Origin of the sequence: Ramlibacter tataouinensis TTB310 (assembly GCF_000215705.1) — a bacterium.
Classification (GTDB): Bacteria; Pseudomonadota; Gammaproteobacteria; order Burkholderiales; family Burkholderiaceae_C; genus Ramlibacter; species Ramlibacter tataouinensis.
Genome location: NC_015677.1, coordinates 216686 through 325959 on the forward strand (window position 1 = coordinate 216686; position 109274 = coordinate 325959).

General features: G+C 70.5%; 114 protein-coding genes, 1 tRNA gene and 1 pseudogene (2 of these 116 running past the window's edge). 71 read left to right on the forward strand and 45 right to left on the reverse strand.

Annotated elements, in window-relative coordinates:
* On the forward strand, positions 1-1524 hold the 3' portion of the coding sequence (locus tag RTA_RS01045; RefSeq protein WP_013899510.1) for a long-chain-fatty-acid--CoA ligase. Its footprint begins 153 nt before the window's first position; the window shows 1524 of its 1677 coding nt (coding positions 154-1677); its start codon lies beyond the left edge, outside the window; it ends in the stop codon at positions 1522-1524.
* A 28-nt stretch (positions 1525-1552) separates the two neighbouring features.
* On the opposite strand, the gene RTA_RS01050 is transcribed toward RTA_RS01045, so the two are convergent.
* From RTA_RS01050 to RTA_RS01060, 3 genes are read right to left on the reverse strand one after another with little or no spacing between them, the layout of a single operon-like run.
* Entirely contained in the window at positions 1553-2437 is an 885-nt protein-coding gene (locus RTA_RS01050; RefSeq protein WP_013899511.1) for a protein-L-isoaspartate O-methyltransferase family protein, read from the reverse strand.
* Between the two features lie 10 nt (positions 2438-2447).
* Positions 2448-3389 carry an SDR family oxidoreductase gene (locus RTA_RS01055; RefSeq protein WP_049871350.1) on the reverse strand — a complete coding sequence of 314 codons (942 nt, stop codon included), beginning with the start codon at positions 3387-3389 and terminating at the stop codon, positions 2448-2450.
* Between the two features lie 43 nt (positions 3390-3432).
* Positions 3433-4287, reverse strand: a complete 855-nt coding sequence (locus RTA_RS01060; protein WP_013899513.1) for a helix-turn-helix domain-containing protein — start codon at positions 4285-4287, stop codon at positions 3433-3435.
* 67 nt (positions 4288-4354) lie between these two features.
* Between RTA_RS01060 and RTA_RS01065 the strand changes: the two genes are divergently transcribed.
* Positions 4355-5053: a 5'-methylthioadenosine/adenosylhomocysteine nucleosidase gene (locus tag RTA_RS01065; RefSeq protein ID WP_041674938.1), complete on the forward strand. Its 699-nt coding sequence runs from the start codon at positions 4355-4357 to the stop codon at positions 5051-5053.
* Here RTA_RS01065 and RTA_RS01070 read toward each other — a convergent pair whose 3' ends face one another.
* Genes RTA_RS01070 through RTA_RS01085 form a run of 4 tightly spaced genes read right to left on the reverse strand, consistent with a single transcriptional unit; the run spans position 5054 to position 8585 of the window.
* The gene (locus RTA_RS01070; protein ID WP_013899515.1) at positions 5054-5728 is read right to left on the reverse strand and encodes a PA4824 family protein; all 675 of its coding nucleotides are present in this window, start codon (positions 5726-5728) and stop codon (positions 5054-5056) included.
* Positions 5725-6723 carry a magnesium/cobalt transporter CorA gene (corA, locus tag RTA_RS01075; RefSeq protein ID WP_013899516.1) on the reverse strand — a complete coding sequence of 333 codons (999 nt, stop codon included), beginning with the start codon at positions 6721-6723 and terminating at the stop codon, positions 5725-5727. The genes RTA_RS01070 and corA overlap by 4 nt, the downstream gene beginning before the upstream one ends.
* Positions 6724-6733: 10 nt before the next feature.
* Positions 6734-7936: a patatin-like phospholipase family protein gene (locus RTA_RS01080; protein ID WP_041674939.1), complete on the reverse strand. Its 1203-nt coding sequence runs from the start codon at positions 7934-7936 to the stop codon at positions 6734-6736.
* 31 nt (positions 7937-7967) lie between these two features.
* Positions 7968-8585: a cysteine hydrolase family protein gene (locus RTA_RS01085; protein WP_013899518.1), complete on the reverse strand. Its 618-nt coding sequence runs from the start codon at positions 8583-8585 to the stop codon at positions 7968-7970.
* Positions 8586-8752: 167 nt separating this feature from the next.
* Between RTA_RS01085 and RTA_RS01090 the strand changes: the two genes are divergently transcribed.
* The 5 genes from RTA_RS01090 to hprK all read left to right on the forward strand — a co-directional run bounded on the left by RTA_RS01090 (position 8753) and on the right by hprK (position 11296).
* Complete coding sequence (locus RTA_RS01090; RefSeq protein ID WP_013899519.1) at positions 8753-8941, forward strand: hypothetical protein; 189 nt, start codon at positions 8753-8755, stop codon at positions 8939-8941.
* Positions 8942-8996: 55 nt separating this feature from the next.
* Positions 8997-9170, forward strand: coding sequence for a hypothetical protein (locus RTA_RS20905; protein WP_158307814.1), 174 nt, complete (start codon positions 8997-8999; stop codon positions 9168-9170).
* A gap of 245 nt (positions 9171-9415) precedes the next feature.
* Entirely contained in the window at positions 9416-9745 is a 330-nt protein-coding gene (gene hpf / locus RTA_RS01095) for a ribosome hibernation-promoting factor, HPF/YfiA family (RefSeq protein ID WP_013899520.1), read from the forward strand.
* Between the two features lie 47 nt (positions 9746-9792).
* Complete coding sequence (locus RTA_RS01100) at positions 9793-10260, forward strand: PTS sugar transporter subunit IIA (protein ID WP_013899521.1); 468 nt, start codon at positions 9793-9795, stop codon at positions 10258-10260.
* Between the two features lie 85 nt (positions 10261-10345).
* On the forward strand, positions 10346-11296 hold the full coding sequence (gene hprK, locus RTA_RS01105; RefSeq protein ID WP_013899522.1) for an HPr(Ser) kinase/phosphatase: 951 nt from the start codon (positions 10346-10348) through the stop codon (positions 11294-11296).
* A gap of 16 nt (positions 11297-11312) precedes the next feature.
* Here the strand turns inward: hprK and fur are convergent, their stop codons facing one another.
* A complete protein-coding gene (gene fur / locus RTA_RS01110; RefSeq protein ID WP_013899523.1) occupies positions 11313-11753 on the reverse strand; it encodes a ferric iron uptake transcriptional regulator in 441 nt (146 codons plus the stop codon).
* 73 nt (positions 11754-11826) lie between these two features.
* Between fur and RTA_RS01115 the strand changes: the two genes are divergently transcribed.
* The 7 genes from RTA_RS01115 to holA all read left to right on the forward strand — a co-directional run bounded on the left by RTA_RS01115 (position 11827) and on the right by holA (position 18706).
* Positions 11827-12372 (forward strand): outer membrane protein assembly factor BamE, encoded by a 546-nt coding sequence (locus RTA_RS01115; RefSeq protein WP_013899524.1) that lies wholly within the window; start codon positions 11827-11829, stop codon positions 12370-12372.
* Between the two features lie 2 nt (positions 12373-12374).
* Complete coding sequence (gene dapB / locus RTA_RS01120) at positions 12375-13214, forward strand: 4-hydroxy-tetrahydrodipicolinate reductase (protein WP_013899525.1); 840 nt, start codon at positions 12375-12377, stop codon at positions 13212-13214.
* 7 nt (positions 13215-13221) lie between these two features.
* The gene (locus RTA_RS01125; protein ID WP_013899526.1) at positions 13222-13878 is read left to right on the forward strand and encodes a MotA/TolQ/ExbB proton channel family protein; all 657 of its coding nucleotides are present in this window, start codon (positions 13222-13224) and stop codon (positions 13876-13878) included.
* 86 nt (positions 13879-13964) lie between these two features.
* Positions 13965-14381, forward strand: coding sequence for an ExbD/TolR family protein (locus tag RTA_RS01130; RefSeq protein ID WP_013899527.1), 417 nt, complete (start codon positions 13965-13967; stop codon positions 14379-14381).
* Between the two features lie 52 nt (positions 14382-14433).
* A complete protein-coding gene (leuS, locus tag RTA_RS01135) occupies positions 14434-17079 on the forward strand; it encodes a leucine--tRNA ligase (RefSeq protein WP_041675868.1) in 2646 nt (881 codons plus the stop codon).
* Positions 17079-17582 carry an LPS-assembly lipoprotein LptE gene (locus RTA_RS01140; RefSeq protein WP_013899529.1) on the forward strand — a complete coding sequence of 168 codons (504 nt, stop codon included), beginning with the start codon at positions 17079-17081 and terminating at the stop codon, positions 17580-17582. The genes leuS and RTA_RS01140 overlap by 1 nt, the downstream gene beginning before the upstream one ends.
* Positions 17583-17617: 35 nt before the next feature.
* Complete coding sequence (gene holA, locus RTA_RS01145; protein WP_013899530.1) at positions 17618-18706, forward strand: DNA polymerase III subunit delta; 1089 nt, start codon at positions 17618-17620, stop codon at positions 18704-18706.
* On the opposite strand, the gene RTA_RS01150 is transcribed toward holA, so the two are convergent.
* Both RTA_RS01150 and RTA_RS01155 read right to left on the reverse strand, forming a co-directional pair.
* Entirely contained in the window at positions 18703-19707 is a 1005-nt protein-coding gene (locus RTA_RS01150; protein ID WP_013899531.1) for a Bug family tripartite tricarboxylate transporter substrate binding protein, read from the reverse strand. The two genes, holA and RTA_RS01150, sit on opposite strands and share 4 nt — an antisense overlap.
* Positions 19708-19747: 40 nt before the next feature.
* A complete protein-coding gene (locus RTA_RS01155) occupies positions 19748-20605 on the reverse strand; it encodes an alpha/beta hydrolase (protein ID WP_013899532.1) in 858 nt (285 codons plus the stop codon).
* 100 nt (positions 20606-20705) lie between these two features.
* Between RTA_RS01155 and RTA_RS01160 the strand changes: the two genes are divergently transcribed.
* The 3 genes from RTA_RS01160 to RTA_RS01170 are packed head-to-tail and all read left to right on the forward strand — an operon-like array spanning position 20706 to position 23459.
* Positions 20706-21098, forward strand: coding sequence for a RidA family protein (locus RTA_RS01160; RefSeq protein WP_013899533.1), 393 nt, complete (start codon positions 20706-20708; stop codon positions 21096-21098).
* A 43-nt stretch (positions 21099-21141) separates the two neighbouring features.
* Entirely contained in the window at positions 21142-22422 is a 1281-nt protein-coding gene (locus RTA_RS01165; protein WP_013899534.1) for a glutamate-5-semialdehyde dehydrogenase, read from the forward strand.
* 26 nt (positions 22423-22448) lie between these two features.
* Positions 22449-23459, forward strand: a complete 1011-nt coding sequence (locus RTA_RS01170; RefSeq protein ID WP_013899535.1) for a DUF6352 family protein — start codon at positions 22449-22451, stop codon at positions 23457-23459.
* 2 nt (positions 23460-23461) lie between these two features.
* Here the strand turns inward: RTA_RS01170 and RTA_RS01175 are convergent, their stop codons facing one another.
* Together RTA_RS01175 and RTA_RS01180 are read right to left on the reverse strand one after the other, a co-directional pair.
* Positions 23462-23764, reverse strand: a complete 303-nt coding sequence (locus RTA_RS01175) for a HigA family addiction module antitoxin (protein WP_013899536.1) — start codon at positions 23762-23764, stop codon at positions 23462-23464.
* 11 nt (positions 23765-23775) lie between these two features.
* Positions 23776-24054, reverse strand: coding sequence for a type II toxin-antitoxin system RelE/ParE family toxin (locus RTA_RS01180; RefSeq protein WP_013899537.1), 279 nt, complete (start codon positions 24052-24054; stop codon positions 23776-23778).
* Positions 24055-24181: 127 nt separating this feature from the next.
* Between RTA_RS01180 and gshA the strand changes: the two genes are divergently transcribed.
* The 3 genes from gshA (at position 24182) to RTA_RS01195 (ending at position 28210) form a co-directional block, all read left to right on the forward strand.
* Positions 24182-25480 (forward strand): glutamate--cysteine ligase, encoded by a 1299-nt coding sequence (gshA, locus tag RTA_RS01185; RefSeq protein ID WP_013899538.1) that lies wholly within the window; start codon positions 24182-24184, stop codon positions 25478-25480.
* A 110-nt stretch (positions 25481-25590) separates the two neighbouring features.
* Positions 25591-27459, forward strand: coding sequence for a potassium transporter Kup (locus RTA_RS01190; protein WP_013899539.1), 1869 nt, complete (start codon positions 25591-25593; stop codon positions 27457-27459).
* 43 nt (positions 27460-27502) lie between these two features.
* Positions 27503-28210, forward strand: coding sequence for a glutathione binding-like protein (locus RTA_RS01195; protein ID WP_013899540.1), 708 nt, complete (start codon positions 27503-27505; stop codon positions 28208-28210).
* Positions 28211-28217: 7 nt separating this feature from the next.
* Here RTA_RS01195 and RTA_RS01200 read toward each other — a convergent pair whose 3' ends face one another.
* Positions 28218-29354: a DUF3616 domain-containing protein gene (locus RTA_RS01200; protein WP_143762875.1), complete on the reverse strand. Its 1137-nt coding sequence runs from the start codon at positions 29352-29354 to the stop codon at positions 28218-28220.
* A gap of 98 nt (positions 29355-29452) precedes the next feature.
* Between RTA_RS01200 and gshB the strand changes: the two genes are divergently transcribed.
* The gene (gene gshB / locus RTA_RS01205) at positions 29453-30412 is read left to right on the forward strand and encodes a glutathione synthase (RefSeq protein ID WP_013899542.1); all 960 of its coding nucleotides are present in this window, start codon (positions 29453-29455) and stop codon (positions 30410-30412) included.
* On the opposite strand, the gene RTA_RS01210 is transcribed toward gshB, so the two are convergent.
* From RTA_RS01210 to RTA_RS01230, 5 genes are all read right to left on the reverse strand, one after another.
* On the reverse strand, positions 30402-30761 hold the full coding sequence (locus RTA_RS01210) for a DUF1428 domain-containing protein (protein WP_013899543.1): 360 nt from the start codon (positions 30759-30761) through the stop codon (positions 30402-30404). The genes gshB and RTA_RS01210 overlap by 11 nt on opposite strands.
* Before the next feature lie 122 nt (positions 30762-30883).
* Positions 30884-31648: a class II glutamine amidotransferase gene (locus RTA_RS01215; RefSeq protein ID WP_041674940.1), complete on the reverse strand. Its 765-nt coding sequence runs from the start codon at positions 31646-31648 to the stop codon at positions 30884-30886.
* A 63-nt stretch (positions 31649-31711) separates the two neighbouring features.
* Complete coding sequence (locus RTA_RS01220; RefSeq protein WP_013899545.1) at positions 31712-32563, reverse strand: DUF4394 domain-containing protein; 852 nt, start codon at positions 32561-32563, stop codon at positions 31712-31714.
* 125 nt (positions 32564-32688) lie between these two features.
* Entirely contained in the window at positions 32689-33714 is a 1026-nt protein-coding gene (locus RTA_RS01225) for a methionine synthase (RefSeq protein ID WP_013899546.1), read from the reverse strand.
* Between the two features lie 23 nt (positions 33715-33737).
* Entirely contained in the window at positions 33738-33959 is a 222-nt protein-coding gene (locus tag RTA_RS01230; protein WP_013899547.1) for a cysteine-rich CWC family protein, read from the reverse strand.
* A gap of 122 nt (positions 33960-34081) precedes the next feature.
* Between RTA_RS01230 and RTA_RS01235 the strand changes: the two genes are divergently transcribed.
* A complete protein-coding gene (locus RTA_RS01235) occupies positions 34082-35137 on the forward strand; it encodes an NAD(P)-dependent alcohol dehydrogenase (protein WP_013899548.1) in 1056 nt (351 codons plus the stop codon).
* 15 nt (positions 35138-35152) lie between these two features.
* On the opposite strand, the gene RTA_RS01240 is transcribed toward RTA_RS01235, so the two are convergent.
* Positions 35153-36820 (reverse strand): NAD(P)/FAD-dependent oxidoreductase, encoded by a 1668-nt coding sequence (locus tag RTA_RS01240; RefSeq protein WP_049871196.1) that lies wholly within the window; start codon positions 36818-36820, stop codon positions 35153-35155.
* 71 nt (positions 36821-36891) lie between these two features.
* Between RTA_RS01240 and RTA_RS01245 the strand changes: the two genes are divergently transcribed.
* Genes RTA_RS01245 through fabG form a run of 13 tightly spaced genes read left to right on the forward strand, consistent with a single transcriptional unit; the run spans position 36892 to position 49090 of the window.
* The gene (locus RTA_RS01245) at positions 36892-37191 is read left to right on the forward strand and encodes a phosphopantetheine-binding protein (protein WP_049871197.1); all 300 of its coding nucleotides are present in this window, start codon (positions 36892-36894) and stop codon (positions 37189-37191) included.
* The gene (locus RTA_RS01250; protein WP_013899551.1) at positions 37188-37877 is read left to right on the forward strand and encodes a COG4648 family protein; all 690 of its coding nucleotides are present in this window, start codon (positions 37188-37190) and stop codon (positions 37875-37877) included. Before RTA_RS01245 ends, RTA_RS01250 begins: the two co-directional genes overlap by 4 nt.
* A 13-nt stretch (positions 37878-37890) precedes the next feature.
* The gene (locus RTA_RS01255; protein ID WP_013899552.1) at positions 37891-39567 is read left to right on the forward strand and encodes an AMP-binding protein; all 1677 of its coding nucleotides are present in this window, start codon (positions 37891-37893) and stop codon (positions 39565-39567) included.
* The gene (locus tag RTA_RS01260; RefSeq protein WP_013899553.1) at positions 39564-40589 is read left to right on the forward strand and encodes a lysophospholipid acyltransferase family protein; all 1026 of its coding nucleotides are present in this window, start codon (positions 39564-39566) and stop codon (positions 40587-40589) included. The genes RTA_RS01255 and RTA_RS01260 overlap by 4 nt, the downstream gene beginning before the upstream one ends.
* Positions 40586-41173 (forward strand): LolA-related protein, encoded by a 588-nt coding sequence (locus RTA_RS01265; protein WP_013899554.1) that lies wholly within the window; start codon positions 40586-40588, stop codon positions 41171-41173. The genes RTA_RS01260 and RTA_RS01265 overlap by 4 nt, the downstream gene beginning before the upstream one ends.
* On the forward strand, positions 41170-43584 hold the full coding sequence (locus RTA_RS01270; protein ID WP_013899555.1) for an MMPL family transporter: 2415 nt from the start codon (positions 41170-41172) through the stop codon (positions 43582-43584). Before RTA_RS01265 ends, RTA_RS01270 begins: the two co-directional genes overlap by 4 nt.
* Positions 43581-44225 carry a hypothetical protein gene (locus tag RTA_RS21070; RefSeq protein WP_013899556.1) on the forward strand — a complete coding sequence of 215 codons (645 nt, stop codon included), beginning with the start codon at positions 43581-43583 and terminating at the stop codon, positions 44223-44225. The genes RTA_RS01270 and RTA_RS21070 overlap by 4 nt, the downstream gene beginning before the upstream one ends.
* Positions 44215-45051 carry a polysaccharide deacetylase family protein gene (locus RTA_RS01280; RefSeq protein WP_013899557.1) on the forward strand — a complete coding sequence of 279 codons (837 nt, stop codon included), beginning with the start codon at positions 44215-44217 and terminating at the stop codon, positions 45049-45051. Before RTA_RS21070 ends, RTA_RS01280 begins: the two co-directional genes overlap by 11 nt.
* Positions 45048-45821, forward strand: a complete 774-nt coding sequence (locus RTA_RS01285) for an SAM-dependent methyltransferase (protein ID WP_013899558.1) — start codon at positions 45048-45050, stop codon at positions 45819-45821. Before RTA_RS01280 ends, RTA_RS01285 begins: the two co-directional genes overlap by 4 nt.
* A 41-nt stretch (positions 45822-45862) precedes the next feature.
* Positions 45863-47062, forward strand: a complete 1200-nt coding sequence (locus RTA_RS01290; RefSeq protein WP_041674943.1) for a beta-ketoacyl-[acyl-carrier-protein] synthase family protein — start codon at positions 45863-45865, stop codon at positions 47060-47062.
* Entirely contained in the window at positions 47059-47883 is an 825-nt protein-coding gene (locus RTA_RS01295) for a beta-ketoacyl synthase chain length factor (protein WP_013899560.1), read from the forward strand. The genes RTA_RS01290 and RTA_RS01295 overlap by 4 nt, the downstream gene beginning before the upstream one ends.
* The gene (locus RTA_RS01300; protein ID WP_013899561.1) at positions 47877-48353 is read left to right on the forward strand and encodes a hotdog family protein; all 477 of its coding nucleotides are present in this window, start codon (positions 47877-47879) and stop codon (positions 48351-48353) included. Before RTA_RS01295 ends, RTA_RS01300 begins: the two co-directional genes overlap by 7 nt.
* Positions 48350-49090, forward strand: a complete 741-nt coding sequence (fabG, locus tag RTA_RS01305) for a 3-oxoacyl-ACP reductase FabG (protein WP_013899562.1) — start codon at positions 48350-48352, stop codon at positions 49088-49090. The genes RTA_RS01300 and fabG overlap by 4 nt, the downstream gene beginning before the upstream one ends.
* 5 nt (positions 49091-49095) lie before the next feature.
* Here the strand turns inward: fabG and RTA_RS01310 are convergent, their stop codons facing one another.
* From RTA_RS01310 to RTA_RS01325, 4 genes are all read right to left on the reverse strand, one after another.
* The gene (locus RTA_RS01310; protein ID WP_013899563.1) at positions 49096-49896 is read right to left on the reverse strand and encodes a hypothetical protein; all 801 of its coding nucleotides are present in this window, start codon (positions 49894-49896) and stop codon (positions 49096-49098) included.
* 343 nt (positions 49897-50239) lie between these two features.
* Positions 50240-51001 (reverse strand): glycosyltransferase family 2 protein, encoded by a 762-nt coding sequence (locus RTA_RS01315; protein ID WP_041674945.1) that lies wholly within the window; start codon positions 50999-51001, stop codon positions 50240-50242.
* Positions 51002-51811: a lysophospholipid acyltransferase family protein gene (locus RTA_RS01320; RefSeq protein WP_143762877.1), complete on the reverse strand. Its 810-nt coding sequence runs from the start codon at positions 51809-51811 to the stop codon at positions 51002-51004. It lies immediately after the preceding gene.
* Positions 51795-53162 carry an NAD(P)/FAD-dependent oxidoreductase gene (locus RTA_RS01325; protein ID WP_049871198.1) on the reverse strand — a complete coding sequence of 456 codons (1368 nt, stop codon included), beginning with the start codon at positions 53160-53162 and terminating at the stop codon, positions 51795-51797. Before RTA_RS01325 ends, RTA_RS01320 begins: the two co-directional genes overlap by 17 nt.
* Positions 53163-53411: 249 nt before the next feature.
* Between RTA_RS01325 and RTA_RS01330 the strand changes: the two genes are divergently transcribed.
* Entirely contained in the window at positions 53412-54263 is an 852-nt protein-coding gene (locus RTA_RS01330) for a hypothetical protein (protein WP_013899567.1), read from the forward strand.
* Positions 54264-54278: 15 nt separating this feature from the next.
* Here RTA_RS01330 and RTA_RS01335 read toward each other — a convergent pair whose 3' ends face one another.
* Together RTA_RS01335 and RTA_RS01340 are read right to left on the reverse strand one after the other, a co-directional pair.
* Complete coding sequence (locus tag RTA_RS01335; RefSeq protein WP_013899568.1) at positions 54279-56477, reverse strand: malate synthase G; 2199 nt, start codon at positions 56475-56477, stop codon at positions 54279-54281.
* 110 nt (positions 56478-56587) lie between these two features.
* Entirely contained in the window at positions 56588-57568 is a 981-nt protein-coding gene (locus tag RTA_RS01340) for an amidohydrolase family protein (protein ID WP_013899569.1), read from the reverse strand.
* Between the two features lie 115 nt (positions 57569-57683).
* Here RTA_RS01340 and RTA_RS01345 point away from each other — a divergent pair, with 115 nt between their 5' ends.
* Both RTA_RS01345 and RTA_RS01350 read left to right on the forward strand, forming a co-directional pair.
* Entirely contained in the window at positions 57684-58646 is a 963-nt protein-coding gene (locus RTA_RS01345; RefSeq protein ID WP_013899570.1) for a Bug family tripartite tricarboxylate transporter substrate binding protein, read from the forward strand.
* 101 nt (positions 58647-58747) lie between these two features.
* Positions 58748-59956 carry a CaiB/BaiF CoA transferase family protein gene (locus RTA_RS01350; RefSeq protein ID WP_013899571.1) on the forward strand — a complete coding sequence of 403 codons (1209 nt, stop codon included), beginning with the start codon at positions 58748-58750 and terminating at the stop codon, positions 59954-59956.
* A gap of 24 nt (positions 59957-59980) precedes the next feature.
* Here RTA_RS01350 and RTA_RS01355 read toward each other — a convergent pair whose 3' ends face one another.
* The gene (locus tag RTA_RS01355) at positions 59981-60625 is read right to left on the reverse strand and encodes a LysE/ArgO family amino acid transporter (RefSeq protein WP_013899572.1); all 645 of its coding nucleotides are present in this window, start codon (positions 60623-60625) and stop codon (positions 59981-59983) included.
* 112 nt (positions 60626-60737) lie between these two features.
* Here RTA_RS01355 and RTA_RS01360 point away from each other — a divergent pair, with 112 nt between their 5' ends.
* The 12 genes from RTA_RS01360 to RTA_RS01415 all read left to right on the forward strand — a co-directional run bounded on the left by RTA_RS01360 (position 60738) and on the right by RTA_RS01415 (position 71643).
* On the forward strand, positions 60738-61670 hold the full coding sequence (locus RTA_RS01360; RefSeq protein ID WP_013899573.1) for an HTH-type transcriptional regulator ArgP: 933 nt from the start codon (positions 60738-60740) through the stop codon (positions 61668-61670).
* Between the two features lie 8 nt (positions 61671-61678).
* A complete protein-coding gene (locus RTA_RS01365; protein ID WP_013899574.1) occupies positions 61679-62626 on the forward strand; it encodes a LysR family transcriptional regulator in 948 nt (315 codons plus the stop codon).
* A 2-nt stretch (positions 62627-62628) separates the two neighbouring features.
* Positions 62629-63081 (forward strand): DUF2214 family protein, encoded by a 453-nt coding sequence (locus RTA_RS01370; RefSeq protein WP_013899575.1) that lies wholly within the window; start codon positions 62629-62631, stop codon positions 63079-63081.
* Positions 63082-63100: 19 nt separating this feature from the next.
* A complete protein-coding gene (argS, locus tag RTA_RS01375; protein ID WP_013899576.1) occupies positions 63101-64774 on the forward strand; it encodes an arginine--tRNA ligase in 1674 nt (557 codons plus the stop codon).
* A 2-nt stretch (positions 64775-64776) separates the two neighbouring features.
* The gene (locus RTA_RS01380) at positions 64777-65403 is read left to right on the forward strand and encodes an SPOR domain-containing protein (protein ID WP_013899577.1); all 627 of its coding nucleotides are present in this window, start codon (positions 64777-64779) and stop codon (positions 65401-65403) included.
* Positions 65404-65470: 67 nt separating this feature from the next.
* Positions 65471-66115, forward strand: a complete 645-nt coding sequence (locus RTA_RS01385) for a thiol:disulfide interchange protein DsbA/DsbL (protein WP_013899578.1) — start codon at positions 65471-65473, stop codon at positions 66113-66115.
* A gap of 101 nt (positions 66116-66216) precedes the next feature.
* A complete protein-coding gene (lptA, locus tag RTA_RS01390) occupies positions 66217-66855 on the forward strand; it encodes a lipopolysaccharide transport periplasmic protein LptA (protein ID WP_013899579.1) in 639 nt (212 codons plus the stop codon).
* Complete coding sequence (lptB, locus tag RTA_RS01395) at positions 66852-67643, forward strand: LPS export ABC transporter ATP-binding protein (protein WP_013899580.1); 792 nt, start codon at positions 66852-66854, stop codon at positions 67641-67643. The genes lptA and lptB overlap by 4 nt, the downstream gene beginning before the upstream one ends.
* Positions 67643-69208, forward strand: a complete 1566-nt coding sequence (rpoN, locus tag RTA_RS01400; protein ID WP_013899581.1) for an RNA polymerase factor sigma-54 — start codon at positions 67643-67645, stop codon at positions 69206-69208. The genes lptB and rpoN overlap by 1 nt, the downstream gene beginning before the upstream one ends.
* Positions 69209-69210: 2 nt before the next feature.
* Positions 69211-70467 carry a THUMP domain-containing class I SAM-dependent RNA methyltransferase gene (locus RTA_RS01405; protein ID WP_013899582.1) on the forward strand — a complete coding sequence of 419 codons (1257 nt, stop codon included), beginning with the start codon at positions 69211-69213 and terminating at the stop codon, positions 70465-70467.
* Positions 70448-70870 carry a putative toxin-antitoxin system toxin component, PIN family gene (locus RTA_RS01410; protein WP_013899583.1) on the forward strand — a complete coding sequence of 141 codons (423 nt, stop codon included), beginning with the start codon at positions 70448-70450 and terminating at the stop codon, positions 70868-70870. The genes RTA_RS01405 and RTA_RS01410 overlap by 20 nt, the downstream gene beginning before the upstream one ends.
* Positions 70867-71643, forward strand: a complete 777-nt coding sequence (locus RTA_RS01415) for a YecA/YgfB family protein (RefSeq protein WP_013899584.1) — start codon at positions 70867-70869, stop codon at positions 71641-71643. Before RTA_RS01410 ends, RTA_RS01415 begins: the two co-directional genes overlap by 4 nt.
* Positions 71644-71659: 16 nt before the next feature.
* On the opposite strand, the gene RTA_RS01420 is transcribed toward RTA_RS01415, so the two are convergent.
* The 5 genes from RTA_RS01420 to RTA_RS20520 form a co-directional block, all read right to left on the reverse strand.
* Positions 71660-72580, reverse strand: coding sequence for a DUF2279 domain-containing protein (locus tag RTA_RS01420; protein ID WP_013899585.1), 921 nt, complete (start codon positions 72578-72580; stop codon positions 71660-71662).
* Positions 72559-73458 (reverse strand): alpha/beta fold hydrolase, encoded by a 900-nt coding sequence (locus RTA_RS01425; protein ID WP_041674947.1) that lies wholly within the window; start codon positions 73456-73458, stop codon positions 72559-72561. The genes RTA_RS01420 and RTA_RS01425 overlap by 22 nt, the downstream gene beginning before the upstream one ends.
* Before the next feature lie 9 nt (positions 73459-73467).
* Complete coding sequence (locus tag RTA_RS01430; protein ID WP_013899587.1) at positions 73468-75219, reverse strand: hypothetical protein; 1752 nt, start codon at positions 75217-75219, stop codon at positions 73468-73470.
* Between the two features lie 19 nt (positions 75220-75238).
* Positions 75239-76342, reverse strand: a complete 1104-nt coding sequence (locus tag RTA_RS19580) for an acyltransferase family protein (RefSeq protein WP_013899588.1) — start codon at positions 76340-76342, stop codon at positions 75239-75241.
* A 1325-nt stretch (positions 76343-77667) separates the two neighbouring features.
* Positions 77668-78714, reverse strand: coding sequence for an AbiJ-NTD4 domain-containing protein (locus RTA_RS20520; protein WP_041674948.1), 1047 nt, complete (start codon positions 78712-78714; stop codon positions 77668-77670).
* Positions 78715-78941: 227 nt separating this feature from the next.
* Here RTA_RS20520 and RTA_RS20525 point away from each other — a divergent pair, with 227 nt between their 5' ends.
* The 3 genes from RTA_RS20525 to RTA_RS20530 all read left to right on the forward strand — a co-directional run bounded on the left by RTA_RS20525 (position 78942) and on the right by RTA_RS20530 (position 81401).
* Positions 78942-80165, forward strand: a complete 1224-nt coding sequence (locus tag RTA_RS20525; RefSeq protein WP_013899590.1) for a hypothetical protein — start codon at positions 78942-78944, stop codon at positions 80163-80165.
* Between the two features lie 310 nt (positions 80166-80475).
* Positions 80476-80889 carry a hypothetical protein gene (locus tag RTA_RS01450; protein WP_041674949.1) on the forward strand — a complete coding sequence of 138 codons (414 nt, stop codon included), beginning with the start codon at positions 80476-80478 and terminating at the stop codon, positions 80887-80889.
* Positions 80886-81401, forward strand: a complete 516-nt coding sequence (locus RTA_RS20530) for a hypothetical protein (protein WP_013899591.1) — start codon at positions 80886-80888, stop codon at positions 81399-81401. The genes RTA_RS01450 and RTA_RS20530 overlap by 4 nt, the downstream gene beginning before the upstream one ends.
* Before the next feature lie 195 nt (positions 81402-81596).
* Here RTA_RS20530 and RTA_RS21340 read toward each other — a convergent pair whose 3' ends face one another.
* Positions 81597-81728, reverse strand: coding sequence for a hypothetical protein (locus RTA_RS21340; protein ID WP_264362131.1), 132 nt, complete (start codon positions 81726-81728; stop codon positions 81597-81599).
* Between the two features lie 86 nt (positions 81729-81814).
* On the opposite strand from RTA_RS21340, the gene RTA_RS20540 reads away from it, so the two are divergent.
* Positions 81815-82771 carry a hypothetical protein gene (locus RTA_RS20540; protein WP_013899592.1) on the forward strand — a complete coding sequence of 319 codons (957 nt, stop codon included), beginning with the start codon at positions 81815-81817 and terminating at the stop codon, positions 82769-82771.
* On the opposite strand, the gene RTA_RS20545 is transcribed toward RTA_RS20540, so the two are convergent.
* Positions 82768-83406, reverse strand: coding sequence for a hypothetical protein (locus tag RTA_RS20545; protein ID WP_143762880.1), 639 nt, complete (start codon positions 83404-83406; stop codon positions 82768-82770). The genes RTA_RS20540 and RTA_RS20545 overlap by 4 nt on opposite strands.
* A gap of 122 nt (positions 83407-83528) precedes the next feature.
* Between RTA_RS20545 and RTA_RS20025 the strand changes: the two genes are divergently transcribed.
* Positions 83529-83774: a helix-turn-helix domain-containing protein gene (locus tag RTA_RS20025; RefSeq protein ID WP_013899594.1), complete on the forward strand. Its 246-nt coding sequence runs from the start codon at positions 83529-83531 to the stop codon at positions 83772-83774.
* A gap of 311 nt (positions 83775-84085) precedes the next feature.
* Here the strand turns inward: RTA_RS20025 and RTA_RS01455 are convergent.
* Positions 84086-84161: transfer RNA gene (locus RTA_RS01455), tRNA-Arg, on the reverse strand.
* Between the two features lie 132 nt (positions 84162-84293).
* Here RTA_RS01455 and RTA_RS01460 point away from each other — a divergent pair.
* Positions 84294-85208: a c-type cytochrome gene (locus tag RTA_RS01460; RefSeq protein WP_013899595.1), complete on the forward strand. Its 915-nt coding sequence runs from the start codon at positions 84294-84296 to the stop codon at positions 85206-85208.
* Between the two features lie 7 nt (positions 85209-85215).
* On the opposite strand, the gene RTA_RS01465 is transcribed toward RTA_RS01460, so the two are convergent.
* Together RTA_RS01465 and RTA_RS01470 are read right to left on the reverse strand one after the other, a co-directional pair.
* Positions 85216-85752: a DUF2946 family protein gene (locus RTA_RS01465; protein ID WP_013899596.1), complete on the reverse strand. Its 537-nt coding sequence runs from the start codon at positions 85750-85752 to the stop codon at positions 85216-85218.
* 35 nt (positions 85753-85787) lie between these two features.
* On the reverse strand, positions 85788-86546 hold the full coding sequence (locus RTA_RS01470; protein WP_013899597.1) for a sulfite exporter TauE/SafE family protein: 759 nt from the start codon (positions 86544-86546) through the stop codon (positions 85788-85790).
* A 389-nt stretch (positions 86547-86935) separates the two neighbouring features.
* Between RTA_RS01470 and RTA_RS01475 the strand changes: the two genes are divergently transcribed.
* Both RTA_RS01475 and RTA_RS01480 read left to right on the forward strand, forming a co-directional pair.
* The gene (locus RTA_RS01475; protein WP_013899598.1) at positions 86936-87970 is read left to right on the forward strand and encodes a hypothetical protein; all 1035 of its coding nucleotides are present in this window, start codon (positions 86936-86938) and stop codon (positions 87968-87970) included.
* Positions 87971-87972: 2 nt separating this feature from the next.
* Complete coding sequence (locus RTA_RS01480) at positions 87973-88791, forward strand: hypothetical protein (protein WP_013899599.1); 819 nt, start codon at positions 87973-87975, stop codon at positions 88789-88791.
* Here RTA_RS01480 and RTA_RS01485 read toward each other — a convergent pair.
* Positions 88788-90428 carry a GMC family oxidoreductase gene (locus tag RTA_RS01485; RefSeq protein ID WP_013899600.1) on the reverse strand — a complete coding sequence of 547 codons (1641 nt, stop codon included), beginning with the start codon at positions 90426-90428 and terminating at the stop codon, positions 88788-88790. The two genes, RTA_RS01480 and RTA_RS01485, sit on opposite strands and share 4 nt — an antisense overlap.
* A 9-nt stretch (positions 90429-90437) precedes the next feature.
* Complete coding sequence (locus tag RTA_RS01490; RefSeq protein ID WP_013899601.1) at positions 90438-91979, reverse strand: CoA-acylating methylmalonate-semialdehyde dehydrogenase; 1542 nt, start codon at positions 91977-91979, stop codon at positions 90438-90440.
* A gap of 94 nt (positions 91980-92073) precedes the next feature.
* Between RTA_RS01490 and RTA_RS01495 the strand changes: the two genes are divergently transcribed.
* The 7 genes from RTA_RS01495 (at position 92074) to RTA_RS01525 (ending at position 97986) form a co-directional block, all read left to right on the forward strand.
* On the forward strand, positions 92074-93021 hold the full coding sequence (locus tag RTA_RS01495) for a LysR family transcriptional regulator (RefSeq protein ID WP_013899602.1): 948 nt from the start codon (positions 92074-92076) through the stop codon (positions 93019-93021).
* Positions 93022-93140: 119 nt separating this feature from the next.
* A complete protein-coding gene (locus tag RTA_RS01500; protein ID WP_013899603.1) occupies positions 93141-94247 on the forward strand; it encodes an MlaE family ABC transporter permease in 1107 nt (368 codons plus the stop codon).
* The gene (locus RTA_RS01505) at positions 94244-95044 is read left to right on the forward strand and encodes an ABC transporter ATP-binding protein (protein ID WP_013899604.1); all 801 of its coding nucleotides are present in this window, start codon (positions 94244-94246) and stop codon (positions 95042-95044) included. Before RTA_RS01500 ends, RTA_RS01505 begins: the two co-directional genes overlap by 4 nt.
* 26 nt (positions 95045-95070) lie before the next feature.
* Positions 95071-96048, forward strand: a complete 978-nt coding sequence (locus RTA_RS01510; RefSeq protein ID WP_013899605.1) for an MlaD family protein — start codon at positions 95071-95073, stop codon at positions 96046-96048.
* A complete protein-coding gene (locus RTA_RS01515; protein ID WP_013899606.1) occupies positions 96045-96746 on the forward strand; it encodes an ABC-type transport auxiliary lipoprotein family protein in 702 nt (233 codons plus the stop codon). The genes RTA_RS01510 and RTA_RS01515 overlap by 4 nt, the downstream gene beginning before the upstream one ends.
* Positions 96747-96764: 18 nt before the next feature.
* Positions 96765-97412 carry a Crp/Fnr family transcriptional regulator gene (locus RTA_RS01520; protein ID WP_013899607.1) on the forward strand — a complete coding sequence of 216 codons (648 nt, stop codon included), beginning with the start codon at positions 96765-96767 and terminating at the stop codon, positions 97410-97412.
* Positions 97413-97545: 133 nt separating this feature from the next.
* Positions 97546-97986 (forward strand): DUF7673 family protein, encoded by a 441-nt coding sequence (locus RTA_RS01525; RefSeq protein ID WP_013899608.1) that lies wholly within the window; start codon positions 97546-97548, stop codon positions 97984-97986.
* Between the two features lie 31 nt (positions 97987-98017).
* Here RTA_RS01525 and RTA_RS01530 read toward each other — a convergent pair whose 3' ends face one another.
* The 3 genes from RTA_RS01530 to RTA_RS01540 all read right to left on the reverse strand — a co-directional run bounded on the left by RTA_RS01530 (position 98018) and on the right by RTA_RS01540 (position 101573).
* Positions 98018-100219: a family 1 glycosylhydrolase gene (locus tag RTA_RS01530; protein ID WP_013899609.1), complete on the reverse strand. Its 2202-nt coding sequence runs from the start codon at positions 100217-100219 to the stop codon at positions 98018-98020.
* Between the two features lie 140 nt (positions 100220-100359).
* On the reverse strand, positions 100360-100827 hold the full coding sequence (locus RTA_RS01535) for a MaoC family dehydratase (RefSeq protein ID WP_013899610.1): 468 nt from the start codon (positions 100825-100827) through the stop codon (positions 100360-100362).
* The gene (locus RTA_RS01540; protein ID WP_013899611.1) at positions 100827-101573 is read right to left on the reverse strand and encodes an SDR family oxidoreductase; all 747 of its coding nucleotides are present in this window, start codon (positions 101571-101573) and stop codon (positions 100827-100829) included. Before RTA_RS01540 ends, RTA_RS01535 begins: the two co-directional genes overlap by 1 nt.
* Before the next feature lie 83 nt (positions 101574-101656).
* Here RTA_RS01540 and RTA_RS20030 point away from each other — a divergent pair.
* The 4 genes and pseudogenes from RTA_RS20030 to RTA_RS01555 form a co-directional block, all read left to right on the forward strand.
* Positions 101657-102253, forward strand: a pseudogene (locus tag RTA_RS20030) (2-hydroxychromene-2-carboxylate isomerase); the annotation flags it as partial.
* A gap of 18 nt (positions 102254-102271) precedes the next feature.
* Positions 102272-102967 carry a dienelactone hydrolase family protein gene (locus tag RTA_RS01545; protein WP_041675894.1) on the forward strand — a complete coding sequence of 232 codons (696 nt, stop codon included), beginning with the start codon at positions 102272-102274 and terminating at the stop codon, positions 102965-102967.
* A gap of 55 nt (positions 102968-103022) precedes the next feature.
* Positions 103023-103871, forward strand: a complete 849-nt coding sequence (locus tag RTA_RS01550) for an amidohydrolase family protein (RefSeq protein ID WP_013899613.1) — start codon at positions 103023-103025, stop codon at positions 103869-103871.
* A 7-nt stretch (positions 103872-103878) separates the two neighbouring features.
* On the forward strand, positions 103879-104529 hold the full coding sequence (locus tag RTA_RS01555) for a glutathione S-transferase family protein (RefSeq protein WP_013899614.1): 651 nt from the start codon (positions 103879-103881) through the stop codon (positions 104527-104529).
* On the opposite strand, the gene RTA_RS01560 is transcribed toward RTA_RS01555, so the two are convergent.
* The 4 genes from RTA_RS01560 to hemB are packed head-to-tail and all read right to left on the reverse strand — an operon-like array spanning position 104526 to position 108256.
* Positions 104526-105263: a DUF72 domain-containing protein gene (locus RTA_RS01560; RefSeq protein WP_013899615.1), complete on the reverse strand. Its 738-nt coding sequence runs from the start codon at positions 105261-105263 to the stop codon at positions 104526-104528. The two genes, RTA_RS01555 and RTA_RS01560, sit on opposite strands and share 4 nt — an antisense overlap.
* Positions 105248-106135: a LysR family transcriptional regulator gene (locus tag RTA_RS01565; protein WP_013899616.1), complete on the reverse strand. Its 888-nt coding sequence runs from the start codon at positions 106133-106135 to the stop codon at positions 105248-105250. The genes RTA_RS01560 and RTA_RS01565 overlap by 16 nt, the downstream gene beginning before the upstream one ends.
* Positions 106136-106138: 3 nt before the next feature.
* Entirely contained in the window at positions 106139-107239 is a 1101-nt protein-coding gene (locus tag RTA_RS01570) for a magnesium transporter CorA family protein (protein WP_013899617.1), read from the reverse strand.
* 6 nt (positions 107240-107245) lie between these two features.
* Complete coding sequence (gene hemB / locus RTA_RS01575; RefSeq protein WP_013899618.1) at positions 107246-108256, reverse strand: porphobilinogen synthase; 1011 nt, start codon at positions 108254-108256, stop codon at positions 107246-107248.
* Positions 108257-108527: 271 nt separating this feature from the next.
* On the opposite strand from hemB, the gene RTA_RS01580 reads away from it, so the two are divergent.
* Both RTA_RS01580 and RTA_RS01585 read left to right on the forward strand, forming a co-directional pair.
* Complete coding sequence (locus RTA_RS01580) at positions 108528-108956, forward strand: CopD family protein (RefSeq protein WP_013899619.1); 429 nt, start codon at positions 108528-108530, stop codon at positions 108954-108956.
* A gap of 9 nt (positions 108957-108965) precedes the next feature.
* Positions 108966-109274, forward strand: the start of a protein-coding gene (locus tag RTA_RS01585) for a VanZ family protein (RefSeq protein WP_013899620.1). Its footprint extends 807 nt past the window's final position; the window shows 309 of its 1116 coding nt (coding positions 1-309); the start codon lies at positions 108966-108968; its stop codon lies off the right edge, out of view.

The window sequence follows — 109274 nt, forward strand, 5'->3', positions numbered from 1 at the left end:
TACGGCCAGACCGACTCGCTCAGCAGCGCCTTCGCGGCCTACCTGCAGGGCCTGGGCCTGCAGAAGGGCGAGCGCGTGGCCATCATGATGCCCAACGTGCCGCAGTACCCGGTCGCGGTGGCGGCCATCCTGCGCGCCGGCCTGGTGGTGGTGAACGTCAACCCGCTGTACACCCCGCGCGAGCTGGAGCACCAGCTCAAGGACTCCGGCGCCAAGGCCATCGTCATCATCGAGAACTTCGCCAACACGCTGCAGCAGTGCATCGCCAATACGCCCGTCAAGCACGTGGTGCTGGCCGCCATGGGCGACCAGCTGGGGTTGCTCAAGGGCGCGCTGGTCAACTACGTGGTGCGCAGCGTCAAGAAGATGGTGCCGGCGTACAACCTGCCGGGCGCGGTGCGCTTCAACGACGCCGTGGCCCAGGGCACGCGCGGCGCGCTGCGCAAGCCGGACATCCGGCCCGACGACGTGGCCGTGCTGCAGTACACCGGCGGCACCACCGGCGTGTCCAAGGGCGCGGTGCTGCTGCACCGCAACGTCATCGCCAACGTGCTGCAGTCCGAGGCCTGGAACGCGCCGGTGATGGGCAAGGTGCCCGCCGGCGAGCAGCCCACCGGCGTTTGCGCCCTGCCGCTGTACCACATCTTCGCCTTCACCGTGGGCATGATGCTGTCCATGCGCACGGGCGGCCGGCTGATCCTGATCCCCAACCCGCGTGACCTGCCGGCGGTGCTCAAGGAGCTGTCCAAGCACACCTTCCACAGCTTCCCCGCCGTGAACACGCTGTTCAACGGCCTGGCCAACCACCCGGACTTCGACAAGGTCAACTGGAAGAACCTCAAGGTCTCGGTGGGCGGCGGCATGGCGGTGCAGGGCGCGGTGGCCGACCTGTGGCTGAAGAAGACCGGCTGCCCGATCTGCGAGGGCTACGGCCTGTCCGAGACCTCGCCCTCGGCCAGCTGCAACCCGGTCACCAGCACCCAGTACACCGGCACCATCGGCGTGCCGCTGCCGTCCACTTCCATGAAGTGCATCGACGACAACGGCATCGAGGTGCCGCTCGGCCAGCCCGGCGAGATCGCCATCAAGGGGCCGCAGGTGATGGCCGGCTACTGGCAGCGTCCCGACGAGACCGCCAAGGTCATGACCGCCGACGGCTTCTTCAAGAGCGGCGATATCGGCGTCATGGACGAGCGCGGCTACTTCAGGATCGTGGACCGCAAGAAGGACATGGTGCTGGTCTCGGGCTTCAACGTGTACCCCAACGAGGTGGAGGACGTGGTGGCCAAGCTGGACGGCGTGCTCGAGTGCGCCGTGGTGGGCGTGCCGGACCCCGAGACCGGCGAGGCCGTCAAGCTGGTCATCGTCAAGAAGGACCCGCAGCTGACCGAGGAGAAGGTGCGCGAGTACTGCCGCGCCAACCTCACGGGCTACAAGCGGCCGCGCGTGATCGAGTTCCGCACCGACCTGCCCAAGACGCCGGTCGGCAAGATCCTGCGGCGCGAGCTGCGGGACAAGAGGTAATCGTCATCAACGCAGGACCGGGCCTGGCTCACGTCGGCTCGGCAGTGGACAGCCACCAGCCGCGGCCGGCATGCCACGCCGTCGCGTCCGGCGCGGTGTCGAGGCGCAGCGAGCGGATGTCCTGGTAAGGACGCTGGCGCATGGCGTTCGGCAGGCCTTCGGCCGAAACGTCGTCTCGTGCGCCCGCGCAAGGCGTGAAGGCCGTCGGCATCAAGCCCTGGGCGGTCCAGCGCTCGGGCGCAACGCGTCGGATGACCAGCAGCACGCCGGCGCCGCCACCGGTCAGCGGGAAGACCAGCCGGCCGCCGATCCGTAGTGCCTCCAGCCAGCCGCGCACGGGGTGCGTTGCCCCGGCGGACACATAGATCACGTCCGCCGCCGGCAAGTCACCCTCTGCTGCCGAACGGTTGTCCACCCGTACCCGCCCGTAGCTTGCCAGGCAGTTCTTCGCGCGGTGTGCCAGCCCGGGTTCCAGTTCGAAGGCGTGCACCTGTCCGCCTGGACCGACCAATTCAGCCAGCACGGCCGTGTAGTAGCCGGTCCCGGCACCCACGTGGAGAACGGTGTCGCCCGGCGCGGGCGCGGCCGCAGCCAGGCACCGGGCATGCAGCGAGGGTTGGCCGTTGTTCAATCCGAGCGCCTCGTCCAGCGCGATGAGGATGTCCTGGTAGACCCAGCGCGGGTCGTCGTCTGGCGTGTCGATGTAGCCGCTCCAGGTAAAGACGCGCCAAGGTCCCGGCCCGACAAACGCCTCGCGCGGCGCGGTTCGAAAGGCCGCAAGCAGTCCTGGGTGCCTGCCGCCGGCCGATGCAGCCAGGTACTCGGCATAGAGCTGCGGTGCTGCTCGATGCTGGGCATGGTGCCTCCTTCTGGTTGCATGACACGCGGTGGCGGAGCCTCTTCTGCCCGTCACGATCGCACCTTCACTCCCGTGGGTCCGCTTCGTCCGCCGCGGCACCTGCATCGGCGGCGAGTTCGAACGCCGGGACGGTGCGGCCGTCGATGTCGGTGAATCCGTACTCCACGGCCAGGTCGGCCACGCGCAGCACCTGCCCGGTCCTGGCCAGCACCTGCGGATCGGCCGCCAGCGCGGCAACGGCCCGGCCCAGGTAGCGGGGCGACTCGGTCCTGGCCAGCTCCGGGCGCTCGCGCCAATGCGCCTCGTCGGTCCTGTGCCCGGCCAGCACGAACTCGGTGCGCATCCACCCCGGCGACACCGCGAGCGATGCCACGCCGTGCGGGCGCAGCTCCTCGGCCATGCCGAACGCCAGGCGGTTGATGGCGGCCTTGGCCAGGTCGTAGAACAGGTTGCCGCGCAGGTAGCGGCCGCGGTCCCAGAAGGTCGTGGCCACGATGAGCCCGCGGCGCTGCCGCGCCATCAGCGGCGCGGCGAAACGGCCCGCCAGCAGGTGCGAACGCACGCCGCGGTCCATCATCGCGTCCCAGTGCGCCAGGGGGTGCTGCCAGAACGGCGCGTCGAAGACGCCGTCAAAGCTCTCGTGGCCGCCCCAGGCGTTGTTCACCAGCAGGTCGAGCCGGCTGTGGTCGCGTTCGACCCGCTCGAACAGCGCGCCGACCTCTTCATCACGTGTGTGATCGCAAGGCACGGCGATGCCCCGGCCGCCGGCGGCGGTGACCTCCGATGCGGTCTCGTCGATGCTGCCCAGCAGGGTATCCAGCCCGGACAGCCGAAGCAGGCCGTCGTAAGTCGCGGGTGCCCGGTTGCGTGTGGTCCGCCCGGTGACGTAGACGGTGGCGCCCGCGGCGCCCAGCTCGACGGCGATCCCGCGGCCCGCTCCGCGGCTGGCGCCGGTGACGATCGCGACGAGGCCGCTCAGCGGCCGGCGGGGGGTGGTGGTGGGCATGTCGGGCTCCAGGGTCATGAGGCCGCGCACTCTAGACGCCGCTTCAGGCGGCGGTCTTGGAAAAATCCGCAACGCTGCGGCCCAGCCGCGCCTGGAAGCGGGCGGGTGTCTCGCCACAGAACGCCCTGAACTCGTTGATCAGGTGCGCCTGGTCGTAGAAGCCCATGGCGAGCGCGAACCCGGGCCAGTCCGGATCCGGCTGGCGGCGCAGCTCGCGCAGGCAGCCGTGCACCCGCGATAGCCGGCGCCAGGCCTGGGGCGAAACACCCAGGTGCTCGCTGAACAGCTGCTGGAGCCTGCGCTCGCTGATCTCCAGCGCCCGCGCGACCTGGGCCGGCGCGGCATCGGTGCCACGCGCGATCAGGCCGGCGGCATGCCGCACCCGGGCTTGCGCCAGGCTCTCGCCGGGCGGCAGGCGCCGCAGCAGGAAGGCCTGCAGCTGGCGTGACAGGGCGCGCAGACCGGCGGCGCCCGCCACGAGGCCTTCGAGCTCGCGCCCGTCCGCGCCCCACAGCTCGCCGGGGGAGACCGCGCGTCCGGCGAGCTCGGCCGCGTCCACCTGGAGCAAGCCGGCGGCGGCGCCAGGCCGGAAGGTGATGGACAGGCCTTCGATGCGGCCGCTGTACTGCAGCACGACCGGCGCCAGCGTCGCCCCGACAAGCGCAGTCGACCAGGCTGCGCCTTGCCGCTGCACCACCAGGCGCAGCGCACCGTCGGGCACCACCTGCTCCTCGACCACTTGCGAGAGTGCGATCTCGTCGCGGTAGGCAACGACGTGCGCCACCCGGCTCGCCAGTCCTTCGTGCACGCGCAGCTCGCACAGGCGGCCCGCCGGAACGTCGGTCTCGGGGGCGTACACGGGATCGTCGGGAAGGCGCAGGTAGAGCCGCCGGTTCATGGAGCCATCCTAGCGCCGCGTCGGGCGGCCGACCCGGCAGAATCGCCGATCAACTCCACACGCCACCATGACCCTTGCCATCGTCTCCGCCATGAACGAGGAGCTGGCCGCCGTGCTGGCCCTGATGCCTGGCGAGCGCAGGGTGCAGGCCGCTGGGCGCGAGTTCTGGTGCGGCCGCCTGCACGGCCAGGAGGTGGTCGCGGTGCTGTCGCGCATCGGCAAGGTGGCGGCGGCCACCACCGCCGCCGTGCTGGCCGAGCGCTTCGGCGTCTCGGGCATCGTCTTCACCGGCGTGGCGGGCGGCCTGGGGCCGGGCGTGCGGGTGGGCGACGTGGTGGTGGCCGACAGCTTCCTGCAGCACGACCTGGACGCCTCGCCGATCTTCCCCCGTTACGAGGTGCCGCTGTACGGCACCAGCCGCTTCCACACCGACCCGGCCCTGACCGGCCGGCTGCAGGCGGCGGCACGCGCCGCGCTGCCGGCCGCCGCGCTGCACCGCGGCCTGGTGGCCAGCGGCGACCGCTTCGTTTCCAGCACCGCCGAAGCCCGTGCCTTGCAGGCCGCCCTGCCCCATGCCTTGGCGGTGGAGATGGAAGGGGCTGCCGTGGCCCAGGTCTGCCACGACTTCGGCCTGCCGTTCGCGGCGGTGCGCACGATCTCGGACCGCGCGGACGACGAAGCGCACGGCGACTTCAGCCGCTTCGTGCGGGAGGTGGCCAGCCGGCACTCGGCGGCCATCGTGCAGGCCCTGCTGGCCGGGGCCTGATCAGTCGACGCCCAGGCCCAGGGTCAGGCCCAGCGTCCAGTTGGACGGCGCCGGCCCGCTCAGGCGTTGTGCCCGGCTGAGGTCCACGCTCCAGTTGCGGCCGGCGGCCCAGCGCACGCCGGCGCGCACGAAGTGGGTGGCCTCTGCGCGGTAGCGCTCGGCCAGCAGCGACCAGCCCTGGCGCGGTGTCCACTCGGCGGCGACGCCGAAGCGGTTCTCGTCACGGCCGCGGTGAGCGAAGTCCCGCCCCAGGTTCAGGTGCAGCGCCAGGTCGTCGCGCGGTTCCCAGGTCGCCAGGCCGACCAGGGCAGCGCCTTGGTAGCGCGGCCGTGTGCGGGCCTGCCAGGCAGGCGCGACCACCAGGCCCAGGCTGAAACCCTCGGCCACTTCGCGCGCCCACTTGGCCTCCAGGCCGTAGGCGGTGGCCGAGGCACCGTGGTCGCGCGCGTACTCGGCGGCCGCGCCCAGCTCGATCGGGCCGACGCGGCAGGCGCCGCCTCCATGCAGCAGCCGCTCGCCGCCCTGGGCGCGGGTGCCCCAGGTCTCCAGCTCGCACTCGCCCGGCTCCAGAATGCCCGCATCGTCCACCGCATGGTGGCCGCCGGCGGCCAGCGCAGCCTGGCCGCCGGCGCCGGCGATCAGCGCCAGGGCGAGCGGCCGCGCCAGGCCCTTCATCGCAGCCAGCCCCTCTTCCTGAAGTACCACATCGGCCCGAGCGCGCTGGCCACCATCAGGGCCAGCGCGAACGGGTAGCCGCCGCGCCAGGCCAGCTCGGGCATGTGCTGGAAGTTCATGCCGTACAGGCTGGCGATCAGCGTCGGCGGCAGCAGCGCGACGCTGGCCACCGAGAAGATCTTGATGATCTTGTTCTGGTTGATGTTGATGAAGCCGACGGTGGCGTCCATCAGGAAGTTGATCTTGTCGAACAGGAAGGCCGTGTGGCTGTCCAGCGACTCGATGTCGCGCAGGATCTGCCGCGCGTCGTCGAACTGCTCCGCGTTGAGCATGCGGCTGCGCATCATGAAGCTGACGGCGCGGCGCGTGTCCATCATGTTGCGGCGGATGCGGCCGTTCAGGTCCTCCTGGCGCGCGATGGCCCCCAGCACCTCGCCGGCCTTCTCGTCGGTGACGTCGCCGGCCAGCACCTGCTTGCTCACCTTCTCCAGCTCGTCGTAGACGCCCTCCAGCGTGTCGGCCGAGTACTCGGCGTCCGCGTCGAACAGCTTGAGCAGCACCTCCTTGGCGTCCTCGATCAGGCCGGGGGCGCGGCGCGCGCGCAGCCGCAGCAGCCGGAACACCGGCACGTCCTCGTCGTGGATCGAGAACAGCACGCCGTGGCTTTTCAGCGTGCGGTTCGTCAGGTTGAGGACGAAGGCCACGCGCACCGTGCGCGGCTCGTCGTCGTCGCCGCCGCTGCCCGCGATCAGGAAGTCGCTGCGGATGTGGAGGTCGCCGTTGTCCTCCTCGTAGAACCGGGCCGACTCCTCCAGGTCCTCGTCCATCGCATCGTCGGGGATGGACAGGCCGAAGTACTGCTTGACCCAGCGCTTCTCCTGCGGCGTGGGCGACTCCAGGTCCACCCAGATCGGCTGGAATTTCGACAGCTCCTCCAGGGACTCGATCTCTTCCTGGAAGAGCCGGCCATTGGCGAGCGTGAAGATGTTCAGCATGGGCGCGCGATTATGCCGTGGCGCCACCGGCGAAGGCGAGCAGCTGCGCCTTGTGCGCGTAGGCGTCGTGCTCGCCCAGGTCGACCAGCGCCTGCACGAAGCCGGGCTCGAACAGCAGGTAGCTGGCCAGCGGTCCGCCGCCGCGACGCAGCGCGCCCAGCCCGCCCAGCGCCCGCTGCGCCGCGGCCGGCAGCAGATGGAGGTGGTCCAGCGCCAGCGCGTCGAGCGAGCGCGTGGGCTGCAGGGTCAGCACGTCCACGGGGCGGTACGGCAGGCCCGCCGCCAGCTCGGGCGGCAGGCGGCGCAGCGTGTCCGTCACCCGCTGCACCTGTTCCACGTCGGCCTGCAGCGTGTCATGGAACACGCTGGCCAGGGCGTGGCCGGCGATGGCGCCCATGCCGGGCACGCCGCCCTGCGGGCCAGCGGCGAAGCCGGAGCGCTGGGGCTGGCCGACGCCCACCACCAGCACCTGGTCGGCCCCCAGGTGCACGGCCGGCGACAGCGGCGAGATCTGGCGCATGGCGCCGTCGCCGAAGTACTCGCGCCGGCCGTCCACCCACAGCGGCGTGGCGGGGAACAGGAAGGGGATGGCGCTGGACGCCATCAGGTGCTCGATGGTCAGCGGCTGGAACTCGGCACGCCGGCCCGGCCGCAGCCAGGGCGCGAAGGCGGCGCCCGCGGCGGCGTGGCAGAAGGTCCAGTGCACGCCGGTGGTGTAGCTGGAGGCGGTCACGGCCAGCGCCTGCAGCGCACCGGCCTGCAGCGCGTCGTCGATGCCCTGCAGCGAGATGGCGCGGTGCAGCGTGTTGACCAGGGGCATGGTGTCCAGGATGGCGCCCTGCCGGCGCGCCTGCCCCCACAGCCGCACGGCGGCCAGCAGGCGGCTGATGCGCGTCCAGGGCGGCAGCCGCAGCCGGTAGACCGCCTCGGTATGCAGCCCCAGCCAGAACGGCGCCAACCCGTCCAGCGCCGCCAGACCCGAGGCCGCCTGGCTGGCCAGCCAGGCGGCATTGAGGGCGCCGGCGGAGGTGCCCACCAGCACCTGGAACGGGAAGCCGCGCTCCCCGCCCGGTTGCAGGCGCAGCATGGCGGCCAGCGCGCGCAGCACCCCGGCCTGGTAGGCGGTGCGGGCGCCGCCGCCCATCAGCACCAGGGCGCGCACCGGCCGCCGGCGGGCGGGGGAGGAGGGAAGGGAGGTGGGATCGGGGACCATGGCCGTGTCCGGCCATGGTAGAGCAGGCCGCTCAGGCCTCGGCCGTGACCGACCGGGGCTGGAGAGCCGCCGCCTCGGATGGACGCACGTCGCACTTGAGCACCGAGGCCATGTAGGCCAGGCTGGCGCGGTGTGCCTCCGGCGTTTCCGCGGCGCAGCAGTCGGCCGGCACCCAGACCTTGAACTCGCGCAAAAAGGCGTCGGCCGCCGTCATCTGCACGCACATGTCGGTGGCCAGGCCGCAGATCACCAGCTCGGAGGCGCCCATCTCGCCCAGCAGCAGCTCCAGCGGGGAGCCGTAGAAGGCGGAGTGCCGCGGCTTGAGGATGGTGAGGTCGTCGGCCTGGGGATAGAGCAGCCGGACGATCTGGGCCGCCTCGCCCTGCATGCCCAGGCAGCGGGCGACCAGGCTATGGAAATCGGACTGCCAGACCCCGTAGTTGTCGTTCGCGTACAGGGTGGCCACGCCCTGGGCCGCCAGACGCTGCTTCAGGCGGGCGGTGGCGCGCGCCGCCTCCAGGGCCGGCGGCGCCAGCTTTTCACCACCCGGAAAGTCCAGCGGGTTGACGAAGTCCACCAGGAGCAGGACGCGCGGGCTGTGGGGCAGGCGGGTGGGGCACAGGCCATGGGCCCGGATCGGGGAGGGCATGCCGCCATGATGGGCCTGGGCCGGTGCCCGGGAGGCCGGCCTCCATTGAACGCGACAGCAGGACGATTCCTACACGGCTGACCCAAGCTGTCCGACATCTTGGATGAGGCACGCCCCCTACATTGGATGCATCTTCCAGCCCATCCGGGCACCAGGAGCCATCACCAATGATCCAGCTCGCGACCGACCCGAACGCCAGCCGCATGAACTGGCGCCCCGCCGCCAGCGATGGCAAGGCCAACAACTTCGAGCTGCGGCGCGGCCGCAGCGGCCACGCCTGGCCGTTCCTGGCCCGCGAGGCGCTGCGCCCTGCCAGCCCGCAGGCCCCCAAGACCCCCAGCGACAGCGGCAGCTGACGCTTCCCCTATTCCACAGCGGCAGCTGACGCCCTCCGCATCCGAAAGAACCACCATGGCCCTCGAAAGCAAGTCCCCCACCCGTTTCGCCGACGCGCCCCGCGACAAGCCGCAGGTTGACCGCGTCGAGCATGCCAACCTGGAGCGCCCCGGCGCCCAGTTCCATCCGCGCGCCCGCGCCGGCTGGGAGCGCCACGGCCAGCAGCGCCGGGGCTGGCGCATGCACTGAGTTTGCGCTCACCTGACGAACGAAGCAAAGCGGCCCCCGGGCCGCTTTTTTCATTGGGGAAACCGTTCGCGCGCAGCGCCGGCTGGCCGCTTGCAATTTGCTGCGATGCGCCGCCGGAAATGCGTTGCATTTGGCCCCGGCCCGGCGCATAGTGGGCCGAAGCGTCCTTCACGATTCCATGTTCGCCGTTCCGCCTGGCCCCTCCAGGCGGGTTCCTCCTCCACGTGTGCAACAGGAGCTATTCCATGAACTTGACGATCAGCGGTCATCACCTCGAAGTCACGCCGGCCCTCCGCGAATACGTGACCACCAAGCTGGATCGCATCACCCGCCATTTCGACCAGGTGGTCGACATCAAGGTCCTGCTGACGGTGGAGAAGCAAAAGGAGAAGGAAGGCCGCCAGCGCGCCGAGTGCATGATCCACGTCAAGGGCAACGACCTGTTCGCCGAATGCTCCCATGCCGACCTGTACGCCGCGCTGGATGAGCTGGTCGACAAGCTCGATCGCCAGGTCGGCCGGCACAAGGGCCGGGTGCAGGCGCACCACCATCAGGCGCCGAAACGGCTGATGTAGGCGGACCCTTGGCCGGGGGGCGGGTGCCATAATCCCGCTTCCCGACCATGAACCGCCTCGCGTCCATCCTGCCGGCCTCGCAAGTGCTTGTGAGCGTCGATGCCACCAGCAAGAAGCGCGCTTTCGAGGAAGCCGGCCTGCTGTTCGAGAACCTCCATGGCCTTTCGCGGGCGCTGATCACCGACAGCCTGTTCGCGCGCGAGCGCCTGGGCTCCACCGGCCTGGGCCATGGCGTGGCCATCCCGCATGGCCGCATCAAGGGCCTGAAGGCGCCGATGGCCGCCCTGTTCCAGCTGGCGCAGCCGATCGGCTTCGACGCGCCCGACGAGCAGCCGGTGGGACTGCTGATCTTCTTGCTGGTGCCCGAGGCGGCGACGCAGAAGCACCTGGAGATCCTGTCCGAGATCGCCGAGCTGCTGTCGGACGCGCCGCTGCGCGAGAAGATCAAGGCCAGCACCAGTGCGGCCGAGCTGCACCGGCTGATCGCCAGCTGGCAGTCGGCGCAGCCGACATGAGGCCTGAGCGCCGCCGGGCCGCCCCAAGGCGCGGACGCCCCCCCGGGGGGCAGCGACCCACACGCAGTGGGGGAGCGTGGGGGCCATGAAACCCACCGTCGTCAGCGCCGACGTCCTGTTCGAGGACCACCGCGCCCAGCTGAAATGGGAATGGGTGGCCGGCCTGGGCGCCTCGGAGCGCCGCTTCGACGAGGTGGCGGTGCGCGCGGCGCGTTCGGGCGCCGACCTGGTGGGCTACCTGAACTACATCCACCCGTACCGCGTGCAGATCCTGGGGCAGCGCGAGATCGCCTACCTGACCAACGCCACGGCCGACGACTGCGCGCGGCGGATCTCGCGCATCGTGACGCTGGAGCCGCCGGTGCTGGTGCTGACCGACGGCCAGGCCGCGCCGGAGGCGCTGGTGTCCATGTGCGAGCGCGCCCAGATCCCGATGTTCGCGACGCTGGAGCCCTCGGCCTTCGTGATCGACGTGCTGCGGGCCTACCTGTCCAAGCATTTCGCCGAGCGCACATCCATGCACGGCGTGTTCATGGACATCCTGGGGCTGGGCGTGCTGATCACGGGCGAGTCGGGCCTGGGCAAGAGCGAGCTGGGCCTGGAGCTGATCTCGCGCGGCAACGGCCTGGTGGCCGACGACGCGGTGGACCTGTACCGCATCAACCAGACCACCATCGAGGGCCGCTGCCCGGAGCTGCTGCAGAACCTGCTGGAGGTGCGCGGCATCGGCCTGCTGGACATCCGCGCCATCTTCGGCGAGACCGCGGTGCGCAGGAAGATGCGGCTCAAGCTGATCGTGCACCTGGTGCGGCGCGAGACGCTGGAGCGCGACTACGAGCGCCTGCCCTACGAGCCGCTGGTGCAGGACGTGCTGGGCGTGCCCATCCGCAAGGCCGTGATCCAGGTGGTGGCCGGCCGCAACATCGCCGTGCTGGTGGAGGCGGCGGTGCGCAACACCATCCTGCAGCTGCGCGGGGTGGACACCTACCAGGACTTCGTCGAGCGCCACCGCCGCGCGATGGAGAAGGACGGCTGAGGCTGCCGCGCGAACCCTAGCCCTTGCCGCCCCGGGGCCGGTGCGGGCAGGCGGCCTTGGTGCAGTGCGCGTACAGGCTCAGCGCGTGGTCGGCGATGGTGAAGCCCTTGGCCTGGGCCACGGCGTGCTGGCGCTTCTCGATCTCGGCGTCGTAGAACTCCTCGACCCTGCCGCAGTCCAGGCACACCATGTGGTCGTGGTGGGTGCCCTCGTTGAGCTCGTACACCGCCTTGCCGCTCTCGAAATGGCTGCGCGAGAGGATGCCGGCCTGCTCGAACTGGGTGAGCACCCGGTACACCGTGGCCAGGCCGATGTCCGAGCGGTCCTCCAGCAGCACGCGGAACACGTCCTCGGCCGTCATGTGGCGCTGCGATCCTTTCTGGAACACGTCCAGGATCTTCAGCCGCGGCAACGTGGCCTTCAGGCCGGTGTTCTTGAGCTCTTCGATGTTGGCCATGGTCTTGTCCCCGCGCCGGGCCCCCGGGGGGCGGCCGCTACAATCATTCGATCATAGTCCCATGGGTCTGCCCATGCCTGTCACCCCCACACGTGCCGCCCGTCTCGCCCTGGGCCTGGCCGCCTGCCTCGCGGCGGCTGGCTGCGGCAGCTTCGACAACGCGACGCAGCGTTTCGCCAACGCCCTCACCCCCTACAGGATCCAGGTGGTACAGGGCAACTTCATCTCGCGCGAGCAGGTCGAAGCCCTGCGCCCGGGCATGAGCCGCCAGCAGGTGCGCGACCTGCTGGGCACGCCCCTGGTGACCAGCGTGTTCCATGACGACCGCTGGGACTACGTCTTCACGCTGCGCCGCCAGGGCGTCGAGCCCCAGGCGCGGCGGCTGACCGTGTACTTCAAGGGCGCCGAGCTGGAGCGATTCGAGGGCGACACCATGCCCACCGAGGCCGAGTTCGTCGCCGCGGTGGACGTCAAGCGCCGCAGCAGCAAGGTGCCGGTGCTCGAGGCCACCGAGGAGCAGCTCAAGCGCTTCGAGGCGCCGCCGGCGCAGCCGCCGACCCAGCCGCCCGAGGCGGCTGCGCCGCGCAGCTACCCGCCGCTCGAGCCGGTGGTGCGCTGAGCATGGCGGCCGCACCCGCCAAGGGCACCGCCGCCCAGGCGCCGCACCGCGTGGCGGTGGCGGGGGCGTCCGGCCGCATGGGCCACATGCTGATCGAGGCCATCCGCGCCTCGGGCGACTGCCAGCTGGCCGGCGCGCTGGACGTTCCGTCCAGCCCGGCGATCGGCAACGACGCCGCGGCGTTCCTGGGCCATGCCAGCGGCGTGCCGGTCACCGCCGACCTGCAGGCCGGCCTGTCGCAGGCCCAGGTGCTGATCGACTTCACCCGGCCCGAGGGCACGCTGGCGCACCTGCGGGCCTGCCGCGAGCGGCGCGTCAACGCGGTGATCGGCACCACCGGCTTCAGCGAGGCCCAGAAGCAGGCCATCGCCGAGGCCGCGCGCGACATCGCCATCGTCATGGCGCCCAACATGAGCGTGGGCGTCAACGTCACGCTCAAGCTGCTGCAGCTGGCGGCCCAGGCGCTGGCCACCGGCTACGACATCGAGATCATCGAGGCGCACCACCGCCACAAGGTGGACGCGCCCTCGGGCACGGCGCTCAAGATGGGCGAGGTCATCGCGCAGGCCGTCGGCCGCGACCTCAAGGAGTGCGCGGTGTACGCGCGCGAAGGCGTCACCGGCGAGCGGGATCCCTCGACCATCGGCTTTTCCACCATCCGCGGCGGCGACATCGTGGGCGACCACACCGTGCTGTTCGCCGGCACCGGCGAGCGCATCGAGATCACGCACAAGTCCTCCAGCCGCGCGACCTACGCGCAAGGCAGCCTGCGCGCCGTGCGCTTCCTGGCCGGCCGGCGCAGCGGACTGTTCGACATGTTCGATGTCCTAGGCCTGCGGTGAGCCGCCCATGAACATCGGCCAGCTGCTGCGGCAAGGCGATGCCGTCACCCAGGCGGTGGCGGTGCTGCTGCTGGCGATGTCGGTGGCCAGCTGGGTCGTGATCCTGTGGAAGGGCTGGCTGCTGCGCCGCGCGGGGCGCGACGTGCGGCGCAGCACCGCGGCGTTCTGGCAGGCCGGCTCGGTGGAGGAGGCGCAGCAGCGGCTGGCGGCCTTCGACCGCGAGGGCCTGGTGCTGCCGCTGGTGGAGGCCACGCGGCCGCCGGCACCCGGCGCGCTGGCCGCGGCGGGCGAGCGGGCGCAGCAGCTCACGCGGGCCCTGCGCGACGCGCTGCACCGCACCAGCGACAAGCTGCAGTTCGGCCAGGTGCTGCTGGCCAGCGTGGGGTCCATCGCCCCCTTCCTGGGCCTGCTGGGCACGGTCTGGGGCATCTACCACGCGCTCAGCGGCATCGCCGGCGCCGGCCAGATCACCATCGACCAGGTGGCCGGGCCGGTGGGCGAGGCCCTGGTCATGACGGCCGCCGGCCTGGCGGTCGCCATCCCCGCGGTGCTGGGCTACAACGTGTTCGGCCGCGTCATCGCGCGGCTGGAGGCCGACCTGGAAGGCTTCGCGCGCGACCTGCGCGAGCTGCTGGCGCCGGGCGCGGCGGCCGCGGACGAATAGCGCATGAGCGCCGCCGGGCCGTCCCTAGGCGCGGACGCCCCCTCGGGGGGCAGCGCAGCGGCTTTGGCCGCAAGCGTGGGGGCCCTGTGAGTTTCGGCCGCATGTCGCGCACCCCGGGCGCGCAGCCCATGAGCGAGATCAACGTCACGCCGCTGGTCGACGTGATGCTGGTGCTGGTGGTGATCTTCATCGTCACGGCACCGCTGCTGGCCAGCTCGGTGCGCCTGGACCTGCCGTCCACCGAGGCGGCGCAGCCCGGCGACGCCTCGGCGTCCATCTCGGTGGCCATCGACGCCCGGGGCCAGCTGTTCGTGCAGGACAAGCCGGTGACGGCGCCGCAGCTGGCGCAGCAGCTGGCCGAGGCCGCCCGGCGCAATCCCGATACCGAGGTCCAGCTGCGCGCCGACCAGGCCGTGCCCTACGGGCGGGTGGTCGAGGTCATGGGCGCGGCGCAGCAGGCCGGGCTCAACCGCATCGGCTTCGTGGCGGAACCGGGGAAGTGAGGCTTGCGGGAGGGGGCGGGGGGTGAGGGTCGACCCCTACAATTTGCCCACCATGCAAGACAAGTACAACCACCTCGAGGTCGAGCGCGCCGCCCAGGCGCACTGGACGGCCCGTGACGCCTACCGCGTGGTCGAGGACGCGCGCAAGAGGAAGTTCTACGCCTGCTCCATGCTGCCCTATCCCAGCGGCAAGCTGCACATGGGGCACGTGCGCAACTACACGATCAACGACATGTTGACCCGCTACCTGCGCATGAACGGCTACAACGTGCTCATGCCCATGGGCTGGGACGCGTTCGGCCTGCCGGCCGAGAACGCGGCGCTGAAGAACGGCGTGCCGCCGGCCAAGTGGACCTACGAGAACATCGCCTACATGAAGCGGCAGATGCAGGCCATGGGCCTGGCCATCGACTGGTCGCGCGAGATCGCCAGCTGCGATCCCAGCTACTACAAGTGGAACCAGTGGATGTTCCTCAAGATGCTGGACAAGGGGATCGCCTACCGCAAGACCCAGGTGGTGAACTGGGACCCGGTGGACCAGACCGTGCTGGCCAACGAGCAGGTGATCGACGGCAAGGGCTGGCGCACCGGCGCCGTGGTGGAAAAGCGCGAGATCCCCGGCTACTACCTCAAGATCACCGACTATGCCGAGGAGCTGCTGGACCACGTGCAGCACAAGCTGCCCGGCTGGCCCGAGCGCGTCAAGCTGATGCAGGAGAACTGGATCGGCAGGAGCGAGGGCGTGCGCTTCGCCTTCACCCACGAGATCCGCGGCTTCGATGGCCAGCTGATCGGCGACGGGCGGATGTACGTCTTCACCACCCGCGCCGACACCATCATGGGCGTGACCTTCTGCGCGGTGGCGCCCGAGCACCCGCTGGCCGCCCATGCCGCGCGCACCAACGCCCGGCTGGCGGCCTTCATCGAGGAGTGCAAGAAGGGCGGCACCACCGAGGCCGAGCTGGCGCTCAGGGACAAGGAAGGCATGCCCACCGGCCTGGTGGTGTTCCACCCGCTGACCGGCGAACCGGTGGACGTGTGGGTGGGCAACTACGTGCTCATGGACTACGGCGACGGCGCCGTGATGGGCGTGCCCGGCCACGACGAGCGCGATTTCGCCTTCGCGCTCAAGTACAACCTGCCGATCAAGCAGGTGGTGCACGTGGACGGCGAGCGCTACGACTACAAGCACTGGCAGGACTGGTACGCCGACAAGGAGCGCGGCGTCACCATCAACTCCGACATCTACAGCGGCTTCACCTACGGCGAGGCGGTCCGGGCCGTGACCCATGCGCTGGAACAGAAGGGCCTGGGCGAGAAGAAGGTCACCTGGCGCCTGCGCGACTGGGGCATCAGCCGCCAGCGCTACTGGGGCACGCCCATCCCCATCATCCACTGCGAGGTGCACGGCGCCGTGCCGGTGCCGGAGAAGGACCTGCCGGTGGTGCTGCCCCCCGACTGCGTGCCCGACGGCAGCGGCAACCCGCTGAACCGGCGCGAGGACTTCCTGGCCTGCGCCTGCCCGGTGTGCGGCCAGCCGGCGCGGCGCGAGACCGACACCATGGACACCTTCGTCGACAGCGCTTGGTACTTCATGCGCTACTGCGATGCCGGCAACGACCGGGCCATGGTGGGCGAGGGCACGCGCTACTGGATGCCGATGGACCAGTACATCGGCGGCATCGAGCACGCCATCCTGCACCTGCTGTACGCCCGCTTCTGGACCAAGGTGATGCGCGACCTGGGCCTGGTGCGGATCGACGAGCCCTTCACCAAGCTGCTGACCCAGGGCATGGTGCTCAACGAGGCGTTCTCGCGCACGGGCGAGAAGGCGGGCAAGCAGTACTTCTGGGCGCACGAGCTGGACATCGTCCGCGACGAGCATGCCAGGGTCGTCTCCGCCACCGCCAGGGCCGACGGCAGGCCGGTCACGTACGAGGGCTGGACCACCATGTCCAAGTCCAAGAACAACGGCGTGGACCCGCAGGCGCTGATCGAGCGCTACGGCGCCGACACGGCGCGCCTGTACACCATGTTCACCGCACCGCCCGAGGCCACCCTGGAGTGGAACGACGCCGCGCTGGAGGGCAGCTACCGCTTCCTGCGCCGGGTCTGGAACTTCGGCCACAAGCTGGCCGCCATGAACGGCGTGGCGACCTACGTGCAGCGGATCGGGGCCGCGGCGGGGTTCGGCAGGCAGTCCAAGGCGCTGCGGCTGGAGATGCACACCGTGCTGCGCCAGGTGGACTACGACTACCAGCGCATGCAGTACAACACCGTGGTGTCCGGCGCGATGAAGATGCTCAACGCGCTGGAGGACTTCAAGGGCGCCGGGGAGGAGGGCGCCGGCGCCGCCCTGGCCGAGGGCTTCGGCATCCTGCTGCGCGCGCTGTACCCGGCCACGCCGCACATCGCGCACGAGCTCTGGCAGGCGCTGGGCTACGTCGCCCTCCATGGCGAGCTGCTGGACGCGCCCTGGCCCCGCGTGGACGAGGCGGCGCTGCAGCAGGACGAGGTCGAGCTGGTGCTGCAGGTCAACGGCAAGCACCGCGGCTCCGTGTCGGTGCCGGCCTCGGCCAGCCGCGAGGAGATCGAGCGCCTGGCCCTGGCCAGCGAGGCCTTCGCCAAGCACGCTCCCGGCGCGCAGCCCAAGAAGGTGATCGTGGTGGCCGGCCGCCTGGTCAACGTGGTGATCTGATGGCCCGGCGACGCCATCTGCTGGTGCTGGCGGCCGCCGCCGCAGCAGCCCTGTCGGCCTGCGGCTTCCAGCTGCGCCAGGCACCCGACTTCGCCTTCGACAGCCTCTATTTCGCCGCCGGTGGCTCGCCCATTGCCGCCGAGCTGCGGCGCGCGCTGGCCGCCAACGACGGCCTGCGGGTGGTCACGCCGCCGGCCGCGCCGCAAAGCGCCCAGGTCCTGCTCGAGCTGTCCGGCGAGCAGCGCGAGAAGGTGGTGGTGGGCCGCACCTCCACCGGGCAGGTGCGCGAGTTCCAGCTGCGCATGCGCGTGCAGTTCAGCCTGCGCACGCCCCAGGGGCGCTTGCTCATCCCTCAGACCGAGCTGCTGCAGCAGCGCGACATCAGCTTCAACGAGTCGGCGGTGCTGGCCAAGGAGGCCGAGGAGGCGCTGCTGTACCGCGACATGCAGGCCGACATCGTGCAGCAGCTGCTGCGCCGCCTGGCCGCGGTCGACGCGGTCTAGGAGCGGCGGCGCGCAGCGCGCCTTAAACTCGCGCGATGCAGCTCGCCGCCGCCCAGCTCGATGCGCACCTGAAGAAGGCGCTGCGCCCGCTCTACACCCTGCACGGCGACGAGCCGCTGCTGGTGCAGGAAGCGGCCGACGCCATCCGCGCCGCGGCCCGGGAGCAGGGCTACACCGAGCGCACGGTGCACACGGTGGCCGGCGCGTACTTCGACTGGAGCGCGGTGCTGGCGGCCGGCGGCTCGCTCAGCCTGTTCGCCGACAAGCAGGTCGTCGAAGTCCGCATCCCTTCGGGCAAGCCCGGCAAGGACGGCAGCGCCGCGCTGCAGCAGCTGGCCGAGCAGGCGCAGGGCGGCGAGGGCACGCTCACCCTGGTGCTGCTGCCGCGGCTGGACTTCGCGACCAGGAAGTCCGCCTGGTTCACGGCTCTGGAGGGCGGCGGCGTCGCCATCGAGCTGCAGCCCGTCGAGCGCGCCGCGCTGCCGCAATGGATCGCGCAGCGCCTGGCGCGCCAGGGCCAGCGCGTGCCGGCGGGCGAGGAAGGCCAGCGCACGCTGCAGTTCTTCGCCGACCGGGTGGAGGGCAACCTGCTGGCGGCGCACCAGGAGATCCAGAAGCTGGGCCTGCTGTACCCCGCCGGTGACGGACCGGAAAGCACGCGGGGCGTGCTGGGGTTCGAGCAGGTCGAGTCGGCCGTGCTCAACGTGGCGCGCTACGACGTGTTCAAGCTGTCCGAGGCCGTGCTGGCCGGCCAGGCGGCGCGCGTGCAGCGCATGCTCGACGGCCTGCAGGCAGAGGGCGAGGCCGAGGTGCTGGTGCACTACACGCTGGCCGAGGACATCCGCGCGCTCAAGCGCGTCAAGGACGCGATGGCGGCGGGCCGGCCGCTGCCGGTGGCCCTGCGCGAGCAGCGCGTCTGGGGCGTCAAGGAGCGGCTGTTCGAGCGCGTGCTGCCGCGGCTGTCGCCGCTGGCGCTGGACAACCTGCTGCAGGCGGCGCACCGGGTGGACGGCATCGTCAAGGGCCTGAAGTCGCCGGACTGGCCGGCCGACGGCTGGCAGGCGCTGCACAAGCTGGCGATGGAGCTGTGCCTGGCCGTCGCGCCGGCGCGGACGAAGCCCTAGTCGGCCTTGATGCCGGCGCCCTTGACCACCGGGCCGTAGGCGGCCAGCTCCTTGCGGACCACCTCGCCGAAGCTTTCGGCGCTGCCCGGCGTCGCGGCGATGCCGGAGGCGGCCAGCTTCTCGCGCACGGCGGCATCGTTCAGCACCGCGTTCAGCTCGGCGTTCAGGCGCTGCAGGATGGGCGCGGGCGTCTTGGCCGGCGCCACGATGCCGACCCAGGAATTGAGGTCGAAGTCCGGCGCTCCGCTCTCCGCGAAGGTGGGGATGTCGGGGTACTGGGGCGAACGCCGGGCGCTGGGCACGCCGATGGGGACCAGCTTGCCGGATTTCAGGTGGCCGGTGATCGAGGCGGCCGAGGCGAAGGCCAGCGGGATGTGGCCGGCCAGCACGTCGGCCACGGCGGGGCCGCCGCCCTTGTAGGGCACGTGCGTCAGGTTGGCGCCGGTGCGCTGCTTGAGCAGCTCGCCGGCGATGTGCGTGATGCTGCCGTTGCCCGAGGTGCCGTACGACAGGCCGCCGGGCTGCGACTTCGACAGGGCGACCACTTCCTTCAGCGTGCGCGCCTTCACCCCCGGGTTCGCCACCAGGATGATGGTGGAGTTGCCGATCTTGCCGACCGGCGCGAAGTCGCGCACCGGGTCGAACGCCACCTTCTCGTACACGTGCGGGTTGATGACGAAGGTGCCGTCCAGCACCAGCAGCAGGGTGTGGCCGTCGGGTTCGGCCGAGGCCACCAGCTGGCTGCCGATGTTGCCGGAGGCGCCGGGGCGGTTGTCGGGCACCACCTGCTGCCCCAGCCGCTTGCCGAGGAACTCGGCCACGGCGCGGCCGCTGGTGTCGGTGACGCCGCCGGGCGCGAAGGGGATGACCAGCCGGATCGGCTTGGTCGGGTAGCCGGCCTGGGCGAAACCCGTGGCGGGCGCGGCGGCAAGGCCGGCCGCGGCCAGGGCGCAGGCGCTGGCCAGCAGCTCGCGCCGGCGCAGGAGGGTGTTGTCGTTCATGGGTATCCAGTCGGGAGGGGAAGAGAGAGCGAGAGGGGAATCAGGCCCGGGCGGCGCGAGGCCGGGCGATCGCCTCGATCAGCCGGGCCAGCATCCCGTCCGGGGTCTCGAGCGCGTTCATGACCGAGTAGTGGTGCGTGCCGGGCAGCTCCACGAAGGCCGCGGCGGCCCCGGCCCCGGCGCAGGCGCGCGCGAAGTCGCGGGACTGGCCGAGCCAGCCCGCCGGCTCGGCGCCGCCGGCGGCCACCAGCAGCGGGACCGCCGGCGTCGGCGGATGGCGCATCGGGCTCATGGCATCCACCTGCTCGGGCCGCAGGCGGATCTCCTGGTTGACGCTGATGGAGAGCACCGGCTCGAGCTCGTAGATGCCGCTGACCAGCACGGCGGCGCGCGGCGCCCAGGCCGGCAGGGGTTGCCCGGCCGGGGGCAGGGCCGCGGCGATCAGGTGGGCGCCGGCCGAATGCCCGGACGCGGTGAGGGCCGCCGGATCGCCGCCCAGTTCGCGGGCGTGGGCGTGGACCCACTGCAGGCCCTCGCGCACCTGGCGCACGATCGCCGGCAGTTCCACCGCGGGGCACAGGTCGTAGTTCATCACCACGGTGGTGATGCCCAGCGGCACCAGCGCATCGGCGACGTAGCTGTAGTCGCTCTTGTCGCGGCCGCGCCAGTAGCCGCCGTGCAGGAACACGTGCAGCGGCGCGTCGGGGACAGCCGCCGGGAACACGTCGAGGGTGGCGAGCCGGCCATCGCCGTAACGCAGGTCCAGGCGCCCGCCGCCGCGGGCGCGGGTGGCGGCGCTGAGCGCCGCGGCGCGCTGCGCGAACCGCTCCGCATCCGGCACCGCCTTGCGCGGGTTGTACTGGGACTCGATGTCGTCGGGAACGGGGGCGCCTGGCATGCGGGAAGGGGCTGGGAGGGAGAGTTAGCATGCTAGCAAGGGGGCCCTGCCTTTCGCGGCGGGCCCACCCGTCGTTTTCCCTTAAGTCAGGAGTTCTCCCATGGCCAGCCCCGACATCGCCATCGCCCCCCTTCCTGCCGACCTCGCCGCCCCGCGCGGCCACTACAGCCACGCCGTGCGCGCCGCCGGCCTGGTGTTCGTTGCCGGCGAGCTGCCGGTGGCGCCGGACGGGCGGCTGCTGACCGACGCGAGCTTCGAGGAGCAGGCCCGCCAGGTGCTCGCCAACGTCGAGGCGGCCCTGCGCTCGGCCGGCAGCTCGGTGCACAAGCTGGTGCAGGTGCGCGTGTACGTGACCGACATCGACCAGTGGCCGGCCTTCAATGCCCTGTACGCCCAGTGGTGCGGCCCGGCGCGGCCGGCGCGCATCGTGGTCCCGGTGCCCCGGCTGCACTACGGCTTCCAGCTCGAGATGGAGGCGACGGCCCTCGCCTGAGCCAGCCGGCGCGCGGCCGGCGGCGGCCGGGGATAATGCCGGCATGAACGCGCTGAACGTCGCCGAATACGTCCAGACCCTGGGTCTGCAGGCCCGGCAGGCCGCGGCCCGGATGGCGCGCGCCGATGCCGCGACCAGGAACCGGGCGCTCACCCGCCTGGCCGCGCTGCTGCGGCACAGCGCCGCGCCGCTGGCCGAGGCCAACGGCCGCGACCTGGAGCGTGCCGCCGCCGCCGGCCTGCCGGCCCCTCTGCAGGACCGGCTCAAGCTCACGCCCACGGTCATCGAGACCGTGGCCCAGGGCTGCGAGCAGCTGGCCGCCATGCCCGACATCGTGGGCGAGGTCACGTCCCTGCGCCAGCAGCCCAGCGGCATCCGCGTCGGCCAGATGCGCGTGCCCATCGGCGTGTTCGGCATGGTGTTCGAGAGCCGGCCCAACGTCACCGTCGAGGCTGCCAGCCTGTCGATCAAGAGCGGCAACGCGGCCATCCTGCGCGGCGGCTCCGAGGCCATCGAGTCCAACAAGGCGCTGGCCCGGCTGGTGCAGCAGGCGCTGCGCGAGGCCGGCCTGCCGGAGGACGCCGTGCAGCTGGTGCAGACCACCGACCGCGAGGCCGTGGGCCAGCTGATCGCCATGCCCACGTACGTGGACCTCGTCATCCCGCGCGGCGGCAAGGGCCTGATCGAGCGCATCAGCCGCGAGGCCAAGGTGCCCGTGATCAAGCACCTGGACGGCAACTGCCACACCTACGTGGACGATCCGGTCGACCTCGAGATGGCGGTGCGCGTGACCGACAACGCCAAGACCCAGAAGTACAGTCCCTGCAACGCCAGCGAGGGCCTGCTGGTGGCCCGCGGCGTCGCCCCGGCCTTCCTGCCGAGGATGGGTGCCGTCTTCGCGGCCAAGGGCGTGGAGATGCGCTGCGACGCGCAGGCCAAGGCCATCCTGCAGGCCGTGCCGGGCGCGCAGCTGAAGGACGCGACCGAGCAGGACTGGTACGAGGAGTACCTGGCGCCCATCATCAGCATCAAGGTGGTGGCCGGCGTGGACGAGGCCATCGCCCACATCAACCGCTACTCCAGCCACCACACGGACGCCATCCTCACCCGCGACCACCTGCACGCGCAGCGCTTCCTGCGGGAAGTCGATTCCGCCAGCGTGATGGTCAACGCCAGCACCCGGTTCGCCGACGGGTTCGAGTACGGGCTGGGCGCCGAGATCGGCATCAGCACCGACAAGTTCCACGCCCGCGGCCCGGTGGGCATCGAGGGCCTGACCAGCCTGAAGTGGGTGGTGCTGGGCCAGGGCGAGGTGCGCGGCTGAAGCGCACGACCACTGCCCCTGATCCCATGCGCGACTACTGGCCCACCTGCGGCTTCCGTTTGCTGACCACCGGTACCGACGGCCAGCTGCGGGTGACCGACGAATTCCTGCGCAGCCTGCTGGAGCGGCCCGAGCTGGCGCCCGTGCCCGAGTCCTGCGCCGCGGAACTCGCCTTGCACCAGGACCTGCTGGACCAGCCGCGCCGCGCGGTGGACGAGGCCCGCCTGGCCCTGCTCGCCGACGAGGACGCCCGCGCCAACTACGCCGTCTGGCTGCGCTTTCGCACACGGCTGCTGGCCCGGCCCACGCTGGAGGCCAGCTACCTGCAGCTGTTCCGCGGCAATGTGGACGTGCCGCCGCTGTTCGTGCACCAGCTCACCCAGGTGCTGCTGCGCCACATCCTGGGCGGCGCCGCCACGCCCTTCGAGGCGCGCGCCGCGGAGATGCTGTTCCGCCCGCAACGCATCGCCCTGCAGGAGGGCCAGGTGATGGCGGCCGACGACGAGACCGTCGAGCGCCAGGCCCTGTCGGCCAGCTTCGGCAGCCTGGGCGACCTGATCCGCCGCAGCGGCGCCAGCCTGCGCACGGCCGAGCTGGACGTGCTGACCGCCGACAGCGCCGACGGGTACTGGCCGCGCAACGAGGCCCATGACTTCGTGGTGGCCCTGAACCACGGCCAGCCGGCCCTGGCGGCGCTGTGCCGCGTGCTGGAGCGCTGGGTGGCCCACTTCCTGGGCGTGCAGGTGACCATCGCCCCCGAGGGCGAGATCGACGACGACCAGTGGGTCTGGCACGTGGGCCTGGATGCGCAGGCCACGGCGGTGCTGAACGCGCTGTACCAGGGCGAGGAGGTGGCCGACGCCCAGCGCGAGCGCATGCTGTGCCTGTTCCGGCTCGATTTCACCGAACCGGGCGTGGTGCGGCCCGAGGTGGCGGGACGCCCGGTGTACCTGGCCATGGCCATGGACGAGCAGCAGCGGCTCAGGCTCAAGCCGCAGAACCTGCTGCTCAACCTGCCGTTGGCGCGGCAGGCCTAGCGCTACGAAGGCTGAAACACCCGGATCCGGGGGGCGATCTTGTCCAGCAGGGTCCGCTTGGCCATGCGCACGTCGTACTCGGCCTGCAGGTTCAGCCAGAACCGCGGGTCCATGCCGAAGAAGAGCCCCAGGCGCAACGCGGTATCGGCCGTGATGGGGCGGGCTGCGTTGACGATGTCGCTGATGCGGCTGGGCGGCACGTCGATGTCGGCAGCGAGTTGCCGGGCTGTGATGCCCATGGGCCTCATGAACTCCTCCAGCAGGATTTCGCCCGGGTGAATCTCGTCCAGCAGTTCTTCACTCATTGACTATTCTCCTAGTGGTAATCGACCACCTCGACGTTCCAGGCACCGTCGTCGCGCCACTCGAAGCACACACGCCACTGCTCGTTGATGCGAATACTGTGCTGGCCTTTGCGATCGCCCTTCAACGCCTCCAGCCGGTTGCCCGGCGGAATCCGCAGGCTGTCCAGCTCCGTGGCCGCATGCAGCTGCAGCAGCTTGCGGCGGGCCACCCGCTCGATGTTCCGGAACCGCTTGACGGGCTGGCTGTCGAACAGCGCCTGCGTGTCGGCCGAAGCGAACGAGTGGATCACGCAGCCATGCTATTCCGTGGCTTGGATTCTGTCAAACAGATCAGCCCTGATGAGCTGCCCTTGCAAGCAGCGCGGCCGGCCTCAAATCCCTAGAATTCCGTCGATTATTCCAAGGCAGACTCGCCGCATGGTTCCGCATCTCATCACCGCCCTGAACGGGCCCATCAACGAGCTCGAGCAGCGCATCCTGGAGTCCATGCCGGCCATCGAGCGCTGGTTCCGGCTGGAGTGGATGGAGCACACGCCGCCGTTCTACTGCTCGGTCGACATCCGCAACGCCGGTTTCAAGCTGGCGCCGGTGGACACCAACCTGTTCCCCGGCGGCTGGAACAACCTCACGCCCGAGATGCTGCCGCTGGCCGTGCAGTCGGCCATGGCGGCCATCGAGAAGATCTGCCCCGAGGCCAAGAACCTGCTGGTGATCCCGGAGAACCACACCCGCAACACCTTCTACCTGAGCAACCTGGCCCAGCTCAAGCGCATCTTCCACATGGCGGGCCTGAACGTGCGCATAGGCTCCATCAGCCCGGACATCAAGGAGCCCACCACCATCGAGCTGCCTGCCGGCGGTGGCGAGATCACGCTGGAGCCGGTGGTGCGCAGCAAGCGCCGCCTCGGGCTGAAGGACTTCGACCCCTGCACCATCCTGCTGAACAACGACCTGTCGGCCGGCGCGCCCGGCATCCTGGAGGACCTGCACGAGCAGTACCTGCTGCCGCCGCTGCATGCCGGCTGGTCGGTGCGGCGCAAGAGCCGGCACTTCCAGAGCTACGAGGAGGTGTCCAAGCGCTTCGGCAAGCTGCTGGGCATCGATCCCTGGCTGATCAACCCGATGTTCAACAAGTGCGGCGAGGTCAACTTCGCCGAGGGCGCGGGCATGGACTGCCTGCAGACCAACGTCGACGCGCTGCTCACCCGCATCCGCAAGAAGTACAAGGAATACGGCATCAACGAGAAGCCCTTCGTCATCGTCAAGGCCGACAACGGCACCTACGGCATGGGCATCATGACCGTGCGCGACGCGCGCGACCTGGAGCAACTCAATCGCAAGACCCGGAACAAGATGTCCGTCATCAAGGACGGCCAGGAGGTGCACGAGGTCATCATCCAGGAAGGGGTGCTGACCGGCGAGCGCATGCACGAGGCGGTGGCCGAGCCGGTGGTCTACCTGATGGACCGCTACGTGGTGGGCGGCTTCTACCGCGTGCACGCCGAGCGCGGCGTGGACGAGAACCTGAACGCCCCGGGCGCCCATTTCGTGCCGCTGGCCTTCGCTGAAAGTACGCGCTTACCTCAGCCCGGGGAGAAGCCCGGCGCCAGTGCCCCCAACCGCTTCTACATGTACGGCGTGATCGGCCGGCTGGCCATGCTGGCCGCCAGCTACGAGCTGGAAGCCACCGACCCGGACGCCGAAACCTACGATTAGGGGCCGCGCCCGCCTTTCGGTGCTGCACTGCAGCATCGGCAGGCGCACAATAGCGACCCTCAAGGCAACCCACCCCGCCGGCCGCTTCGGCCGACAAGACGGGGTTTGCAGTGCAAAGCTCTAAATCCTCTCTCGCGGCGCTGACCCTGGGCGCCATCGGCATCGTCTACGGCGATATCGGCACCAGCGTGCTGTACGCGCTCAAGGTGGTGTTCAACTCGGGGCTGGTGCCCCTGACCCCCGACAACGTCTACGGCATCCTGTCCCTGGTGTTCTGGACGGTGACGGTGATCGTCTCGCTCAAGTACGTCACCCTGATCCTGCGCGCCGACTACAACGGCGAGGGCGGCCTGATCGCCATGCTGGCCTTGGCCTCCACCGCGGTGAGCGACCGCCCGCGGCTGCGCGGCTGGCTGCTGGGCATCGGCATCTTCGGCACTGCCATCTTCTATGGCGACGGCGTGATCACGCCGGCGATCTCGGTGCTGTCGGCGGTGGAAGGGCTGGAGCTGCTGTCGCCGGTCTTCAACCCCTACATCACGCCGGCGGCCCTGGTCATCATCTTCCTGCTGTTCTCGCTGCAGAAGAACGGCACCAGCGGCATAGGCCGCTGGTTCGGCCCGGTCTGCGCCGTCTGGTTCGTGGTCATCGCCGCGCTGGGCGTGCCGCACATCGCCGCGCATCCCGAGGTGCTGGGCGCCATCGACCCGCAGCATGCGATCCGCTTCGTCGCGCAGCAGCCCGGCACCACCTTCGTGCTGCTGGGGGCGCTGGTGCTGTGCGTCACCGGCACCGAGGCGCTGTATGCCGACATGGGCCATTTCGGCAAGAAGCCGATCCGCGTGGCCTGGTTCGCGCTGGTCATGCCGGCGCTGCTGATCAACTACTTCGGCCAGGGGGCGCTGCTGCTGTACACGCCGGCGGCGGTGGCCAACCCGTTCTACCTGATGGCGCCGGAATGGGCGCTGGTGCCGCTGGTGCTGCTGGCCACGGCGGCCACGGTGATCGCCTCGCAGGCCCTGCTGTCGGCCGCGTTCTCGGTGACCAAGCAGGCCATCCAGCTGGGCTACCTGCCGCGCATGCGCATCCTGCACACCTCGGTGCGCGAGGCCGGGCAGATCTACATCCCCGCCGTCAACTGGTCGCTGTTCGGCGCCATCGTGGTGGCCGTGGCCCTGTTCCGCAATTCGACCAACCTGGCCTCGGCCTACGGCATCGCGGTGACCACCGACATGCTGATCACCACGGTGCTGACCTTCTTCGTGATCCGCTACGCCTGGAAGCTGCCGCTGGCGCTGTGCGTGGCGGCGACCGGCGTGTTCTTCGTGGTGGACCTGATGTTCTTCTCGTCCAACGCGCTCAAGTTCCTCGACGGCGGCTGGTTCCCGGTGCTGATCGGCCTGTTGATGTTCACCGTGATGATGACCTGGAAACGCGGGCGCGCCATCATGAACGACAAGCTGCGCTCCGACGCGATCGACCTGCGCAGCTTCCTGGAGGCCGTGTTCGTCAACCCGCCCACCCGCGTGGAAGGCACGGCCGTGTTCCTGACGGCCGACCCCGGCTCCGTGCCCAACGCCCTGCTGCACAACCTCAAGCACAACAAGGTGCTGCACCGGCACAACCTGTTCGTCACCGTGCGCAGCCACGAGGTGCCCTGGATAGGCATCGGCAAGCGGGTGGAGATCGAGCCGCTGGGCCATGACTGCTGGCAGGTGATCCTGCACTACGGCTTCAAGAACGACCCCGACGTGCCGCGCGCGCTGGACCAGATCCGCGGCCACGGCTGCGCCCTCGAGCCCATGACCACCAGCTACTTCCTCTCGCGCGACACGGTGGTGCCCAGCGTGGGCAAGGGCATGGCGCCCTGGCGCGAGAAGCTGTTCGCGCAGATGCACCACAACGCCAGCGCCGCGGCCGATTTCCTGCGTCTGCCCAACAACTCGGTGGTGGAGCTGGGCTCCAAGGTGGAGATCTAGCCGGCGCCGTGCAGGGGCTGTGGGAAGCCCGGATACTGCGGCGATGACCGACCTGACCGCCTTCCCCATCACCCGCAAGTGGCCCGCGCGCCATCCCGACCGGCTGCAGCTGTACTCGCTGCCCACGCCCAACGGCGTGAAGGTGTCCATCCTGCTGGAGGAGGCCGGCATCCCCTACGAGCCGCACCGTGTGGACTTCGGCAGGAACGATCAGCTCTCGCCCGAATTCCTGTCGCTGAACCCGAACAACAAGATCCCGGCCATCCTGGACCCGCACGGTCCCGGCGGCCGGCCGATGGCGTTGTTCGAGTCCGGCGCCATCCTGGTCTACCTGGCCGAGAAGACCGGCCGCTTCCTGCCGCAGGAACCAGCGGCTCGCTACCAGACCCTGCAGTGGCTGATGTTCCAGATGGGCGGCATCGGCCCCATGTTCGGCCAGCTCGGCTTCTTCCACAAGTTCGCCGGCAAGGACTGGGAGGACAAGCGCCCGCGCGAGCGCTACGCCGCCGAATCCAGGCGCCTGCTGGGCGTGCTGGAGCAGCGCCTGGCCGGGCGCGACTGGCTGATGGGGGATGAGTACACCATCGCCGACATCGCCGTCTTCCCCTGGGTGCGCAACCTGGTGGGCTTCTACGGTGCGGGCGAGCTGGTGGGCTTCGACGGCTTCGCGAACCTGAAGCGGGTGCTGGATGCCTTCATCGCAAGGCCCGCGGTCGAGCGCGGCCTGCAGATCCCCGCCGCGCCCGCCTGAACGCGCGTCAACGCGGCGCTGCGTAGGCCGCCCGTGGCGGCAGCCCGAAGACGTCCGCCATGAGCACGCTGCGCCCGCGCTGGCGCGCCTCGGACGCCGCGTCGTACACCACCAGCAGCGAGGGTGGCGCGCCATCGCTGGGCACGAACAGGCAGATGCCTTCGGCCCGGTCGCAGCCGGTGCCGTGCGGGATGTCCAGCACATGCTCCAGCGCGCAGGCCGGCACCATGGCCGGCTCCTCCAGACGCAGGGCGCCGGGCCAGCGCAGGATCGAGATCGTGCCGTCCAGGTCCATCGTCGGCCCGCACAGCAGCAGCAGGTCCTCACCGTCCAGGCGGATGTCGCGCACGCCGCGCCCGCCCAGCGCGACGAAGTGCTTGCGAACCAGATGCCCCTTCTTGTCCAGCGGCGCCAGGCGAAGCAGGCCGTGCCCGTCGTCCTCCACGCGCAGTTCCAGGACGGCGGCCCAGCCGCGCAGCACGGGCCCGCGCAGTCCCAGGAAGACGCGCGGCCCCGCCACGGCGATGCCTTCCACGTCGAACCCGTTGTCCTTTCCGGGAATGGGCAGGTAAGCCGCCAGGTGCTTGTCCTTGCGCAGCGCCTGCATCAGCTCGTTGCCTTCGCCTGCGTCGGTCGCATCCCGCAGGCGGGCGGCAGTGAGCTTGCGGCCCTCATGCACGTGCTTTCGTGCGAGCGCCGGGGCATCGCCTTCGCGTGCCACGGGAATGCGGGCCAGCAGGTAGCGGTTCGCGTCGACGCTCAGCCTGGCCAACTGCTTGTGCGCGTTCTTGGCGCCGTCGTCCAGCGACGGCTTCTTGCGCTTGAGGCTGTGCGAACCCACCAGCCACAGGTAGCCGCCCTCGTGATCCAGTCCTTCCACGTCGACCTCGGGCGGGCGCGGCGGGTCGCCCTCGGCTGGCAGCGGCAGGTCCAGGTAGTCGTGCAGCATGAACTGCGTGTGGGCGCCGGCCCCACACTTGCCGGTGAGCGTGAGCCGTTCGACGCTGGCCGACTCGTCGTTGGCGACCCACAGCGTGCGGTCGATCTGCAGCACGGCGGACAACCCGTCGCGCAGTTCCTTGTGCGGCTCGAGATCGTCCAAATCCGGCCGGAACTCGAGCGCAAGGGCGGTGGGTGGCGTCATCGGCCCAGCATAGCGGGGTACCCCGCCGTCCGTGCGGGTTCCCGTGTTTTGTGCAACAGTGGCGCGGACCCGACCCACCTGCCGCCTGAATATCATCGATGAACCTGCTCTTCGTTGCCGACCCGCTCGAGGCCTTCAAGACCTACAAGGACACCACCTTCTCCATGATGCGCGAGGCGCAGCGGCGCGGCCACCGCATCGCCGCCTGCGAGCCGCGGCACCTGTCCTGGCGTTCGGGCGGCGTGGTGCAGGCCCGGGTGCGCGAGATCACGCTCACCGGCGGCGAGGACGACTGGTTCCGCGAGAACGCCACCCCCGTGCGCCCCCTCAAGGAATTCGGCGCGGTGCTGATGCGCAAGGACCCGCCCTTCGACAGCGAGTACTTCTACGCCACCCACCTGCTGGAGCAGGCCGAGCGCGAGGGCGCGCGCGTGTTCAACCGGCCCGCCTCGCTGCGCGACCACCCGGAGAAGCTGGCCGTGATGGAGTTCCCGCGCTTCGTCAGCCCCACCCTGGTCACGCGCGACCCCGAGGAGGTGCGCCGCTTCCATGCCGAGCATGGCGACGTGATCCTCAAGCCGCTGGACGGCATGGGCGGCATGGGCATCTTCCGGGTCAAGACCGACGGCCTGAACCTGGGCTCCATCACCGAGACGCTGAACAACGCCGGCGCCACCACGATCATGGTGCAGCGCTTCGTGCCGGAGATCGCCGCCGGCGACAAGCGCGTGCTGGTGATCGGCGGCAAGCCGGTGCCCTTCAGCCTGGCGCGCATCCCGCAGGGCAGCGAGGTGCGCGGCAACCTGGCGGCCGGCGGCAAGGGCGTGGCCCAGCCGCTCACGCCGCGCGACCACGAGATCGCGCAGGCCCTGGGCCCGGTACTGGCGGCGCGCGGGCTGCTGCTGGTGGGCCTGGACGTGATCGGCGACTGGCTGACCGAGATCAACGTCACCAGCCCGACCTGCTTCCAGGAGATCACCCAGCAGGCCGGCTTCGACGTGCCGGCCATGTTCATCGACGCGCTGGAAGCGGCCCTGGCCCAGCCGGTCAGCCGCTGAACAGCACCTCGAAGCCGCCGTAGATCAGGCGCTTGCCGTCGAAGGTCCGCTCCATGTCCGCCTGCATCCGGGCCATGCGCGGATCTTCCATCACCTCCTTCATGCCGGCGTCGCGCGCCGCGCGCGAGGGCCAGCTGATCCAGGAGAACACCACCGTCTCGTCGGGCTTGCGCTGCACGGCCATGGGAAAGGAGGTGAGCTTGCCCTCGGGCACGTCGTCGCCCCAGCATTCCACCAGCTGCAGCGCGCCGTGGTCCTTGAACACCTGCGCCGCCATGCGGACGTGCTCCAGGTACAGCTGGCGGTTGGCCGTGGGCACGGCGGCGACGAATCCATCGATGTAGTTCATGCGCTTTTCTCCTCAAGGTGGACGGACCGCCGGTGCGGCGGTCCTGCCTGCACGACGAAGCAGGCGCCCGGACGTCGACACGCGGGAGGTGCCCGCACGCGTAAGAACCGGTGAAAACCGCCTCAGCCGGCCGCCACCCCGTCCACGAACACCCGCAGCTCGCCGGGCTGGAACTGCGTCCAGGCCTCGTTGGTGGTCAGCGGCGCGGTGACCACCACGGCCACCCGGTCCTGCGGCGTGGTGTGGCGGGCGAAGTCGATCGACAGGTCCTCGTCGGCCAGCTGGGCGTGGGCGAACGGGTGCCTGCGCTCCACGTGGAAGAGGTTGGTCGAGCAGTGCGCCCACAGCGCCTCGCCGTTGGACAGCAGGAAGTTGAAGGGCCCGTGCCGAGCGATCTGCGGCGCCAGCTCGCGCAGGGTCAGGGTCAGCTCGGCCACGCTGGGCACGCCGGCATGCGACTTCCAGATCTCCTGCATCAGCCAGCAGAAGGCGCGCTCGCTGTCGGTGCTGCCCACCGGCCGGAAGCTGGCGTGCAGCCGCGGCTGGAAGTCCTTGAGGTCGCCGTTGTGCGCGAACACCCAGTAGCGGCCCCACAGCTCGCGAACGAAAGGGTGGCAGTTCTCCAGGGCGATCTCGCCCTGCGTGGCCTTGCGGATGTGCGCGATGACGCTGCGGCTCTTGATCGGGTAGCGCCGGATCAGCTCGGCCACGGGCGAGCTGAAGGCCGGCTGGTGGTCCACGAAATGCCGCAGGCCGCGGCCTTCGAAGAAGGCGATGCCCCAGCCGTCGGCATGGTGGTCGGTGCGGCCGCCGCGCTGGGCGAATCCGCTGAAGCTGAACGTCACGTCCGTCGGCGTGTTGCAGTTCATCCCGAGCAGCTGGCACATGGTGGCGGCATTGTGCGGCACCCGGGGCCGGGGCCCGGCCACGGCCCCGGCCGGAGCGCGTGCTCAGTTGGGCTGCACCAGCGCCAGACCCACGATGCGGTCGGCGGTGTTGATCAGGCCCACGCGCTGCGCGGCCTCGTTGGTGGCGGTGAGGCTCACGCGGTAGAGCGTCACGCCCACGTTCGATTGCACCGCCAGGTAGCCGGTGGTGCCGGTGGACTCGATGTCGAAGCCGTTGAAGGCGCTGCCCGTCACGCCCAGCCCGACGCCCGTGTCCAGCGTGCCGTCGTTGGGCGGATTCTGGACCTGCAATGCGCCGCGCGAGAGATCGGCGACGTACAGCGTGGTGCTGGTAGCGCCTGCAACCGAGTTGGTGTACGCGGCGGCGGTGATCGCGGGCGTCGCGGTGATGCCCGGGTTGCCCTGCGCCAGCGGCCCGTCGGTGGTGGTGTCGCCGGTGTCCACGTTGATGCGCAGGTTCTGGCCGGTGTCGCTGACCACGCGCAGCCGGTCGGCCACCGGGTTGAAGTCGATGCCGAACTGGGAGCCGGACAGCGCGGTGTAGGGGTTGTCGTCGCCTGCGGCGGCGCGCAGGGTCGAGACCTGCGCCACGCGGCCGGTGGCGGGGTCGAGCGTGTAGATGCCGCCGCGGTTGCCCAGCGCATAGAGCTGGCGGTTGGCCGGCCGGTAGTCGATGCCGACCAGGGTCTCGCCGGACGCGAGGCCCTGGATGCTCTGCCGGCCGACCACGTTGTCGGGATTGTTGCGGTTGAAGGAGCGCACCTGGTTGTCGGTGGTGATGACCACGGTGTCGCCGACCCCGACCCGGCCGTCTCCGTCGTCGTCACCGCCGCCGCAACCGGCGATGGCGAGCGTCACGGCGCCCAGGATGGAAAAGGGAATGAAAGCTTGCATAGGGAGCCTCTGCCAAGAGTTGAGCCCTCGAGTTTCAGGCGCCCGCCCGGCTGCGTGTGGCTCTGCCGCGAGGCGCAGGCGGCCGATCTCCTGTAGGAGTGCGGCGCGATCCGTTGTGCGACGCCTCAGCCGGCGGCCAGGCGCTGCCGGGCCAGTGCCGCCCCGGCGGCCAGCGCGCGCAGCTTGGCCGTGGCCACCCCGCGGTCCATGGGCGCCAGGCCGCAGTTGGTGCAGGGGAACAGGCGCTCGCGCGCCACGAACTGCAGGGCGCGGCCGATGGTGTCGGCCACCTGCTCGGGCGTTTCCACCACGTCGCTGGCCACGTCGATCACGCCCACCATCACGTCCTTGCCCTTGAGCAAGGCCATCAGGTCGGGCGGCACGTGCGAGCGGTAGCACTCCAGGCTGACCTGGCCGATGCCGCTTCGGGCCAGCGCGGGGAACACCTGCTCGTACTGGCGCCACTCCTCGCCCAGGGTCTTCTTCCAGTCGACGTTGGCCTGGATGCCGTAGCCGTAGCAGATGTGGACGGCGGTGGTGCAGATCAGGCCCTGCGCGGCGCGTTCCAGCGCCTGCACTCCCCAGTCCGCGGCCTCCTTCATGTACACGTTGAACGCCGGCTCGTCGAACTGGATGATGTCCACGCCGTCGGCCTGCAGCGCCAGTGCCTCCTGGTTCAGCAGCTCGGCGAACGCAAAGGCCATCTTCACCCGGTCGCCATAGAAGCGGTCGGCCACGGTGTCGACGATGGTCATGGGGCCGGGCAGGGTGAACTTCAGCTTGTGCCGGGTATGGGCCCGGGCCAGGCGGGCCTCGAACGCGTGCACGCGCCCCTTGAGCTTGAGCGGCGCCACCACCTGCGGCACCAGCGCCTTGTAGCGGTCGTTGCGGATGCCCATTTCGACCTTGTGCTCGAAATCGATGCCGTCCACCTGCTCCAGGAAGCCGTGCACGAAATGCTGGCGGGCCTGCTCGCCGTCGGTGACGATGTCCAGCCCCGCGTCTTCCTGCGCCTTGATCCACAGCAGCGTGGCGTCCTGCTTGGCCTCGCGCAGCGCCTCGCCCTGGACCTTCCACTGGGGCCAGAGCTTGCGGGTTTCGGCCAGCCAGCCGGGCTTGGGCAGGCTGCCGGCGATCGAGGTGGGGAACATGGCGTCTCCTGGTTGTCGTGGTTTCAGACCATGGGCGGTGCCGCCGCGCAGGCCGGGCACAGGCACGCCCGGTCCCGGGCCGACGGCGGCACGCGGGCCAGCAGCTCGGCCGGGAAGCGGGCCTGCGTGCACCAGCACGGCGGCTGCGCAATCCCGGTGGCCCGGGCGGCTTCCATGGCGCAGCCGTTGCCGCGCCCGCACAGCGGGCACAGCCGCGGGTCGGGGGTGGGTGCCAGTGGCTGCATGGGCCCAGTTTAAGCCGCGCCCGGCCTTGGGAACGTCTGCTTGCAGCGCCCACCGGTGGAAACCCAAGGCCGCGCACGAGGGGGCCTACCATGGCCCGAATTTCCTGCAGGATCCCCTTCACATGCCCCGTGCGACCGGCTATGCCGCCACCTCGCCCACCACGCCCCTGGGCCCGTTCACCTTCGAGCGCCGCGCCCCCGGGCCGGACGACGTGGCCCTGGACATCCTCTACTGCGGGGTGTGCCACTCCGACCTGCACACCGTGCGCAACGAATGGGGCAACACCCTCTACCCCAGCGTGCCCGGGCACGAGATCGTCGGTCGCGTGACGGCCGTGGGCGAGCGGGTGGACCGGTTCCGCGTCGGCGACCTGGCCGGCGTCGGCTGCATGGTCGACAGCTGCCAGCGCTGCCGGCCGTGCGCGCAGGGGCTGGAGCAGTACTGCGAGAACGGCTTCACCGGCACCTACAACGGGCCGGAGCAGAAGACCGAGGCCAACACCTACGGTGGCTACTCGGACAGCATCGTGGTGCGGCAATCCTTCGTGCTGCGCATCTCGCACGGCCAGGAGGCGCTGCCCGCCGTGGCACCCCTGCTGTGCGCCGGCATCACGACCTACTCGCCGCTGCGCCAGTGGCAGGTCGGCCCCGGCCACAAGGTGGGCATCGTGGGGCTGGGCGGGCTGGGCCACATGGGGGTGAAGATCGCCGCGGCCATGGGCGCGCACGTGGTGCTGTTCACCACCTCGGCCAACAAGCGCGACGACGCGCTGCGCCTGGGCGCCCGCGAGGTCGTGGTGTCGCGCAACGAGTCCGGGATGGCGGCCCATGCCGGCAGCTTCGACTTCATCCTCGACACCGTCGCGGCGCCGCACGACCTGGATGCCTTGATCCAGCTGCTCAAGCTGGACGGCACCCTGACGCTGGTGGGCGCGCCTTCCTCGCCGCACCCCTCGCCCGGGGTGTTCGGCCTGATCATGAAGCGCCGCCGGCTGGCGGGCTCGCTGATCGGCGGCATCCGCGAGACCCAGGAGATGCTGGACTTCTGCGCCGCGCACGGCATCGTCTCGGACATCGAGATGATCCGCATGGACCGGATCGAGGCCGCCTACGAGCGCATGGTCCGCGGCGACGTCAAGTACCGCTTCGTGGTGGACATGGCCACGCTGGCGGCCTGAGGGCCGCGCGGACGGCTAGGCGCACTCCGCCTGCATCTGCGGGAACAGCAGGCGGCCCGGGTCGGCGGCGGCGGCGCGCGCCGGGTCGCTCAGGCTGGCGCGCACGGCGCTGTCGTCCAGCTGCGGATGGCTGGCGCGCGCGTAGGCCGTGATCTGCAGCGCCAGCACGTCCAGCAGCTCCAGGCCCTGCTGCAGGCGCTGCCGGAAGCCGGCGTCGTCCAGCGGGTCGGTCAGGCCGCGGTTGAGCTCGGCGAACCAGGGCAGGGCGGCCTGGTCCAGCATGCGCGCGCGGTCCGGCGCGCGCCCGGCCGCGTCCCAGGCGCGCAGGAAATCCTGCATCGCGATGCCCAGCTTCTGCACGGCCGCCAGCGGCTGCTGCAGCCGCCCCATGGCCGTCACGTCGGTGAGCTTGCCCTGGAAGTACAGCGGGCACATCACGCCCCAGTAGTACGTGTAGTCCCACAGCACCTTGACCGGCATCACCTGCGCGTTGCCGAACAGCCGGTACTGGCCGGTGTAGATCGGCAGCATGTTGCGGTACAGGGAGAAGAACACCGACTGGTAGATGTCGGCGTACATCGCCGCCGGCTTGCCGGCGCGGTCGTGCGCCACCAGCTCGGTGATGAAGCCGTTGGCGATGGCGATGAAGTCGCTGCCCGGCGAGTAGAACGGGTCCAGGAACACGCCGGCCTCGCCGGTCAGCGCCCAGCGCGCCTGGCCGTCGAACACCTGCCTGCAGCCGTAGGAGAAGTTCCTGAAGAAGGCGAAGTCCTGCAGCCGGTCGCGCCGGGCGTCGAGCTCGGCATGCAGCCGGGGCTGGTGCCGGGCCAGCCATTCCATGGCGCGCTCGAAGCTGTTCATGCCCTCGATCGGGTGCATGCGCGCGTCGCAGACGATGCCCACCGAATGCGAGCCCGAGGCCAGCGGGATCAGCCAGGCCCAGTAGCCGTCGCCGCACAGGTGGTTGGTGGACAGCCAGCGGTGCGGCGGATCGCAGCGTGCCAGCCACTGCGCATCGCCGCTCCAGTCGTTCACGTCCAGCCGGTCCTGGATGCGGAACCACACGGCGTTGGCCTCGTGGCCGTTGGGCTCGGCCAGGCCCAGCTTGCGCTTGAGCAGGCCGGCGCGGCCGCAGGCGTCGACCAGCCAGCGTGCACGCAGTTCCTGCGCCTGGCCGCCGCGCTCGTAACGGACGGTGTGCAGGCTGTCCCGGACGGCGCCGTCGGCCAGCTCGATGCTGCGCACCAGCGCCTGGTCCTGGAAGCGGATGCCGCGCTCCAGTGCCAGCCGTCCCAGGGCGTTCTCGAAGATGCCGCGGTCGATCTGCCACGCCGGCGTGGCCAAGGGCCTGCTCGCGCCCAGCTCGGTCACGCCGTCGATGTCGCCGCGGCCGTCGTTGAAGAAGAAGCGGAAGCCGAACTTCTTGAGCTGCCGCTCGCGCAGGTGCTCCTTCAGCCCCAGCACCTCGGCGAAGTAGTGCGCGCCTATCTCCACGGTGGACTCGCCCACCTTGTGCGCCGCCTCCGGCGCCGGGTGGGCACGGCGTTCCAGCACCACGATGTCCAGGTCGGCGAAGCGCTGGCGCAGCTGCAGGGCCAGGCTCAGCCCCGCCAACCCGCCCCCCAGGACCAGGATGCGGTCATTTGCCGCAGGGCTGTGGGGTGGATGCAATGGCAGGGTCATGATGAGGCGGCTACCCTACCAGAAGCTAGAATCGCCAGCCCATCCGCTAGGCGTTTTTTCTGAAGTTGTCCATGACCGACCGTACGACGTCCCCCCGGGCCGGCCACCCCGCCGATGACGCCTTGCTGCGCGAAGTGGCCCAGCTGGTGGTCTCGGCGCTGCACCTGGAAACCCCGGCGGCCGAGATCGCGCCCGACGAGCCGCTGTACGGCGAGGGCCTGGGCCTGGACTCCATCGACATCCTTGAGGTGGCGCTGGTGGTCTCCAAGAAATACGGCCTGCAGCTGCGCGCCGACCATGAGGACAACACCCGCATCTTCGCTTCGCTGCGCAGCCTGGCCGACCACATCGCCGCGAACAGGACCACGTGAACGCGCTGCATGCGCCGCTGTCCTGGCGCCCCCTGGCCGCCGGCCTGGCGGCGGCCGCGGCGGCCGTGGCCTATGCGGTGCTGTGCCATTGGGCGGCTTCGGCGCCCGAGCCCGGCCTGCTGGAGGCGGCGGTCTTCATCGTCCCGCTGATGGCCTTCGCGCTGGCGCTGGCCTGGCGTTCGGCCCACCGGGCGGCCTGGCTGGCGCTGTGGCTGGCCGGCTGCGGCGCGCTGTTCCTGCTGCGCGACCGGCTGGGCGCGGGCACGACCTGGGTGCTGCTGCTGCAGCACCTGGGCTTCAACGCCCTGATCGGCCTGGGCTTCGCGCGCACGCTGCTGCCGGGCGCGGTGCCGCTGGTCTCGCGCCTGGCGGCGCTGGTGCACGGCGGCGCGCTGACGCCGCTGCAGCAGCGCTACACGCGCGGCGTGACCTGGGCCTGGACCCTCTATTTCGCGGCCTCCTCGGCCGGGTCGGTGCTGCTGTTCGCGCTGGCGCCGGTGGCTGTCTGGTCGGCTTTCGTCAACCTGTTCTCCATGCCGCTGATGGGCGCCATGTTCGTGGGCGAGTTCCTGGTCCGGGTGGCGGTCATCCCGCGCGCCCAGCGCAGCGGCTTCACCCAGGCCATTGCGGCCTACCGCCGGATGACGCAGCGCACCGGTGCGCCGGACGCGCCCGGCGGGCCCTGAGCCGAGGATAGCCATGGACACCTTCCCGCTCGTCAGCCACGCCTCGCCTGGCGACACCGTGGCCTGGCGCCACGGCCAGCCGGTCAGCGTGGCGCAGTTCGTCGCCGACGTGGCGCGGCTGGCAGCCGCCCTGCCGCCCGGCGGCTTCATGCTCAATGCCTGCGGCGACCGCTACCGTTTCGCCGTCGGCCTGTCGGCGGCGCTGGTGGCCGGCAAGGTCAGCCTGCTGCCGCCCAGCCACACGGCCGAGTCGGTGCGGCAGATGCGCGCCTTCGCGCCCGACGTGTTCTGCCTGGCCGACGCGCCCAGCAGCATCGAGCTGCCGCTGTTCCGCTACGACGATGCCGTCGCGTCGCTGACCCCACCCTGGGAGGCCCGGGCCGCGCCGGTGCCGCGGATCCCGGCCGACCGCACCGTGGCCTTCGTCTTCACCTCCGGCTCCACCGGCACGCCGGTGCCGCACCGCAAGCAGTGGGGCGCGCTGGTCCGGGACGTGCGGGCCGAGGCGCAGGCGCTGGCCCTGCCGGCCGGCGCGCGGCCGCAGATCCTGGGCACGGTGCCGCCGCAGCACATGTACGGCATCGAATCCACCGTGCTGCTGGCCATGCACAGCGGCGGCGCCTTCAGCGCCGCCCATCCGTTCTACCCGGCCGACATCGCCGCCGAGCTGGGCCGGCTGCCGCAGCCGCGCATGCTGGTGACCACGCCGGTGCACCTGCGCGCCCTGCTGGATGCGGGCGTGGCGGTGCCGCAGCTGGCCTTGCTGCTGTCGGCCACGGCGCCGCTGTCGGCCGAGCTTGCCGAGCGCGCCGAACGCACGCTGGACGCGCCGCTGCAGGAGATCTACGGCTCCACCGAAACCGGCCAGATCGCCACCCGCCGCAGCACCCACACCTCGCACTGGAGCCTGCTGCCCGGCATCGCCCTGGCCGAGCGCGAGGGCCGCTTCTGGGCCCAGGGCGGCCACGTGGCCGAGCCCACGCCGCTGGGCGACGTGCTGGAGCTGGAATCGCCCGGGGCGCCGGGCGCACGCTTCCTGCTGCACGGGCGCATCGGCGACCTGGTCAACATCGCCGGCAAGCGCAACTCGCTGGCCTACCTCAACCACCAGTTGCTGGCCATCGAGGGCGTGCGCGACGGCGTGTTCCTGCTGCCCGGGCACGAACCGGCCGACGGCGTGGCCCGCCTGGCGGCCTTCGTGGTCGCGCCGGGGCTCACGGCGGCGCAGGTGCGCGCCGGCCTGCGCGAGCGCATCGACCCCATCTTCATGCCGCGGCCCCTGGTGCTGCTGGACGCGCTGCCGCGCAACAGCACGGGCAAGCTCACGCGCGAGACGCTGGACGCCCTGGCGCGGCGGCACCTGCGCGCCGCGCCCGCCGCAGGCCTGGTGCCCGATCCGCAGGCGCAGACCCTGGTGTTCGCGCCCGGGCACCCGGCCTTCGCCGGCCATTTCCCCGGCGCGCCCATCGTGCCCGGCGTGCTGCTGCTGGACGCCGCGCTCCACGCCGTGGAGACCCAGGGCCTGGCCGTCGGCGAGATCGCCTCGGCCAAGTTCCTGTCCCCCGTGGGTCCGGGCCGGCCGGTCACGCTGGCCTGCACGGCGCAGGCCGGCCGCGCGCGCTTCGAGATCATGGACGCGGCCGGCCAGCCGGTGGCCAGCGGGCAGCTGCAGACGGAGGCTCCGAGGTGAGCGCCCTGTGGCCGAACACCAAGGCCGAGCCGCCCGCCGAGCCGGCTGGCGGCTCGGCGAACAGCTCGACCTTCGACAGCAAGCCGGCGGTCGAGCCGGCCCTGGCGGACTGGGCGCGCCGGCCCGAGCGCAGCAACATGCTGGCGCTGCGCTTCATGGCCTGGGTGTCGCTGCGCCTGGGGCGCCGCGCCGCGCGCAGCCTGCTGCATGCCGTGGCCCTCTATTTCCTGCTGTTCGCGCCGGCGGCGCGGCGCGCTTCGGCCGAATGGCTGCGCCGCGTGCGCGGACCCCATGCCCCGGCGCCGGGCTGGCGCGACCTGCACCGCCATTTCGTGGCCTTCGCCTCGGTGGTGCACGACCGCGTGTTCCTGGTCAACGACCAGTGCGAGCTGTTCGACGTGGAGATGCACAACGAGGCCTTCACCCGCGAGCTGCGCGAGCGCGGCCGCGGACTGATGCTGATGGGCGCCCACATGGGCAGCTTCGAGGTGCTGCGTGCGCTGGGCCGCCGCACCCCCGGCCTGCGCGTGGCCATGGCCATGTACAAGGAGAACGCGCAGAAGATCAACCAGCTGCTGTCGGCGATCAACCCCTCGGCCGAGATGGACGTGGTGGCCCTGGGCCAGATGGACTCCATGCTGCAGCTGCATGCCCTGCTGGACAGCGGCAACACCATCGTGGGCATGATGGGCGATCGGGTGCTGGGCGCCGAGGCCACGCGCGAGATCATGTTCCTGGGGCAGCCCGCGCACTTCCCGCTGGGCCCGTTCCGCATGGCGGCCATCCTGCGCCGGCCGGTGATCTTCGTGGTGGGCCTGTACGGCGGCGGCAACCGCTACGACCTGCACTTCGAGAAGCTGGCCGATTTCTCCGAGGTGCCGCCGGGCGGCCGTCAGGCACAGATGGAGGCGGCCATGGACCGCTACGTGATGCTGCTGGAGAAGTACGCGCGCCTGGCGCCGTACAACTGGTTCAACTTCTACGACTTCTGGCGCCAGCAGGTACCGGGGGCGCGGCCGTGAGGCGGCGTGCCTGCCTGGCCGGCGCCATGCTGGCCGCAGCGGCCGCCGTGCTGCCCGCCTCCGCCGCAGCGCCCGCCTGGAGCCTGGATGAACTGATGCAGGCGCTGGCGCGCAACAAGGTCTCGCGCGCCACCTTCGTCGAGAAGAAATACCTGGCCCTGCTGGACGCGCCCGCCCCCTCCTCGGGCGAGCTGCAGTTCACCGCGCCCGACCGGCTGGAGCGGCGCACGCTGCAGCCGCGCCCGGAGACCGTGGTGCTGCAGGGCGACACGCTGACGCTCACCCGCGGCAGCCGCGCCGTGACGCTGCGGCTGCAGGACCATCCCGCCCTCGTCGCGCTGACCGAGAGCGTGCGCGCCACGCTGGCCGGCGACCGCGCCGCGCTGGAGCGCCACTACCGGGTGCGGCTGGAGGGCAGCCGGGCCCGCTGGGCGATGACGCTCACGCCCACCGACCCGGCCACCCGTGCCTTCGTGCTGGAGCTGCGCCTGGAAGGCAGCGGCGGCCAGGTGCGCACGGTCGAGACGCTGCAGTCCGACAAGGACCGCTCGGTGATGACCATCACCCCGGTTCCGGGAACGTGAGGGACGCGCGCCGCTGGCTGCCGGTCGCGCTGTGGCTGCTGGCCATGGCGGTGGCCGCCGTGCTGGTGGCGCGGGCCCGCTTCACCGCCGACATGTCGGCCTTCCTGCCTCAGGCGCCCACCGCCGAACAGCAGTTGCTGGTGGACCAGCTCAGCGATGGCCTGGTGTCGCGGCTGATCCTGGTGGGCATCACGGGCGCCGACGCCGGGCAGCGCGCCGAGCTCTCGCGCCGCCTGGCGGCGCAGCTGCGCGCCGATGCGAAGTTCGTCGCCGTGGCCAACGGCGAGAGCACCGGGATGGAGCGCGACCAGGCCCTGCTGTTCCGGCACCGCTATGCGCTCAGCCCGGCGGTGACCCCCGAGCGCTTCGGCGTGCCGGGCCTGCGTGCCGCCATCCAGGACACGCTGGACCTGCTGGCCTCGCCGGCCGGCCTGCTGGTCAAGGACCTGGTGCCGCGCGACCCCACCGGCGAGATCGTCACCCTGGTCGAGCAGCTGGGCGCCCAGTCCGCCACGGCGCAGAACCGGCCCCGCATCCTCGAGGGCGTCTGGGCCTCGCGCGACGGCCGGCGCGCCGTGCTGCTGCTGCAGACCCGCGCGCCCGGCGGCGACACCGATGCCCAGCAGGCCGCCGTGCACGCGGTGCACCAGGCCTTCGACCGGGCGCGGGGCGAGACGGGTGCCCAGGCGGCCTCGCTGCAGCTGGCCGGCCCCGGCGTGTTCGGCGTGCAGATCCGCGAGCGCATCGAGCGCGAGGTCACGCGCCTGTCGGCCGCCGGCACGGCCCTGATCGTCGTCCTGCTGCTGCTGCTGTACCGCTCGCTGCCGGCGCTGGTGCTGGGCCTGCTGCCGGTGGCCTCGGGCGTGCTGGTGGCCATCGCGGCGGTGTCGCTGGGTTTCGGCACGGTGCACGGCCTCACGCTGGGCTTCGGCACCACGCTGATCGGCGAGGCGGTGGACTACTCCATCTACCTGTTCGTGCAGTCGCGCCAGGGCGGCGGGCGCACCGGCGAGGCCGACTGGGCGCGGCGTTTCTGGCCCACCATCCGCCTGGGCGTGCTGACCTCGCTGTTCGGCTTCGCGGCCCTCTTGTTCTCGGGCTTCCCGGGCCTGGCGCAGCTGGGCCTGTACTCCATCGCCGGCCTGGCCACGGCGGCCCTGGTGACGCGCTGGGTGCTGCCGCGGCTGCTGCCCGAGCGCTTCGCGGTGCGCGACATCTCGGCGCCGGGCCTGTGGCTGTCGCGGGCGGTGGCCAGCGCCGGAGCGCTGCGCTGGCCGGCGCTGGCCCTGGTCGCGGCCTCGCTGCTGGTGCTGGTGCTGCATCGCGACCGCGTGTGGAACCACGAGCTGGCGGCGCTCAACCCCACGCCCGCCGCCGACCAGGCGCTGGACCAGTCGCTGCGCGCCGACCTGGGCGCGCCCGACGTGCGCTTCCTGGTGGTGATCGCCGCCGGCAGCCAGGAACAGGCATTGGCCGGCGCCGAGCAGGCGGCGGCCGCGCTGCAGCCGCTGGTCGAGCGCAACCTCCTGGGCGGCGTGGACAGTCCCACGCACCTGCTGCCACCCATGGCCACCCAGCGCGCGCGCCTGGCCGCCATCCCGCCGCGGCCCGAGCTGGAGCGCCGCCTGCGCGAGGCCCTGGCCGGCCTGCCGCTCCAGCCTTCGCGCCTGCAGGGCTTCCTGGAGGATGCCGAGCGCGCCCGCCAGTCGCCGCCGGTGCAGCGCGCCGACCTGGACGGCACCACGCTGGCGGTGGCGGTGGACGGCATGCTGGTGCAGCGGACCCTCGAAGGCCAGGGCGCGCAGTGGCGCGCCTTCCTGCCGCTGCACGCGCCGCGCGGGGCCAGCGGCACGCTGGACCCGGCGCCGATCCGCGCCGCCCTGGCCGCGCTGCCGGCGCAGGCCGGCCGCGTGCTGCTGGTGGACCTCAAGGGCGAGGCCGATGCGCTGTACAGCGGCTACCTGCGCGAGGCCCTGCTGCTGTCGCTGGCCGGGCTGGTGGCCATCGTCATCCTCATCGCCGTCGCGCTGCGCTCGCTGCGGGCCACGCTGCGCGTGATGGCGCCGCTGGCCGGCGCCGTGCTGGCGGTGATGGCCGGGCTGGCCCTGGCCGGCCAGGCGCTCAGCATCCTGCACCTGATCGGCCTGCTGCTGGTGGTCGCCGTCGGCTCCAACTACGCGCTGTTCTTCGCCGGCGGCGGCAAGGAGGGCGGCATCTTGCCCACCACCCTGGCCTCGCTGCTGTTCGCCAACGTGGCGGCGGTGCTGGGCTTCGGCATCCTGGCGCTGTCCAGCGTGCCGGTGCTGCACGCCATCGGCATCACCGTGGGGCCGGGCGCGGTACTGGCGCTGGTGCTGGCCGCGGTGTTCGCCGCACCGCGCCGGGCGGAAAGGGCGGAGGTTTTCCAATGAGCTTCGTCCACCACCGCTGGCCGGGCCCGGGCGCCGCCACCCAGCTGTGGCTCATGCTGCCCGGCGCCTACATGAAGCCGGCGGACTTCGTCCAGGCCGGCTTCGTGCAGGCGCTGCACGCGCGGGGCCTGGCGCACGACGTGGCGCTGCTGGACGCCAACGTGGCCGAGGTGGCCGACGGTTCGGCCCTGCTGCGGCTGCAGGACTTCCTGCGCCGCGAGGCGCCGCCCGGGATGCCGCTGCGGCTGCTGGGCATCTCCCTGGGCGCGCACCTGGCCATGCTGTGCCTGGCGCAAGGCGACGAGGCGGCGCGGCGCGCCGACGGCGCCGTGCTGCTGGCGCCGTACCTGGGACCCCGCGACGTGGTGGCCGAGGTGGCCACGGCGGGACTGGCCCAGTGGTCGCCTGCCTGCATTGCCGGCAATGACGTGGACCGCCGGATCTGGCGCTGGCTGCAGCGCGATGCGGCCCGGCACGAGCTGCACCTGGGCTATGGCGCCGACGACCGCTTCGCCCCCGCGCATGCGCTGATGGCGCAGGCGCTGCCGCCGCAGTGCGTGGACGTGCAGCCCGGCGACCACGCCTGGCCGGTCTGGACGCAGCTGTGGCAGCGCCACCTGGAGCGCACCCATGGCCGCTGAACTCCATGCCCCGGTGGCGCCACGCTGGCGACCCTCGCCCCTGGTCGCGGGCTCGCTGCTGCTGCACGGCCTCGCGCTGCTGCTGGCGGCCTGGCGCCCCCAGTGGTGGCCGCAGCTGCTGGCCGTGCTGGTGGCCGACCACGTGTTGCTGACCGCCTGCGGCCTGTGGCCGCGCAGCCATTGGCTGGGGCCCAACCTCGTGCGCCTGCCCGCGGCGGCGGCGGCGCGCGGCGAGGTCGCGATCACCATCGACGACGGCCCGGACCCGGAGGTCACGCCCGCGGTGCTGGACATCCTCGACGCGCACGGCGCCCGCGCCACCTTCTTCTGCATAGGCACGCAGGCGCGGCGCCATCCGCAGCTGTGCCAAGAAATCGTGCGGCGCGGCCACGCCATCGGGAACCACAGCCAGCACCACCGCCACCATTTCTCCTTCCTGGGCCCGCGCGGCTTGCGGCGCGAGCTGCAGGCGGCGCAGGACACGCTCGCCGGGATCACCGGCCGGCGCCCGCGCTTCTTCCGCGCGCCGGCCGGCCTGCGCAACCCGCTGCTGGACCCGGTGCTGCCGGGCCTGGGCCTGCGGCTGGCCAGCTGGACACGCCGCGGCTTCGACACCCGCACCCACGACGCCGGGCTGCTGCTGCGGCGCCTGACGCACGAGCTGGCGGCCGGCGACATCCTGCTGCTGCACGACGGCCACGCGGCGCGCGGCGCCGACGGCCGCCCCGCCATCCTGGCCGTGCTGCCCCGGCTGCTGGAGCGCCTCGCCGCCGCCGGCCTGAAGCCGGTCACCCTGGACCACGCCATCCCTCCCACGACGCCATGACCGCCCACCTGCACGACGGCCCCCGCCCCGCCCAGCATTTCGTCCGCCGGCTGGTGGCGAGCGCCGCACAGCCCTACCGCCAGGCCGGCCACTACGCCTGGCATTTCGCCAGGGGCAAGCTCGGAGGCGACCCGGCCTTCGCCGGCCTGCTGGCGCGCGGCCTGCTGACCGGGCGCCGGCGCATCCTGGACATCGGCTGCGGCCAGGGCCTGCTCACCTCGTGGATCTTCGCGGCGCAGGAGGCGGCGCGCCAGGGCGGGTGGCCGGCGGCCTGGCCCGCGGCGCCCGCGCCCGCGCAGGTGCACGGCATCGAGCTGATGCGGCACGACGTGGACCGCGCCAACGAGGCGATGAAGCAGGAGGTCGCGGCGGGCCGCGCCCGCTTCACCTGCGCCGACATGTGCAGCGCCGACTTCGGCCAGGCCGATGCGGTGGTGATCCTGGACGTGCTGCACTACGTGCCCGTCGCGGCGCAGGACGGCGTGCTGCGCCGGGTGCGGGCCGCGCTGCCCGCCGGCGGCGTGCTGCTGCTGCGCATCGGCGACGCCGCCGGCGGCCTGCCGTTCAGGATCAGCAACTGGGTGGACTTCGTGGTCACCACCCTGCGCGGCCACCGGCTCACCCGGCTGTACTGCCGGCCGCTGGCCGAGTGGCAGCGCGTGCTGGCCGGCCTGGGCTTCGAGGTGCAGGCGCAGCCCATGAGCGAGGGCACGCCCTTCGCCAACGTGCTGCTGGTCGCGCGCGTGCCCGAGCCAGGCCAGAGCCATTGAGGCGCTTGCTACCATCCCACCCACCATCCCGCCCGTCCACCGTGCGCGCACCGCTGCATCTCTCCCACTTCACCGCCACCAGCTGCCTGGGCGCCGGCAACCCCGCCACGCACCAGGCCCTGCTGGCGCGGCGCAGCGGCCTCGCGCCCTGCGATTTCGACGACGCGCAGCTGTCCACCTGGACCGGCACCGTGGCCGGCGTCGATGAGGTCCTGCTGCCGGCGCAGCTGGCCGAGTACGACTGCCGCAACAACCGCCTGGCCCAGCTCGGGCTGGAGCAGGACGGCTTCGCCGCCGCAGTGCGCGAGCTGGCCGGCCGCTTGGGCGCCGCGCGGGTCGGCGTGTTCCTGGGCACCAGCACCTCGGGCATCTACGAGACCGAGCTGGCCTACCGCGTGCGCGACGCGGCCACCGGCGCGCTGCCCGAAAGCCTGGTCTACCACGGCAGCCACAACCCCTATTCGCTGGCCGCCTTCGTGCGCGCCTACTTCGGCCTGCAGGGACCGGCGGTGTCCGTGTCCTCGGCCTGTTCGTCCAGCGGCAAGGTGTTCGGCTCGGCCTGGCGCCTGATAGAGGCCGGCCTGATCGACGCCGCCATCGTCGGCGGCGTGGATTCGCTGTGCCTCACCACCCTGTACGGCTTCGGCTCGCTGGACGTGCTGTCCGACGCGCCCTGCCGGCCCTTCGACGCGCAGCGCCGCGGCATCTCCATCGGCGAGGGCGCGGCCTTCGCGCTGCTGGTGCGCACGCCGGCCTCGCTGCCGGCCGATGCGGTGCTGCTGCGCGGCGTGGGCGAGTCCAGCGACGCGCACCACATGTCCTCGCCGCATCCCGAGGGGCTGGGCGCGAAGATGGCCATGGAACAGGCCCTGCGGATGGCCGGCGCGCCCGCCGACGCGGTGGACTACATCAACCTGCACGGCACCGCCACGCCCGCCAACGACGCGGCCGAGGGCAAGGCCGTGGCCGCCCTGTTCGGGCCGCAGGGCGTGCCCTGCAGCTCGACCAAGGGCGCCACCGGCCACACGCTGGGGGCGGCCGGCGGCATCGAGGCCGTGGTCAGCGCGCTGGCGCTGCAGCACGGCATGGCCTGGGCCGGCGTGAACACCGGGCAGCTGGACCCCGGCATCCCGGTGGACTACCTCACCGACAACCGCGCCATGCGCATGGCCTGCGTCATGAGCAACTCCTTCGGTTTCGGCGGCACCAACTGCAGCCTGCTGCTGGGACGGGCGGGATGAGCGGGGTGCAACGACTGGAGGTCTGGGTCGACGGCATCGGCCTGCTCGGCCCGGGGCTGGACGACTGGACCGGCGGGCGCGCCGTGCTGGCCGGCCTGGCCCCGGCGCGCGACGAGAAGACCCGCGTGCCCGCGCCCACCACCTTGCCCGCGGCCGAGCGGCGCCGTGCCGGCACGGCCGTCAAGGCCGCCATCGCGGTCGGCCTGCAGGCGCTGCAGGCCTCGGGCACCGCGCCGCAGGGCCTGGCCACGGTGTTCACCTCCTCCGGCGGCGACGGCGTCAACTGCCACGAGATCTGCGCCGCGCTGGCCTCGTCGGACCGGCTGATCTCGCCCACGCGCTTCCACAACTCGGTGCACAACGCGCCCTCGGGCTACTGGAGCATCTCCACCGGCGCCATGGCGACCTCGTCCGTGCTGTGCGCCCACGACGGCAGCTTCGGCGCCGGCCTGCTGGAGGCGATGGCGCAGTGCGCCGTCGATCGGCAGCCGGTGCTGCTGGTGGCCTACGACACCGACTATCCGCAGCCGCTGCGCGGCGTGCGTCCCATTCCCGACACCTTGGGCGTGGCGCTGCTGCTGTCGCCGCAGGCGGGCCCGCACAGCCTGGCGCGGCTGGCCCTGCAGCCGGCCAGTGCGCTGACGCCGCAGGCGGCGCAGCGCCTTGCCGACCCGGTGCTCGAGGCCTTGCGCACCGCCATTCCGACCGCGCGTTCGCTGCCGCTGCTGCAGGCGCTGGCCCAGGCTCCGGTATCCGCGCAGGCCGTGGTGCTGGACTACCTGCCCGGCCAGCAGCTGGCGCTGGAGGCGGCGCCATGCTGATGGACGCGGCCCAGATCGCCCGGCGCATCCCGCACCAGGGCCGCATGTGCCTGCTGGACGGCGTGCTGGCCTGGGACGCCGAGCACATCCGCTGCCGGGCTTCCAGCCATCGCGGCGGCGACCACCCGCTGCGCGCCAACGGCCGCCTGGGCATCGCCTGCGGCATCGAATACGCGGCCCAGGCCATGGCGGTGCACGGCGCCCTGCTCGCCGAAGCGGCCGGCGTGGCGGCGCAGGCGCCGCGCGTGGGCTACCTGGCGGCGGTGCGCGGCGTGAAACTGTATGCGCACCGTCTGGACGACGTCGTGGCCGACCTGGCGGTCCGGGCGCAGCGCCTGGTGGGCGACGGCAACCACATCATCTATGGCTTCGACGTGAGCGGCGAGGGCCGGCTTTTGTTGAGCGGCCGCGCCACCGTGGTGCTGGACGCCGGCCTGGCCGCGCGCTTGGCCGGCGGAGCGAAGGCATGAACCAGGGCGCCAGCAAGAACAGGCGCGCCCTGGTCACCGGCGGCAGCGGCGGCATCGGTTCGGCCATCTGCCGGCGGCTGGCCTCCCAGGGTTTCGAGGTGCTGGTGCACGCCAACCGCCAGCCGGTCGCGGCCGAGCGGCTGGTCGCCGAGATCGCCGCCGCCGGCGGCAGCGCCCAGGCCTGCGTGTTCGACGTCACCGACGGCCCGGCCACCGCCCAGGCCCTGGAAGCCCTGCTCGAAGGCGGACCCATCCAGGTGGTGGTGAACAACGCCGGCATCCACGACGACGCGGTGTTCCCCGGCATGCAGCCGGCGCAGTGGCACCGCGTCATCGACGTCTCGCTGCACGGCTTCTTCCACGTCACGCAGCCGCTGGTCATGCCCATGCTGCGCACCCGCTGGGGCCGCATCATCAACATCACCTCGGTGGCCGGCATCGCCGGCAACAAGGGCCAGGCCAACTACTCGGCGGCCAAGGGCGCGCTGCACGCGGCGAGCAAGACGCTGTCCATGGAGCTGGCCAGCCGCGGCATCACCGTCAACTGCGTGGCGCCCGGCATCATCCAGACCTCGATGAGCGAGGCGGCGTTCGATGCCCAAGCCGTCGCCCAGCTGGTGCCGGTCAAGCGCGCCGGCCGGCCGGAGGAGGTGGCCGGGCTGGTGGCCTACCTGGCCTCGGAGGAGGCGGGGTACATCACCGGGCAGGTGATCTCGATCAACGGCGGGATGATCTGACCTGCTCAGGCGCGGTGGCGCGCATCGCGCGCCGACGCCATCCTGAGTTCCTGCAGGATGGCGGCTTCCTCCGGCTGCAGGTCCTTGCGCAGCTGGTTTGCGACTTCCCTGGCCCACTTTGCGGTGGCCGCCAGGTTGGCGGCCGTGGTCACCCGGATGCAGCAGGACAGGAGCTCCGGCAGCCTGGCGGAAAAAAGGAACTCGCTGTACCCGACCTCCGTGAGCTGGAGCGTGCCGTCGGGCTGCAGCTCGCATTCGAGCAGCGGGGAGTCCACGACGATGATGGGCAATGCCGCGGCGGCGACCTTCCCTCCGGCAGCGCTCGTGGGCGGGAACAGGGCCTTGCATGCGGACAGCACGTGCAGCGCGGCCTCGTAGCCCAGGTCGTTGGTTTGCGAGAAGGCCTGCTGCAGCGCATAGCCGCACTTGCCTTCCCGGTGCAGCAGGGGCTCGACGCCGAGCTCGTTGACCCGCCGGTGGGTCAGTGCGGCCTGGGCGCGCTCGGTGAAGACGGCTCGCGTGCGCAGCCGGTTGTAGGCCTCCATGGCGTCGGGCGCGGTCAGCACCACCCAGGGATCCGGTGAGGACTTGCACTCCACCACCATGGCCAGGTGGATCAATCCGAAGATGTCGGGATCGTTCGCCAGCAGGCTGATCTCCCGGCCCTTGCCCGCCCGCGGGTCGGTGTAGGTGGTCGACTGGCGGACCTCGAAGCCGGCGTTCCGAAATGCGGCCGCGGCTTCCATCTCGAGCGGGAAGCCCGTGGCCTCCAGCCAAGAAAGTACCTGAGAGCGCAGATCGGCCACGTATCACCCAATGAATGAAACAAAGAGAGAGAAAAAAAGGGAGTCTTCCGTCCTGAGCAGGCCGCGAGAGAGCAACGACCGCGCAACGAAATGTTACGAGGCATGGTAACTGCCTTGTCACTGATGCGGGGGTGAAGTCCATCAGTATTGTCACTGATGCGCTAGCTCGACAATGGACTTGGCGGGACCAAGATTGACGACCGGCCAGGGCCCCAATCAGCTCAACCGTCTTGTTGAAGCCATGACTCAGCAGTCCACTGCGGGCTCAGGTCAGCCTCCTCAGGGCTTGGCTGAACAAAAACCCAGATACTTCCAGGCAACCACCTGCGCCAAGCGTGCCCTGCTACCGCCCCGCCAGCCGCCGCACCGCCAGCGCCGGCAGCCGCGCCAGGAACCCCAGGAACAGCCGCGAGTGCATCCACGTCAGCAGCAGGTTGTCGCGCAGGTAGTTGAAGTGCGAGACGCCGCCCTCGTCCGGGCGGAAATACTTCACCGGCGCCGGCAGGTTCACCGGCGGCACGCCGCGCCAGCACATGCGCACCACGGCCTCGGGGTCGAAGTCGAAGCGGCGCATCCAGCGCTGGCCGCGCATCACCTGGCGCAGCGGCTCGATGGGGTAGACGCGAAAGCCGTACAGCGAGTCGCCGATGCCGGCCCACAGCGTCTCCAGGTTGGCCCAGCCGTTGGACACCTTGCGGCCGTTGACGCGCAGCGCCGGCGCGCTGGCGTCGAACACCGGCTTGCCCAGCACCATGGCCCCGGGCTGCTGCTGCGACGCCGCCATGAAGCGCGGGATCAGGTCGGCCGGGTGCTGGCCGTCCGAGTCCATGGTCAGGGCATGGGTGAAGCCCTCGGCAGCGGCGGCCTCCAGGCCGTGCAGCACCGCCGCGCCCTTGCCCGAATTGCGCGGCAGCACCAGCACCCGCAGGCCAGGATCGCCCTGCGCCAGCTGCCGCAGGCCCTCGGGCGTGCCGTCCGTGCTGCCGTCCACCACCACCCACACGGGGGACCACTGGGCGCGCGCCGCCCGGACGGTCTCGTAGACCTTGGGGCCGGGGTTGTAGCTAGGGATCAGGACCAGGTGGGTCCGCGACGCGGCCGGCATTCAGCGCGCGTCGGGGGGCAGGGGCAGCGGGGGCAGCCGCGCCGTGGCCAGCTCCTGCTGGAAGTAGGCTTCCAGCTCGGAGGTGAAAGCCTCCACGTCGGCCGGCGGGTCGAAGCGCCGGCCCAGGCGCACGCGGTACACCAGGGGCATGGCCGGCGCCCGGAACAGCGGCCAGCCCTTGCACAGGAAGGGGCTCGAGGTCTCGATGATCAGGGTCTGCACCGGCACGCCGGCGCGCCGCGCGATCACGCCCGCGGTGCGCTGCAGGGCGTTGAGGGGCCGCTGCCGGGTGCGCGTGCCCTCGGGGAACAGCAGCAGGTGGCGGCCGTCCTGGAGGCTGTCGCCGGCGGCGCGCATCATCTGCCGCGGCGGGTCGTTGGTGATGTAGCCGGCCATGCGCGCGCCCACGCCGAACAGCGGGTTCTCCAGGATGTCGGCCTTCATGACGCAGGTCAGCCGCGTCAGGCGCGAGAGCATCAGGGCCGCATCGATCATGGACGGGTGGTTGGGTGCCAGCACCAGGGGCGGCTCGCCCTCCAGCGTGTCCAGCGCCGACAGGTCCAGCCGCACCGCGCCCAGGCGCTCCATCAGCCGCAGGTGGGTGCCGAAGATCCAGCAGATCAGGCGGCGGGCGAACGGCCCGCGCCGCGCCGGCCGCATCAACAGCGCGGCGGCCGAACCCAGCGTGGACGACACCAGGCACAGGGCAGCCAGCGCGGCGAAGCCCAGGTGCAGCCGCGCCGCGTCGCGCAGCCGGCCCAGGGCCCGGTGCGGCACGGGGAAGGGTTCCGAACTAGCCGGCCAGCGCATCGGTGGTTTCGTTGGGCTGGATGTTGGCGCGGCGCCGGCGCATCGCCTGCCACGAGCGCCGCAGGCCGGCCAGCGACAGCAGGTAGTAGATGGCCTTGAGCGCGCGCAGCGAGCCCCAGATCGGCGTCCTGCCGAAGATGTCGCCGGCCAGCATGGACAGCAGCGCCTCCTTGACGCGGAACACGTTGCTCGGGGTCATGAGCATGTCGCGCATGATGGGGTTGGTCACCCGGTAGATGAACCAGGAGAACTCGCGCGGGCCGCGGCGGACCTCCTTGTCGAAGCGGCGCAGCGCCTGGGCGGCGCGCGCCGGCTCGCGCAGGCAGGCCGTGACGGTGTCGGCCGCCACGAAGCCGCCGTGCATGGCCAGCATCACGCCCGAGGAGAACACCGGGTCGATGAAGGCGTAGGCGTCGCCGATCATCAGGTAGCCGGGCCCGTGCGTCTGGTCGCAGCTGTAGGAGAAGTTGCCGGTGGCCTCGACCTCGGACGCCAGCGTCGCGCCTTCCAGCCGGGCGGCCAGGGCGGGGCACAGGGCGATGGTGTCCAGGAAGAACTGGTCCAGCGGCTTGCCGCGGCTTTGCAGGTAGTAGGGCCAGACCACCGCGCCTATGCTGGTGCAGCCGTCGGCCAACGGGATGAACCAGAACCAGCCGTGCTCGAACCAGAAGATGGTGATGTTGCCCTCGGCCTGGCCCTCGTGCCGGCGCGCGCCGGTGAAGTGGGCGTACACCGCCGAGCTGTTGTGGCGCGGGTTGCGGCGCTTGGTGCCGAACTTCTTGCCCAGCACCGTGTCGCGGCCCGAGGCGTCGACGACGAAGCGGGCGTTCCAGTGCTCGGTGCGGCCGTCGTCGTGGCGGGCCTCCACCTCGGCGCCGCTGCCGTCGGGCCGGAAGGCCACGTCGCGCACGCGGCAGCCTTCGATCACCTCGGCGCCCTTGCGCTGGGCATTGCGCAGCAGCACCTCGTCGAACTCGGAGCGCCGCACCTGGTAGGCATAGGGCATGGACTTGTCCCAGGCCTCGGCGAAGCGCACGGTCTGGCTGCTGGGCTCGTGCCAGGGCGAGATGAACTCGGCGCCCCACTTTTCCATGCCCAGGCCCTGGACCTCGCCCAGCACGCCGAGCTTGTCCAGCAGCGGCAGGTTGGCCGGCAGCAGCGACTCGCCGATATGGAAGCGCGGGTGGCGGGCTTTCTCGATCAGGGTGACGCGCCAGCCCTGCCGGGCCAACAGGGCGGCGACGGTGCTGCCGGCGGGGCCGCCGCCGACCACCAGCACGTCGCATTCGCGCAGTGCGGGCGCCGCCCCGGCCGGCGCGGTGTCACTGCGGGGCAGGGGAGCATCCAACATCGGCGCGAATTTTAGTATGCAAATGTGGCCTGGTCACTGCAGGCGGATGTGTTCGGCCAGATGTCGATGCGCCGCTGCAAAAATGCCGACGCGCTCTGATTGACGGCAGACAGGCTGGTGCCGCCAACGCAACGCCAGCACTTTCCTACCGCGCTTGCTCCCCCCTTCCTATCCGGGTGGTGGAGGTGCGCAACCAACATGCACGGTCCTCAGTGTGGAACCGCCCCTTTGTCTAATCAGGAGAGTGCCTTGTCGACGCCCTACAACGAAATCCAACGCGGAGTGGCATCCGCGACTGCCGTTCAACACGGCAGTCGCATCGCATGGAGCGGCGTCTGGAGCGGCTTGCTGGTGGCTGTGGGTGTCTTCCTGCTGCTCAGCGTGCTCGGATTGGCCATCGGAATCTCCGCCGCGGACGTCGGGCCTGCCGAGGACGGTAATGCCAAGACCCTTGGGGTCGGGGCTGCCATATGGAGTGGCTTGACCCTGTTGGTCTCGTTGTTCATTGGCGGCATGGTCGCCACGCGCACCGGCATGGTCTACGACCGCACCAGCGGCATGATCGAGGGCGTGCTGGTGTGGGTACTCGCCATCCTCCTGCTGATCTATCTGGCCAGCAGCGGGATCGGCATGTTGACGAGCGGTGTGCTCGGCGCGCTTGGAGGCGTCACCCGCAGCGCGACCTCGACCGTGGCTGGCGCCGTCAATGCTGGCGATTTGTCCAGCGGCAATGTGGAGCAGATCACTGCGCGCCTGAAGGACCCGAAAACCGCGCAGGTTGTCGCAGCGGCCACAGGCATGACACAGGCCGAGACGCAAAGTACCTTGTCGGGTATCGCCCAGCGTGTAGAAGCCGCACGCAACGATCCGGCCCAGGCCATGGCGGAGGCGCGCAAAGGCGCCGATGAGATTGCTGCGAAGGCTGCCGCACGGGCTGAACAGGCCGCTGCAAAGGCACAGCCCTATGCGTCGGCGACGATGTGGACGACCCTGCTCGCTTTGGTGCTCGGGCTCGCGGCTGCCGTCAGCGGTGCCGTAGCGGGGCGCAAGCAAGTCGCCGGCCGGCTCAAGGACGTTGCCACGGCTTCGGCGGCGCGATAAGCTGCCTCGAACCAGTCAGCCGGCGGACTTGACCTTCAGCCGCCAGGCGTGCAGCAGCGGCTCGGTGTAGCCCGAAGGCTGCTCCTTGCCCTTGAACACCAGGTCCAGCGCCGCGCGGTAAGCGTGGCTGCTGTCCCAGTGGCCGGCCATCGGCCGGTACAGCGGGTCGCCGGCGTTCTGCCTGTCCACCACGGCGGCCATGCGCTGGAAGGTCTGCAGCACCTGCTCGCGCGTGACCACGCCGTGCTCCAGCCAGTTGGCGATGTGCTGGCTGGAGATGCGCAGCGTGGCGCGGTCCTCCATCAGGCCCACGTTGTGGATGTCGGGCACCTTGGAGCAGCCCACGCCCTGGTCGATCCAGCGCACCACGTAGCCCAGGATGCCCTGCACGTTGTTGTCCAGCTCCTGCTGGCGCTCCTGCGGGCTCCACTTGGCTTCGGGCACCACGGGGATGGTGAGCAGGCCGGCCAGCAGGCTCTCGCGCTGCGCCTGCGCGTCGGTCTTCTCCAGCTCCTGCTGCACCTGCGAGACGTCGACCTGGTGGTAGTGCAGCGCGTGCAGCGTGGCGGCCGTGGGCGAGGGCACCCAGGCGGTGTTGGCACCGGCCTTGGGGTGGGCGATCTTCTGCTCCAGCATGGCGGCCATCAGGTCCGGCATGGCCCACATGCCCTTGCCGATCTGGGCCCGGCCGCGCAGCCCGCAGGACAGGCCCACCAGCACGTTGTTCTTCTCGTAGGCCTGGATCCAGGCCGAGGACTTCATGTCGCCCTTGCGCAGCATCGGGCCGGCCAGCATGGCGGTGTGCATCTCGTCGCCGGTGCGGTCCAGGAAGCCGGTGTTGATGAAGGCCACGCGGGCGGCCGCCTCGGCGATGCAGGCCTGCAGGTTGACGCTGGTGCGGCGCTCCTCGTCCATGATGCCCAGCTTGACGGTGTTGGCCGGCAGGCCCAGCAGCTGCTCGACGCGGCCGAACAGCTCGCTGGCGAAGGCCACTTCCTTCGGGCCGTGCATCTTGGGCTTGACGATGTAGACCGAGCCGGTGCGCGAGTTGCGGATCCCGTTCGCACCCCTGCCTTGCAGGTCGTGCAGCGCGATGGCGGTGGTGACCACCGCGTCCATGATGCCCTCGGGGATCTCCTTGGCCTGGGGTCCCCACAGGATGGCCGGGTTGGTCATCAGGTGGCCCACATTGCGCAGGAACAGCAGCGAGCGGCCGTGCAGGCGCACCTCGCCGTCGCCCCGGGGCGAGCGGTAGACGCGGTCGCCGTTCAGGCCGCGGGTGAAGCTCCTGCCGCCCTTGCTGACCTGCTCGGTCAGCGTGCCCTTCAGGATGCCCAGCCAGTTGGCATAGGCCAGCAGCTTGTCCTGCGCGTCCACCGCGGCGATCGAATCCTCCAGGTCCAGGATGGTGGACAGCGCGGACTCCAGCACCAGGTCGCTCACGCCCGCCGGGTCGGTGGCGCCGATGCGATGGGTGCGGTCGATGCGGATGTCCAGGTGCAGGCCGTGGTGGCGCAGCAGCACGGACGAGGGCTGCGCGGGCTCGCCCTGGTAGCCGATGAACTGCGCCGGGTCCTGCAGCCGGCTGGCCTTGCCGCCCCTGAGCGCGACCACCAGCTGGCCGCCCTCGACCTGGTAGCCGGTGGAATCGACATGCGATCCCTGCTGCAGCGGCGCGGTGCGGTCCAGCACGTGGCGCGCGTACTCGATCACCCTGGCGCCGCGCACCTCGTTGTAGCCGGGGCCCCGGTCGGCGCCGCCGGTTTCCGGCAGGGCATCGGTGCCGTACAGGGCGTCGTACAGCGAACCCCAGCGCGCGTTGGCGGCGTTGAGCGCGTAGCGGGCGTTGAGGATGGGCACCACCAGCTGCGGGCCGGCCTGCAGCGCCAGCTCGGCGTCGACGTTGGCGGTGGTGGCCTTCACGCCGCGCGGCTGCGGCACCAGGTAGCCGATCTTCTCCAGGAAACCGCGGTAGCCCGCCATGTCCCGGACCGGGCCGGGGTGGGCGCGGTGCCAGCCGTCCAGCTCGGCCTGCAGCCGGTCGCGCTCGGCCAGCAGCGCGGCGTTCCTGGGCGCCAGCTCGTGGACGATGGCGTCGAAGCCTTTCCAGAAGGCGGCGCGGTCGACGCCGGTGCCGGGCAGCACCTGCTCGTCGATGAAGCGCGCCAGCTGGCCGTCCACTTGCAGGCCGTGGATCTGGGTGCGTGCGGTCATGGTGTGTTCACTCCGTGGGGTCGTGGGATATCAGGCCGCCACTGTATTGGGAACCAGGCTGAGCATTGACAGCCTGGAGCGCGGAGTATTTTTAACTGGAAAGCGGGTAATCAGAGCTTGAACAGCCGCTGGGCATTGGCCCCGCGCACCGCCCGCGTCTGCTCCTGCGGCAGTTGCGCGGTGTTGGCGAAGGCGCCTCGGGTGTCGTGCACCCAGTGCGGCCAGTCGGTGCCGAACATCACCTGCCCGGCGCCCACCACCGAGATCAGGTACTGCAGCGCGCCCAGGTTGTAGGTGATGCAGTCGTAGTGGATGTGGCGCAGGTAGTCGGTGGGCTTGCGCTTCATCTGCCGGCGCGAGGCCAGCTCCACCTCGTCGCCCTTCTCGAACCGGCCCACCAGGTAGGGCAGGGTGCCGCCGCCGTGGGAGGCGATGATCCTGAGGTTCGGGTAGCGGTCGAAGAAGCCCTCGAAGATCATCCGCGTGATGGCCAGCGTGGTGTCGAACATGAAGCCCACCGACCAGCTGAGGTCGAACTTGGTCATGTCCATGAGGTCCACGCCCGGCGGGTCGGTCGGGTGCACCAGCACGGGCAGGGCGCGGCGGTCGATCTCGGCCCAGACCGGGGCGAACAGGGGGTCGGTCAGGCTCCGGCCGGCCACGTTGGCCAGCACCATCACCCCGGCCGCGCCCTGCGCGCAGCTGCGCTCCAGCTCCTCGACCGCGCGCTGCGGGTACTCCCAGGGCAGGGAGGCGAACCAGCGGATGCGGTCGGGATAGGCCGTCTGCGCCTGCGCCACGTTGTCGTTGGCCTCGCGGGCGGCGCGCACGCTCACGTCCTCGCCGCCCCAGTACACGTTCGGACAGGTGAGCGAAACCACGGACACGTCGATGCCGGCCTGGTCCATGTGCTGGATGCGCAGCTTCCAGTCGAAGTGGCCCTTCTGCGGGATCACCACCGGGGTGTTGCCGCGGAAGATCTCCTGCTGGCCGTCCGGCCGGGTCTGGATGTTGTACTGGCCGCCTTCCTTCTTCAGCAGTTCCAGCCACTTCGTGGTGAACATGTGGGTGTGGACGTCGATGACGGTCATGGGATTCCTTTTGTCTCCTGGATCGTGGGGGGGACTCCGGGTGCGACCGGATGGCCGCAAGCGCGCGGATGCGATACGTTTAACATGTTAAATGATCCCCTCCAGGAGATTGCCGATGAAACGCCGTCATTTCGCCGCCTTGGCCGGCGCCGCCCTCGCTGTTCCCCCGCTCTCCGCAGCATTCGCGCAGGACCGCACCCTGCGCATCTGGGTCGGCTTTCCGCCCGGCGGCTCGGCCGACGTGATCGCCCGCCTGCTGGCCGACAGGCTCAAGACCTCGCTGGGCCAGAACGTCATCGTCGAGAACAAGCCCGGTGCCGCCGGCCGCCTGGTGCTGGGCGAGCTCAAGCGCATGCCGCCGGACGGGCAGAACCTGGTGCTGTCCCCCAGCGGCGCACTGGTGATCGCTCCCTGGCTCTACAGCAACCTGCCGTACGACCCGATCAAGGACTTCACGCCGGTGTCGCGCCTGGTCACCTTCGACTTCGCCGTCACGGCCGGGCCCGGCGCCCCGGCCGGCGACATCCGCTCGGTGCTGGCCTGGATGAAGGCCAATCCGGGCAAGGCCAGCTACGCGACCTCGGGCGCCGGCACCGTGCCCCACTTCGCCGGCCTGCTGCTGGCGCAGGCGGCCGGCGTGCCGCTGACCCACGTGGCCTACCGCGGCGGCGCCCCCGCCGCGCAGGACCTGATCGGCGGCCAGGTGCCGCTGATGGTGGACACCGCGTCCGAGACCCTGGAGCACCACAAGGCCGGCAGGGTGCGCATCCTGGCCGTCACCGGCGAGCAGCGCTCGCGCGCGCTGCCGGACGTGCCCACGCTCAAGGAGGCGGGCATCCCGATGGCGGCGGACGCCTTCTTCGGGCTGTACGGCCCGGCCGGCATGCCGGCCGAGGTGACGGCCCGCATCGACAAGGCGGTGGCCCAGGCGCTGGCGGTGCCGGAGCTGCAGGAGCGCATCCAGGGCTTCGGCCTGGTGCCCAACCACGCGCCGTCGGCCGCGCTGGCCGCCACCCAGGCCGAGCACCTCAGGCGCTGGGAGACGCCGATCAAGGCTTCGGGCTTCAAGGCCGAATAGCCGGCCGGCAGTGTCGCGTGCGGCTTGCACAATAGCCGCATGAGACGCACGGCCGCTCCGAAGTCTCATAGCACCGCAGCCCATAGGGCGAAGGTTATCCAATGAGCCCCGCCGAATCCGCCCCCGCCCTGCCGCTGCAGGGCATCCGCGTCGTGGAATTCACCCACATGGTGATGGGCCCGACCTGCGGCCTGGTGCTGGCCGACCTGGGCGCGGAAGTGATCAAGGTCGAGCCACCCGGCGGCGACGCCACGCGCCGCCTGCTGGGCTCGGGCGCGGGCTTCTTCCCGCTGTTCAACCGCAACAAGCAAAGCCTCGTGCTGGACCTGCAGCGGCCCGAGGGCCGCGAGGTCGCCCTGCGGCTGGCGACCACGGCCGACGTGGTGAGCGAGAACTTCAAGCCGGGCACCATGAAGAAGCTCGGCCTGGACTACCCCGCCCTGCGGCGGCTGAACGAGCGCCTGGTCTACGTCAGCCACAAGGGCTTCCTGCCCGGCCCCTACGACCACCGCACGGCGCTGGACGAGGTGGTGCAGATGATGGGCGGCCTGGCCTACATGACCGGCCGGCCCGGCGACCCGCTGCGCGCCGGCAGCAGCGTCAACGACATCATGGGCGGGCTGTTCGGCGCCATCGGCGCGATGGCGGCACTGATGCAGCGGGCGCACACCGGCCGCGGCCAGGAGGTGCAGAGCGCGCTGTTCGAGAACAACGTGTTCCTGGTGGCCCAGCACATGATGCAGTTCGCCGTCACCGGCCAGCCGGCCGCGCCGATGCCGGCGCGCATCTCGGCCTGGGCGGTGTACGACGTGTTCACCGTGCAGGGCGGCGAGCAGATCTTCCTGGCCGTGGTCAGCGACGGGCAATGGAAGGTTTTCTGTGCCGCCTTCGGCTTCCTGGACCTGCAGACGGACGCGCGGCTGGCCACCAACAACGACCGGGTGCGCGCCCGCGACTGGCTGATGCCGGTGCTGCGCGAGCGACTGCGGCACCACAGCGCGGCCGAGCTGAGCGCCGTGTTCGAGCGCGAGGGCCTGCCGTTCGCGCCCATCACCCGGCCCGAGCAGCTGTTCGACGACCCGCACCTGCAGGCCACGGGCGGGCTGGCGCCGGTGACCCTGCCGGACGGGCGGCCGACCCAGGCGCCGCTGCTGCCGCTGACGCTGGACGGCGCCCGGCCCGGCGTGCGGCTGCAGCCGCCCCGGGCGGGGCAGCACACGCGCGAGATCCTCGCGGGCCTGGGCTATGGGCCGGACGAGGTCCAGGCCCTGCTCGCGGGCGACACGCCGGTGGCTGGCGGCCCGGGATGACCGCACGGCGCCGGTGAGCCTTGTTCACGCCAGGCCGGCCACCAGCCAGACCGCGGAACCCCACATCATCAGGGCCACCAGGGCGTCCAGCACGCGCCACACGTGCAGCGAGGTCAGCCGGCGGCCCAGCCAGAACGCGGCGGCGCCCAGGGTGAGGAACCACACCACCGAACCCGCGGCCGCGCCCAGGCCGAACGCCCTGCCCGCCTGCCCATAGGCCAGCGAAGCGCTGCCGATCAGCACCGCCGTGTCCAACCAGGCGTGCGGGTTCAGCCAGGAGAAGGCGAGCGCGTCGAGCACGGCGCTGCGCAGGCCGCGCACCGGCGGCTGCTGCGCCGCTGCGTCTCCAGAGGCCGCCGCGGCCGCCAGGGCGCCGGGCGGATGCAGGGCGCGCCGCAGGGCGTGCCAGCCGTAGACCGCCAGGAACAGGGCACCGGCACCCACCAGTGCGCCCTGCAGCTTGTCTGACAGCCCGCCCAGCTGTGCCAGTCCCAGCACGCCCAGGCCGATCAGCGCGACGTCGGCCAGGGCGCACACCGCCACCGTCAGCCACAGGTGCTGGCGGCGCAGGCCCATGCGCAGGATGTGAGCGTTCTGCGGGCCCAGGGCCACGATCAGGGACAGGCTCATCACCATGCCGGCGGTGAAGGCGGGTGCGCTGGCGGTCATGGGTCCTCCTCGTTGATGCATTCGGTCGGTGCCCGCGAGTGTCGTGGGCAGGAGCCTGGCGTTAAAGCTGCGTAAACTTAACTCCATGTATTCAAGGAGTTATTGATTCCTCATGCTGGACCGACGCCAACTCGAGGCGCTGGCCGCCGTGGCCGAGCACGGCAGCTTCGGCGCGGCAGCCCGCACGCTGTCGCTGACGCTGGCGGCGGTGTCGCTGCGCATCAAGGCGCTGGAGCAGCACCTGGGCCGTCGACTGCTGGTGCGCGGCAAGCAGGTGCGCCCCACGCCGGCCGGCGAGGCCTTGCTGTCCCATGCCAAGCAGGTCCGCCTGATGGAGGCCGACCTGCTGGCCGGCCTGCAGGGCGGCACCGCCGCCGGCAGCCGCTGGCAAGCGCTGTCGGTGGCGATCAACGCCGACTCGGCCGCCGCCTGGTTCATCCCCGGCGTGGCGGCGCTGGCAGCGCGCCACAGGCTGCTGCTGGAGATCGTGATCGACGACCAGGACCACACGCACGACGCGCTCAAGCGCGGCGAGGTGATCGGCTGTGTCTCCACCCTGGCCACCCCCTTGCGCGGCTGCCTGGCCGAGCCGCTGGGCGTGATGCGCTATCGCTGCATGGCCACGCCCGAGGTGGCGCGGCGCTGCCAGGGCCCGGGCGGCAGGGTCTCGCCGCACCGGCTGCTGGCGCAACCCGCGGTCATCTTCAACCGGAAGGACGCGCTGCAGGATGCCTTCCTGGCCCAGCACTTCGGCCTGCACCAGCCCCATTACCCGCGCCACTTCGCGCCGGCGGTCGACGCCTTCGAAACCGCCATCGAGCAAGGCCTGGGCTGGGGCATGGTGCCCGAACTGCACCTGGCGCAGCGCCCCGGCAGGCCGGCGCTGCAGGAGCTGCTGCCCGGCGCCACGGTGGACGTGCTGCTGTACTGGCACCACTGGGAGCGCGAGCCGCCCTCGGCCCAGCGCCTGACGCAGGCCGTGCGGCGGGCGGCCGGGCAGGCCCTGGCGCCGGCCGGCGCTGGCACGGCGGCCGCGCTTCCATAATCCGCGCCATGGACAAGCTCAAGCAGCTGGAATCCTTCGTGTCCGTCGCTTCCCGCGGCAGCCTCACCGCGGCCGCCAAGGCCGAGGGCGTCGCGCCGGCCATCATGGGCCGCCGGCTGGACGCGCTGGAGGAGCGCCTGGGCGTCAAGCTGCTGGTGCGCACCACGCGCCGCCTCACGCTCACGCACGAGGGCAGCGCCTTCCTGGAGGACTGCCAGCGCCTGCTGGCCGACCTGGCCAATGCCGAGGCCAGCGTCAGCGCCGGCGGCGTCAAGGCCAGCGGGCACCTGCGGGTCACGGCCCCGGCCGGGTTCGGCCGGCGCCACGTCGCGCCCCTGGTGCCGCGCTTTCGCGAGCAGCACGCCGAGGTGACCCTGTCGCTGAACCTGAGCGACCGGGTGGTGGACCTGGCCGGCGAAGGCTACGACTGCGCCGTGCGCGTGGGCGACCTGCCCGACTCCTCCCTGGTCAGCGTGCGCCTGGCCGACAACCGGCGGCTGTGCGTGGCCACGCCGGCCTACCTGCGGCGCCACGGCACGCCGCAGCATCCGCAGGACCTGGTGCGCTTCCACTGCCTCACCCTGTCCAGCGACGCCTCGCAGACCCGGGGATGGGCATTCCGTGTTCCGGCTGGCGACGGGCACGAGGTCGTCCACCTCAAGCCCGGCGGCCCGCTGGACTGCTCGGACGGCCAGGTACTGCACGACTGGTGCCTGGCCGGCCACGGCATCGCCTGGCGCAGCATCTGGGAGGTCGAGGCGGAGATCGCCGCCGGCCGCCTGGTCGAGGTGCTGGCCGGGTTCGCCGCGCCGCCCAACGGCATCCACGCCGTGTTCCCGCAGCGCAAGCACCTGCCCCTGCGGGTGCGCCTGTGGATCGACTTCCTCAAGCACCACTACAGCCAGCCGGCGTTCTGGACGGCGAGCGCCGCCGCCCCCGCACCGGAGCCCGCATGACCATGACCCTGGAAGCCCTGCTCGCCTACGCCCACCTGCTGGCCATCCTCACCATGGTGGTGTTCATCGCCAGCGAGGCGGCGATCTGCCGGCCCGAGTGGCTCAATGCCGCCGTGGTCGAGCGCCTGGCCACCGTCGACCGGGTGTGCGGCCTGGCCGCGCTCGCGGTGCTGCTCACCGGGCTGGCGCGCGTGTTCTGGGGCGCCAAGGGCGGGGCCTATTACGGCGGCAACTGGCTGCTGTGGACCAAGTTCGGCCTGTTCGTGGTCATCGGCCTGCTTTCCATTGGACCCACGCTCACCTTTGCCCGCTGGCGCCGCGCCCTGCGCGAGGGCGGCACGCTGCCTTCGCCGGAGCAGGTGCGCCGCACGCGCAAGCGGGTGATGGCGCAGGCGCACCTCATTCCCCTGGTTCCGCTCGCGGCGGTGTTCCTGGCCCGAGGCTATGGAAGCTAGCGGCCCATAGAATCCCTTCATGCTTGAAGTGAAGAAAGAACTGCTCGTCGGCCTGGCCGCCGGGCTGGAGCAGTTGCTGCCGGGCGCGGCCGACAAGGCGGCGTTCGAGTCGCCCAAGGTCGCCGCGCACGGCGACCTGGCCTGCACCGCGGCCATGCAGCTGGCCAAGCCGCTCAAACAGAATCCGCGGCAGGTGGCCGAGGGCCTGAAGGCCGCGCTGCTGGCGCAGCCGGCCTACCGGCGCTGGGTGGAGGCGATCGAGATCGCCGGTCCCGGCTTCATCAACATCCGGCTGAGGCCGCAGGCCAAGCAGCAGGTGGTGCGCGAGGTGCTGGCCGCGGGGGAGGGCTTCGGCCGCCAGCCCTCCAGCGGGCGGCGCATGATGGTGGAGTTCGTCTCGGCCAACCCCACCGGCCCGCTGCACGTGGGCCACGGGCGCCAGGGCGCGCTGGGCGACGCCATCTGCAACCTGTACGCCACCCAGGGCTGGCAGGTGCACCGCGAGTTCTACTACAACGACGCCGGCGTGCAGATCGAGACGCTGGCCCGGTCCACCCAGCTGCGCGCCAAGGGGCTCAAGCCCGGCGACGCCGGCTGGCCCGAGGCGGCCTACAACGGCGACTACATCCAGGACATCGCCGACGACTTCCTGGCCGGCAAGACGGTGAAGGCCGACGACCGCGAGTTCACCGCCTCCGGCGACGTGGAGGACCTCGAGTCCATCCGCCAGTTCGCGGTGGCCTACCTGCGGCACGAGCAGGACCTGGACCTGCGGGCCTTCGACGTGAGGTTCGACCAGTACTACCTGGAGTCCAGCCTGTACGCCGGCGGCAAGGTCGAGGCCGCGGTCGGGAGGCTGCAGCAGGCCGGCAAGACCTACGAGCAGGACGGCGCGCTGTGGCTGAAGTCCACCGACTACGGCGACGACAAGGACCGCGTGATGCGCAAGTCCGACGGCAGCTACACCTACTTCGTGCCCGACGTGGCCTACCACATCACCAAGTGGGAGCGCGGCTTCGCCAAGGCGGTCAACATCCAGGGCACGGACCACCACGGCACCATCGCCCGCGTGCGCGCCGGCCTGCAGGCCGCCGGCGTGGGCATCCCGCCGGGTTATCCCGACTACGTGCTGCACACCATGGTGCGCGTGATGCGCGGCGGCCAGGAGGTCAAGATCTCCAAGCGCGCGGGCAGCTACGTCACGCTGCGCGACCTGATCGAGTGGACCAGCAAGGACGCGGTGCGTTTCTTCCTGCTCTCGCGCAAGCCCGACACCGAGTACGTGTTCGACGTGGACCTGGCGTTGGCGCAGAACAACGACAACCCCGTTTATTACGTGCAATACGCCCATGCGCGCATCTGCTCGGTGCTGGCGGCCTGGGGGGGCGATCCGGCGCAGCTGGCGGGCGTGGACCTGTCGCCCTTGCGCAGCGCGGCGGCGCAGGCGCTGATGCTGCAGCTGGCCCGCTACCCCGAGATGCTGGCTGCCGCCGCGGCCGACTTCGCGCCGCACGACGTCACCTTCTACCTGCGCGAGCTGGCGGCCAGCTACCACAGCTACTACGACAGCGAGCGCATCCTCGTGGACGACGAGGCCGTGAAGAAAGCCCGGCTCGCGCTGGTCGCCGCCTGTGCCCAGGTATTGCACAATGGCCTGGCGGTGCTCGGAGTGGGTGCGCCGAGGAAGATGTAGTGATGAACAAGCAGCGTGGCTCCATGATCCTGGGGATCATCATCGGCGTGGTGGCGGGCCTGGCCGTGGCGCTGGCGGTCGCCGTGTACGTGTCCAAGGTGCCGGTGCCTTTCCTGAACAAGGGCGGCAGCCGCAGCGCCGAGCAGGATGCGGCCGAGAGCAAGAAGAACCAGAACTGGGACCCCAACGCGCCGCTGCACGGCAAGAACCCGGCGCGCCCGATGCCGCCAGCCGGCGCCGGCGGCCCGGTCACCGACGCCCCCGCCACCCGTCCCCCCGCCGCCCGCCCGCCCGTGCCGGCCGCCAGCAGCCCGGCGCCGCGTGCCCCCGCTGCCGCTGCCGACCCGCTGGGCGAGCTGGCCACGGCCCGTTCGGCGGCATCCGCCGGCGACCCGTTCATCTACTTCGTGCAGGCCGGCGCCTTCCGCAGCGCCGAGAGCGCCGAGGCGCAGCGCGCCCGGCTGTCCCTCATGGGCCTGGACGCGCGCGTGATCGAGCGCGAGCAGTCGGGCCGGCAGGTGTTCCGCGTCCGCGTGGGCCCGTTCGAGCGCCGCGAGGATGCCGACCAGACCACCGAGCGGCTGCGGGCCAACGGCATCGAGACCGACTTCGTGCACGTGCGGCGCTGAAGGCGCCGGCTGCAGGGCGGAACCTTCCAGCCGGGCCGCGGCTCCCACCGCAACCCAAGGAGTGAGCATGAAACGACGCGAGTTTTCCGCCGCCGCTGCGGCATGGGGGCTGGCCGGCCTGGGCCTGCCGGGCCTGGCGCAGGCGCAACACCGCCAGCCGCAGGAAGGCGAGTACAAGGCCCTGGGCCGGCCCGCCCCCACCGCGGCGCCCGCCGGCAAGGTGGAGGTGGTCGAGTTCTTCTGGTACAGCTGCCCGCACTGCAACGCTTTCGAGCCGCAGCTGGAGGCTTGGGTCCAGAAGCTGCCGGCCGACGTGGTGCTGCGCCGGGTGCCGGTGGCCTTCCGCGAGGACTTCGTGCCGCAGCAGCGTCTGTTCTTCGCGCTCGAGGCGATCAACCGCTTGGACCTGCACGGCAAGGTGTTCAACGCCATCCACCAGGACAGGCAGCCGCTCAGCCGGCCGGAGGCGATAGGCGCCTGGGCCGAGCAGCAGGGCCTGGAGCGCGCCAGGTTCGACGAGGCGTACCGGTCCGAGGCCACCACGGCCAAGGTGCGCCAGGCGATCGCGCTGCAGGACGCCTACCAGGTGGAGGGCGTGCCGGCCCTGGGCATCGCCGGGCGCTACTACACCGATGGCTCCCTGGCCGGCAACATGGTGCGCGCGCTGCAGATCACGGACTTCCTGCTCGCGCAGGCGCGCAAGAGCCGCTGACGGCGCGCTCTTGCTGCCGTCTCCGGGCCCGCGCAAGCGGGCCTTTTCATAAAGCGCCCCGGAGACGGCCGCTACAATGCCACGCAAGATTCGTGCCTTTCATGAAACACTTCCCCGCGTTCTTCCTGCTGCCGCTGCTGGCGGCGCTCGCGGCCGCACCGGCCGCGGCCGAGAAGGCCGACCGCGACAAGCCCATGAACATCGAGGCCGACACGCTGCGCTATGACGACCTCAAGCAGGCCAGCGTGTTCACCGGCCGCGTGGTGGTGACCAAGGGCACCATCGTCATCCGCGGCGCGCGCATGGACGTGCGCCAGGACCCGGACGGCTACCAGTACGGCGTGGTCACCGCCGCGCCCGGCGAGCGCGCCTTCTACCGCCAGAAGCGCGACGGCGTGGACGAGTACATCGAGGGCGAGGGCGAGGTCATCGAGTACGACGGCCGCGCCGACAAGGTCAAGTTCATCCGCCGGGGGGAACTGCGGCGGTACCGCGGCTCGACGCTGGTGGACCAGATCAGCGGCAGCCTGATCACCTACGACAACGTCACCGAGGTGTTCAACGTGGACGGCGGGCCGGTGAACGGCCCGGGTTCGTCGGCCGCCGCGCCGGGCGGCCGGGTTCGCGCCGTGCTGGGGCCCCGCCAGGACCCGGCGGCCGCCAGCCGGCCGGCGCCTGCCGCGTCCACGCCGCCGGCGGCGCTGCGCCCGAGCGGCACGCTGGGCGGGGAGCGCAAGTGACCGGCGAATCCGTGCCGGGGTTCCGCGCATCCGGGCCCGACAGCCAGCACAGCCGCCTGGAAGCCAGGCACCTGCAGAAGGCCTATGGCAGCCGCAAGGTGGTCAAGGACGTGTCGCTGTCGGTCGCCAAGGGCGAGGTGGTGGGCCTGCTGGGCCCCAACGGCGCCGGCAAGACCACCTCGTTCTACATGATCGTGGGGCTGGTGCGCGCCGACGCCGGCCAGATCAGCATCGACGGCCGCCCGGTCGAGGACATGCCCATCCACCGGCGCTCGCGCCTGGGCCTGTCCTACCTGCCGCAGGAGGCGTCCATCTTCCGCCGCCTGAACGTGGCCGACAACGTGCGCGCCGTGCTGGAGCTGCAGCACGGCGAGGACGGCCGGCCGCTGGCGCGCGAGAAGGTCGAGCAGCGCCTGACGGCCCTGCTGCAGGACCTGCGCATCGACCACCTGCGCGATTCGCCGTCGGTGGCGCTGTCCGGCGGCGAGCGCCGGCGCGTGGAGATCGCGCGGGCGCTGGCCACGCAGCCGCGCTTCATCCTGCTGGACGAGCCCTTCGCCGGCATCGACCCGATCGCGGTGATCGAGATCCAGCGCATCATCGGCTTCCTCAAGTCGCGCGGCATCGGCGTGCTGATCACCGACCACAACGTGCGCGAGACCCTGGGCATCTGCGACCACGCCTACATCATCAGCGACGGCCACGTGCTGGCCGAGGGCACGCCGGCCGACATCGTCAACAACGCCGACGTGCGCCGGGTGTACCTGGGCGAACACTTCAAGATGTGATGAAGCAGGGCCTGTCGCTGCGCGTTTCGCAGCACCTGGCGCTCACGCCGCAGCTGCAGCAGTCCATCCGGCTGCTGCAGCTGTCCACGCTGGAGCTGTCGCAGGAAGTCGAGCAGATGCTGGGCGACAACCCGTTCCTGGAGCTCAGCATCGACGAGGCGCCGCGCGAGGAGTTCGGGGTGGCCCAGGCCGATGCGCCGGTGCCGGAAGCCGACCGCGAATTCGAGCATGCGCAGGAGTTCACGGCGGCCGGCCCCGAGGGCGAGCGCTCCGCGGGCACGGGCGACGTGGACGCCGCGCCGGCCCCGGACAGCGGCCCTTCGGACTGGGAGGGCGACGGCAGCACGGAGCTGGTGCCCGACGACGGCGAATGGGGCGGCGAGGCGCCCGCACGGCGCAACAACGCGGCCGGCGACGACGGCGAGGTCGATGCCACCGAGCTGGCGCGCAGCCAGGAGTCGCTGCCGGCCCACCTGCACCGGCAGGCGCTGGCCCTGCGGCTGTGCGAGGAGGACCGCGCCGCGCTGCGCTTCCTGATCGAATCGCTCAACGACGACGGCTACCTGGAGGACTCGCTCGAGTCGCTGGCCGCCGGCCTGGCCGGGGACGATCCGCAGCAGCAGGAGGAGTTGGTGCACCGCTTCACCGTCGCCCTGGGCCTGCTGCACCACCTGGACCCGGCGGGCGTGGGCGCCCGGTCGCTGGCCGAGTGCCTGACGCTGCAGCTGAAGGCCGTGGCCAACGGCAGCGCCGATTCGCCCTGCCACACGGCGCTGGCCATCTGCCGCCAGCCGATCGAGCTGCTGGCGCGGCGCGACGTCAAGCGCCTGGCGCAGCTCACCGGCGAGGGCGAGGAGCGCATCAAGGCCGCCATCGCGCTGATCGCGCGGCTGGAGCCCAAGCCCGGCCGCCGCTTCGTCGACGTGGAGCGCAACATCGTGGTGCCGGACGTGCTGGTCACCAAGGTCGGCCGCGGCGGGCAGTTCAGGTTCCGCGTTCAGCTCAACCCCGACGTGATGCCGCGCCTGCGCGTGCACGACGTGTATGCCGGCGCGCTCAAGGCGCACAAGGGCGAGGGCCACCAGGCACTGCAGCAGCGGCTGCAGGAGGCGCGCTGGTTCATCAAGAACATCCAGCAACGCTTCGACACCATCCTGCGCGTGTCCAACGCCATCGTCGAGCGCCAGAAGAACTTCTTCGTGCACGGCGAACTGGCCATGCGCCCGCTGGTGCTGCGCGAGATCGCCGACGAGCTGGGGCTGCACGAGTCGACCATCTCGCGCGTGACCACGGCCAAGTACATGGCCACGCCCTTCGGCACCTTCGAGCTCAAGTACTTCTTCGGCTCGGCCCTGGGCACCGAGACCGGCGGCAACGCGTCCAGCACCGCGGTGCGCGCGCTGATCAAGCAGTTCGTCGCCAGCGAGGACGCGAAGAAGCCGCTGTCGGACAGCCAGATCTCCGACATGCTCAAGGAGCAGGGCATCGAGTGCGCGCGCCGCACCGTGGCCAAGTACCGCGAGGCGCTGCGCATCGCGCCGGCGAACCTGCGCAAGGCCCTCTGACCATGAGCGACCTGCAGCTGTTCCTGCCCTGCGCCGCGGGCGTGGAGGACCTCCTGGCCGACGAGGTGCACCGCCTCACGAGCCTGGCCGGCGACGACCTGCTGGTCGGCCGCGCCGGCGTGGTGGTGCGCGCACCCTGGCGCGAGGCGCTGCGCCTGAACCTGCACAGCCGGCTGGCGCAGCGGGTGCTGGTGCAGCTGTCGCACACGCCCTACCGCCAGGAGGCCGACCTGTACCAGGCCGCCTCGGCGGTGGCCTGGGAGGCCTGGTTCACCCCGCGGCACAGCTTCAAGGTCGAGGTGACGGCGCAGCACAGCCCGCTCAAGAGCCTGAACTTCGCCGCGCTCAGGATCAAGGACGCGGTGGCCGACCGCTTCCGCCACCGGGCCGGGACCCGCCCCGACGTGGACACGCAGCGGCCCGACGTGCGCCTGTACGCGCACCTGACCGGCACCCACTGCACGCTGTACATCGACACCTCGGGCGAGCCGCTGTTCAAGCGCGGCTGGCGCGAGGACAAGGGCGAGGCGCCGCTGAAGGAAACCCTGGCCGCGGCCATGATCGAGGCCAGCGGCTGGGGCTCGCAGGCGCGTGAAGCGGCCGCGGGCAAAGCCGCCGCCGCGCCGCTGTACGACCCCTGCTGCGGCAGCGGCACCATCGCCATCGAGGCGGCCCAGCTGGCCTGCGGCATCGCACCGGGCTCGCTGCGCCGCTTCGCTTTCGAAAAGCTGCTGCCGCACCAGGCGCCTGCCTGGGCCGACCTCCAGCGCGAGGCCCAGGCCGCGGTCCGGCCGCCCGCGGCCGCCGTCTTCGGCAGCGATGTCGCCTTCCGCATGGTCGACTTCGCCAACCGCAACGCGCAGCGCGCCGGCGTGGGCAGCGCCGTGCAGTTCCGCGGCGGCGACGCGCTGCAGCGCCTGCCGCCCAGCGGGCAGCCCGGCGTGATGCTGGTCAACCCGCCGTACGGCGAGCGCATCGAGACTGCGGGGGTGGCCGGCCGCACGAGCGGAGGCCGCGAGCGCGCGCAAAGCGACGCCGCGGCCGGCGACTTCTTCGCCCAGCTGGCCACGCACTGGAAGAGGCACTACCCCGGCTGGACCGCCTGGGTGCTCACGCCCGACCTGAAGCTGCCCTCGCGCATGCGCCTGAAGGAGTCGCGCCGCGTGCCGATGTGGAACGGCCCCATCGAATGCCGGCTGTTCCGCTTCGACATGGTGGCGGGCTCGGCGCGCACCCAGGATGCGCAGCCTCGTCCTTGACACCAACATCGTGCTGGACCTGTTCGTCTTCGCGGACGAGGCGGCCCGGCCCTTGCTGCCCGCGCTGCGCGAAGGCCGGCTGCAGTGGCTGGCCACCTGCGCCATGCGCGACGAGCTCGAGCGCGTGCTGGCCTATCCGCAGATCGCGCGGCGCCTGGTATTCCACGGGCTGCAGCCCGGCGACGTGCTGGACCGCTTCGACCGCCATGCCCGGATCGTGGACATCCCGGCCAAGGCGCCCCTCACCTGCCGCGACGCCGATGATCAGAAATTCATCGACCTGGCCGTGGCCTGGGGCGGCTGGCTGCTGAGCAAGGACAAGGCCGTGCTGTCCATGCGCAAGCGGCTGGCCGCGCGCTCGGTCACCGCGCAGCCCGCCCTGCCTCCGCAAGCCCTCGCATGAACGCCAACGTCACCCCCGAGAACCACGACACCCCGCTGGGCCCCGACGACTTCGATGCCCAGGACGCCGCGCTCGACGCGATGCGCGAGCAGGACGACGAGATCCCGCAGTGGGAGTTCTGCGAGGGCTTCCTGGCCGCGCTGGTGTGCATGCGCCGGCCGGTCGAGGCGGCCGAGTACTGGCCGGTGCTGCTGGGCGAGGGCTTCCAGCCCATGCAGCACATGGAGTTCGTCTGGCGTTGGCACCGGCGCTGGCGCGAGGTGGCCGACGCGCTTCAAGCCCCCGTGGAGACGCTGGACGACGAGCGCACCTACCAGCCCGAGGTGCTGGACACGCGCGGCGCGCTGCTGGCCCTGCCGGAGGAGGAGCGCACGCAAGCCGGGCAGGAAGGACCGGTGCCTTCCTTTGCCCAGGTCTGGGCGCTGGGCTTCCTGTACGCCGTGGAGAACTGGCCCGACGAGTGGTCGCCGCCGCGCGACCGCGAGGCGGCCGGGATGCTCGACGCCGCGCTGGAGGCCATCGTCGCCCTCACGGAGGACGACACGGGCGAACCGTCGGTTTCCATGTACGCCGAGGACGGCCCGCCCAGCGTGAGCGAGCGCCGGCTCGACGACTTCGGCGCCGCCATCTGGGCGGTGTACGACCTGCGCCAGCTGTGGAAGAGCCTGGGGCCGCGGCAGGCGACGGTGCGCAAGGAGGCCGCGCCGGGCCGCAACGATCCCTGTCCCTGCGGCAGCGGCAAGAAGTTCAAGAAGTGCCACGGCGCGGGCTGAGGCCGGGAGGAAGGCCTCAGTCCAGGCCGCTGCGCCCATAGACGGCGGTCGGCAACTGCACCAGCTCGAACACGCGCTCCGCGCCGCGCTGCACCGGCGTCGACTGCAGGCGGCCGCCGTAGGCCGCGTCGGCCAGCAGGCGCGAGAGGTTCAGGCTCACGCCCAGGTACAGGTCGCGCCGGCGTTCGCCACCGGCCTCGAATCCGCGAGCCTGGTAGCCGACCGCCAGCTCCAGGTAGCGCGTGGCCGGGTGGCGGCGCAGCGCCTCGAACCCGTCGGCCTTGGCCACCACCAGGTAGCGCTGGCCGGAGTAGTCGCCGAACGGGTCGAAGCCCGAGCGGGGCGAGGGGCGGTAGGCCAGCCGGAAGTCGAATTTCTCGTCCAGCCCGGGTTGCAGTTCCAGCGCCACGCCCAGTCCCGCACCCAGCAGGTTCATGGCCGCATCCTGCGGGCTGAAGCGGTAGCGGCGCGAGAAACCGTCCAGCACCTCGATGCCGAGGAAGATGCCCGCCGTGGTCCAGCCGGCCAGTGCCACCGAACTCGCGTGGCTGTTGCCCACGGCCTCGAACAGCGGCGTGAGCAGCCGCACGTTGGCATAGTTGGTGTACATGTGGCCGAGCTTGTCGGTCCCGCCGTACTCCGTGCTGCGGCCGAACCAGCCCTCGTTGGTCGTCTTGAAGCCGCCGCCGAAGCCCTCGTCCCACCACTTGGCCTGCCCATAGACCGCGAACAGCGCGGTGCCGGTGCCGATGACAGCTGCGTTGCGCAGCCGCAGGTCCAGGGGCCGCGACGCGGCCGGCCTGGCGGGCTCGGCGGCTCGGCCTGCGTCCGTGGCCGTGTCTTGTGCGAACGCGCCGGTGGCCCTCGCCGCGATGGCGAGGGCAGCCAGGGTTGCAGCCGGACGCAGGGCTGCCTTCAGTCGCGGAAGAACGACCACAGCGCGTCTGCCGTCTCGCGGGGCAGTTCCTCCGGGATGAAGTGCCCGCTGGGCAGGGCCTGGCCGCTGACGCGCCCGGCGCACTGCGCCTGCCACAGGTCCAGGGGCCTGAACTTGCGGTGCACCAGCCCGCGCTCGCCCCACAGCACCAGCGTGTCGCACGCGATCTTGTCCCCGCGCTCGCGGCTTTCCCGGTCGTGCGCCAGGTCGATGCCGGCGCTGGCGCGGTAGTCCTCGCAGGCCGTGTGGATGGCCTCGGGCCGGCAGAAGCAGCGCTCGTACTCGGCCAGCGCCTGCGGCTCGATGTAGCCTGTGCCAGCCGCACCCCATCCGCCCAGTTTGGCGTGCAGGTAGAACCGGGAGTCGGCGCCTATCATGGTCTCGGGCAGCGGCGCCGGCTGGATCAGGTGGAACCAGTGGTAGTAGGCGCGGGCGAACTCCATGTCGGTGGCCGCGTACATGTCCAGCGTGGGCGCGATGTCGATCACGCACAGGCGGCGCACACGCTGCGGATGGTCCAGCGCCAGGCGGTGCGCCACCCGCCCGCCGCGGTCGTGACCGGCCAGGAAGAACTGCTGCGCGCCCAGGGCCGTCATCAGCCCCACCATGTCGCGCGCCATCTCGCGCTTGCTGTAGGCCTCGTGCCGGGGCCCGCCCGGCGGCCGCGCCGAATCGCCATAGCCGCGCAGGTCGGGCATCACCAGGAAGTAGTCGGACTTGAGCTGCTGTGCCACGCGGTGCCACAGTGCATGCGTCTGCGGGAAGCCGTGCAGCAGCAACAGCGGCGGCTGGCCGCGCACGCCGCCCCAGCGGGCGAAGAGCTCATGGCCGCCACCCACCGGCACCCGGCCTTGCTCGAAGCCTTCGAACCAGCTCATCGTTTCAGTTCACTTCTGGGCCGCTTGCCCGTGGCGTTCCTGCTGGCGCACAAGGGCGATGTGGAATCCCGCCTGGGCATCCGGAGCCCATTCGAAGGTCCAGACCACCCGGTCCGAGAAATACTGCAGCAGCCGTTCGTCCCTGGCATCGCCAAGCCGATGCGCCCAGACCACCGGCGCCTGGTCGATGTCGGGATCGTTGTTCACCAGCTCGAAGGTCAACGGGTTGTGCGGGCTGTTCAGCACGAGCACGAGATCCCGCCCGGGGATCGAGGCGAGCCGGGCGTTGATCTGTTGCCGCAGGTTCGGCTGGTCGACCTTGCAGCAAGGCGCCTGCGGAGACGAACCGCTGAATACCTGCGGCGCCGCGCCCGCGACGCCGAGCGAGGCCATCAACAGCACGACGGCGACGGTGGGCATCATGCGGGCGGCGCCAAGGCCCAGCGGGTTCCCAGTGGAGGCAAGCCACTGGAAGCCGCGCATCATGATCACCATCAGGATGGGCATGAGCGGCGCGGTGTACTGCGGAAAGTTCCAGGTCACCAGCGCATACCCTGCCATGAAGAATCCCGAGGTTCCTAGCAGGAATCCATCTCGCCGGCTGGACCACAGCCCTGCCAGAAACGCCGCCAGGAAGGTCAGGCCGACGTAGAAGTTCCAGGTGTAGCCCACCTTCCCCACGATGCCGCGAGCCACCTGGAGCGCGGACGTGGTGCGCTCATAGGGTTCGGCTTCCTCGGCGAAGTAGTCGCGGAAGTGCTGCGGCCCGCGCTGGGCGGAGGGCACTGCATCCGCCACCACGAAGGCTGGCGCGGAGGCGTAGGTCGCGCGGTTCAGGCCATAGGGTGTCTTGAGGGCGTTTTGGGTGGTGGCCAGGTTGTAGGAGACCAGCAAGGCCGCGCCCGCCGCGATGCAGGCGATGGCGGGCACGAACGCGTGCGCGAGCGCCTTGCGGGTGGCCGGCAGGCGAGGCCGGGCGAACCGCCACGCCAGCAAAAGCCCGACCGGGGCGCACAGCAAGGCGCCCTCGTAGGGGCGGCTCACCATGAGAATCGCAGCGCCGAGGCCCATCACCAGGCCCTGGGTCCAGCGCGGCTCGCGCAGCAGGCGCGGCAGGGCGCCAACGACCAAGGTGGCCCCGAACGCGATGATGGCCCCGCCGTAGTAGGAGTTCACCCAGAAGCTCAGGACACCCAGGCGCACCGCCACGATGAGGCCGCCGAGCAGTGCCAGCCCGGGCGACACCCAGCCTTGCAGCATCCAGGTCGTCGCCATGCACAGCAAGACCATGCTGAGCCAGACGCCTATCCATGGATCGCCGAACATCGCGAAGCCGAGCGCCAGAGGAGCACCGCGCCCGGGAAAGTACATGGATGCGTACGCCGGGACGTGGTTGACGTAGAACGTCTCGAAGTGCTCCCAGAGCGGGTGCGTCGGATTCGCCATGCGACCGGCGGCAAAGGTCTGCCCTTGCAGCCAGATGCTGTGTTCGTCGTGCACCAGCGGGTCGGGGATGCCCACCCAGGCGAGCGCCAGCGCCCGCATGGCGATCGCGGCGGCGCCGACCACGAGCACGGCCACCCACCGGCGGTGCGCGATGCGCGCGCCGCGGATCTCGATGGCCTCGAACAGGCGGGCGCCCAGGTGGGGGCGAAGCAGCACCATGGCCGCGGCAATGCCGACGAGGGCAATCTCCATCACGGTGAAAAGGCCGCCGGTGGCGTAAAGGGCGTCAGCGAGGATCTGCAGCAGGTCCGGCATGGGGATCTCCTTTGTCCAATCAGGCGGCGCGAGCCAGGCTGGCCGACAAGCGCCGGCTGAAGCGAATCAGTGGCTTCTCGACGCCTTCGTACAGAAGTGCGCAGCCGGCAATGAGCATGGCCACGCTCAATAGGCACAGAACGAGGGGTGTCTGCGGCGGAAGCAGTCCCGTGAGCAACTGCTGCCACAGATAGATCGAGTAAGAGATGAGGCCCACGTAGCGAACCCAGCGGAACTCGAACAGCGCGCGCAGCTTCGATGCCGCAGCCCCGCTCGCCATGACCATGAGGGGCACGGAGACGAGATACGCCAACTTGTAGAAGCGATGGTCGTCCCCCAGCAGCACCAGCGGTGGCGCGAACGTGACCAGCGCCGCCAGCACGAGCACGAGCGTCGGCAGGCGAAGCCGCTTCCATTTCTCACCATGGCATGCGGACAGGTACCCCAGAAGGAACAACCCATGGACAACGGGAAGGCCGACGCGGCCGTGCGGCCCGGTCGGGAACAGGACCGGCAGCGAGGCGAAGCCCAGGGCCAGCAGCAGCATCGGCGTCCCGGGCCTGCGCCCCAGGTGGCGCCACGCGAAGAGAAAGGGAAACAGCAGGTAGAACTGCTCCTCGAAGGCAAGGCTCCAGGTGTGGGCAACCCACCAGCTGCAGCGCGCCCATTCCACGTTGCAGACGTACAGCGATGCGGCAGCGATGTCCGCCAGGTCAACGGCGATGACGCCCGCCGCCGCCAGGCCGGCGCAGCAAACGAGGTAGAGCAGCAGGGGCGGAGCGATCCGGAAGAAGCGGCGGACATAGAAGCCGGCCGTTGAGAATGAACCGGTCTTCGCGACCTCGTGCATGCAGGCGCGCGACACCACGAAGCCGCTGAGGAAGAAGAAGATGTAGACCCCCACCTGTCCTAGGTGGTAGAAGTTGCCCTCGTCCGGCACCTCACCCGGCGTGCGGGTTTCGACGAGGTGGGCCGCGACGACCAGCATGACTGCGAAGCAGCGCCAGCTGTCGATGTAGCCGCTACGCCCTGGATCAGGCCTGGACGGGACCAGGCCGACATGCTGGGCTGTTCCAGTGTTTTTCTGATACGCCTGGCTCGTCCAGGCGGTGTTCGCTTGCATTGCGGGCTCCCATCATCAAAGCAAAGGCGCCGCGCCAGAAAGGCCAGGGAAAAGAGAACGAGGCAGGTGGAACCGATCCACCAGGGTGACGCCGCATTCCAGCTGCCCAATGCCATGCTGGCACAGCAGTGGCTGCGCTACTTGGCTTGCTGGAAGGGCGGGGGACTACATCGGACCGGGTGGCAAACGGAAGCCGCAATATATCGGCGAGTTCCCGCGTGCGGCGCTCGGCGTAAACAATTGCTTCCGCCACGACACGTCGGCGGGCCTCAGCAGCACCGGTGCCCACATTCTTTCTGCGATCGCACGACAGAGCCTCGGCGCACCAGGGGAACGGGGCGAAGCTGGATCTGGCGCGGCTGGCGGGGTGCAAACAACCAGCCGCGGTTGTTCGTGGATTACCGTCTTGGTGCTGACGGCGAGAACGAAACCCTTCTGCAAACCCCTCGGCAGTGAATGCAGCTTGGCGCAATTCCCCGCTTGGTCAGCTGATCTCGTCCGCTCTGAGGTGCAGGTGTTCCGCGGCGGTCAGAATCTTGCGGCGCTATTTGGCACAGCAGAGCAAAAGCGTCGTCGATCCTGCAAGCTCCAACGTACGCGAACGCGCAGCTCTAGTCGCACGCAATGGAGCCCAAGGCCTGCTCATAGTTGAATAAGATGAAATAACACGGCAGGACCGCGCGAGGGGTTTCAGAAACCCCTGAAGCTGCTCCAAACCCCCGAAACCCCTCGCGGTGCCCGGTTGTCCGCGAACGACGGCTAACGTGCGCGAAGGCGCAACGGCTATTTCTATAACGGAAAAAAGTAGACCCGGAGGGCCTCGGCGCACCGTCGCGGAACGGTGGCGAACATGGGAGATGGCGCGGCTGGCGGGGATTGACCCCAACTCTGCAGCGCCCCGGTGCGGGTCTACCAAGCGCAGGCTCTCTGCACCACTCGATTGCTAGAGCGAACATTGTAGTTGCCGCCCAATGCCGAGCTTTGGTGAGGAAGCGCGCGGGCGATCTATCGTACTGATGTAAGAAGCGCAAGCACTGTCACGCGTACTAAACGAGCAGGTAGATATAGTGGCATTCACTAAGCTGCCACGCTGATAGGGGATTGAGAGCCCTTGCCTCTTCACCAATCGGAGAGGCGCCTCCCCCAAGTAGCAGACGTGGACTCCGGGCGGGCAGGCACGATTTCGTCATGGACGACGACCAAACTCTCCAGCAGGAGTGGGACACGCTCATCGCCGCGGACTGCGCGCTGGCTTCCGCCTATCTGGGGCTCTCCAACCAATTCAGGCTCTGGGGCGAGCTCTCAGGACGAGAGCAGGGGAAATCTCACATCCGCTCGATGAGAGATTTCGTCCACGACATTGCAGCCTCGATCACCCAGTCAGTTTGTTCTAATGTAAGTTCGGGCATTGGCTCTCCGCCAGGTCCATGCCCCAGTTCATTCCGCACTTTGCCGAAAATCAGTCGGAGGCAATCGGCCTCCCAGTCAGTGATGAATGCCCCACTCTTGACAGACTGAAGGTTGTCGATGAACTGCGAAGCGCCTCTTTCATTGCCACGCGTCCAACCCTTGTCTTTGCTAATGATCTTGATGACGCTCTCCAGCGCCTTGGCAGCGTAAAACGCTGGGTCGCGCTGGGCGCTTTCCCGGCGATCAATAGCCTCCATCATGTCGATCTCGACGTTTTTCCACTTTGAGTTGGCGATTAGCTCCCAGAAGGGCTTGCTAATTTTCTCCTCTGTCATGGGATCTGAGACGATCTGAATGAAGCCGTTGTGATAGCTCAATGGCAACTTGGCGCGCTTGAAGCGTTCATTCAGTTCTTCGCAGGTCGCTTCGAAAAGCCTGTTCATAGCTATGTTCGTGTCCGTGGCGGTAGCTAGCAGGATCTGAAATGAGGCTGCCAGAGGCTTTACCTCCTTTATGGTCCTCTTAGTAGACGCCACATAGGTGCCGTGGGATGAATTCGCTGAGACGACCTGCTCGCCTCGCTTGCGAAATGCGAGCTCAATCAAGCTCAATCGCTCCTTCATGTAGGCATCTACGGGCTGCTCTGGCCTCTTAGGTGCCTGGATCCACGTCTTGCACACGAAGTCGAGGGTGTACGTGCCCCACTGGTGCTTCCCCTGGTTATCGATGAAGTTCCAGCCCAGCGGTCCCAGACTTTCTAGCCCAAGCTCCATGCTCAGCCGGCTCTGGACGTCAGCCCAACCTATAAGGCTAGGGCCTTCCAGCTTTCCCGAGACAGTAGGAAAGAGCTGCTCGGAGATCATTCGATAGCCTTGAACCAAAAAGACGCGGTCCGACTCGCGTACTCCTTCCGGCCAGATGGGCCGATCTGCATAGCGATGAGCGAAGATGTCCGTAAGCATGGCACAACGTTAGCATGAGCTGCCCGGCACACTCCTGCCACTTGGCTATGTACGTCGTTCACTAGCCACCGAACCGGCTCCTGCAAGGGCCTGCGGTTATCCCATCGGTAATTGGAGTCTGCGGCCTCCGGTCCCAAGCTACGATCACCGGCGGACGGTCCGGGCTCCAGAGCGACACCCGGTCAGATATCAGACTTCCGCGGTGCCATAGGCCATAGAACCTCGACATGCCAATTAGGTGGAAACACTCCTCGCGCTTTGATCCCAGCGTCGTCCTAAGAAAGATCGACGCAGCACGCACTGTGAATCCTGAGGGCGGCGCTTCGTTCAGTGGCTTCGATTGGGAGGAATGTCTTCCCGCCCTCCATTCGATGCTGCAGATGCCGCCAGCCGCTCTTGAAGTTGATTCTTCGCACCTTGTATGGCGGGCCCTCACGCAGGTCCGTGGGGCACTGAACCCGACCAATTTTTTGGCAGCGACCAACTCTGAGTTGTCTGCGCTGCTGGCCACACGCGAAGAACAGTATCGGCTGCTCACTACTATCTCTGTGCGGAGAGACCACTTGCCCGGAAGCGTGTCGTCTCAAGGCGCCAGTATCCGGTTTCTGAAGACGGCATTTCCAAGCAAATTCAACGCTCGCAGTCAGCTGATTGAGAAACATCCGGCGGGTATCAGAGACACTCCGGCGGCGTACTGCCCCCTAATCATTTCTCTCAAAGCAAAATCGCCGACAGCTGCTGTTAACAAGGCGCTACGTGCTGTCGACCTGCAGCGCGCGCTGTGGTGCCTTATGGCGAATCCTCGCATGCAGATTTCCTTTGGCTCGACTGCAATGGACCCAATCAATGTGGTCCGCCTTGGCGGTTACCACACCCTGCATCACCAAGACGGATCTCCGGCAGGCGACGGTCTCTGGTTCGAACCTGGGTTTGTACCGAGCTACGCTTTAGTTTTCTCCAAGCCAGCAATTGTCCGAAAGAACACGCAGTGGGCATTGCGTCGGCTTGCAGTCAGCAAATACAAGGACGAACTGGTCTCTGCAATGGTGCGCTATGCCCGTGCCTTCGACGAGTGGGACTCTAACACTGCCTTCATCCGCCTGTGGTCGGCGCTCGAATCACTGGTGACCCCTGGATTCGCCGACTACGAGAGACTCGTGCGGCGGTGCGCGTTCCTATTCCAGGAGGGTGACTTCCATCGGCAAATGCTTGAGCACCTCAGGGAGTATCGCAATGATTCAGTTCATTCAGGTGAGCTCTCTGACCGCGCGCGAATATTGTGCTATCAGCTGCAGCTGTACTTCGGAGCGCTAATCTGGTTTCACCTTCGAAACGCATCCTTCTTCTTATCTCTGGAGGAGGCGAATCGCTTCTTGGACTCTCCAGCGGACGCTGGACAGATACGCCGGCAGCTGCAGCTGGCACGAAAGGCGCTCGGTTTTCTGCGATAGGGCCTGGCTGTCCCGATGCGACTCTTGGGAGTAACCAAGCGTTTGAAGCTGTGGACCACCGAGCACAGGGCCGCGACATCGACGAGTGCCTGCAGCTGCACGGCGGCTACGGCTACATGAACGACTCTGATCGACCGCATGTACGTCGGCGCACGCATCCAGCGCATCTATCGTGGTGCCAGCTCGGGACGGGGGAGTTCCTTCATTCGTTAGACCTTCGTCAGCATTCATTGGAGGCAGAGGAGAGCTGCGTGCGCGCTGCCCGAGGCGGATGTATGCTGCCGGAATCGGGCCACATTGAAGTCGCTACGTGTACCGGCTGCTTGCCTATCTCATCCCTTTTATACTCATCGCGATTGAGTACGGGCTCCGCTTTGCGCTGAAAACGGACACGGCCGGATTTGTAGGTCCGACGCTCGCGACCGCGGCAGTCGGTCTCTTAGTGCCGGCACTTGCCCTGAAATCGAGATCGGCGGCGTTGTCGCCTGAATTTCAGCAGGAACTCATCAAATTGAAGGCAACAGTTCGCTCCTCCACGGACGAACGCCTCGCTGCTCTCTCTCTGCTCTTACTGTTGATCTTTATCGCGGCGTGGGTATGGACACTTATCCTTGCCGAGCGAAATGATGCAGTAACTATCTTTTATTTTGACCGACCGGTTTTCATCGGTTTGAGCTGCTACATGGTGTCCGTCGTGGTGGCGGAGTTGAAGGAGGCGGCATGATCGAAGTCGCGGCCGCTTTGCTCTCTGCTGTGGTAGGAGCGCTTGCCGCCGTGTTCGCAAGCATTGTGAAGGTGCGGCTTGCCAAGAGGAGGCTGGAAGATGGCGATCTGAAATATGAGATCAAGGGGCGGGCGATTAATGTTCCAGTTGCGAAGGATCTAACCAGCTTGGAACGCCGAGTGAGTTCGCTGATGGATATCTCGCCCAGATTGGCTGTACTCGACGGCTGGGGTTTAGTCACAAGAGCCATTCTTCAGCGCGCCCGCTTGTCTCGTGATAGCAAGTTCGACGCGTCTCAGAACGTGCTTCAGATTGCACGCGACATTCCAGAGATCAGTGAAGAGACTATCGAACGTCTTAGTCGGCTACGGGTGGCTCGAAACCTTGTAGCGCACGGAGCTGAGAACGTTGAAGACGTCAGATTGCGTCAAGCCGCGGAGCTGATTGTTCCTATTCTTTCTGAGATTGGCATCCCCTTGGAAGAAGCATCTACTAAGCGCGATCAGCCCTAACAGGTCATATCCAGCATCGTTAGTGGGCTGCATGAGCCCGTGCCATCATGGGCTCCGCGTGGTAGGAACCAGCGCCAAACGTCCTAGCGGCTTGCAATGAGCTGGACCTGTATCGGCGTCAGCACTTCCTTGGGGTTGTCCCTGTTGTCCATGAGGGGCGATCAATCTTGGCAAGCGAGAGAAGCAGTCGTGTCGTCAGTGCGCGGTGTCCGCACGCTTGTACGCGCGCCCCGGGTGGAAGGGCTGCTGGTGGCGCAGCGTGGCAAAGCAGATGCGCGCGAGCTTGTTGGCCAGGGCGCAGCTCGCCTTGTTACTGCGCCGTCGCACGGCCAGCGCCCAGCAGCGCCCGCGAGCTTGTTATTGACTGAATAGCTTGAACTGCTGCACAGTCCGAATGACCATGGACACCTGAGATGCGAGTTCTCCTCGACAGCAATGTTTGGCGCTACATCGTCGATGAAGATGCTGTGTTCAAAATCAGGAGAGCAGTAAGGGCTGGTCCGCATCAGATTCTGGTCGCGCCTGCCGTCGTTTATGAGGCATTTCGGGCCTCGGACGAAGACCTCCGCATGCGGCTGCTCGACGCGCTCACCGACCCTAACTGGAAGAGAATGATGCCTGAGGCCTACTCCGAGGCTGAAGAGCTACTCTCGGAGGTTCGCCGACTACGACCAGCATGGCTGCGTGAGGATCCTGATCTGACGTTGCATCGCCGATTGCGATTCGATTGGAAACGTTCGCGTGGCGGATTCTGGGATCGAGCGCGACATCAGTCTAATTTCGAGCGATTTCGAGTGGATGTTGCAGACGCAGGCATCCTCGAAAGGGCTCAAGCTGAGGCTTACGAAATCCGCGAGCAGGCAAAAGAAATGCCGCTGAAGTTCGGGACGGTTCCTCTTGCTGATCTGCGTGGGCGCTTTGGAGAGCGGGCAAACAACTGGGATGGAGAAGACTTTGAGCCTTGGCGCTATGCTGCAATGACCATATGGATGGTTGCACTTAGCATGGAGCGGCACACGTATCAGGAGTGGCTGGAAGGAGTAGTCTTGCTTCCCCTGCTTTCGGTGCCCTCAGCAGATCTAACCAAGTTTTGGCTTAGAGACGTGCAAGCAGCCCGAATGCCCCGGACGTGGCTGCGCTTCGCCTTAGAGTTTCAGCAACGATTTCATAGGGTAACTGACGGTACGCCTGCCGATTCGCAACTTGTTACCTACCTTGTGGATGCAGATTTGTTTTTGTCCGCGGACAAAAACTTCGTCCGAATGGCGCAAAGATGCAAAGCAGAGGCGCCTATTTCCATTGCTAGTGCGGAGCTGGTGCCGGCCGGCAGCGCGGCAGTCGACACGGTGCTACGTAAGATCAGTCGTTAACCCCGCCGAACACGTCTAGCATTGCTGCCGGCGGCTGTGCCACTATGCATTCCACTGGCTTGTCCTTCTAACCAGTGCTTTATACGCTTTCCAAGCTCATCTGTAAGTCGTGCGGATATCGCTGGCTCGCGCACGAGGGCAATGTTGGGCGCAGCGAAACCCTCGTGCACGCCCCAAAGCTGATGCTTGCGGCGGAGCACTAAGAGCAGCTCGCCTGATTCGGCACGCGGCAGCAGAACCTCGCGCAAGAACTTCTGTGCTGCCCAGATACTAGGTAAGCCCGCGGCAAAGCGGACCTCCGTGTCTTCCATTCGGCGGGATGGATACGGGCACACATTAAGCACGCAGACTTTCCGCCTCAAGTCGTCAAGCTTCATGTCGATCGGCCGCGCAATATTGGGCCCGTAGAAGCTGTCCCACGGCTTCGGCAATGGCTCCTGCCCACTGCGCTGCCGTTCCATCAGAGCCGCGTGCTGCGCGTCCGCAGGCGAATATCGTGGGTTTCCGAGGCAGATCACCACCTTCGCCTGGTCCAGCGGCCCGTCGAACGGCCAGGGTCCGTACTGGCTGGTCTCGAAGCTCGCCGCCCGGCGCCCGTTCGCCGCTAGCCGCTTTTCTGCCTCGAAGAAGGGCATGTCGAAGGGGTGTATGCGGCTGCCGCGGCACGCCGACCAGAACTGTTCGAAGTCGCTACCGCAGTACACCTGGGTATTGTCTCCCGTGGTGCTAAAGGCGTCAACGCCAGAGCATCGGCCGCGTGCCGAAGCCCTCGCCAAAGTTCGCAGGCAACAAGGAACTCGCGTCCTTGGGCGCTGCTATCCGCGCGGCTCGCGGGGAGGTCGGCCTATCGCAGGAAGCCCTAGCCGCCGAGGCAGAGCTCGGCCGTGGCTATGTTGGTGGCATCGAGCGGGGAGAGCACAACCTCACACTCATGAACCTTTCCAGGATCGCAAAAGCCTTGGGCAAGCGGCCTTCCGTCTTGCTTGCGGCTGCCAGCTTGTGAAAAGTGGGTGGGGCGCGCGGTACTTTAAACAGCATAGAGCGGAATCGGTGCAGCGCAGCTCGTGGCGGCGCCGCGATCCCCGAGCGTCCAGTTGCTCATATTTTTATAGCGCCGGGAAACATCGGATACTCGTCAGGGGTTTCAGAAACCCCCGAGAGCTGGTCGAAACCCCTGCGAAACCCCTAACGGTACGCGGATGTCAGCGAATGACGGCGCACGTGCGCGGATAGCAATCCAGGGTTTCTATAGTAGAAGGAAATAGACCGGGAGGGTCTCGACACACCGTCGCGAACGGTGGCGAACATGGAAGGTGGCGCGGCTGGCGGGGATCGAACCCACGACCCTTGGCTTCGGAGGCCAATACTCTATCCACTGAGCTACAGCCGCATTCGGGATGCGAGCCGCATTATCGCCCATGCGGCCCGCCTCGCCGCCGCAAGGCCGGGCAGACCGGCCGGCACGGGGGCGCCGTCTATAATCTAAGGTTGTTTTCAAAGCCCCGAATCACTTGAGGACGCCATGAGCGAGAGCATGCAGGAAGCCAACCATACCGGCCCGATCAGGACGCCCAAGCAGCTGTTGTGGGCCGTGCTGTTCTCCTTCCTGGTGCCCGTGTTCATCATCATCGGGCTGGTGGCCTACGTGACCTCCGACAACAAGCCCGCCGGCAGCACGCGCGCCGAGGCGTATGCGCTGGGCGGCCTCACGGCGCAAGATCTCAGCCGCGGCGTGGCCGAGCGCCTGCAGAAGGTGGGCACCGTCGAGATCCGCGACGCCAACCGCCCGCTGGCCAACGGCGAGACCGTGTTCAAGGCGCAATGCGCCAGCTGCCACGTGGCCGGGGTCGCCGGCTCGCCCAAGCTGGGCGACACGGCCGCCTGGGCCGCGCGCATCCGCAGCGGCTTCGACACCCTGGTGACTTCCGCGCTCAAGGGCAAGGGCGCCATGCCCCCGCAGGCCGGCGGCGACTTCGAGGACGTGGAGATCGCGCGCGCCGTGGCCTACATGGCCAATTCGGCCGGCGCCAATTTCGCCGAGCCGCAGCGGCCCGCCGCCGGCGCCACGGCCGACGCGGCACCGGCCCCGGCTGCCCCGGTGGCCGTCGCAGCGGCTCCCGCGGCTGCTCCCGCCCCGGCGGCCGCAGCGGCACCGGCTCCCGCGGCAGCGCCTGCAGCGACGGTGGCCGCCGCCGCGGGTGCCGGCGAAGCGCTCTACAAGCAGGCCTGCGCCGTCTGCCACGTGGCGGGTGTCGCCAACGCCCCCAAGTTCGGCGACAAGGCCGCCTGGGCGCCGCGCATCCAGCAGGGCCTGCCGGTGCTGGTGGGGTCCGTCATCAAGGGCAAGGGCGCCATGCCCCCGCGCGGCGGAGCCGCCAATGCGTCGGACGCCGACATCCGCGCGGCCGTCGAGTACATGGTCAACGCCGCCAAGTAAGGCGGTTTCAGGCTGGCCGTGCAACGCGGCCGGCCGCCGGACTCGGCACATAGCCGAAGCGGGCCGGCATCTCTTCGGCGGGCTGCTCCTGCGGCACCCACACCCCTTGCTCGACGGCGTCGGCGGCCAGGTCCATGTCCAGGCTGTGCACCAGGCCGAAGCCGATGTCGGTGTCCAGGTAGAGCCGGCCCTGCTGGTCGAGGAAAGCCGCCCGGGCCCGGGCGGGACGGCCGGTGTGGGCGGCCACCGAGAAACCCGTGTGCAGCCGCCAGACCAGCGGCGTCGCCTCCAGCTCCACGTACACCCGCTGCGGCCCGTTCTGGAAGAACCACTGGCCCTGGGCGTCGCGGTCGTAGTTGCGGTGGATGAACTCGATCAGCTTCTCGTGCCGCAGCAGCGAGCCCTTGGCTTGCGGAAAAGGCCCGGCCGCCTGCGCGCGGTCGTCCCGCATGTACCAGTTGCCGCGCGCGTCCAGGCCCAGCCAGCCGTAGCAGTGCGGGACGTTGGGCCACTTGGCCATGGCCTGGCGGACGATGTCATCCATGTAGACCCATTATGGGAAGGCCGCGGGCCTGGGCGTCAGCGCAGAAACGCGTCGTAACCTGTCTTCAGGATCAGCGCGCTGACCACGGCGATGAAGACCACCCGCACGAAAGCGGCGCCGTGGCGCAGCGCCAGGTGCGTGCCCATCAGGCTGCCCGCCACGTTGGCCAGGGCCAGGGCCAGTGCGTAGTGCCACCAGACATGGCCCTTGAGCGCGAACAGCGCGAGCGCGGCCAGGTTGGTGGCGGTGTTGAGCAGCTTGGCCGCGGCGGACGCGTTGAGGAAGTCATAGCCCAGCCAGCGCACGAACAGGAACACGAAGAAGCTGCCCGTGCCCGGCCCGAAGAAGCCGTCGTAGAAGCCCAGCGTCAGGCCGATGCCGCAGGCCACCAGCCGCTCGGCACCCGGGGCGAGGCGCGGGGCGTGGTGGCGCCCCAGCTCCTTTTTCACCAGCGTGTACGCCAGCACGCCCAGCAGCACGAAGGGCAGCAGCTTGCGCAGGAAGTCGGCCGAGACCACGGTGACGGCCCAGGCGCCGGCGAAACCGCCGGCCAGGCCCGCCGCCGCGGCCGGCAGCAGCGCACGCCAATGCAGATCCACCCGCCGGCTGTACTGCAGCGCGGCCATGGCCGTGCCCCAGACCGAGGCGCCTTTGTTCAGGCCGAACAGGCTGGCGGGATGCGTCGTCGGGAAGATCGCGAACAGCGCCGGCACCAGGATCAGGCCTCCGCCGCCGACGATCGCGTCCACGAAGCCTGCCAGCAGCGAGGCCAGGGACATCAGCAGCAGTTCCATGCAACCGATTGTCGCATCCGGCTGTGCTTCGGATTTGATAGCAATGCAGCCAGGCCGCGCCGGGCACCGAGCATCCCCTGCCGGAAAAACAAAAGGCGCCCCCAAGGGCGCCTTTTGAGCCTGCATCGCTGTCTTCGAGGCCGGCCGATCTTTTGATGTTCTGTCGAGAGTTTGTCTCCTCGGACCCTCGCCTTCGAGCGCAAGCGCTGTTGCGAGTGGCGTGACTCTACGAGTTCGCACTGCCTTAGTGCATCAGGACTTTCCCGGGCTTCTCGTCAAGACCCCGATGATGCGAAAGCGACACCTCTGGTGACGTCAAGGATGAGCATCTCTATAGTGGACGCGGCCGCCCGTTGGGCACGGCATTCACGATATCGAGGAGGTCTTCCATGCGTTTCATCCGGACCGCGGCTGCATTGCTGCCCGCTTTCTTCTTGTTGGCCTGTGGCGGCGGTGGGGGCGGCGGCGACGGCGGCGGCACCAACAGCCCGACGGCCGCGGCCGTCACCATCACCGAGTCCAACGCCATGGCCGTCAGCGCCGAGGCGGTGGGCAGCGTGAGCAACACCGAATCCGCGCAGGCTGGTGCCGGCCTGGCTGCGGGCGTGCAGGTCGACCCCGCCTCCGGTGGCGGCAACGGCGCCACCCGGAAGCTGGCCCAGTCGCTGCGCGCCGTCGCTTCGCTCGCCCGGCCGACCGCGGGCGTCGCCACCGGCGTGGCGGTCGACCAGACGGAGGCCTGCCCTGCGGGCGGCACCCTGCGCACCAGCGGATCCATTTCCAACCCGGAAGCCGGTTTCACCGCCGGCGACAGCATCAGCACCGTGGCCGACAACTGCCGCTTCGACGACGGTGCCGGCGGCATCGCGATGACCATCAACGGCAGCTTCAGCCTGACGGTCCACAGCGGCACCCTGGGCGGCATGCCGCCATTCAATGTGTCCTTCAGCATCAGCATGCGCAACTACTCGGTCAGCGACGGCACCGAGACCATCGTGTTCAACGGCGACAGCCGCTTCGACTGGGTGGCCAACAGCGACACCGACCAGACGATCACGGTGAGCGGCAGCGCCTTCGCCAGCGCCGCCGGCGACCGTCCCGTGGTGTGGAAGAACTACAGGCAGACCCTGGTCGTGAACGGCCTGGCGGCCAGCTCCGACCTGGACGCGACCGTGGAGACCACCAACCCGCGCGTGGGCGCCGGAACGGTCAGCTATGTGATCACCACGACCACGCCCCTGGCCATGGACGGCAGCGGCCGCATCACGGCCGGCCGCATCACCGTGACGGGCGCCAACAACTCGGCCGTGGTCCTGGCCGTGACGGCGCCCGACACGTTCAGCGTCCAGATCGACACCAACGGCGACGGCGGCTACGAGAAGACCCAGACGGTCACCCTGGCCGAGCTGCAGGCGCAGCTCTGAGCATGGGGGCCGGCCAGCGCCCGCGGCGCGCAGGGTTCGCCGCCGGCTGGGTGCTGGCATTCGCCGGCGCGGCGATGGCGCAGGCGCCCGAGCCGCCGGTGCTGCAGTGGAACGCCGCCGCCGGGGCGACCCAGCGGCGCCTGTTCGAGGAGTCGGCCACGGGCGAGCGCCTGCTGGCCGAACGCGGCGTGATGGGGCGGGTGGAGCTCGGCGCGAGCTTCGCACCGGCCAACGGGCCGGCCTTTGCCGCCGAGGCGGGCTGGGCCGCCGGCCGCCTCGACTACGACGGCCAGACCCAGACCGGCGCTCCCCTGCAGACCGCTTCGCGCCACCACGATGCCGACCTCACGCTCTTGTGGCGTCCCGGGCCTGCAGGGTCCTGGGGCGAGGCCTGGCTGCTGCTGCAGGGCGCCCGCCAGCACCGCGACATCGAGTCGATCGGCCGGGTCACCGGGCTGGTCGAGACCTCCTGGCTGCTGATGCCAGGCCTGCGCTGGCGCGGTCCTGCCGAGGCGGCCCGCGGCTGGCGGCTGTGGCCGCAGGTGGAGGCGCGCGTGAGCGCCTACCACCGCCTGGAGGTCGACTTCAACGGGCTGTTCGACGACGCCCGCCTGGACGGAGGCCGGCGCTGGGCCTTGGCGCTGGGCGTGGACGCGCAGGCGCCGGATGCGGCCTGGCGCCTCGCGCTGCGCTGGACGCGGGCCCGGCAGGTGGTCAGCCAGACCCGGACGCTGTACCGCAACGGCGCGCCGGTGGGCACGGTGCGGCAGCCGCGCCTGGGTTACGACGACCTGACGCTGACCCTGAGGCGCGATTTCTAGGCCGCCGTGGCACCTGCCGCGCGCCGCACCCACTCGGCCGCCCTCTCCGCCATCATCAGCGTGGGCGAGTTGGTGTTGCCGCTGGTGATGGTGGGCATGGCGCCGGCATCGACCACGCGCAGGCCGGCCACCCCGCGCACGCGCAGCTGCGCATCCAGCACCGCCAGCGGGTCGTCGTCCGAGCCCATCTTGGTCGTGCCCACCGGGTGGAAGATGGTGGTGGCGATGTCGCCGGCCAGCCGCGCCAGCTCGTCGTCGCTCTGGTACTGCGGGCCGGGCCGCCATTCCTGCGGCTGGTAGCGCGCCAGCGCGGGCTGGGCGACGATGCGCCGCGCCACCCGCAGCGAGTCGGCGGCCACCTGCCGGTCCTCGGGGGTGCTGAGGTAGTTGGGCGCGATGGCCGGCGCGTCCTCGAAGCGCGGGCTGCGGATGCGCACCGTGCCGCGGCTGGTCGGGTTCAGGTTGCAGACGCTGGCGGTGAAGGCGTCGAAGTCGTGCAGCGGCTCGCCGAAGGCATCCAGGCTGAGCGGCTGCACATGGAACTCGATGTTGGGCCAGGGCTGCTGCGGGGTGCTGCGGGTGAAGGCGCCCAGCTGGGACGGCGCCATGCTCATGGGTCCGCTGCGCGACAGCGCGTATTCCAGGCCGATGCGGGCCTTGCCCCACCAGCTGTTGGCCAGGGTGTTGAGCGTGGTCACGCCGCGCACCTTGAAGACGGCGCGGATCTGGAGGTGGTCCTGCAGGTTGGCGCCCACGCCGGGCAGGTCCCGCAGCACGGGGATGCCGTGCTGCCGCAGCACCGGCGCCGGGCCTACGCCCGACAGCTGCAGGATCTGCGGCGAGCCTATGCTGCCGGCGCACAGCAGCACCTCGGCCGTCGCGGCGGCGCTCACCATCTCGCGGCCGGTCCACACCTCGGCCCCGACGCAGCGCAGACCGCCGTCGGGGCCGGGCTCGATCCGCAGCCGCTTGACCTGCGCGCCGGTCCACATCTCGAAATTGGGCCGGCCGTAGCAGATGGGCCGCAGGAAGGCCTTTGCCGTGTTCCAGCGCCAGCCGTCCTTCTGGTTCACCTCGAAGTAGCCCACGCCCTCGTTGCTGCCGCGGTTGAAGTCGTCGTTGCGCGGGATGCCGGCCTGCTGCGCCGCCTCGACGAACGCGTCCAGCAGGTCCCAGCGCAGGCGCTGGCGCTCGACCCGCCACTCGCCGCCGGCGCCGTGCAGCGCATCGGCGCCCTTGTGGTAGTCCTCGTGCTTCTTGAAGTAGGGCAGGCAGTGGTCCCAGCGCCAGCCCCTGTCGCCGGTGAGCTCGGCCCAGTGGTCGTAGTCGCGCGCCTGGCCGCGCATGTAGATCATGCCGTTGATGCTGGAGCTGCCGCCCAGCGTCTTGCCGCGCGGGTAGCGCAGGATGCGGCCGTTCAGGCCGGCGTCGGCCTCGGTCTGGTACAGCCAGTCGGTGCGCGGGTTGCCGATGCAGTACAGGTAGCCCACCGGGATGTGGATCCAGTGGTAGTCGTCCCTGCGCCCGGCCTCGATCAGCAGCACGCGCCTGGACTTGTCGGCCGACAGGCGGTTGGCCAGCAGGCAGCCGGCCGTGCCGGCGCCGATGATGATGTAGTCGAAGGTCGCTTCGCTCATCGGCGAAGCTTACTTTGCCGTGGGCATCACGAACTCGGCGCCCTTGCCGATGCTCTCCGGCCAGCGCTGCATGATGGACTTCTGCTTGGTGTAGAAGCGAACGCCTTCCTCGCCGTAGGCGTGCATGTCGCCGAACAGGCTTTTCTTCCAGCCGCCGAAGCCGTGCCAGGCCATGGGCACGGGGATGGGCACGTTGATGCCCACCATGCCCACCTGCACGCGGCGCGAGAACTCGCGCGCCGTGTTGCCGTCGCGGGTGAACAGCGACACGCCGTTGCCGAATTCGTGGGCGTTGATCAGGTCGACCGCTTCCTTCAGGTCCTTGGCGCGCACGCAGCCCAGCACCGGGCCGAAGATCTCCTCCTTGTAGATCTTCATGTCGGGCGTGACGTTGTCGAACAGCGTGCCCCCCATCCAGAAGCCGTTGTCGCAGCCCGCCCCGGCCTTGGCGCCCTGGAACTTGCGGCCGTCCACCACCAGCTTGGCGCCTTCCGTCTGGCCCTGGCCGATGTAGCCGGTGATGCGCTCGTGCGCCACCTTGCTGACGATCGGGCCCATCTCGGCGTCGAGTTCCACGCCGTTCTTCACCTTGAGCGATTCGGTGCGGTCCTTCAGCTTCGCCATGATCTGGTCGGCGGCGTTGCCCACCAGGATGCCCACCGAGATCGCCATGCAGCGCTCGCCGGCGGAACCGAAGGCGGAGCCGATCAGCGCGTCGACCGCCTGGTCCATGTCGGCGTCGGGCATCACCACCATGTGGTTCTTGGCGCCGCCCAGGGCTTGCACGCGCTTGCCGTGCTTCGCGCCCGTTTCGTAGATCTTCTGCGCGATCGGCGTCGAGCCCACGAATGAGATCGCCTTGACGTCCGGATGTTCCAGCAGCGCATCGACGGCGTCCTTGTCGCCCTGCACCACGTTGAACACGCCATCGGGCAGGCCGGCCTCCTTGAGCAGCTCGGCCATCATGATCGACGGCGTCGGATCCAGCGGGCTGGGCTTGAGGATGAAGCTGTTGCCGGCGGCCAGGGCCACCGGGTACATCCACATGGGCACCATCACCGGGAAGTTGAACGGCGTGACGCCGGCCACCACGCCCAGCGGCTGGCGCATCGTCCAGTTGTCGATGCCGGTGGAGACCTGGTCGGTGTAGTCGCCCTTGAGCAGCTGCGGGATGCCGCAGGCGAATTCCACGATGTCGATGCCGCGCGTCACTTCGCCCTGGGCGTCGGTGAACACCTTGCCATGCTCGGCCGTGATGGCGCGGGCCAGCTCGTCGCGGTGCCGGTTGAGAAGCTCCAGGAACTTGAACATCACGCGCGCGCGGCGGATCGGCGGCGTGTCGGCCCAGGCCGGGAAGGCGGCCTGGGCGGCGGCGACGGCCTGCGCCACCTCGCCCGCGTTGGCCAGCGCCACCTGACCGGTCACCCGGCCGACGGCGGGGTTGAAGACCTCGGCGCGGCGGCCGCTGCGGCCCGGCACCAGGCGGCCGGCGATCCAGTGTTCGATGGAGGCGATACCGGCGCCGGCCGGGGTCTTGTCGGGTGCGTTCATGCGGTTGTCTCCTGAGGGCGGCCGGCCAGTCTATGCGCTGGGCCCCGCCTTGCAAAGAGCGGCCAGCCGATCAGATTGTTCGAGATGTTGAACAATGCGGCCCATGCAAACGCCCGCGCCCGCCTTCGCCGACCTGCACCTGCTCACCGTGCTGGCGCAGACGCGCAGCTACACCCAGGCGGCGCGGCGGCTTGGCCTGTCCAAGGCCACGGTGAGCCTGCGCATCGGCGAGCTGGAGCGCGCGGCGGGCGTGCCGCTGGTGCGCCGTACCACCCGCTCCGTCTCGCTGACGCCGGCCGGCCAGCAGCTGGTGGAGGACACGCAGGGCCCGTTCGAGCGCATCGAGCACAGCTTCGCCAGCGTGCGCGACCTGGCCGGCACGCCGCGCGGCCGGGTGCGCCTGACGGCGCCGGTGGCCCTGGGCCGCCAGCACCTCGCGCCCACGCTGCCGGCCTTCATGCGCCGCTATCCCGACATCCGCCTCGAGCTCCACCTCGACGACCGCTTCGTCAACCTGGCGCAGGAGGGCTTCGACCTGGCGGTGCGCCACACCCAGGTGCCGCCCGACAGCTACGTGGCCTGGCCGCTGTGCGGCTCGCGCTCGCTGCTGGCGGCCAGCAGCGCCTACCTGCGCGGGCGCGGCACGCCGGCGCACCCGTCCGAGCTGGCCCAGCACGCCTGCCTGGCCTACCTGCGCGACGGCACCAGCCAGGGCTGGTCGTTCGAGCGCGACACGCGGCGCGGGCCGGAGCGCGTGCTGGTGCCCATCGCCGGGCCGCTCAAGGCCAACAACAGCGAGGTGCTGCGCGAGGCGGCGCTGGCCGGCCTGGGCATCGCCCTGCTGCCGGACTTCAGCGCCGCGCCCGGCTTGGCCAGCGGCGAGCTGGTGCAGGTGCTGCCGCAGTGGAAGCCGCTGGGCTTTTTCGGCGAGCGCCTCTATGCCCTGCGCCCCGGCTCGCCGCGCGTGCCGCGGGCGGTGCAGCTGCTGGTTGACCACCTGCGTCAGGCGTTGGCGCCGGGGTTTCCGCTGCCCGGCCGCTAGGCTGGCTCATCCGCGGAAGGGGACGCGGCTCGTCCGGCTTTCCTACAGGCGGGCGCGCACTCAGCCATTACGATGAACGCCCCCCACGCCTCACGACGCCAGCGCCCATGCAGGACAGCATGCCCCGCCTCGAGCCCCCGTCCGCCCACGGCGGCGGGCCGGCGCGCGTGCTGGGCCAGTGGACCGCGGCGCAGTTCGCCCGGCCGCGGCTGCTGCGCGGTTTGCTGGCCCGCCTGGGCGGCGCCGGGCCGGGCCAGGCCTGGGACCTGAGCCAGGCCGAGCAGCTGGACCATGTGGGCGCCCAGCTGCTGTGGGACCACTGGGGCCGGCGCTGGCCGGAGCAGCTGCAGGCCCTGCCGGCGCAGCGCGCCATCCTGGAGCGGGTGGCCGAGTACACGACCGGCACGCCGGCGCGCCGGCGTGCCGGCTGGCGCCGTGCCTGGCTGGGCCTGGGGTCGCGCGTGCTCCACGCCGGCCACGAACTGCAGCTGTTCGTGCGGCTGATCGGCCAGCTGGCGCTCAACCTGGGCCAGCTGCTGCGCGCGCCGCACCTGGGCCCCTGGCGTGATTTCTCCGGCCACCTGTACCGCATCGGCGCCACGGCCCTGCCGATCACGGCCCTGGTCGGCTTCCTGATCGGCGTGGTGCTGGCGTACCTGACCTCGCAGCAGCTGCGCGCCTTTGGCGCCGACGCCTTCATCGTCAACATCCTGGGCATCGCCCTGATCCGCGAGCTAGGGCCCATGCTGGCGGCCATCCTGATCGCGGGGCGCTCCGGCTCGGCCATCACCGCGCAGATCGGCGTGATGCGGGTGACCGACGAGCTGGACGCGATGAGCGTGATGGGCATCTCGCACAGCTTCCGCCTGGTGCTGCCGCGTGCGCTCGCCCTGGCCATCGCCATGCCTCTGATCAGCACCTGGACCACGTTGTGCTCGCTGGCCGGCGGCCTGCTGGCGGCCTACGTCGCGCTGGGCATCACGCCCACCTTCTTCCTGAACGCGCTGCCCGAGGCCGTGTCCCTGGGCAACCTGGTGCTGGCGGTGGGCAAGTCGGTGGTGTTCGGCCTGCTGATCGCGCTGGTGGGCTGCCACTTCGGCCTGCGCGTGGAGCCCAACACCCAGAGCCTGGGCCAGGGCACCACGGCCTCGGTGGTCACGGCCATCACGGTGGTGATCCTGGTCGATGCCCTGTTCGCCATCGTGTTCCAGGAGGTGGGGCTGTGACGGCCGGCGGCGCCGCGGCCGTGATCGAGATCCGCAAGCTGTGGAGCGTGTTCCACGCGCCCGGCCGCCGCTTCGTCATCCACAAGGACCTGGACCTCACGGTGCGAGCGGGCGAGGTGGTGTCCATCGTCGGCGGCTCGGGCACCGGCAAGACCGTGCTGCTGCGGCAGATCCTGGGGCTGGAGCAGCCCGAGCGCGGCGAGATCCGGGTGCTGGGCGAGCCGGTGGGGCGCACCGCGCGGCGCGGCGCGGCCAGCCGCATCGGCATGCTGTTCCAGCACGGCGCCCTGTTCTCCGCCTTCAGCGTGCTGGAGAACATCGCCTTCCCGCTGCGCGAGCTCAAGACCCTGCCGCCCAAGCTGGTGCGCGATGCCGCCATGGTGAAGCTGCGCATGGTGGGCCTCAAACCCGAGGACGCCGACAAGATGCCGGCCGACCTGTCCGGCGGCATGATCAAGCGCGTGGCGCTGGCGCGGGCGCTGATCATGGACCCGCCGCTGCTGCTGCTGGACGAGCCCACCGCCGGCCTGGACCCGGACAGCTCCGACGGCTTCGTGCGCCTGCTGCGCTCGCTGCACCGCGACCTGGGCCTGACGGTGGTGATGGTCACGCACGACCTGGACACGCTGTACGAGCTGTCCACCCGTATCGCGGTGCTGGCCGAGCAGCGCGTCATCGTCACCGGCCCGCCCAGGGAGGTGATCGCCTTCCAGCATCCCTTCGTGCACGACTTCTTCCTGGGCGAGCGCGGCCAGCGGGCCATGGAGCTGCTGCGCGAGTACCCGTTCACCATCTGACCAAGAGAGAAAAGAAAGGCAAGCGCATGGAAAACAAGGCCCACGCCCTGGCTGCCGGCGTCTTCGTCGTCCTGGTCGCCGCACTGCTGCTAGTGCTGGCGGCCTGGCTCACGCGCGACACCGGCGAGCGCGACATCTACGAGATCTCCACGCGCGAGACCGTCACCGGCCTGCAGGAGCAGGCGCCGGTGCGTTACCGCGGCGTGGACGTCGGCAAGGTCGAATCCATAGGCTTCGATCCGCAGGCCCAGGGCAGCGTGCTGGTGCGCCTGTCGGTGGACAGCCAGGCGCCGGTCACGCGCAACACCTTCGCCACGCTCAGCTTCCAGGGCGTCACCGGCCTGGCCTTCGTGCAGTTGGACGACAACGGCCAGCCGGCGCCGCGCCTGGTGCGCGACGACGGCGAGCCGCCGCGCATCCCGCTCAAGCCGGGGCTGCTCGCCTCGCTGGCCGAGCGCGGCGAGGTCATCCTGGAGCAGGTGGAGCAGATCACCAGCCGGCTCAACAACGTGCTGGCGGACCCGAACCAGAAGCGCCTGACCGGCGCGCTGGACAACGTGGGTCGCGCGGCGGCCGACATCAGCACCCTGTCGGGCACCCTGACCACCGTGCTGAACGCGCAGCTGGGCCCCGACCGCGTGAGCATCCCGGATTTCGTCAAGGATGCCGATGCGGCGGTGCGCTCGCTGCGCGAGACCTCGGACGAGGCGCGCGGTGCCCTGGCCGAGGTCGGCCGCACCGCGCAGCGGCTGAACGCGCCCAATGGCCCCGTCGAGCGGCTGGCCGAGGGCACGGCGGCGCTGGCGCAGGCGGCCGAGTCGTTCAGCAGCTCGACGCTGCCGCGCATCAACCGGGCCACCGAGGACACCTCGCGCGCGGTGCGCCAGCTCTCGCGCACGGTCACCGGCATCAATGACAACCCGCAGTCCCTGATCTTCGGTGCCGGGGCCGTGGAACCGGGGCCGGGCGAGCAAGGCTTCGACCCCCGGGAGGCCGGCCGATGAAGAGGGCCCTTCGGCAACATGCCGGCGGCGGCCGCGCCTGGACACGGGCCCTGCCGCGCTGGGCCGCGCCCGGCCTGCTGGCCGCGCTGCTGGCCGCCTGCGGCACCTTCGTCGACCGGCCGCAGCGCCCGACGCTGTACGACTTCGGTCCGCTGGCGCTGGCCACGGCGCCAGCGGCCGGTCCGGCCCAGCCGCCGCTGGTGCTGCCCGAGGTCGAGGCCGGCGCCGCGCTGGACGGCTCGGCGGTGCTGTATCGCCTGGGCTATGCCGACGCCCACCAGCTGCGGCCCTATGCCCAGTCGCGGTGGAGCGCGCCCCCGGCCCAGCTGATCCGCCAGCGCCTGCGCGAGCACCTGGGCCGCCAGATGGTGGTGCTGAACCTGGGCGAAGCCGCGCTGGGCCGGGACGGCAACGCGCGGCCGCGGGTGCTGCGCCTGGAGCTGGAGGAGTTCGCGCAGCACTTCCAGAGCGAGAGCGCCAGCGCCGGCGTGCTGCGGCTGCGCGCCACGCTGTCGCGCAACACGCCGGAGGGCGAGCGCCTGCTGGCGCAGCGCAGCTTCTCCGTCGCGCGGCCCGCGCCCACGCCGGACGCGCCGGGCGGCGTGCAGGCGCTGGCCGATGCGGTCGACACCCTGGCCGGCGAGATCGCGCGCTGGCTGGGCCAGGTCGCGCCGGCGGCGCCGGCTCCCGCGGGCTGAGGGCGGAAAGGCCGTCACATGCCCCGGGACACGCCGCCGCCCGCCGCACCGACCGACGCCCCAACCGCCGAGGCCGCGGCCCTGGTCACCGCCGCGGGACCGGCGCGTTCGGCCGAGGCCCTGATGCGCGAGGCCGGCCTGGAGCTGCTGGGCCCCTGCCAGCAGCTGTCGCGCTGGCCCGGCCTGATGGAGCAGTCGCCGCTGCTGCAGGATTTCACCGCCGCCGAGGCCGATATCCTGGGCCAGGCCATGCTGCGGGTGCGCGCGCGCCCCGGCCAGCGGCTGATCGCCGAGGACCACCCCAGCGACTGGATGATGCTGCTGCTGGCCGGCACGGTGGACATCGGCAAGCGCAAGCTGGGGCTGGAGGCCGACCATCCGCAGGCCGGCGAGGTCACCCGCCTGGCGGTGCTGCGGCCGGGGGCCCTGCTGGGCGAGATGTCGATGCTGGATGGCGAGCCGCGTTATGCCAGCTGCTGGGCGCTCAGCGAGGTGGAGGCGGCGGTGATGACGCGGGCCGACGTCGCCGGCCTGATCACGCGGCATCCCGGCGTCGGCGCCAAGCTGCTGGTGAAGATCACGCAGCTGCTGGCGCAGCGGCTGCGCAACACCAGCAACCAGCTGGTGCGTGTCCTGCAGTCGGGCGCACCGCCGCAGCCGCGCTGAGCCGCCGGCGGCCCCTCCCGTGCCGCGGCCGGCGCTGCGGATACTTCCACTTCACGTGGGGCGCGCGCTGCAGTACAACGGCTGCAAAGAAGGCCGGCGCCGTGCCGGCGCTTGCCGAGAGAAGGGATTTGCGATGGATGGAGCTGAGCGCGACCGGCGGCACCGGGCCCGCCTGGAGCGGATCAACCATGTGCAGCTGGTCGTCGGACGCGGCGACCGCCTGCGCATCGACCACGAGGGCACGCTGATGGAACGCGCGCGCATGATGGTGGAGGAGATCAGCGCGCACCAGGCCACCGAGCGGGGCCTGCTGGCCTTCGAGCGCCTGCTGCGCCTGGCCGAGGAGGGCCAGGCCCGCCAGGCACGGGAGATCGGCGAGTTCATCGCGGCGGTCTGGAACAACAAGCCGCTGCCGCTGGTCACGCTGCGCGGCCTGGAGCCGGCCGTCGGCGACGACATGCTCGCCGTGCTCGACGCCTTCCGCTACGCCCGGCTGAACCTGGCCGAGCAGGTCGAGGGCGGCCCCGCGCGGGTATGCCGCTTCCTGGACAGGCGCGGCCTGGCCCGCGCCTGATGCGGCGGGAGCCGGGTCCGCCGGCGGCGGGTCAGTGCGCTTCCTCCATGCGCACCTCGTCCTCGCGCGGCTGCACCGCCTCCTCGCCCGCCACACGCGCCAGCCGCGACTCGCGCACGAAGCGCTCCAGCGTGGTTTCGCCGGGCGGCAGGTAGGAGGTCGGCCGCCCGGCGGCCCCGGCGTCGGCCGGCGGCAGCGGCTCGCCGTGCGCGGTGACCTGGCCGGCGTCGCGGTCGGCGGTCAGCGCCAGCTGGCGGGCGAAGTCGGCCTCGGTCCAGCTCTCCAGCGGCACGAAATGCGCCTCGCCGTCCATGCCGTCCAGCAGCAGGTCCAGCACGCCGTCCAACAGGTCGGGGCCGTACACCGCGGTCCAGGGATGGCCGGCATCCGCCGCCACGGCCTGCCCGGCGTCCAGCGCGTCGAGCAGCCGCACGGCGCGCGCGCTGCGGTCCCATGGCAGGTACACCGGGCCGGTGCGGGCCACCAGCACGCCGCTGGGCAGCGGCGCAGGCGCCGCGCCGCCCACCGCCGTGACGAACAGCGCGCAGGGCACCCCCAGCTCGGCGCACTGCCGCGCCAGGGCCGGCAGGCGGCCGCTGGCGGGCTCGGGCACCGTGGTCAGCGGCCGGGTCACGTGGTCGCGGTCCCGGGCGTCCAGCACCGCCCAGGGCCTGCAGGCACGCAACTGCGCCAGGGCGCTGCCGGCGCCGGCCAGCACATGGCGCAGGCCGCGCACCTCGCATGCGCGCTGCGCCAGGTGGGTCAGCGGGCCATCGTCGCCGACGATCAGCAGCGGGGCGCCGTCGTCGCAGGCGGCCGGTCCGCCGCTGTGTCCGGCCACGGGGACGTGGGCCTGGCCCGCCGGCGCATCGATGAAGCGCGATTCGCGGCGCCACCAGCCGGGCGCCTCCAGGCCCGGCGCCTGCGCCGGCCGGCCCTGGGCCAGGTCGCGCAGCACGCGCGCCAGCAGCGTGGGCCGCGGGCGGCCCGAGCGCACGTCGAACACGCCGGGCTCGTAGTGGCCGGCATGGCGCGTGACCATCCGGTTCCAGTCATAGGACCCGAGCAGCGACCAGGCCGTGACGGCGCGCAGGTCCATGCCTTCGCGCCGCAGCTGCTGCGCGCCTTCCCACACCTCCACGAACCAGCGCACCTGCTCTTCGCGGGTGGCCCCGTTGTGGCATTCGGTCACGGCCAGCGGCAGGCGGTAGCGCTCCCAGGCCTGGCGCAGCAGCTGCGGCAGGCCCAGCACGCCGGGGCGGTGGTTGCGGATGGCGTCCACGTCCACGTAGGGGATGCCGGCGCAGTCGCCCAGCTCGCGGTCGGCGATGGCGCGGTGCGGGTGGCGCTCGACGCGGTGGTCCAGCAGCCGCTCGCTGGACAGGTAGTGGTTGATGCCCACCACGTCGGGCGGGCAGGGGTCGTCCGCGATGGCGCGCAGCCGCTCCTCCAGCCCGAAGGCGCACAGCCGCTCCCACAGGGCGTGGCCCGGCACCACCTTGCCGCACAGCAGGTCCCAGCCCATCCAGCGGCGCTCGTTCTGGTGGTCGGCCTCGCATTGCAGCGGCGGCGTGGCGTGGCAGAAGCCCAGGTCGTCGGTCTGCACCAGGCGGGCCTGCGGGTTGACCGCGCGGATCTCGCGCATGGCCAGCCGGGTGGCATCGATCTCATTGAGCAGGGCCCGCCAGAACAGGCCTTCGTCGGTGGTGTGCGGGTACCAGTAGCCGTACAGGGCGGAAAAGCGCGCGGTGGTCAGCGGCTCGTTCACCGGCGTCCAGTCGCGCACCCAGGGGTAGCGCCGCGCCACGGCGGCGGCGTGGCGCGCCAGTCCCGCCGCGAAGTTGTCCATGACCAGGCTGGTGTAGGCCGGGCCGCTGCCGTGGTGGCACAGCGTCACGATGGGGTTCAGGCCCAGGCGGGCCATCTCGGGCAGGCGCTCGTCGGTCCAGCGGAAGTCGATCTCGTCGGGGCTGCGCGGCGACATGCGTTCCCACAGGGCGGGGTAGCGCAGCGACCGCATGCCCAGCCCGGCGAACAGGGCCAGGTCGTCCAGCCGATGCTCGTGGCCGCTGCGGGGCGTCTGGTCGAACCAGCGGTCGCCCACCCGGTTGACGGTGCATTCGTAGCCGCCCCAGAGTTCCAGGGCGGCGGGGTCATGGTCGGTGGAAGCAGGAGACGATGAAAGGGAAGGGGACGAGGGGAGAGCGGGGGTCAGATCGTTGTACGAAGTCATGGCCCACATCCTTGACAGGGCCCCAGGGTCTATTTGTAGGACGTTATTGACGATGTCCGCGAGGGGCGGGCGCCCCTCCTCGGCCATGTATCGCGCACCAGCCCGGCAAGCGCCGGAACTTGTGCAGGCTTGAGGTCCTGCTACGGCTGCGGCGGCCGTCGCCGGAACATGCCATGGCCTTCCATGTGCAGCACCTGCTCGCCGCGCTGGTTGAACATCTCCCACACCGATCGCACCAGGCCGATGTCGGGCCGGCTGGCCGAGGGCCGCGACTCGGTGACGCGGTGCCGCAGCGTCAGCGTGTCGCCCGGGTAGACGGGCTTCATCCAGCGCAGGTTCTCCAGCCCGGGCGAGCCCATGCTGCTGGAGGTGCGCAGCAGGTTGTCCACCGTCAGCCGCATCGCCATCGCGCAGGTGTGCCAGCCGCTGGCGCACAGGCCGCCGAAGACCGAGGCCTTGCCGGCGGCTTCATCGAGGTGGAAGGGCTGCGGGTCGAAGCGCGCTGCGAAGTCCTTGATCTCCTGCGCCGTGGGCGTGACCGAGCCCAGCTCGCGCACCGAGCCGGGCTGCAGGTCCTCCCACCAGGTGGTGACCGCGGGGCTGTCCATCAGCGGCCCCCCGACACGTCGAGCAGGCTCATGGTGGTGTAGCTGGCCGCGGGCGAGAGCAGCCACACGATGGCCTCGGCCACCTCCTGCGCCGTGCCGCCGCGCTGCATGGGCACCTGGTGGGCCAGCTGCCGCACCCGGTCGGGGATGCCGCCCGAGGCGTGGATCTCGGTCTCGATCAGCCCGGGCCGCACCGCGTTGACGCGGATGCCGTCGGCGCCCACCTCCTTGGCCAGCCCGATGGTGAAGGCGTCGATCGCGCCCTTGGCGGCCGCATAGTCCAGGTACTGGCCGGGCGCGCCCAGCCGGGCCGCGGCGCTGGAGAGGTTGACGATGGCCCCGCCCGCGCCGCCGCGGCGCGTGCTCATGCGCCGCACCGCCTCGCGCGCGCACAGCAGGCTGCCGATGACGTTGATGTCGAACATGCGCTTCCAGCGCGCCACGCTCATCTCCTCCAGCCGGGCCGTCACGTCGACCACGCCGGCGTTGTTGACCAGGCCGCTGAGCCGCCCCAGCCGGGCGTCGACCTGCTCGAACATCGCCAGCACCTGGTCCTCCTGCGCCACGTCGGCGCGCACGGTGATCGCGGTGCCGCCCGCGGCGCCGATCTGCCGCACCACCTCATCGGCGGCCGAGGAGTTGGCGGTGTAGTTCACGGCCACCGCCCAGCCCTGCCGGGCGGCCAGCAGCGCCGTCGCCGCGCCTATGCCGCGGCTTGCCCCAGTGACCAACAAGACTTTGTCCATGCCCGTCCTTTCCCTGCGACCTGCGGGTAAGCTTCGCACCCATTACAGCAAAGACACCCGCCAGGGTGCACCGGAGACGTACCGTGAGCCAGCGCATCGACTACTTCCTCGCGCCGCAAAGCCCGTGGACCTACCTGGGCCACGAGCGCTTCATGCGCATCGCGCAGGCGGCCGGCGCCACGGTGCGCGTGCTGCCCATGGACCTGGGCCAGGTGTTCCCGGTCTCCGGCGGCCTGCCCCTGCCCCAGCGGGCGCCGCAGCGCCAGGCCTACCGATTGGTGGAACTGCAGCGCTTCGCGCGCCATCTGCGGCTGCCGCTGAACCTGAAGCCCCGGTTCTTTCCCGTGGCCGGCGACGACGCGGCGCGCCTGATCATCGCGGTGGACATGCGCGAGGGCACCGAAGCGGCGATGCGGCTGGTCGGCGCCGTGCTGGCGGCGGTGTGGGCCCAGGAGCGCGACATCGCCGACACGGCCGTGCTGGCCCAGCTGCTGGACGAGCAGGGCCTGCCGGTGCAGCGCCTGCAGGACGCGCGCGATGCGCAGGTGCAGGGGCGCTATGAAGCCGCCACGCGGCAGGCCATAGCCGCCGGGGTGTTCGGCGCCCCCAGCTACGTGGTGGAGGGCGAGATCTTCTGGGGCCAGGACCGGCTCGACTTCCTGGAGCGCAGGCTCAACCGCAACGACAAGGAGAACCTCATGGGTGAATTCATCGATCTGAAGGCCGCCGACGGCAACGTGTTCCCGGCCTACGTGGCCAGGCCCGCCGGCCAGCCCAGGGCCGCCGTCGTGGTGCTGCAGGAGATCTTCGGCGTCAACTCGCACATCCGCTCGGTGGCCGACGGCTACGCGGCGCAGGGCTACCTGGCCGTGGCCCCGTCCACCTTCCACCGGGTCAAGCCGCAGGTCGAGCTGGGCTATGCCGAGGCCGACATGAGCGCCGGCTTCGCGCTCAAGACCGCGGTGGAGGCGCTGCCCGCCCCCGGCGTGATGCAGGACATCCAGGCCGCCATCGACTGGGCCGCGGGGCAGAAGGCCGGCTCGGGCAAGGTGGGCATCGTCGGCTTCTGCTGGGGCGGCCTGCTGACCTGGCGCGCCGCCTGCACGCTCAAGGGCCTGTCGGCGGCCGTGCCCTACTACGGCGGCGGGGTGACCACGCCGGACGAGGTGGCCCGCGTGCCCCGGGTGCCGGTGCTGGCGCACTTCGGCGACCAGGACCACTGGATCCCGCTGGACAGCGTGGAAGCCTTCAAGCGCGCCCACCCGGACGTGGAGGTGCACGTCTACCAGGCCAACCACGGCTTCAACTGCGACCAGCGCGGCTCGCACAACGCCGAGGCGGCGAAGCTGGCGCGCGAGCGCACGCTGGCGTTCTTCGCCAAGCACCTGGGGTGAGCGGCCGGTGGGCCGTTTCCTCCAAGGCCTGGCAGCCGGGTGGGTGGCGGCCGTCTTGGCCATCGCCGCCCTGCCCGCCGCGGCGGCGGACTATGCCGGCCCCCTCTTCGACGCCCACCTGCACTACAACGACGAGGCCTGGTCCGGGCCGCACCCGCTGGCCGACGTGCTGGCGCGCATGCAGCGCAACGGCGTGCGCGCGATCATCGCCAACTCGCGGCCGAACGACGGCACGCAGGCCCTGGCCTCGTCGCCGCAGACCCGCCAGGCCGGCGTGGCGGTGGTGCCCTTCGTGCGCCTGTACCGCAACCGGGCCGACTACACCAGCTGGTTCCGTGACGAGGGCATCTACGAGATGGTGCGCACCGAGCTGGCGCGCGGCACCGAAGCGGGGCCGTTCCGCGGCATCGGCGAGTTCCACCTGTACGACAGCGCCAACGCGCAGGGTCCGGTGGCGCGCAAGCTGATGCAGCTGGCCGAGGAGCGGCAGCTTGCGGTGCTGGCGCATGTGGACGACGTGGCGGTGGACCGGCTGATGGCCGCCACGCCCTCGCGCGGGCAGAAGGTCCGCCTGATCTGGGCCCACACCGGCATCGCCGGCGCGCCCGCGGCGCGGGTCGACGAGCTGATGGCCAAATACCCGCTGCTGGTGGGCGAGCTGTCCTACCGGCCGGGACTGACCTGCGACGGCGGCACGCTGTGCGGCGACTGGCGCGCGCTGCTGCTCAAGTACCCGACGCGCTTCGTGATCGGCTCGGACACCTGGGTCAACCAGCGGTGGCTGTACTACGACGAGCTGATGGCCGGCTACCGCCGCTGGCTGGGCGCCCTGCCGCCCGGGGTGGCGCGCCGCATCGCCTGGGACAATGGCGCCTCCCTGTTCGGCGTCGCCGACCCCAAGTAGGACAACGATGATCCAGCTGCACTATTACCCCAGCACCGCCTCCATGGTCCCGCACATCGTGCTGGAGGAGATGGGCGCGCCCTACGAGCGCGTGCTGGTCGACCGCGCCGCAGGCGTTCACAAGCAGGCGCCCTACCTGCGGCTCAACCCGAACGGCCTGATCCCGGTGCTGACCGAGGGCGACCTGGTGCTGTACGAGACGGCGGCCATCGTGCTGCACCTGTGCGACACGAACCCGCAGGCCGGCCTGGCGCCGGCTATCGGCAGTCCCGGGCGCGCGCACTTCTACAAGTGGCTGGCCTGGCTGACCAACACGCTGCAGGCGACGCTGATCGTCTACTTCTATCCGGAGCGCTGGGTCGCCGAAGGCAACACCGCCTGCGCCGCCGAAGTCAAGGCGCAGGCCGAGCGCAGGATCGCCGGCCTGCTGGACCAGCTCGATGCCGAGCTGGCCCGCCACGGCGCCGAGTGGTTCCTGGGCCAGCGCTTCAGCGCGGTGGACGCCTACGTATTCACGCTGTGCCGCTGGACCCGCAATTTCGCCTCGGCGCCGGCGCGCAGCCGTCCGTATCTGGGGCCCTACCTCCAGCGCATGCTGGCCCGCCCGGCGGTGCAGCGCGTCCTGGCCAACGAGAAGCTAGCCGCGCCCTTCGTCTAACGCGCTGCCAGCGCCTGCACCAGCGCCAGCCCATCGCCCACCGCGGCCCCGGCGGCGGTGTTGTCGAAGATGCACCAGACCTCGATGCCCTGGTCCAGCGCCTGGACGATGCGCCATGCCAGCGCCTGCAGCAGCGCCGGCTCGTAGGCCGAGTAGTACATGCGCGGCGAGCCGTGCAGCCTCAGATACACGCGCTGCGGCCAGCCGCCGGGCCAGCGGCCGGCCTCGTGCAGCACCGGGTCGGCCAGCACCCGGGACCATTGCAGATCCCGCAGCAGCGCGTCGACGCCCGGCTCGAACCAGCTGGTGTGGCGCGGCTCCACCGCGACGGGGCCTGCATGCCGGGACCGCAGCTGCTGCGCGAACGCGCGGACCGTCGCGGGCTCGAACGCCAGGCTGGGCGGCAGCTGCACCAGCAGCACGCCCAGGCGCGCGCCCAGCCCGGCCACCTGCTGCACGAAGCCGTCCAGCTCGGGCCCGCAGCCCGCCAGGCGCCGCTCGTGCGTGATGCCGCGCGGCAGCTTGACCGAGAAGCGGAAGCCCTCCGGCACGTCGCCCGCCCAGCGCTCGTAGGTGGCGCGCGCGTGCGGCCGGTAGAACGAGGAGTTGATCTCGACGGCGTTGAAGCGGCCGGCATATCGCTGCAGGTGGCTGCCCTCGGGCGGGAACCGCGGCTGCACCGCGCGCGACAGGCTCCAGCCGGCGCAGCCGATGAAGCTCAGTCCTGCCGCCACCGTTCTTCCAGATAGGCGACCAGCGCCCGCAGCGCGGCGCTGTTGTGGCGGCGCTGCGCATAGGCGGCGTGCAGCCAGACGTCGCGCGGCGAGAACGCCGCCAGCGTGCCCTCGAGCGCGCCGCTGTCCAGGTGCGGCTGCAGGATCAGCCGCGGCGCGTACACCACGCCCAGGCCCTGCAGCGCCAGCGGCAGCAGGGGCACGGGGTCGGTGGCATGGACCCGGCTGCGCACCGGCACGGTGTAGGGCTCGCCCTCGACCTCGAAGCGCCACTCGTGGCCGTTGTCGCGCACGGCGAACGTCAGCGCGTCATGGTCGGTCAGGTCGTCCGGATGCGCCGGGCGGCCGCGTCGCGCCCAGTACGCGGGGCTGGCGCAGGCCAGGAATTCCATGCGCTGGAGCTTGCGCACGATCAGGCTGGGGTCGGCCAGGCGGCCGACGCGGATCGCCAGGTCGATGCCTTCGCCCACCATGTCCACCAGCTGGTTGCTCAGGTCCACGCTCACCGTCACCTGCGGATGGCGCGCCATGAACCCGCCCAGCAGCTCGGGCAGCTGCTCGTGCCCCAGCCCCTGAGGCGCCGTCAGCCGCAGCCGCCCGCTGGGCTCGCGGGCGCGGTGCTGCAGCTCCAGCCGGGTCAGCTCGATCATGTCCACCAGCGGCTGGCTGCGCTCCAGCAGCAGCTGGCCGGCATCGGTCAGGCTCACCATGCGGGTGGACCGGTTCAGCAGGCGCACGCCCAGCCGGGTTTCCAGCTCGGCGACGTACTTGCTGACGTTGGCCTTGGAGACGTCCAGCACCTCGGCGGCCATGGAGAAGCTGCCGCGGCGCGCGACCTCGCGGAAGGTCTTGATCAGCTCCAGCGTGTCCACGCGTCAGCGCCCGGTGCGGGCCAGGTAGCGCTTGCGGCGGAACACGAAGGCCAGCGCCAAGGCGATGGCCACCATGCCGGCCACGGCGACCCAGAACCCCATGGGCTGGCCCACCAGCGGCATCAGCTCGAAGTTCATGCCGAACACGCCGGTGACCAGGTTGAGCGGCAGGAAGATGGCTGTCAGCGCCGTCAGCACCCGCATGATGTCGTTGGTGCGCTGGCTCTGCGCGGAGAAGTGGATCTGCACCACGGTCTCGGCGCCCTGTTCCATGCGGCGCACGTGGTGCACCACGCGCTGGATGTGCTCGATCACGTCGCGCGAGCGCGCGATCAGGGCGTCGCGGTCGGCCTGCGCCAGGCCGGGCCAGGGCTGCTCCAGCAGGTTGTCCAGCCATTCCTGCATGGCGTCGTTCTGCTCCTCGCACAGGTTCTCCAGCGAGTGCAGGCGCGAGCGCGCGGCCAGCAGCGCGTTCCAGTCGGCGCCGCTGGCCTGCGGAAGCAGCAGCTCCTGCTGCCAGCGGTCCATCTCGGCCGACAGCTGCTTGCGCAGCTCCAGGTAGCTGTCGACCATGACGTTGACCATGCGCAGCATCAGGTCCGAGGGCGTGGCCGGCAGCCGGCTGCGGGTGGCCACGGTGAGGCCGTCGTTGTAGAGGGCATCGGACAGGTAGCGCTGCAGGAAGGACTTGGCGGTGAAGCAGCCGCCCGGATGGACCGACACCAGCAGCCGGTCGAACACCACGAAGCCGACCGCGCGGCTGCGGATGCGGTGGAACTGCGCCAGGGCCTGCGGCGGCTGCGCCGCCTCCAGCTCGATCTCGGCCCGGGCCTCCGCCTCGGTGGCCAGCCGCCGGAACACCATCAGGTCGTAGACCGAGGTGTAGTCGTAATGCGAGGGATGGGCCGGGTTCTCCAGGTCCTGCACGTGCAGGTCCAGCAGGGCCGACCCGCCCAGCCGCTGCGCCGCCTGCTGCAGCGCCGGCAGCTCCTGGGCCAGGGATTCCCGGTCCAGGTAGATCCAGACGAAGCCGTCGGCCGGCACCTGCGCCGGCACCGCCTCCAGGAAGCGCAGCGTGCCGCCGGCGACCTCGACGATCTGCATCGGTGCCTACTGCCGCCCGCCGAGCAGGGCACGGGCAGCGTCCAGCGCGAAGTAGGTGAGCACGCCGTCGGCGCCAGCGCGCTTGAAGGCCAGCAGGCTTTCCATCATCACGGCGTCGTGGTCCAGCCAGCCGTTGCCCGCGGCAGCCTTGAGCATGGCGTACTCGCCCGAGACCTGGTAGGCGAAGGTGGGCACGCGGAACTCGTCCTTCACGCGGCGCACCACGTCCAGGTAGGGCATGCCGGGCTTGACCATCACCATGTCGGCACCCTCGGCGATGTCCAGGGCCACCTCGCGCAGCGCCTCGTCGGTGTTGCCCGGGTCCATCTGGTAGACCTTCTTGTTGCCCTTGCCCAGGTTGGCGGCCGAGCCGACCGCGTCGCGGAACGGCCCGTAGAACGCGCTGGCGTACTTGGCGCTGTAGGCCATGATCCGGGTGTGGATCGCGCCGCGCGATTCGAGCGCCGCCCGGATCGCGCCGATCCGGCCGTCCATCATGTCGCTGGGCGCGACGATGTCCACGCCGGCCTCGGCCTGCACCAGCGCCTGGCGGGTCAGCACCTGCACGGTCTCGTCGTTGAGGATGTAGCCCGTGGCATCCAGCAGGCCGTCCTGGCCATGGCTGGTGAAGGGGTCCAGCGCCACGTCGGTCATCACGCCCAGCTGCGGGAAGCGCTGCTTGAGTTCGCGCACCACCCGGGGCACCAGGCCCTCGGCGTTCCAGGCCTCGCGGCCGTCCTCGGTCTTGAGCGAGGCGTCGATCACCGGGAACAGCGCCATCACCGGGATGCCCAGCGCCACGCAGTCCTCGGCCACCGGCAGCAGCAGGTCCAGGCTCAGGCGCTCAACGCCGGGCATGGAGGCCACGGCTTCGCGCCGGCCGCGGCCGTCCAGCACGAACACCGGGTAGATCAGGTCGTGCGGCGTCAGTGTGTGCTCGCGCACCAGGTTGCGCGTGAAGTCGTCGCGGCGCAGCCGGCGCGGGCGGCCGTGCGGGTACGGTGCATGCAGGGTCATGCGGAAAATTGTGCCTGAAGCGCCACAGGCGCCTGCGGCACAGGACCGGCCGGCCCCAGTGCCCGCACCGCCAGCAGGGCCCCAAGCCCATCCTTGCTTGTGGGTTCGGCCGTAGTTTGCTAAATTACGCACCGGGCGGCGTGCCGCTCCCCGCTTTTCCTCCCTGAGCGGGCGCCTTAATGTGTGACAGCAAAAAGGCTTCCCACCCCGGCTTTCAGGCCGGGGTTTTTTTTGGGGAGTCGCCTCTGCGGGGCACCCCTACACTCAGCTCATGCTCTGGGTCAAAGCCTTCCACATCGTCTTCGTCGCCAGCTGGTTCGCGGGGCTGTTCTACCTGCCGCGCATCTTCGTCAACCTGGCCCTGGTGGCCCCGGGCTCGCTGGCCGAGCGCGACCGCCTGCTACTGATGGCGCGCAAGCTGCTGCGCTTCACCACCCTGCTGGCCGTGCCTGCCGTCGGGCTGGGATTGTGGCTGTGGCTGGGTTACGGCATCGGCCGGGGGCCGGGCAACGGCTGGATGCATGCCAAGCTCACCGCCGTGGTGCTGGCGCTGGGATACCACCACGGCTGCGGCGTGCTGCTGCGCAGGTTCGAGGCCGGGCAGAACCGCCGCAGCGACCGCTGGTACCGCTGGTTCAACGAGGTTCCCGTGCTGCTGCTGGTGGCGGCCGTCGTGCTGGTGGTGGTCAAGCCCTTCTGACGCAGCGCGATGCCGGTCCACAAGACCTCGGCCTGGCCGCTGGCGCATGCCTACGCGGCGCTGATCGTCTATGCCAGCCTGTATCCCTTCGCGGACTGGCGCGACCAGGGCATAGCCCCCTGGGAGTTCCTGGCCAGCCCGCTGCCGCGTTACTGGACCGGCTTCGACGTGGCCGCCAACACCGTGGGCTATGCGCCGCTGGGCTTCCTGCTGGCACTCGGTTTCCTGCGCCGGCACCGGGACGCACCCCGGCGCAACACGGGCGCCATCGCCCTGGCCACCCTCGTCGGCGCCGGGCTGGCCCTGGCCATGGAAGCC

What these genes read in the sequence shown, in the direction of transcription:
- holA (WP_013899530.1), top strand. Translation starts at nt 17,618, where the DNA reads ATGCAGCTCGCCGCCGCCCAGCTCGATGCGCACCTGAAGAAGGCGCTG.
- RTA_RS01070 (WP_013899515.1), bottom strand. Translation starts at nt 5,728, where the DNA reads ATGAAGGGCCTGGCGCGGCCGCTCGCCCTGGCGCTGATCGCCGGCGCC.
- gshB (WP_013899542.1), top strand. Translation starts at nt 29,453, where the DNA reads ATGAACCTGCTCTTCGTTGCCGACCCGCTCGAGGCCTTCAAGACCTAC.
- RTA_RS01485 (WP_013899600.1), bottom strand. Translation starts at nt 90,428, where the DNA reads ATGAGCGAAGCGACCTTCGACTACATCATCATCGGCGCCGGCACGGCC.
- RTA_RS01510 (WP_013899605.1), top strand. Translation starts at nt 95,071, where the DNA reads ATGGAAAACAAGGCCCACGCCCTGGCTGCCGGCGTCTTCGTCGTCCTG.
- RTA_RS01360 (WP_013899573.1), top strand. Translation starts at nt 60,738, where the DNA reads ATGCTGGACCGACGCCAACTCGAGGCGCTGGCCGCCGTGGCCGAGCAC.
- RTA_RS01125 (WP_013899526.1), top strand. Translation starts at nt 13,222, where the DNA reads ATGAACATCGGCCAGCTGCTGCGGCAAGGCGATGCCGTCACCCAGGCG.
- hpf (WP_013899520.1), top strand. Translation starts at nt 9,416, where the DNA reads ATGAACTTGACGATCAGCGGTCATCACCTCGAAGTCACGCCGGCCCTC.
- RTA_RS01100 (WP_013899521.1), top strand. Translation starts at nt 9,793, where the DNA reads ATGAACCGCCTCGCGTCCATCCTGCCGGCCTCGCAAGTGCTTGTGAGC.
- RTA_RS01385 (WP_013899578.1), top strand. Translation starts at nt 65,471, where the DNA reads ATGAAACGACGCGAGTTTTCCGCCGCCGCTGCGGCATGGGGGCTGGCC.
- RTA_RS01405 (WP_013899582.1), top strand. Translation starts at nt 69,211, where the DNA reads ATGAGCGACCTGCAGCTGTTCCTGCCCTGCGCCGCGGGCGTGGAGGAC.
- RTA_RS20530 (WP_013899591.1), top strand. Translation starts at nt 80,886, where the DNA reads ATGATCGAAGTCGCGGCCGCTTTGCTCTCTGCTGTGGTAGGAGCGCTT.
- RTA_RS01410 (WP_013899583.1), top strand. Translation starts at nt 70,448, where the DNA reads ATGCGCAGCCTCGTCCTTGACACCAACATCGTGCTGGACCTGTTCGTC.
- RTA_RS01215 (WP_041674940.1), bottom strand. Translation starts at nt 31,648, where the DNA reads ATGTGCCAGCTGCTCGGGATGAACTGCAACACGCCGACGGACGTGACG.
- RTA_RS01195 (WP_013899540.1), top strand. Translation starts at nt 27,503, where the DNA reads ATGACCGACCTGACCGCCTTCCCCATCACCCGCAAGTGGCCCGCGCGC.
- RTA_RS01555 (WP_013899614.1), top strand. Translation starts at nt 103,879, where the DNA reads ATGATCCAGCTGCACTATTACCCCAGCACCGCCTCCATGGTCCCGCAC.
- RTA_RS01165 (WP_013899534.1), top strand. Translation starts at nt 21,142, where the DNA reads ATGAACGCGCTGAACGTCGCCGAATACGTCCAGACCCTGGGTCTGCAG.
- RTA_RS01300 (WP_013899561.1), top strand. Translation starts at nt 47,877, where the DNA reads ATGCTGATGGACGCGGCCCAGATCGCCCGGCGCATCCCGCACCAGGGC.
- RTA_RS01255 (WP_013899552.1), top strand. Translation starts at nt 37,891, where the DNA reads ATGGACACCTTCCCGCTCGTCAGCCACGCCTCGCCTGGCGACACCGTG.
- RTA_RS01515 (WP_013899606.1), top strand. Translation starts at nt 96,045, where the DNA reads ATGAAGAGGGCCCTTCGGCAACATGCCGGCGGCGGCCGCGCCTGGACA.
- RTA_RS01480 (WP_013899599.1), top strand. Translation starts at nt 87,973, where the DNA reads ATGGGGGCCGGCCAGCGCCCGCGGCGCGCAGGGTTCGCCGCCGGCTGG.
- RTA_RS20545 (WP_143762880.1), bottom strand. Translation starts at nt 83,406, where the DNA reads ATGCCCTTCTTCGAGGCAGAAAAGCGGCTAGCGGCGAACGGGCGCCGG.
- RTA_RS01235 (WP_013899548.1), top strand. Translation starts at nt 34,082, where the DNA reads ATGCCCCGTGCGACCGGCTATGCCGCCACCTCGCCCACCACGCCCCTG.
- leuS (WP_041675868.1), top strand. Translation starts at nt 14,434, where the DNA reads ATGCAAGACAAGTACAACCACCTCGAGGTCGAGCGCGCCGCCCAGGCG.
- RTA_RS19580 (WP_013899588.1), bottom strand. Translation starts at nt 76,342, where the DNA reads ATGCAAGCGAACACCGCCTGGACGAGCCAGGCGTATCAGAAAAACACT.
- RTA_RS01500 (WP_013899603.1), top strand. Translation starts at nt 93,141, where the DNA reads ATGCCCCGCCTCGAGCCCCCGTCCGCCCACGGCGGCGGGCCGGCGCGC.
- RTA_RS01175 (WP_013899536.1), bottom strand. Translation starts at nt 23,764, where the DNA reads ATGAGTGAAGAACTGCTGGACGAGATTCACCCGGGCGAAATCCTGCTG.
- RTA_RS01295 (WP_013899560.1), top strand. Translation starts at nt 47,059, where the DNA reads ATGAGCGGGGTGCAACGACTGGAGGTCTGGGTCGACGGCATCGGCCTG.
- RTA_RS01055 (WP_049871350.1), bottom strand. Translation starts at nt 3,389, where the DNA reads ATGCCCACCACCACCCCCCGCCGGCCGCTGAGCGGCCTCGTCGCGATC.
- gshA (WP_013899538.1), top strand. Translation starts at nt 24,182, where the DNA reads ATGGTTCCGCATCTCATCACCGCCCTGAACGGGCCCATCAACGAGCTC.
- RTA_RS01460 (WP_013899595.1), top strand. Translation starts at nt 84,294, where the DNA reads ATGAGCGAGAGCATGCAGGAAGCCAACCATACCGGCCCGATCAGGACG.
- RTA_RS01335 (WP_013899568.1), bottom strand. Translation starts at nt 56,477, where the DNA reads ATGACCGCACGCACCCAGATCCACGGCCTGCAAGTGGACGGCCAGCTG.
- lptA (WP_013899579.1), top strand. Translation starts at nt 66,217, where the DNA reads ATGAAACACTTCCCCGCGTTCTTCCTGCTGCCGCTGCTGGCGGCGCTC.
- RTA_RS01415 (WP_013899584.1), top strand. Translation starts at nt 70,867, where the DNA reads ATGAACGCCAACGTCACCCCCGAGAACCACGACACCCCGCTGGGCCCC.
- hemB (WP_013899618.1), bottom strand. Translation starts at nt 108,256, where the DNA reads ATGACCCTGCATGCACCGTACCCGCACGGCCGCCCGCGCCGGCTGCGC.
- dapB (WP_013899525.1), top strand. Translation starts at nt 12,375, where the DNA reads ATGGCGGCCGCACCCGCCAAGGGCACCGCCGCCCAGGCGCCGCACCGC.
- RTA_RS01220 (WP_013899545.1), bottom strand. Translation starts at nt 32,563, where the DNA reads ATGCAAGCTTTCATTCCCTTTTCCATCCTGGGCGCCGTGACGCTCGCC.
- RTA_RS20525 (WP_013899590.1), top strand. Translation starts at nt 78,942, where the DNA reads ATGCCAATTAGGTGGAAACACTCCTCGCGCTTTGATCCCAGCGTCGTC.
- RTA_RS01425 (WP_041674947.1), bottom strand. Translation starts at nt 73,458, where the DNA reads ATGAGCTGGTTCGAAGGCTTCGAGCAAGGCCGGGTGCCGGTGGGTGGC.
- RTA_RS01490 (WP_013899601.1), bottom strand. Translation starts at nt 91,979, where the DNA reads ATGAACGCACCCGACAAGACCCCGGCCGGCGCCGGTATCGCCTCCATC.
- RTA_RS01090 (WP_013899519.1), top strand. Translation starts at nt 8,753, where the DNA reads ATGATCCAGCTCGCGACCGACCCGAACGCCAGCCGCATGAACTGGCGC.
- fur (WP_013899523.1), bottom strand. Translation starts at nt 11,753, where the DNA reads ATGGCCAACATCGAAGAGCTCAAGAACACCGGCCTGAAGGCCACGTTG.
- RTA_RS01240 (WP_049871196.1), bottom strand. Translation starts at nt 36,820, where the DNA reads ATGACCCTGCCATTGCATCCACCCCACAGCCCTGCGGCAAATGACCGC.
- RTA_RS01170 (WP_013899535.1), top strand. Translation starts at nt 22,449, where the DNA reads ATGCGCGACTACTGGCCCACCTGCGGCTTCCGTTTGCTGACCACCGGT.
- RTA_RS01065 (WP_041674938.1), top strand. Translation starts at nt 4,355, where the DNA reads ATGACCCTTGCCATCGTCTCCGCCATGAACGAGGAGCTGGCCGCCGTG.
- RTA_RS01580 (WP_013899619.1), top strand. Translation starts at nt 108,528, where the DNA reads ATGCTCTGGGTCAAAGCCTTCCACATCGTCTTCGTCGCCAGCTGGTTC.
- RTA_RS01080 (WP_041674939.1), bottom strand. Translation starts at nt 7,936, where the DNA reads ATGGTCCCCGATCCCACCTCCCTTCCCTCCTCCCCCGCCCGCCGGCGG.
- RTA_RS01160 (WP_013899533.1), top strand. Translation starts at nt 20,706, where the DNA reads ATGGCCAGCCCCGACATCGCCATCGCCCCCCTTCCTGCCGACCTCGCC.
- RTA_RS01350 (WP_013899571.1), top strand. Translation starts at nt 58,748, where the DNA reads ATGAGCCCCGCCGAATCCGCCCCCGCCCTGCCGCTGCAGGGCATCCGC.
- RTA_RS01470 (WP_013899597.1), bottom strand. Translation starts at nt 86,546, where the DNA reads ATGGAACTGCTGCTGATGTCCCTGGCCTCGCTGCTGGCAGGCTTCGTG.
- RTA_RS01430 (WP_013899587.1), bottom strand. Translation starts at nt 75,219, where the DNA reads ATGCCGGACCTGCTGCAGATCCTCGCTGACGCCCTTTACGCCACCGGC.
- RTA_RS01465 (WP_013899596.1), bottom strand. Translation starts at nt 85,752, where the DNA reads ATGGATGACATCGTCCGCCAGGCCATGGCCAAGTGGCCCAACGTCCCG.
- RTA_RS01370 (WP_013899575.1), top strand. Translation starts at nt 62,629, where the DNA reads ATGACCCTGGAAGCCCTGCTCGCCTACGCCCACCTGCTGGCCATCCTC.
- RTA_RS01285 (WP_013899558.1), top strand. Translation starts at nt 45,048, where the DNA reads ATGACCGCCCACCTGCACGACGGCCCCCGCCCCGCCCAGCATTTCGTC.
- RTA_RS01085 (WP_013899518.1), bottom strand. Translation starts at nt 8,585, where the DNA reads ATGCCCTCCCCGATCCGGGCCCATGGCCTGTGCCCCACCCGCCTGCCC.
- RTA_RS01200 (WP_143762875.1), bottom strand. Translation starts at nt 29,354, where the DNA reads ATGACGCCACCCACCGCCCTTGCGCTCGAGTTCCGGCCGGATTTGGAC.
- RTA_RS21070 (WP_013899556.1), top strand. Translation starts at nt 43,581, where the DNA reads ATGAGCTTCGTCCACCACCGCTGGCCGGGCCCGGGCGCCGCCACCCAG.
- RTA_RS01365 (WP_013899574.1), top strand. Translation starts at nt 61,679, where the DNA reads ATGGACAAGCTCAAGCAGCTGGAATCCTTCGTGTCCGTCGCTTCCCGC.
- RTA_RS01545 (WP_041675894.1), top strand. Translation starts at nt 102,272, where the DNA reads ATGGGTGAATTCATCGATCTGAAGGCCGCCGACGGCAACGTGTTCCCG.
- RTA_RS01320 (WP_143762877.1), bottom strand. Translation starts at nt 51,811, where the DNA reads ATGCGCTGGCCGGCTAGTTCGGAACCCTTCCCCGTGCCGCACCGGGCC.
- RTA_RS01325 (WP_049871198.1), bottom strand. Translation starts at nt 53,162, where the DNA reads ATGTTGGATGCTCCCCTGCCCCGCAGTGACACCGCGCCGGCCGGGGCG.
- RTA_RS01060 (WP_013899513.1), bottom strand. Translation starts at nt 4,287, where the DNA reads ATGAACCGGCGGCTCTACCTGCGCCTTCCCGACGATCCCGTGTACGCC.
- RTA_RS01340 (WP_013899569.1), bottom strand. Translation starts at nt 57,568, where the DNA reads ATGACCGTCATCGACGTCCACACCCACATGTTCACCACGAAGTGGCTG.
- RTA_RS20520 (WP_041674948.1), bottom strand. Translation starts at nt 78,714, where the DNA reads ATGCTTACGGACATCTTCGCTCATCGCTATGCAGATCGGCCCATCTGG.
- RTA_RS01210 (WP_013899543.1), bottom strand. Translation starts at nt 30,761, where the DNA reads ATGAACTACATCGATGGATTCGTCGCCGCCGTGCCCACGGCCAACCGC.
- RTA_RS01535 (WP_013899610.1), bottom strand. Translation starts at nt 100,827, where the DNA reads ATGGACAGCCCCGCGGTCACCACCTGGTGGGAGGACCTGCAGCCCGGC.
- RTA_RS01520 (WP_013899607.1), top strand. Translation starts at nt 96,765, where the DNA reads ATGCCCCGGGACACGCCGCCGCCCGCCGCACCGACCGACGCCCCAACC.
- RTA_RS01570 (WP_013899617.1), bottom strand. Translation starts at nt 107,239, where the DNA reads ATGCAGATCGTCGAGGTCGCCGGCGGCACGCTGCGCTTCCTGGAGGCG.
- RTA_RS01380 (WP_013899577.1), top strand. Translation starts at nt 64,777, where the DNA reads ATGAACAAGCAGCGTGGCTCCATGATCCTGGGGATCATCATCGGCGTG.
- corA (WP_013899516.1), bottom strand. Translation starts at nt 6,723, where the DNA reads ATGCTGAACATCTTCACGCTCGCCAATGGCCGGCTCTTCCAGGAAGAG.
- RTA_RS01280 (WP_013899557.1), top strand. Translation starts at nt 44,215, where the DNA reads ATGGCCGCTGAACTCCATGCCCCGGTGGCGCCACGCTGGCGACCCTCG.
- RTA_RS01150 (WP_013899531.1), bottom strand. Translation starts at nt 19,707, where the DNA reads ATGAACGACAACACCCTCCTGCGCCGGCGCGAGCTGCTGGCCAGCGCC.
- RTA_RS01345 (WP_013899570.1), top strand. Translation starts at nt 57,684, where the DNA reads ATGAAACGCCGTCATTTCGCCGCCTTGGCCGGCGCCGCCCTCGCTGTT.
- RTA_RS01475 (WP_013899598.1), top strand. Translation starts at nt 86,936, where the DNA reads ATGCGTTTCATCCGGACCGCGGCTGCATTGCTGCCCGCTTTCTTCTTG.
- RTA_RS01355 (WP_013899572.1), bottom strand. Translation starts at nt 60,625, where the DNA reads ATGACCGCCAGCGCACCCGCCTTCACCGCCGGCATGGTGATGAGCCTG.
- RTA_RS01155 (WP_013899532.1), bottom strand. Translation starts at nt 20,605, where the DNA reads ATGCCAGGCGCCCCCGTTCCCGACGACATCGAGTCCCAGTACAACCCG.
- RTA_RS20540 (WP_013899592.1), top strand. Translation starts at nt 81,815, where the DNA reads ATGCGAGTTCTCCTCGACAGCAATGTTTGGCGCTACATCGTCGATGAA.
- RTA_RS01230 (WP_013899547.1), bottom strand. Translation starts at nt 33,959, where the DNA reads ATGCAGCCACTGGCACCCACCCCCGACCCGCGGCTGTGCCCGCTGTGC.
- RTA_RS01225 (WP_013899546.1), bottom strand. Translation starts at nt 33,714, where the DNA reads ATGTTCCCCACCTCGATCGCCGGCAGCCTGCCCAAGCCCGGCTGGCTG.
- rpoN (WP_013899581.1), top strand. Translation starts at nt 67,643, where the DNA reads ATGAAGCAGGGCCTGTCGCTGCGCGTTTCGCAGCACCTGGCGCTCACG.
- argS (WP_013899576.1), top strand. Translation starts at nt 63,101, where the DNA reads ATGCTTGAAGTGAAGAAAGAACTGCTCGTCGGCCTGGCCGCCGGGCTG.
- RTA_RS01540 (WP_013899611.1), bottom strand. Translation starts at nt 101,573, where the DNA reads ATGGACAAAGTCTTGTTGGTCACTGGGGCAAGCCGCGGCATAGGCGCG.
- RTA_RS01115 (WP_013899524.1), top strand. Translation starts at nt 11,827, where the DNA reads ATGCCTGTCACCCCCACACGTGCCGCCCGTCTCGCCCTGGGCCTGGCC.
- RTA_RS01495 (WP_013899602.1), top strand. Translation starts at nt 92,074, where the DNA reads ATGCGGCCCATGCAAACGCCCGCGCCCGCCTTCGCCGACCTGCACCTG.
- fabG (WP_013899562.1), top strand. Translation starts at nt 48,350, where the DNA reads ATGAACCAGGGCGCCAGCAAGAACAGGCGCGCCCTGGTCACCGGCGGC.
- RTA_RS01530 (WP_013899609.1), bottom strand. Translation starts at nt 100,219, where the DNA reads ATGACTTCGTACAACGATCTGACCCCCGCTCTCCCCTCGTCCCCTTCC.
- RTA_RS01140 (WP_013899529.1), top strand. Translation starts at nt 17,079, where the DNA reads ATGGCCCGGCGACGCCATCTGCTGGTGCTGGCGGCCGCCGCCGCAGCA.
- RTA_RS01315 (WP_041674945.1), bottom strand. Translation starts at nt 51,001, where the DNA reads ATGCCGGCCGCGTCGCGGACCCACCTGGTCCTGATCCCTAGCTACAAC.
- hprK (WP_013899522.1), top strand. Translation starts at nt 10,346, where the DNA reads ATGAAACCCACCGTCGTCAGCGCCGACGTCCTGTTCGAGGACCACCGC.
- RTA_RS01525 (WP_013899608.1), top strand. Translation starts at nt 97,546, where the DNA reads ATGGATGGAGCTGAGCGCGACCGGCGGCACCGGGCCCGCCTGGAGCGG.
- RTA_RS01245 (WP_049871197.1), top strand. Translation starts at nt 36,892, where the DNA reads ATGACCGACCGTACGACGTCCCCCCGGGCCGGCCACCCCGCCGATGAC.
- RTA_RS20905 (WP_158307814.1), top strand. Translation starts at nt 8,997, where the DNA reads ATGGCCCTCGAAAGCAAGTCCCCCACCCGTTTCGCCGACGCGCCCCGC.